The sequence below is a fragment of the Actinomadura rupiterrae genome (genome assembly GCF_024172125.1).
In the GTDB taxonomy this organism is placed as follows: Bacteria; Actinomycetota; Actinomycetes; order Streptosporangiales; family Streptosporangiaceae; genus Spirillospora; species Spirillospora rupiterrae.
Map to the genome: position 1 here is coordinate 799717 of NZ_JAMZEA010000001.1, position 115343 is coordinate 915059.

General features: G+C 72.3%; 93 protein-coding genes, 1 pseudogene and 1 riboswitch (2 of these 95 only partly in view). Of the genes and pseudogenes, 34 read left to right on the plus strand and 60 right to left on the minus strand.

Annotated elements, in window-relative coordinates:
* Positions 1 to 431: the final stretch of a GNAT family N-acetyltransferase gene (locus tag FHU30_RS03590; protein ID WP_253871395.1), read on the plus strand. It extends 787 nt beyond the left edge of the window; only the last 431 of its 1218 coding nucleotides appear in the window; its start codon lies beyond the left edge, outside the window; it ends in the stop codon at positions 429 to 431.
* Positions 432 to 449: 18 nt separating this feature from the next.
* Here FHU30_RS03590 and FHU30_RS03595 read toward each other — a convergent pair whose 3' ends face one another.
* Complete coding sequence (locus tag FHU30_RS03595; RefSeq protein WP_253871396.1) at positions 450 to 1292, minus strand: SDR family oxidoreductase; 843 nt, start codon at positions 1290 to 1292, stop codon at positions 450 to 452.
* Between the two features lie 84 nt (positions 1293 to 1376).
* Between FHU30_RS03595 and FHU30_RS03600 the strand changes: the two genes are divergently transcribed.
* Complete coding sequence (locus FHU30_RS03600) at positions 1377 to 1961, plus strand: TetR/AcrR family transcriptional regulator (protein WP_253871398.1); 585 nt, start codon at positions 1377 to 1379, stop codon at positions 1959 to 1961.
* Between the two features lie 91 nt (positions 1962 to 2052).
* Here FHU30_RS03600 and FHU30_RS03605 read toward each other — a convergent pair whose 3' ends face one another.
* The 4 genes from FHU30_RS03605 to FHU30_RS03620 form a co-directional block, all read right to left on the minus strand.
* The gene (locus FHU30_RS03605) at positions 2053 to 3552 is read right to left on the minus strand and encodes an oxygenase MpaB family protein (RefSeq protein WP_253871406.1); all 1500 of its coding nucleotides are present in this window, start codon (positions 3550 to 3552) and stop codon (positions 2053 to 2055) included.
* Positions 3549 to 4271 carry a polyprenyl diphosphate synthase gene (uppS, locus tag FHU30_RS03610; RefSeq protein ID WP_308211174.1) on the minus strand — a complete coding sequence of 241 codons (723 nt, stop codon included), beginning with the start codon at positions 4269 to 4271 and terminating at the stop codon, positions 3549 to 3551. Before uppS ends, FHU30_RS03605 begins: the two co-directional genes overlap by 4 nt.
* A 169-nt stretch (positions 4272 to 4440) precedes the next feature.
* Positions 4441 to 5457 (minus strand): adenylate/guanylate cyclase domain-containing protein, encoded by a 1017-nt coding sequence (locus FHU30_RS03615; protein WP_253871905.1) that lies wholly within the window; start codon positions 5455 to 5457, stop codon positions 4441 to 4443.
* A 45-nt stretch (positions 5458 to 5502) separates the two neighbouring features.
* Positions 5503 to 6360, minus strand: coding sequence for a biotin--[acetyl-CoA-carboxylase] ligase (locus tag FHU30_RS03620; RefSeq protein ID WP_253871410.1), 858 nt, complete (start codon positions 6358 to 6360; stop codon positions 5503 to 5505).
* 62 nt (positions 6361 to 6422) lie between these two features.
* Between FHU30_RS03620 and FHU30_RS03625 the strand changes: the two genes are divergently transcribed.
* Positions 6423 to 7211, plus strand: a complete 789-nt coding sequence (locus FHU30_RS03625) for an enoyl-CoA hydratase/isomerase family protein (RefSeq protein WP_253871412.1) — start codon at positions 6423 to 6425, stop codon at positions 7209 to 7211.
* Positions 7212 to 7293: 82 nt separating this feature from the next.
* On the opposite strand, the gene FHU30_RS03630 is transcribed toward FHU30_RS03625, so the two are convergent.
* A complete protein-coding gene (locus FHU30_RS03630) occupies positions 7294 to 8907 on the minus strand; it encodes an MFS transporter (RefSeq protein ID WP_253871414.1) in 1614 nt (537 codons plus the stop codon).
* Between the two features lie 38 nt (positions 8908 to 8945).
* Between FHU30_RS03630 and FHU30_RS03635 the strand changes: the two genes are divergently transcribed.
* Positions 8946 to 9386, plus strand: coding sequence for a winged helix-turn-helix transcriptional regulator (locus tag FHU30_RS03635; RefSeq protein ID WP_253871416.1), 441 nt, complete (start codon positions 8946 to 8948; stop codon positions 9384 to 9386).
* Between the two features lie 61 nt (positions 9387 to 9447).
* On the opposite strand, the gene FHU30_RS03640 is transcribed toward FHU30_RS03635, so the two are convergent.
* Positions 9448 to 12048 (minus strand): phosphoenolpyruvate carboxylase, encoded by a 2601-nt coding sequence (locus FHU30_RS03640; protein WP_253871913.1) that lies wholly within the window; start codon positions 12046 to 12048, stop codon positions 9448 to 9450.
* 204 nt (positions 12049 to 12252) lie between these two features.
* Between FHU30_RS03640 and FHU30_RS03645 the strand changes: the two genes are divergently transcribed.
* The 5 genes from FHU30_RS03645 to FHU30_RS03665 all read left to right on the plus strand — a co-directional run bounded on the left by FHU30_RS03645 (position 12253) and on the right by FHU30_RS03665 (position 17696).
* Positions 12253 to 13845: an acyl-CoA carboxylase subunit beta gene (locus FHU30_RS03645; RefSeq protein ID WP_253871418.1), complete on the plus strand. Its 1593-nt coding sequence runs from the start codon at positions 12253 to 12255 to the stop codon at positions 13843 to 13845.
* Between the two features lie 80 nt (positions 13846 to 13925).
* Positions 13926 to 14159, plus strand: coding sequence for an acyl-CoA carboxylase subunit epsilon (locus FHU30_RS03650; RefSeq protein WP_253871420.1), 234 nt, complete (start codon positions 13926 to 13928; stop codon positions 14157 to 14159).
* 115 nt (positions 14160 to 14274) lie between these two features.
* Positions 14275 to 15381: an NYN domain-containing protein gene (locus FHU30_RS03655; RefSeq protein WP_253871422.1), complete on the plus strand. Its 1107-nt coding sequence runs from the start codon at positions 14275 to 14277 to the stop codon at positions 15379 to 15381.
* Between the two features lie 278 nt (positions 15382 to 15659).
* Complete coding sequence (locus FHU30_RS03660) at positions 15660 to 16955, plus strand: YncE family protein (protein ID WP_253871423.1); 1296 nt, start codon at positions 15660 to 15662, stop codon at positions 16953 to 16955.
* Positions 16956 to 17000: 45 nt separating this feature from the next.
* Positions 17001 to 17696, plus strand: coding sequence for a hypothetical protein (locus FHU30_RS03665; protein WP_253871425.1), 696 nt, complete (start codon positions 17001 to 17003; stop codon positions 17694 to 17696).
* A 27-nt stretch (positions 17697 to 17723) separates the two neighbouring features.
* On the opposite strand, the gene FHU30_RS03670 is transcribed toward FHU30_RS03665, so the two are convergent.
* Complete coding sequence (locus FHU30_RS03670; RefSeq protein WP_253871427.1) at positions 17724 to 21206, minus strand: hypothetical protein; 3483 nt, start codon at positions 21204 to 21206, stop codon at positions 17724 to 17726.
* Between the two features lie 149 nt (positions 21207 to 21355).
* On the opposite strand from FHU30_RS03670, the gene FHU30_RS03675 reads away from it, so the two are divergent.
* A complete protein-coding gene (locus FHU30_RS03675) occupies positions 21356 to 21958 on the plus strand; it encodes a TetR/AcrR family transcriptional regulator (RefSeq protein WP_253871432.1) in 603 nt (200 codons plus the stop codon).
* Between the two features lie 100 nt (positions 21959 to 22058).
* Positions 22059 to 23240 (plus strand): MFS transporter, encoded by a 1182-nt coding sequence (locus FHU30_RS03680; protein WP_253871434.1) that lies wholly within the window; start codon positions 22059 to 22061, stop codon positions 23238 to 23240.
* 257 nt (positions 23241 to 23497) lie between these two features.
* Here the strand turns inward: FHU30_RS03680 and FHU30_RS03685 are convergent, their stop codons facing one another.
* A complete protein-coding gene (locus FHU30_RS03685) occupies positions 23498 to 25225 on the minus strand; it encodes an MFS transporter (protein WP_253871436.1) in 1728 nt (575 codons plus the stop codon).
* 71 nt (positions 25226 to 25296) lie between these two features.
* Between FHU30_RS03685 and FHU30_RS03690 the strand changes: the two genes are divergently transcribed.
* Both FHU30_RS03690 and FHU30_RS45805 read left to right on the plus strand, forming a co-directional pair.
* Positions 25297 to 25674: an ArsR/SmtB family transcription factor gene (locus FHU30_RS03690; RefSeq protein WP_253871438.1), complete on the plus strand. Its 378-nt coding sequence runs from the start codon at positions 25297 to 25299 to the stop codon at positions 25672 to 25674.
* Between the two features lie 468 nt (positions 25675 to 26142).
* Positions 26143 to 27387, plus strand: coding sequence for a hypothetical protein (locus FHU30_RS45805; RefSeq protein WP_301322551.1), 1245 nt, complete (start codon positions 26143 to 26145; stop codon positions 27385 to 27387).
* A gap of 845 nt (positions 27388 to 28232) precedes the next feature.
* Here FHU30_RS45805 and FHU30_RS03700 read toward each other — a convergent pair.
* From FHU30_RS03700 to FHU30_RS03710, 3 genes are all read right to left on the minus strand, one after another.
* Entirely contained in the window at positions 28233 to 28493 is a 261-nt protein-coding gene (locus tag FHU30_RS03700) for a DivIVA domain-containing protein (protein ID WP_253871440.1), read from the minus strand.
* A gap of 254 nt (positions 28494 to 28747) precedes the next feature.
* Positions 28748 to 29383, minus strand: coding sequence for a hypothetical protein (locus tag FHU30_RS03705; RefSeq protein ID WP_253871442.1), 636 nt, complete (start codon positions 29381 to 29383; stop codon positions 28748 to 28750).
* 249 nt (positions 29384 to 29632) lie between these two features.
* The gene (locus tag FHU30_RS03710; protein ID WP_253871444.1) at positions 29633 to 30067 is read right to left on the minus strand and encodes a nuclear transport factor 2 family protein; all 435 of its coding nucleotides are present in this window, start codon (positions 30065 to 30067) and stop codon (positions 29633 to 29635) included.
* Between the two features lie 183 nt (positions 30068 to 30250).
* On the opposite strand from FHU30_RS03710, the gene FHU30_RS03715 reads away from it, so the two are divergent.
* Positions 30251 to 31111, plus strand: coding sequence for a hypothetical protein (locus tag FHU30_RS03715; protein WP_253871446.1), 861 nt, complete (start codon positions 30251 to 30253; stop codon positions 31109 to 31111).
* 7 nt (positions 31112 to 31118) lie between these two features.
* Here the strand turns inward: FHU30_RS03715 and FHU30_RS03720 are convergent, their stop codons facing one another.
* The 9 genes from FHU30_RS03720 to FHU30_RS03760 form a co-directional block, all read right to left on the minus strand.
* Complete coding sequence (locus FHU30_RS03720; protein ID WP_253871448.1) at positions 31119 to 31658, minus strand: TadE/TadG family type IV pilus assembly protein; 540 nt, start codon at positions 31656 to 31658, stop codon at positions 31119 to 31121.
* On the minus strand, positions 31655 to 32074 hold the full coding sequence (locus tag FHU30_RS03725) for a TadE/TadG family type IV pilus assembly protein (RefSeq protein WP_253871450.1): 420 nt from the start codon (positions 32072 to 32074) through the stop codon (positions 31655 to 31657). Before FHU30_RS03725 ends, FHU30_RS03720 begins: the two co-directional genes overlap by 4 nt.
* A gap of 179 nt (positions 32075 to 32253) precedes the next feature.
* Positions 32254 to 32691: a TadE family protein gene (locus FHU30_RS46875; RefSeq protein WP_253871452.1), complete on the minus strand. Its 438-nt coding sequence runs from the start codon at positions 32689 to 32691 to the stop codon at positions 32254 to 32256.
* A 382-nt stretch (positions 32692 to 33073) separates the two neighbouring features.
* Positions 33074 to 33283, minus strand: a complete 210-nt coding sequence (locus FHU30_RS03735; RefSeq protein ID WP_253871454.1) for a hypothetical protein — start codon at positions 33281 to 33283, stop codon at positions 33074 to 33076.
* Between the two features lie 23 nt (positions 33284 to 33306).
* Positions 33307 to 34248, minus strand: coding sequence for a type II secretion system F family protein (locus FHU30_RS03740; RefSeq protein ID WP_253871456.1), 942 nt, complete (start codon positions 34246 to 34248; stop codon positions 33307 to 33309).
* A 475-nt stretch (positions 34249 to 34723) separates the two neighbouring features.
* Complete coding sequence (locus FHU30_RS03745) at positions 34724 to 35677, minus strand: type II secretion system F family protein (RefSeq protein ID WP_253871458.1); 954 nt, start codon at positions 35675 to 35677, stop codon at positions 34724 to 34726.
* A gap of 37 nt (positions 35678 to 35714) precedes the next feature.
* Positions 35715 to 37013: a TadA family conjugal transfer-associated ATPase gene (locus FHU30_RS03750; RefSeq protein ID WP_253871460.1), complete on the minus strand. Its 1299-nt coding sequence runs from the start codon at positions 37011 to 37013 to the stop codon at positions 35715 to 35717.
* Complete coding sequence (locus FHU30_RS03755; RefSeq protein WP_253871462.1) at positions 37014 to 37853, minus strand: hypothetical protein; 840 nt, start codon at positions 37851 to 37853, stop codon at positions 37014 to 37016.
* A 2-nt stretch (positions 37854 to 37855) separates the two neighbouring features.
* Entirely contained in the window at positions 37856 to 38779 is a 924-nt protein-coding gene (locus tag FHU30_RS03760) for a hypothetical protein (RefSeq protein WP_253871464.1), read from the minus strand.
* 602 nt (positions 38780 to 39381) lie between these two features.
* On the opposite strand from FHU30_RS03760, the gene FHU30_RS03765 reads away from it, so the two are divergent.
* On the plus strand, positions 39382 to 44187 hold the full coding sequence (locus FHU30_RS03765) for an FtsK/SpoIIIE domain-containing protein (RefSeq protein ID WP_253871466.1): 4806 nt from the start codon (positions 39382 to 39384) through the stop codon (positions 44185 to 44187).
* Between the two features lie 457 nt (positions 44188 to 44644).
* Here the strand turns inward: FHU30_RS03765 and FHU30_RS03770 are convergent, their stop codons facing one another.
* The gene (locus FHU30_RS03770) at positions 44645 to 45049 is read right to left on the minus strand and encodes a nuclear transport factor 2 family protein (RefSeq protein WP_253871468.1); all 405 of its coding nucleotides are present in this window, start codon (positions 45047 to 45049) and stop codon (positions 44645 to 44647) included.
* A gap of 103 nt (positions 45050 to 45152) precedes the next feature.
* Here FHU30_RS03770 and FHU30_RS03775 point away from each other — a divergent pair, with 103 nt between their 5' ends.
* On the plus strand, positions 45153 to 45506 hold the full coding sequence (locus FHU30_RS03775) for a YrdB family protein (RefSeq protein ID WP_253871470.1): 354 nt from the start codon (positions 45153 to 45155) through the stop codon (positions 45504 to 45506).
* A gap of 93 nt (positions 45507 to 45599) precedes the next feature.
* On the opposite strand, the gene FHU30_RS03780 is transcribed toward FHU30_RS03775, so the two are convergent.
* Complete coding sequence (locus FHU30_RS03780; RefSeq protein ID WP_253871472.1) at positions 45600 to 46532, minus strand: zinc-binding dehydrogenase; 933 nt, start codon at positions 46530 to 46532, stop codon at positions 45600 to 45602.
* Positions 46533 to 46726: 194 nt separating this feature from the next.
* On the opposite strand from FHU30_RS03780, the gene FHU30_RS03785 reads away from it, so the two are divergent.
* The gene (locus FHU30_RS03785; RefSeq protein WP_253871474.1) at positions 46727 to 47725 is read left to right on the plus strand and encodes a LysR family transcriptional regulator; all 999 of its coding nucleotides are present in this window, start codon (positions 46727 to 46729) and stop codon (positions 47723 to 47725) included.
* 399 nt (positions 47726 to 48124) lie between these two features.
* Here the strand turns inward: FHU30_RS03785 and FHU30_RS03790 are convergent, their stop codons facing one another.
* From FHU30_RS03790 to FHU30_RS03795, 3 genes and pseudogenes are all read right to left on the minus strand, one after another.
* A complete protein-coding gene (locus tag FHU30_RS03790; protein ID WP_253871476.1) occupies positions 48125 to 48679 on the minus strand; it encodes an MFS transporter in 555 nt (184 codons plus the stop codon).
* 984 nt (positions 48680 to 49663) lie between these two features.
* Positions 49664 to 50659 (minus strand): annotated as a pseudogene (locus tag FHU30_RS47590) (MFS transporter); the annotation flags it as partial.
* Positions 50656 to 51285 carry a class I SAM-dependent methyltransferase gene (locus FHU30_RS03795; protein ID WP_253871478.1) on the minus strand — a complete coding sequence of 210 codons (630 nt, stop codon included), beginning with the start codon at positions 51283 to 51285 and terminating at the stop codon, positions 50656 to 50658. The pseudogene FHU30_RS47590 and the gene FHU30_RS03795, both read right to left, overlap by 4 nt.
* Positions 51286 to 51427: 142 nt before the next feature.
* Here FHU30_RS03795 and FHU30_RS03800 point away from each other — a divergent pair, with 142 nt between their 5' ends.
* Positions 51428 to 52531 (plus strand): NADAR family protein, encoded by a 1104-nt coding sequence (locus tag FHU30_RS03800; protein ID WP_253871480.1) that lies wholly within the window; start codon positions 51428 to 51430, stop codon positions 52529 to 52531.
* On the opposite strand, the gene FHU30_RS03805 is transcribed toward FHU30_RS03800, so the two are convergent.
* The 5 genes from FHU30_RS03805 to FHU30_RS03825 all read right to left on the minus strand — a co-directional run bounded on the left by FHU30_RS03805 (position 52525) and on the right by FHU30_RS03825 (position 59097).
* Complete coding sequence (locus FHU30_RS03805) at positions 52525 to 53442, minus strand: helix-turn-helix domain-containing protein (protein WP_253871482.1); 918 nt, start codon at positions 53440 to 53442, stop codon at positions 52525 to 52527. The genes FHU30_RS03800 and FHU30_RS03805 overlap by 7 nt on opposite strands.
* Positions 53443 to 54668: 1226 nt before the next feature.
* Entirely contained in the window at positions 54669 to 56810 is a 2142-nt protein-coding gene (locus FHU30_RS03810) for a hypothetical protein (protein ID WP_253871484.1), read from the minus strand.
* Positions 56811 to 56845: 35 nt separating this feature from the next.
* Positions 56846 to 57085, minus strand: coding sequence for a hypothetical protein (locus FHU30_RS03815; protein ID WP_253871486.1), 240 nt, complete (start codon positions 57083 to 57085; stop codon positions 56846 to 56848).
* Positions 57086 to 57793: 708 nt separating this feature from the next.
* A complete protein-coding gene (locus FHU30_RS03820) occupies positions 57794 to 58066 on the minus strand; it encodes a WXG100 family type VII secretion target (protein WP_117361367.1) in 273 nt (90 codons plus the stop codon).
* A 278-nt stretch (positions 58067 to 58344) separates the two neighbouring features.
* The gene (locus FHU30_RS03825; protein ID WP_253871488.1) at positions 58345 to 59097 is read right to left on the minus strand and encodes a hypothetical protein; all 753 of its coding nucleotides are present in this window, start codon (positions 59095 to 59097) and stop codon (positions 58345 to 58347) included.
* Positions 59098 to 59278: 181 nt separating this feature from the next.
* On the opposite strand from FHU30_RS03825, the gene FHU30_RS03830 reads away from it, so the two are divergent.
* From FHU30_RS03830 to FHU30_RS03845, 4 genes are all read left to right on the plus strand, one after another.
* The gene (locus tag FHU30_RS03830) at positions 59279 to 59527 is read left to right on the plus strand and encodes a type B 50S ribosomal protein L31 (protein ID WP_253871490.1); all 249 of its coding nucleotides are present in this window, start codon (positions 59279 to 59281) and stop codon (positions 59525 to 59527) included.
* 1112 nt (positions 59528 to 60639) lie between these two features.
* The gene (locus tag FHU30_RS03835; RefSeq protein WP_253871492.1) at positions 60640 to 62412 is read left to right on the plus strand and encodes an acetyl/propionyl/methylcrotonyl-CoA carboxylase subunit alpha; all 1773 of its coding nucleotides are present in this window, start codon (positions 60640 to 60642) and stop codon (positions 62410 to 62412) included.
* A gap of 2098 nt (positions 62413 to 64510) precedes the next feature.
* On the plus strand, positions 64511 to 65770 hold the full coding sequence (locus FHU30_RS03840) for a hypothetical protein (protein ID WP_253871494.1): 1260 nt from the start codon (positions 64511 to 64513) through the stop codon (positions 65768 to 65770).
* Between the two features lie 171 nt (positions 65771 to 65941).
* Positions 65942 to 66271 carry a DUF5313 family protein gene (locus tag FHU30_RS03845; protein ID WP_253871496.1) on the plus strand — a complete coding sequence of 110 codons (330 nt, stop codon included), beginning with the start codon at positions 65942 to 65944 and terminating at the stop codon, positions 66269 to 66271.
* A 106-nt stretch (positions 66272 to 66377) separates the two neighbouring features.
* Here FHU30_RS03845 and FHU30_RS03850 read toward each other — a convergent pair whose 3' ends face one another.
* Positions 66378 to 67763: an NAD(P)H-quinone dehydrogenase gene (locus FHU30_RS03850; RefSeq protein WP_253871497.1), complete on the minus strand. Its 1386-nt coding sequence runs from the start codon at positions 67761 to 67763 to the stop codon at positions 66378 to 66380.
* A 73-nt stretch (positions 67764 to 67836) separates the two neighbouring features.
* Here FHU30_RS03850 and FHU30_RS03855 point away from each other — a divergent pair, with 73 nt between their 5' ends.
* From FHU30_RS03855 to FHU30_RS03865, 3 genes are all read left to right on the plus strand, one after another.
* Complete coding sequence (locus FHU30_RS03855; protein WP_253871915.1) at positions 67837 to 68289, plus strand: gamma-glutamylcyclotransferase family protein; 453 nt, start codon at positions 67837 to 67839, stop codon at positions 68287 to 68289.
* Positions 68290 to 68525: 236 nt separating this feature from the next.
* The gene (locus FHU30_RS03860; RefSeq protein ID WP_253871499.1) at positions 68526 to 69326 is read left to right on the plus strand and encodes a purine-nucleoside phosphorylase; all 801 of its coding nucleotides are present in this window, start codon (positions 68526 to 68528) and stop codon (positions 69324 to 69326) included.
* Positions 69323 to 71068: a phospho-sugar mutase gene (locus FHU30_RS03865; protein ID WP_253871501.1), complete on the plus strand. Its 1746-nt coding sequence runs from the start codon at positions 69323 to 69325 to the stop codon at positions 71066 to 71068. The genes FHU30_RS03860 and FHU30_RS03865 overlap by 4 nt, the downstream gene beginning before the upstream one ends.
* 94 nt (positions 71069 to 71162) lie before the next feature.
* Here the strand turns inward: FHU30_RS03865 and FHU30_RS03870 are convergent, their stop codons facing one another.
* The 3 genes from FHU30_RS03870 to FHU30_RS03880 form a co-directional block, all read right to left on the minus strand.
* The gene (locus FHU30_RS03870) at positions 71163 to 71774 is read right to left on the minus strand and encodes a PH domain-containing protein (RefSeq protein ID WP_253871503.1); all 612 of its coding nucleotides are present in this window, start codon (positions 71772 to 71774) and stop codon (positions 71163 to 71165) included.
* Between the two features lie 68 nt (positions 71775 to 71842).
* A complete protein-coding gene (locus FHU30_RS03875) occupies positions 71843 to 72931 on the minus strand; it encodes an adenosine deaminase (RefSeq protein ID WP_253871505.1) in 1089 nt (362 codons plus the stop codon).
* A 260-nt stretch (positions 72932 to 73191) separates the two neighbouring features.
* Entirely contained in the window at positions 73192 to 75075 is a 1884-nt protein-coding gene (locus FHU30_RS03880) for a Xaa-Pro dipeptidyl-peptidase (RefSeq protein WP_253871507.1), read from the minus strand.
* Between the two features lie 287 nt (positions 75076 to 75362).
* On the opposite strand from FHU30_RS03880, the gene FHU30_RS03885 reads away from it, so the two are divergent.
* Positions 75363 to 76097, plus strand: coding sequence for a hypothetical protein (locus FHU30_RS03885; protein WP_253871509.1), 735 nt, complete (start codon positions 75363 to 75365; stop codon positions 76095 to 76097).
* A gap of 187 nt (positions 76098 to 76284) precedes the next feature.
* Here the strand turns inward: FHU30_RS03885 and FHU30_RS03890 are convergent, their stop codons facing one another.
* Together FHU30_RS03890 and FHU30_RS03895 are read right to left on the minus strand one after the other, a co-directional pair.
* Entirely contained in the window at positions 76285 to 77769 is a 1485-nt protein-coding gene (locus FHU30_RS03890; protein WP_253871519.1) for an MDR family MFS transporter, read from the minus strand.
* The gene (locus FHU30_RS03895; RefSeq protein WP_308211178.1) at positions 77753 to 78346 is read right to left on the minus strand and encodes an NADPH-dependent FMN reductase; all 594 of its coding nucleotides are present in this window, start codon (positions 78344 to 78346) and stop codon (positions 77753 to 77755) included. Before FHU30_RS03895 ends, FHU30_RS03890 begins: the two co-directional genes overlap by 17 nt.
* An 88-nt stretch (positions 78347 to 78434) precedes the next feature.
* Between FHU30_RS03895 and FHU30_RS03900 the strand changes: the two genes are divergently transcribed.
* Positions 78435 to 79145, plus strand: coding sequence for a TetR/AcrR family transcriptional regulator C-terminal domain-containing protein (locus tag FHU30_RS03900; protein ID WP_253871527.1), 711 nt, complete (start codon positions 78435 to 78437; stop codon positions 79143 to 79145).
* 57 nt (positions 79146 to 79202) lie between these two features.
* On the opposite strand, the gene FHU30_RS03905 is transcribed toward FHU30_RS03900, so the two are convergent.
* From FHU30_RS03905 to FHU30_RS03945, 9 genes are all read right to left on the minus strand, one after another.
* A complete protein-coding gene (locus FHU30_RS03905; RefSeq protein WP_253871529.1) occupies positions 79203 to 80072 on the minus strand; it encodes a hypothetical protein in 870 nt (289 codons plus the stop codon).
* A 68-nt stretch (positions 80073 to 80140) separates the two neighbouring features.
* Positions 80141 to 81412 (minus strand): thymidine phosphorylase, encoded by a 1272-nt coding sequence (locus tag FHU30_RS03910; RefSeq protein WP_253871531.1) that lies wholly within the window; start codon positions 81410 to 81412, stop codon positions 80141 to 80143.
* 14 nt (positions 81413 to 81426) lie between these two features.
* Positions 81427 to 81843, minus strand: coding sequence for a cytidine deaminase (locus FHU30_RS03915; RefSeq protein ID WP_253871533.1), 417 nt, complete (start codon positions 81841 to 81843; stop codon positions 81427 to 81429).
* A gap of 66 nt (positions 81844 to 81909) precedes the next feature.
* A complete protein-coding gene (locus FHU30_RS03920) occupies positions 81910 to 83259 on the minus strand; it encodes an ABC transporter permease (RefSeq protein ID WP_253871536.1) in 1350 nt (449 codons plus the stop codon).
* Complete coding sequence (locus FHU30_RS03925) at positions 83256 to 84575, minus strand: ABC transporter permease (RefSeq protein WP_253871538.1); 1320 nt, start codon at positions 84573 to 84575, stop codon at positions 83256 to 83258. The genes FHU30_RS03920 and FHU30_RS03925 overlap by 4 nt, the downstream gene beginning before the upstream one ends.
* Entirely contained in the window at positions 84572 to 86131 is a 1560-nt protein-coding gene (locus FHU30_RS03930) for an ABC transporter ATP-binding protein (protein ID WP_253871540.1), read from the minus strand. The genes FHU30_RS03925 and FHU30_RS03930 overlap by 4 nt, the downstream gene beginning before the upstream one ends.
* Positions 86132 to 86215: 84 nt before the next feature.
* Positions 86216 to 87280 (minus strand): BMP family lipoprotein, encoded by a 1065-nt coding sequence (locus FHU30_RS03935; protein WP_253871542.1) that lies wholly within the window; start codon positions 87278 to 87280, stop codon positions 86216 to 86218.
* A 312-nt stretch (positions 87281 to 87592) separates the two neighbouring features.
* Complete coding sequence (locus tag FHU30_RS03940) at positions 87593 to 88936, minus strand: amidohydrolase (protein WP_253871544.1); 1344 nt, start codon at positions 88934 to 88936, stop codon at positions 87593 to 87595.
* A gap of 82 nt (positions 88937 to 89018) precedes the next feature.
* On the minus strand, positions 89019 to 90185 hold the full coding sequence (locus tag FHU30_RS03945) for a glutamate--cysteine ligase (RefSeq protein WP_253871546.1): 1167 nt from the start codon (positions 90183 to 90185) through the stop codon (positions 89019 to 89021).
* Positions 90186 to 90652: 467 nt separating this feature from the next.
* Here FHU30_RS03945 and FHU30_RS03950 point away from each other — a divergent pair, with 467 nt between their 5' ends.
* Positions 90653 to 92149, plus strand: coding sequence for a D-alanyl-D-alanine carboxypeptidase family protein (locus tag FHU30_RS03950; protein ID WP_253871548.1), 1497 nt, complete (start codon positions 90653 to 90655; stop codon positions 92147 to 92149).
* 120 nt (positions 92150 to 92269) lie between these two features.
* Positions 92270 to 92680, plus strand: a complete 411-nt coding sequence (locus tag FHU30_RS03955; RefSeq protein WP_253871549.1) for a nuclear transport factor 2 family protein — start codon at positions 92270 to 92272, stop codon at positions 92678 to 92680.
* On the opposite strand, the gene FHU30_RS03960 is transcribed toward FHU30_RS03955, so the two are convergent.
* From FHU30_RS03960 to trpS, 3 genes are read right to left on the minus strand one after another with little or no spacing between them, the layout of a single operon-like run.
* On the minus strand, positions 92622 to 93791 hold the full coding sequence (locus tag FHU30_RS03960) for a YihY/virulence factor BrkB family protein (protein ID WP_253871551.1): 1170 nt from the start codon (positions 93789 to 93791) through the stop codon (positions 92622 to 92624). The two genes, FHU30_RS03955 and FHU30_RS03960, sit on opposite strands and share 59 nt — an antisense overlap.
* A 28-nt stretch (positions 93792 to 93819) precedes the next feature.
* Positions 93820 to 94395: a 2'-5' RNA ligase family protein gene (locus FHU30_RS03965; protein WP_253871553.1), complete on the minus strand. Its 576-nt coding sequence runs from the start codon at positions 94393 to 94395 to the stop codon at positions 93820 to 93822.
* The gene (gene trpS, locus FHU30_RS03970; RefSeq protein ID WP_253871555.1) at positions 94385 to 95434 is read right to left on the minus strand and encodes a tryptophan--tRNA ligase; all 1050 of its coding nucleotides are present in this window, start codon (positions 95432 to 95434) and stop codon (positions 94385 to 94387) included. Before trpS ends, FHU30_RS03965 begins: the two co-directional genes overlap by 11 nt.
* 208 nt (positions 95435 to 95642) lie before the next feature.
* Between trpS and galE the strand changes: the two genes are divergently transcribed.
* Together galE and galK are read left to right on the plus strand one after the other, a co-directional pair.
* Positions 95643 to 96593, plus strand: a complete 951-nt coding sequence (gene galE / locus FHU30_RS03975) for a UDP-glucose 4-epimerase GalE (RefSeq protein WP_253871557.1) — start codon at positions 95643 to 95645, stop codon at positions 96591 to 96593.
* 40 nt (positions 96594 to 96633) lie between these two features.
* Positions 96634 to 97806 (plus strand): galactokinase, encoded by a 1173-nt coding sequence (galK, locus tag FHU30_RS03980; protein WP_253871559.1) that lies wholly within the window; start codon positions 96634 to 96636, stop codon positions 97804 to 97806.
* Positions 97807 to 97826: 20 nt separating this feature from the next.
* Here the strand turns inward: galK and FHU30_RS03985 are convergent, their stop codons facing one another.
* The 6 genes from FHU30_RS03985 to FHU30_RS04010 all read right to left on the minus strand — a co-directional run bounded on the left by FHU30_RS03985 (position 97827) and on the right by FHU30_RS04010 (position 107688).
* Positions 97827 to 98567 (minus strand): hypothetical protein, encoded by a 741-nt coding sequence (locus tag FHU30_RS03985; protein ID WP_253871561.1) that lies wholly within the window; start codon positions 98565 to 98567, stop codon positions 97827 to 97829.
* A 260-nt stretch (positions 98568 to 98827) separates the two neighbouring features.
* Positions 98828 to 101545, minus strand: a complete 2718-nt coding sequence (locus FHU30_RS03990; RefSeq protein WP_253871563.1) for a hypothetical protein — start codon at positions 101543 to 101545, stop codon at positions 98828 to 98830.
* Entirely contained in the window at positions 101542 to 103389 is a 1848-nt protein-coding gene (locus tag FHU30_RS03995) for an HSP90 family protein (RefSeq protein ID WP_253871565.1), read from the minus strand. The genes FHU30_RS03990 and FHU30_RS03995 overlap by 4 nt, the downstream gene beginning before the upstream one ends.
* Positions 103390 to 103558: 169 nt before the next feature.
* On the minus strand, positions 103559 to 104548 hold the full coding sequence (locus FHU30_RS04000; protein WP_253871567.1) for a malate dehydrogenase: 990 nt from the start codon (positions 104546 to 104548) through the stop codon (positions 103559 to 103561).
* Between the two features lie 310 nt (positions 104549 to 104858).
* A complete protein-coding gene (locus FHU30_RS04005) occupies positions 104859 to 107078 on the minus strand; it encodes an NADP-dependent isocitrate dehydrogenase (RefSeq protein WP_253871569.1) in 2220 nt (739 codons plus the stop codon).
* A 298-nt stretch (positions 107079 to 107376) separates the two neighbouring features.
* Complete coding sequence (locus tag FHU30_RS04010) at positions 107377 to 107688, minus strand: DUF3017 domain-containing protein (RefSeq protein WP_253871571.1); 312 nt, start codon at positions 107686 to 107688, stop codon at positions 107377 to 107379.
* 500 nt (positions 107689 to 108188) lie between these two features.
* On the opposite strand from FHU30_RS04010, the gene FHU30_RS04015 reads away from it, so the two are divergent.
* Positions 108189 to 108917 carry an FHA domain-containing protein gene (locus FHU30_RS04015; RefSeq protein WP_253871573.1) on the plus strand — a complete coding sequence of 243 codons (729 nt, stop codon included), beginning with the start codon at positions 108189 to 108191 and terminating at the stop codon, positions 108915 to 108917.
* A 236-nt stretch (positions 108918 to 109153) separates the two neighbouring features.
* On the opposite strand, the gene FHU30_RS04020 is transcribed toward FHU30_RS04015, so the two are convergent.
* Together FHU30_RS04020 and FHU30_RS04025 are read right to left on the minus strand one after the other, a co-directional pair.
* Positions 109154 to 110008 (minus strand): bifunctional methylenetetrahydrofolate dehydrogenase/methenyltetrahydrofolate cyclohydrolase, encoded by an 855-nt coding sequence (locus FHU30_RS04020; RefSeq protein WP_253871575.1) that lies wholly within the window; start codon positions 110006 to 110008, stop codon positions 109154 to 109156.
* A gap of 57 nt (positions 110009 to 110065) precedes the next feature.
* Positions 110066 to 110150, minus strand: a riboswitch (ZMP/ZTP riboswitch).
* 4 nt (positions 110151 to 110154) lie between these two features.
* Positions 110155 to 111345: a DNA glycosylase AlkZ-like family protein gene (locus tag FHU30_RS04025; protein ID WP_253871577.1), complete on the minus strand. Its 1191-nt coding sequence runs from the start codon at positions 111343 to 111345 to the stop codon at positions 110155 to 110157.
* Between the two features lie 85 nt (positions 111346 to 111430).
* Here FHU30_RS04025 and FHU30_RS04030 point away from each other — a divergent pair, with 85 nt between their 5' ends.
* Positions 111431 to 112024, plus strand: coding sequence for a GNAT family N-acetyltransferase (locus FHU30_RS04030; RefSeq protein WP_253871579.1), 594 nt, complete (start codon positions 111431 to 111433; stop codon positions 112022 to 112024).
* Here FHU30_RS04030 and FHU30_RS04035 read toward each other — a convergent pair.
* From FHU30_RS04035 to purN, 3 genes are all read right to left on the minus strand, one after another.
* On the minus strand, positions 112021 to 112200 hold the full coding sequence (locus FHU30_RS04035) for a hypothetical protein (RefSeq protein ID WP_253871581.1): 180 nt from the start codon (positions 112198 to 112200) through the stop codon (positions 112021 to 112023). The genes FHU30_RS04030 and FHU30_RS04035 overlap by 4 nt on opposite strands.
* A 314-nt stretch (positions 112201 to 112514) precedes the next feature.
* Positions 112515 to 114083 carry a bifunctional phosphoribosylaminoimidazolecarboxamide formyltransferase/IMP cyclohydrolase gene (gene purH, locus FHU30_RS04040; RefSeq protein WP_253871585.1) on the minus strand — a complete coding sequence of 523 codons (1569 nt, stop codon included), beginning with the start codon at positions 114081 to 114083 and terminating at the stop codon, positions 112515 to 112517.
* On the minus strand, positions 114080 to 114733 hold the full coding sequence (purN, locus tag FHU30_RS04045) for a phosphoribosylglycinamide formyltransferase (RefSeq protein WP_253871587.1): 654 nt from the start codon (positions 114731 to 114733) through the stop codon (positions 114080 to 114082). The genes purH and purN overlap by 4 nt, the downstream gene beginning before the upstream one ends.
* Positions 114734 to 114918: 185 nt before the next feature.
* Here purN and FHU30_RS04050 point away from each other — a divergent pair, with 185 nt between their 5' ends.
* Positions 114919 to 115343 carry the 5' portion of a hypothetical protein gene (locus tag FHU30_RS04050; RefSeq protein ID WP_253871589.1) on the plus strand. 64 nt of this gene lie beyond the right edge of the window, so the window shows 425 of its 489 coding nt (coding positions 1–425); its start codon is at positions 114919 to 114921; the stop codon falls past the right edge of the window.

Genomic DNA, 115343 nt, shown 5'->3' on the forward strand with positions numbered 1-115343 from the left:
ACGCGTCCGGGTTCCGGAATCCGGTCCCGGCCGACATCCCTGTGTTGGGCGATCTGATGTGGCACGCCTACCAGGGGACGCCCGACGAGGAGGACGCGGGCGAGGACGTGGGCGCCGCCGTCGAGGAGATCGGGCTGGTCTACGACGGCGAGCGCGGCGAGTTCGTGCCGTCCGCGTCGTTCGTCGCCGTGGACGACCAGGGCCGCCCGACCGCCGCCGCCCTGGTCACCCTGTGGAAGGGCGTCCCGCTCCTCGCCTACCTGTTCACCTCGCCCGAGCACACCGGACGCGGCCTGGGACGCCGCCTCGTCGCGGCGTCCATGCACGCCCTCGCCGCCCAGGGCCACCAGGTGCTCTCGCTCGCGGTGACCGAGGACAACGCCCGCGCCGGCCGCCTCTACGAGTCGCTGGGCTTCCGCTTCGCCGGCTGAGCCCGGCTGATCGGAGCGTCAGCGGAAGGCGGCGGCGTTGCGGGCGGCCCAGTCGGCGAAGGTTCCCGGGGCACGGCCGATAACGCGCTCGACGTCCGGGCTGATGCGCAGTTCGGCGTCGTTGGGCTCGCCGAGGATGGTCAGCGTCGTGTCGGCGACGGCCTCCGGCATGAACTGCGTCATGTGCTCGCGCGCCTGCTCGCGGGTGAGCTCCACGAACTGGACGGGCTCGCCGATCGCGGCCGCGATGGCCTCGGCCTGCTGCTTCGGCGAGACGAGCGCGGGCCCGGTCAGCTCGTAGATCTGGCCGGTGTGGCCGTCCTCGCGGAGGGCGGACGCGCCGACCGCCGCGATGTCGGACGGGTCGATGACCGGGATTCCGACGTCCCCGAAAGGCGCGGCGACGGTCCGCGAGGCGCGGACGGACTCGGCGTACGCGTAGCTGTTGGAGGCGAAGCCGCCGGGCCGCAGGATCGTCCAGTCCAGGCCCGAGTCGAGGACGGCGTCCTCGATGGCCTTGCCGACGACGCCGTGCGAGGCCGAGTCCGGGCGGGTCCCCACGCCCTGCGAGGACAGCAGGACGACGCGCCGGACGCCGCCCGCCTTCGCCGCGTCGAGGACGGCGCGCGCGTCGATCAGGTGCGCGGCGGTGCCGCTCTGGAAGAACAGCGCCTCCGCGCCGTCCAGGACGGTCCGCATGCCGTCGGGGTCGGCCAGGTCCGAGCGGACGTGGCGGACGCCGTCCGGGACGTCCGCCGCCGAGATGTTCCGGGACGTCGCCGTCACCTGCGCGCCGTCCGCCGCGAGGATCCGCACGAGCGCGCCGCCGACGTTGCCCGTCGCTCCGGTCACCACGATCATGTCGTTCTCCCAAGTTAGTTAGCTGACTGACTGACAACGCAGACGCTAGCACGACCGGGCCGGGGGTTGTCTATAGTCAGTTAGGTGACCAACTCAACGAGGGCGCGGGGCACGGACAAGCGGCGCCGCCTCACGGCCGCCGCCGCCGAGGTCGTCCACCACCAGGGCGCGGAGCGCACGACGATCGCCGACATCGCCAAGGCCGCGGACGTGCCGGTCGGGAACGTCTACTACTACTTCAAGACGAAGGACGACCTGGTCCAGGCCGCTCTCTCCGAGCACGCCGAGCACCTGTCCGTGCTCACCGAGACGCTCGGCAAGCTGCCCAGCCCTCGCCAGCGGCTCAAGGCCATGGTCGCCGCGTGGGTCGACCAGCGCGAGACGGCCGCCCGCTACGGCTGCCCGACCGGATCCCTCGCCACCGAGCTGAGCAAACGCGAGGACGACGAGCTGACGCAGGAAGCAGGACGCGTCATGCGCCTCCTGCTCGCCTGGTCGGAGAAGCAGTTCCGCGAACTCGGCCTGGACGCCCCGGAAGACCTGGCACTCTCCTTCGTCGGCGCCTACCAGGGCATGTCCGTCCTGGCCAATGCCCTACGCGACCCCGAAATCATGACCCGCCAGAGCGCCGCCCTCACCAGGTGGATCGACTCCCTGACCCAGCCCTAGCGAACCGCCAGAAGCGGCCCGGCTTCCCAGCGGCCCTGAGCGACCACGCCTGACCTCGCTCACCGGCCAGGCACAGCGTCGCGGAGAGCGGTCAAGGCTGGCTGAGCAGCGAGTCGTAACCCGCCGATGCCCGGCGCCCCGCCATGAAGTCCAAGAACTCGCGGATGAACCGGCTTCGCGAATAGGACGCGTCACCGTTGCGGACACCGGCGCCAGCCGGCGTCGCATCGTGGGCGGCGCCGTCGCGCGGAGCCGGCGGGGTTCGGGGGAAGGCGGTCCGGAAGAGGGCTTTGTACTCCTCGGCGCTGATCGTCTGGTCGCCGTCGGTGTCGGCCGTGTCGAAGAGGACTTCGGCGACCGCGACCAGGGCGGGGCTGGCCAGCGAGGACGCGGCGCCGGCGTACTCCTCGCGGCTGACCCGGCCGTCCCGGTCGGCGTCCAGCGCGGACGCCAGCTCCCGCCACCAGGCGGCGAACGCGTCGAAGAGGCGCTCCTCGGCGTCCGCGTCGAGGTCGAGCCGGGACGCGACCTCCCGGGCCATCGCGGCGAGGTCGGGCCAGGACACGTAGCCGTCGCCGGTCTGGTCGAGCACCTCGGCGAAGAACCGCTCGGCCGAGCGCGCCGCGCTCCCCTCGGACGCGGACCGCTCGGACGCGAGCGGCGTCAGCAGCCGGAGCAGGGCCGCGGCGCGCGCCTGCTGCCGCCGCAGGGTCGTCAGGAGCTGCCCGCCCGGGCCGTCCGCGCGGGTGGGGTCGAGGAGGCCGACCACCGTGTCGGTCCGCGTCCACGCCGGCGGCAGCAGCCGGGACGCGACGCCCGTGCCCAGGTAGACGCCGCGCGCCAGGATCTGCGAGCCGGGCGTCTCGCCCAGCCCGGCCCGGCGGCGGAGCGCGTCGGGCAGCGACGCCTTGAGGAACTCGGCGATCACCGGCCCGGCCATCACCCGGCTCGCCGCCCAGAAGGCGGGGTGGCCGCGCAGCAGCGGCGGCGCGGGCATCCGGCCGAACAGCTCGAACAGGATGATCCGCATCGCCTCGGTGTTCTCCAGCCCCCGGACGATCATGTCGTCGAAGTAGGGCCAGAACTCCGCCGACGTCGCGGGCAGGTGGTCGGCGTCGCCTTCCAGCACGCTCAGGAAGGCCCGGAACTCGGCATAGAGCCTTTCCATCGCGGGGCCGTTCATGGAAAGGCCGCTCATCCGGTTCAGCTCGACGGTCGATTCGAAGAGCGACGCCACGACCCAGGCCCGGGCGTCCGGATCCATGGCGCTGTACGAACGCCCGTGCTCGTCGGTACCGGAAATGCGGTGGTGCATCCGGTTGAGCCGGTCCGCCTCCCTGTCGCGGACCTCCGGATCGGCGTCCAGAATCCGCTGGACGCTCCCGAGCGTGTTGAACACCCGCCGCCACGGATGGGCGACGAACGTCGAGTTCTCGACCAGCGCCGCGCCGATCTGCGGATGCGCGGCCTCCAGCACCGTCGCCCGGACGACGGCCATTCCCCAGCGCACTTCGTGGCAGTATCCGTGCAGCATCGATCCCGGTCCGAGAAGCGACAGGTCAGGATCGGTGGCGGTCGCGTCAGCGGTCATCGGCTCCCTTTCACCATCGGGGTCGGCGACCGGACGTCGCCGAACCGGCGCTCGCGTTTCCGGTAGGCGCGCAGGCATTCCAGGAAATGCTCGGCGCGGAAGTCGGGCCAGAGCATCTCGGGGAACACCCATTCGGCGTAGGCGACCTGCCAGAGCATGAAGTTGGAGATGCGCTGCTCCCCGGACGTCCGGATGACCAGGTCGACGTCCGGGGTGTCGGGGCACGGCAGGTGCGCGGCGAAACTGCGCTCGTCGACCTCGTCCGCGGGGACCCGCTCCCTGATCAGCGCCCGCGCGGCCTCCACGATGTCACGCCGTCCGCCGTGGTCGAACGCGATCGTGAGCGTCATTCCGCTGTTGTCGCGCGTCAGTTCCATGAGGTCGGCCATGTCGCGCGCCAGCCCCACCGGGATTCGCGGATCGGAAACTCCGAGAAACCGGCACCGGATGCCGCGCGCGCACATCGAAAGGGCGTGTTTCCGCAGCGTCCGCCGGACGAGGCCCATGAGGAAGTCGATCTCGTCATCCGGCCGGCGCCAGTTCTCGGTGGAGAACGCGTAAAGGCTGAGCCACCGCACTCCGGCGGTCCGCGAGGCCTCGATCACGTCGATCACGGCCGACTCCGCCGCCCGGTGCCCGGCCGTTCTGGGCAGGTGCCGCTGCTCGGCCCAACGCCCGTTCCCGTCCATCACGCAAGCCACATGAAGAGGCGCACTCACCCGGGGCTCACCCCCTCGACGTCCACCCCCCAAGCATCAGCCCGGACTCGGCCCGGCACTGCGTTTAGCGACGATTTACATCCGCTCAGTGACGGCCATGTGGCCGACTCCGCACGCCGAGGACGCAAAACGCGAGCGCGCGGTCAGGGTTCGGTTCGGCGGAGGGTTGTCAGGGCTTGGTTCGGCGGAGGACGTACGGCTGGATGATGCCGAGGCCCTGGACGGGCCGCCGGACCATGCTGGTGATGTTGTAGTTCTCGTTGCCGTCCAGCGACTCCGCCAGGGACTGGTCGATGACGACGGTGCCGGGACGGGCGAGGGCGGTCAGGCGGGCGGCGAGGTTGACCGTGGTGCCGAAGACGTCGCCCATCAGCGGCAGGACGGGCCCGTGCGCGACCCCCACCCGGACGTCCGGGATCTCCGTCTCGTCCTGGATCGCGGCGGCGACCGAGAGCGCGATCTCCGCGCCGGTCTCGGGGGTGTCGCCGGCGAACAGGACCTCGTCGCCGAGGGTCTTGACCAGGCGCCCGCCGCAGGTCGCGATGATGTCGGCGGCGGTCTCCTCGAACCACTCCACGACGCGGGCCAGCTCGATCTCGTCCAGCTCGCGGCTCATCTGGGTGAAGGAGACCATGTCGGCGAAGCCAACCGTGGTGACCAGCCGGCCGGGCAGCAGCGGGCCCTCCGCGCCCTCGGCCTCGCGGGACGCGGCGGCGGCCATGGCGCGGGTGCCGGCGGCGGCGAGCTGGCGCCGCCAGGCGTGCACGACCAGCGGCTCGAACTCGTCGATGTGCTTCTCGGCGATGTCCACGATGGACGACACGACCTCGGCGGACGGCTGCTCCTGCGGGTCCGACACGAGCATCGCGCTCAGCAGGTTGACCTGCCACTCGGCGAGCCGGGTCATGGTCTGCCCGAACGCCCGGACGAGCCGGATCACGCCCTCCTGGTCGAGCACGCCGTCGTCCATCAGGCGGCGGATGCGGCACAGCGCCGCGACGTCGCCCTCGGTGTAGGCGACCGCGTCCTCCGGCATGGACGGGTAGCCGAACGCCCGCCACAGCCGCCGGGCGAACTCGGCCGGGATCCCCGACAGCCGCACGGCGTCCACCCGGGTGTACCTCAGCTCGCCGCCGAGCAGCAGCTCCTCGATCTCCTTGGGGTCCGGCAGGCCCGCGTCCGACATCTCCCCCTCCAAGGTCACGCGACACATCGTGGCGGATCGCGCCGCTCAGCGCACATGCACCACGTCGCCCGCGCTGACCGGCCGGACGCCGTCCGGACCGGCCACGACCAGCCTTCCTTCGAAGTCAACGTCGCGGGCGGTGCCGAGTAGTTCCGCGCCGCCGGGAAGTTCCACCCGGACCTCGCGGCCGAGCGTGGCGCACAGCTCGCGGTAGTCGGCGCGCAGGCCGCACACCTCGGGGTCGCCGGACGCCGCCGTCCACTCCCGGTAGCGGCCCTCGACCTCGCGGGCGACGGCGCGCAGCAGCGGCGCGCGGTCCGACAGCGGCGCGCCCTCGATGGCGAGGGACGTCGCGGTCGGCACGGGCAGCTCGTCCTCGCGCAGCGAGACGTTCAGGCCGACACCGACGACGACCGCGTCGCCGACCTTCTCGACCAGGATCCCGGCGAGCTTGCGGTCCCCGACCAGCACGTCGTTCGGCCACTTCAGCCTGGCCTCAACGTGCTCGTCGCCGTCCGCTCCGGGGAAGAACCGGTCCCCGATCTCGCCGAACCCGGTGAGCCTGCGCACCGCGGACGCGACCGCCACACCGGTCAGCAGCGTCACCCACGGCAGCCGCGCCGCCGGGACGTCCGGCTTGAGCAGCATCGAGAACGCCAGCCCGGAGCGGGCGGGCGCGGTCCACGTGCGGCCGAGGCGCCCGCGTCCAGCGGTCTGCAGCTCGGTCGCGAGCAGCAGGCCCTCGTCCTCCCCCGCGCGCGCGAGGTCGGCCAGGTCCGCGTTGGTCGAGCCGGTCTCCTCCACCACGCGGACGCTCCGCCACAGCCCACCGGGCCGGACGAGCGCGCGCGCGAGCGCCGCCTCATGGAGCGGCGGCCTCTCCAGATCGCCATATCGAGTCACGCCACCATCCAACCCCACCCCGCCGCGTCGCCCATCGGCAGCACGCGATCTAAGGTGCACTCGTGGACGGAGTGACGCTGAAGCGCGACAAGCAGAATGAACACGTGGCCGAGATCGTTCTCGACCGCCCCGAGGCCCTGAACGCCCTGTCGACCGCGATGGCGCGGCGGCTGGGAGCGGTGTGCGCGGAGGTCGCCGCGGACGGCGGGATCCGCGCCGTCGTGCTGTCGGCCTCGGGCGACAAGGCGTTCTGCGTGGGCGCCGACCTGAAGGAACGCAACGCCATGACCGACGCCGAGATCCTGGCCCAGCGGCCGGTGTTCCGCGCGGCCTTCGGCGGCGTGCTGAACCTGCCGCAGCCGGTCGTGGCGGCCGTGCACGGCTACGCGCTGGGCGGCGGCTGCGAGTTCGCGCTGTCCTGCGACATGATCGTGGCGGACGAGTCGGCCGTCTTCGGCCTGCCCGAGGTGAGCGTCGGGCTCCTGCCGGGCGGCGGCGGCACCCAGCTCGCGCTGCGCAAGCTCGGCTCCGGCCGCGCCGCCGACCTGGTCCTGACCGGCCGCCGGCTCGCCGCGGACGAGGCCGCCGAGTTCGGCCTGGTCGACCGGCTCGTCCCGCGCGGCGAGGCCCGCGCCGAGGCGCTGGCGGTCGCCTCGCTGATCGCGCGGAACTCCCCGACGGGCGTCCGCGCGGCCAAGCGCGCCATGCGCCTCGGCGGCGACCTCCCGCTCGAAGCCGCCCTGGACGTCGAGGAGAACGCCTGGCGCACGGTCGCCTTCTCCCCCGACCGCCGCGAGGGCATCGCCGCCTTCAACGAGAAGCGCAAGCCGAACTGGCCCGACCCGTCCTGACCCGCTCCGTCCGCGTCGGAGGCCGGTGGCACCGGCCTCCGACGTCGCTGAGCGGTGCCGTCCGGACGGGACGCGCGTCCGATTAGAGGGTTTTGGACATGTGGACGGCGTGCCGCCCCTGGATGGACTCGCGGCCGGTCTCGCGGTAGCCGCGCCGCTCGTAGCGGGAGATGTTGCTGGTCATCTTCTCGTTGGTGATCAGGCGAAGGGCCGGCAGGCCGAGCTCGCGGGCCCTGTCCTCGGCATAGTCGAGCAGCCTGCTGCCGAGCCCCTCGCCCTGGTGGGACGGGTCGACCGCGACGTTGTCCACCAGCAGCCGGCCGTCCTCGGGGATGAGGACGATCAGGCCCGACAGGTCGTCCAGGACGAAGACCCGCCCGGCCTCGATCAGCGCCGCGTAGTCGGACGACAGCGGCAGCGGCGGCGTCCCGATGATCTCGGTCCAGGGCGCGTAGGCCGCCTGGACCACGCGCTCGACGTCGGGACGGTCGGACGGCCGGGCGGGCCTGATCTCGGTCATGGGGTTCCTCTCGACTGAAAGTCCCATTCTGGACACTCCGAGCGCCGCCACGCTGAACACCGCGCCCAGGACGCACACCGTGGACCAGCCGAAGGCCGCGTAGAGGGCCGTCGAGGCGGCCGCCCCGGTGGCGCTGCCGACCGAGTAGAACGCCATGTACCCGCCGATCACGCGGCTGCCCGCGTCCGGACGGCGCGTGTAGATCATGCTCTGGCTCGTCACGTGGACGGCCTGCACGGCCAGGTCCAGCAGGATCGCGCCGAGCGCCAGCGCCCAGAGCGACTGCCGGACGAACGCCATCGGCACCCACGACACCGCCAGCAGGACGAGCGCGGCCGTGGTCGTCCGGACGCCGAGACCGCGGTCGTGCAGGCGTCCGGCGGGCGCCGCGGCGAGCGCGCCCGCCGCCCCGGCCAGCCCGAACGCGCCGATCGCCGTCCGCGAGAGGCCCAGCTCGGTCAGCGGCAGCGCCACGCAACTCCACAGGCTGCCGAACGCCGCGAAGATCAGCATCGCGAGCAGCCCCCGCGCCCTCAGCAGCGGCTCCCGCGCGAACAGCACGACCGTCGACCAGACCAACCCCGGATACCCGCTTCCCGGCTGAGGTTCTTGGGCGGGGAGGGCGCGGTGCAGGAGGAGGGCCAGGACGGTGGTTGCGGCGGCGGAGAGGAGGTAGACCGCGCGCCATCCGGCCAGGTCGGCGAGGATGCCCGAGACCGTCCGGGCGAGCAGGATGCCGACGACGATCCCGCTGGTCACCTGGCCTACGACGCGTCCGCGCGCGGAAGGGGGCGCGAGGGACGCGGCCGCCGCGACGAGCGTCTGCGTGACCACGGCCAGGAGCCCGACCGCCGCGGCGGACGCGAACAGGACCGGGACGCGAGTGGCCGTGCCGAGCAGGGCCAGCGCCGCCGCCAGCAGGACGAGCTGCGCCGGGACGAGCCGCCGCCGGTCCAGCGCGTCCCCCAGCGGGACGAGCAGGAGGAGCCCGAGGCCGTAGCCGGCCTGCGTGGCCGTGACGACGGCCCCCACGGCCGAGTCGCCGATGCCGAACTCGCCGCCGAGCGTCGCGAGTAGAGGCTGGGCGAAGTAGACGTTCGCGACGGCCGTCCCGGCAGCGACGGCGAACAGCGCGGTGACCGCTCGGGACGGACCTATCTGGTTGCAAGTTGCCACCGGATGACCGTAGGCGCATCTGGTAGCATCTTGCAACCATGGTGCGGAGAACGAGGCTGGACGGCAGCACGTGCCCGGTGGCGCGGTCGGTGGACGCGATCGGCGACTGGTGGTCCCTGCTGATCGTCCGGGACGCCTTCGACGGCAGCCGCCGGTTCGGCGAGTTCCAGCGCAGCCTGGGCGTGGCGAAGAACATCCTGTCCGCGCGGCTGCGCGCGCTGGTCGAGGCGGGCATCCTGGAGCTCGTCCCCGCCTCGGACGGCAGCGCCTACCAGGAGTACGCGCTGACCGCGAAGGGACGCGACCTGTTCCCCGTGATCGTGGCCCTGCGCCAGTGGGGCGAGCGGCACTCGTTCGAGCCCGGCGAAGCGCACTCCGAGCTGCTCGGCCAGGACGGCCGTCCGCTGGCGCCCATCGAGATCCGCGACGCGGGAGGTCACCCCGTCCGTCCGGAGGAGACGCACGTCGAGAAGGTGTGACGCGACCGAAACGACGAGCGCCCCCGCCGGGATCGACGGGGGCGCTCAGAAAACCCGAAGGTCAGCCGGTGTTCTGGAGGCCGGCGGCGACGCCGTTGACCGAGAGCAGCAGCAGGTCTTCCAGGTGCGCCAGCTCGGACTCGTCGGTGACCGTGCCGGAGCGCAGGGCCTCCAGGGCGCGGAGCTGGAGGTGGGACAGCGCGTCCACGTACGGGTTGCGCAGCTCGACCGCGCGCGACAGGACGCGGCGGTTCTCCAGCAGCAGCTCGTGCCCGGTGACGGCGAGGACGAGGCGGCGCGTCCGGTCGTACTCCTCAAGCACCGCCGAGGTCATCTCCGGGCGCTCGCCCAGCGCGAGGTAGCGCTCGGCGATCGCGCGGTCGGTCTTGGCGAGGCTCATCTCCGCGTTGTCCAGGAGCGTCTGGAACAGCGGCCACTCGGCGTACGCCTCGCGCAGCTCGTCCAGCGCGCGGCCGTCGTCGGAGACCGCCGCGAGGCCGCTGCCCAGGCCGTACCAGCCGGGCAGGTTCACGCGGGTCTGCGTCCAGGCGAACACCCACGGGATGGCGCGCAGGTCCTCCAGGCCGCGCGCGGCCTTCCGCCGGGACGGGCGGGACCCGATGCGCAGCTCGGCGATCTCCTCCAGCGGGCTGACCCGCCCGAACCAGGACGCGAACCCCTCGGTCTCGATCAGCGACCGGAACGACTCGCGGGCCGCGTCGCTGATCCGGTCGGCGAGCGGCCGGAACCGCGCCGCGGCCTCGCGCGCCCGGTGCTGGACGGCGTCGGTGGACGCGAGCAGGACCGCGTTGGTGACCTGCTCCAGGTGGCGCAGCGCGATCTGCGGCTGGCCGTACCGGGCGAAGATCACCTCGCCCTGCTCGGTGACCTTGAACCGGCCCGCGACCGAGCCGGGGGCCTGCGCCAGGATCGCCCGGTTCGCCGGGCCTCCGCCGCGTCCGAGGGAGCCGCCGCGGCCGTGGAAGAGAGTGAGCGTGATGTCATGCTCGGCGGCGAACGCGGCGAGCGCCTCCTGCGTGTCGTACAGCCGCAGGGTCGCCGAGGTCGGGCCGAGCTGCTTGGCCGAGTCGGAGTAGCCGAGCATGACCTCCATGCGGCGTCCGGTGTCGTCCAGGCGCTTGCGGACGGCCGGGATCTCCAGCATCCCCGCCAGCACCGACGGCGCGCGCTCCAGGTCCTCGCCGGTCTCGAACAGCGGGATCACGTCGAGGACGGGCGCGTCGTCGCCGAGCGTCGCGGCCAGCTCGTGCACGTTCGCGATGTCCTGCGCGGAGCGCGTGAACGAGACGACGTAGCGGCGGCAGGCCGCCTCGCCGAACCGCCGCTGGATCCAGCCGACCACGCGCAGCGTGTCGAGGATCTCCTCGGTCATCTCGCTGCGCGGGCCGCCCGACCGGACCTCGTCGAGCGCCTTCTCGTGCAGCTCCGAATGCTGCCGGATCTCCAGCTCGGCCAGGTGGAACCCGAACGTCTCGACCTGCCAGATCAGGTCCTGGACGCGCCCGTACGCCTGCCGCGTCGCGCCGCCCTCGGCGAGCGACTCCTGCAGGACGGCCAGGTCGGCGAGCAGCTCGTCCGGGTTGGCGTAGGCGAGGTCGGCGTTCCGCTCCAGCGTCGCGGTGATCCGGTCCGAGACGTGCAGCAGGAACTGGCGGTGCGGCTCGTCCGGGGAGCGCTTGGCGATCTCGGCGAGGTGCACCGGGTTCGCGGTGCGGGCGGCGCCGAGCGCGGCGCGCAGGCCGTCCGAGGCGCGGGTGGTGAAGTCGCTGACGGTCAGCTCGCGGCCGATCCGGGTCGCCATCGTGGCGAGCGCGCGCAGCACGTGCTCCGACTGGATCATCACGGCCTCCCGGGTGACCTGCGCGGTCACGTACGGGTTGCCGTCCCGGTCGCCGCCGATCCAGGACCCGAATCGCAGGTACGGGCGGACCCGCGGCGGGCGGGTGCCGGTGCGGCCGTCGTCCAGCGCGGCGTCCAGCGTCCGGTAGATCCGCGGGACGACCCGGAAGATCGTCTCGTCGAACGCGGCCATCGCGGTGCGGACCTCGTCCAGCGGGTCCATCTGGGTGTGCCGGCGCAGCGCGGTGCGCCAGAGCAGGTCGATCTCCTCGCGCATGCGGCGCTCGGTCTCGGCGTGCTCGGCGCCGTCCTCGGCCTGGCCGTCCAGCGCGAACAGCAGGTCGCTGATCCGCTGGATGGACGTCACGACCGCGCGCCGGCGGGCCTCGGTCGGGTGCGCGGTGAAGACCGGGCGGAACTCCAGCCCGTCCACCATCGCGGCGAGGCGCTGCTCGCCCGACTCCGACCGGACGGCCTCGACCGCCGCGGCCACCGAGCCGGACACGGCGGCGCCGCGCGCGTCCCGCTCCCGGAGCGTCCGGATGCGGTGGTGCTCCTCGGCCAGGTTGGTGAGGTGGAAGTACACGGTGAAGGCGCGGGCGACGAGCCCGGCGCGTTCCAGGGACCAGCCGGCCACGATGGCGGCGGGCTCGTCCGCGCCCGCCTCGCCGCGCCTGGCGGCGATCACGGCGTGGCGCAGTCTCTCGACGTCGGAGAGCAGGTCCGGCCCGCCGAACTCGACGAGCCCGTCTCCGAGCATGGCACCGAGCAGCCGGACGTCCCGGCGCAGGGCGTCGGGCATGTCCTGCCGCAGCGTTTCACGCGTCTTGTCAGCCACGTGGCCAGACTAGTGAGCAGGTCCAGAGGCCAGGACCACTGCGTCCCCCTAAAAGCGGGCATCCTCACCCGGCTCTTCCGGGAAGGCGAACATTTGCTGTTCTTCCCGTTTGCGCAGAGCGGGCCCCGGGCGTCGGACGCCGGTCAGGGGGCGGTTACCCTTCACGGCATGGCGATGGAAGCTCCTGAGCCCGCGGTGGACATCGACATCCACACGACGGCGGGCAAGATCGCGGACCTGGAACGGCGGCGGTACGAGGCGGTGCACGCGGCGTCCGCGGCCGCGGTCGAGAAGCAGCACGCCAAGGGGAAGATGACCGCGCGCGAGCGGATCGACGCGCTGCTCGACCCCGGCTCGTTCGTCGAGTTCGACACCTACGCCCGGCACCGCGCCACCTCGTTCGGCGTGGGCGCCAACCGCCCCTACGGGGACGGCGTGGTCACCGGGTACGGCACGGTCGACGGCCGTCCGGTCGCGGTGTTCTCGCAGGACTTCACCGTCATGGGCGGCTCGCTCGGCGAGGTCTTCGGCGAGAAGATCACCAAGGTCATGGACCACGCGCTGAAGACCGGCTGCCCGGTCATCGGCATCAACGACTCCGGCGGCGCGCGGATCCAGGAGGGCGTGGTCGCGCTCGGCCTGTACGCCGAGATCTTCAAGCGGAACGTGCACGCCTCCGGCGTCATCCCGCAGATCTCGATCGTGCTCGGGCCGTGCGCGGGCGGCGCGGTGTACTCCCCCGCGCTGACCGACTTCGTGATCATGGCCGACCAGACCTCGCACATGTTCATCACCGGCCCGGACGTGATCAAGACCGTCACGGGCGAGGAGGTGACGTTCGAGGAGCTGGGCGGCGCGCACACGCACAACACCAGGTCCGGCGTGGCGCACTACCAGGCGTCCGACGAGAACGACGCGCTGGAGTACGTCAAGGCGCTGCTCGCCTACCTGCCGTCCAACAACCTGTCCGACGCGCCCGCGTTCGAGGCCCCCGTCGACCTGGACGAGGTGGACGACGAGCTCGACACCCTCATCCCGGACTCCCCGAACCAGCCGTACGACATGCACCGCGTGATCGAGCACGTGCTGGACGAGGGCGAGTTCCTGGAGGTCCAGCAGCTGTTCGCGCCGAACATGGTCGTCGGCTTCGGCCGCGTCGAGGGCCGCTCGGTCGGCGTCGTCGCCAACCAGCCGATGCAGTTCGCCGGGACGCTCGACATCGACGCCTCGGAGAAGGCCGCCCGGTTCGTCCGGACCTGCGACGCGTTCAACATCCCGGTGCTGACCTTCGTGGACGTCCCGGGCTTCCTGCCCGGCACCGACCAGGAGTGGAACGGCATCATCCGGCGCGGCGCCAAGCTCCTCTACGCCTACGCCGAGGCGACCGTCCCGCTCGTCACGGTCATCACCCGCAAGGCGTACGGCGGCGCGTACGACGTCATGGGGTCCAAGCACCTCGGCGCCGACATCAACCTCGCCTGGCCCACCGCGCAGATCGCGGTCATGGGCGCCCAGGGCGCGGTGAACATCCTCTACCGGCGCGAGCTGGCCTCCGCGGACGACCCGGACACGCGCCGCGCCGAACTCGTCACCGAGTACGAGGACACCCTCGCCAACCCCTACATCGCGGCCGAGCGCGGCTACGTGGACGCGGTCATCAAGCCGTCCGAGACGCGCGGTCAGATCGTCCGGGCGCTGCGGTCGCTCCGCGAGAAGCGCCGCACCCTGCCCCCGAAGAAGCACGGCAACATCCCGCTCTGACCGGCGGGCGGAAATGACCGGCGGCCCACCGGTCAGCGGGCCCACTGGTCGGCGAGATCCCTGTGTGAAGGAGCGTGGCCATGGCAGAGGACAGGGCCTTCTTGCAGATCGTCCGCGGCGAGCCGTCCGCCGAGGAGGTCGCCGCGCTGGTCGCGGTGCTGACGGCGCGCGCCCAGGCGGCGGCGTCAGCGCGGACGGGCGCGTCCGACGCGGCGCCGGCGTCCCGCTGGGCCGACCGCTCGCGGCTGACCCGGACGCCGCTCCCGCCCCGTCCGGGGCCGGGCGCATGGCGCGCCAGCGCGCTTCCCACCTGACGCCACCGGCCCCTGCCCGGGCCCTCCCGAGCCGGTCAGGGGCGCCGCCGCGCCGCGACACACTCAGCGCCGTTCACCGGCAGGAGCGGGGTGTGCACGCATAAGGTGAGTGACGATGGCCACCTCGGAGTTCGTTCCCCAGCCCGCGCGATACGCGATCTTCGTCGACGCGGGGTACCTCTACGCGGCCTCCGGGGCGCTCCTGCTCGGCTGCGGTTCCCGGCGCGAGTACCGGGTCGCCGCCGAGAAGCTGATCAAGGCGCTGACCTCCCACGCCGACAGCCAGCTGCTCGGCGAGCTGCTGCGCGTCTACTGGTTCGACGCCGCGCCGAAGCGGCAGCCGACCGTCGACCAGCGGGTCATCGCCAACCTCCCGCTGGTGAAGCTGCGGCTCGGCAACCTGAACGCGCAGGGCCAGCAGAAGGGCGTGGACGCCCAGCTCCGCGCCGACCTGGAGGCGCTCGCCCGGCACCGCGCGATCACCGACGCGGTGCTGCTCGCGGGCGACGAGGACATGCTGCCCGCGGTCGAGGCGGCGCAGCGCTACGGCGTCCGCGTCCACCTGTGGGGCGTGGAGCCCACGCACGGCTCCAACCAGGCGGAATGGCTCGTCTGGGAGTCCGACACGGTCGAGGTGCTGCCCGCCGACTTCCTGCGCCCGTACTTCACCAAGGCCAAGGCGCTGCCGGTGCCCGCCGTCCCGCCGGTGGACGCGCCGCCCGTCGTCGGGGGGAAGCCGGCCGTGCCGTCCCCGTCGCAGGTCTTCGCCGGACGTGTGCCCTCGGTGCGTCCGGCTCCCGGGGCGCCCGCGCCGGCCGGGGAGCCCGCGCCGGCCGGGGAGCCCGAGCCGGCCGCGCCCGCCGCCGGGCACGCCAACCACGCCTCGCCGCCCGCGCCGACGCCGGCCACGGTCGCCGCCGCGCTGAACGCCGCCGCGGCGTCCCTGTCGGAGGGCAAGCTCGGCCCCGACCGCGCCCACATGCTGGAGATCGGCGAGCACGTCGCGCAGAAGTGGATCTTCGAGCGCGGCCGCGACAACATCCGCGACCTGCTGCCCGGCCCGATCCTGCCGCCGGTCATCGACAAGGAGCTGCTGATCGAGGCCGAGAAGGAGCTCGGCGGCTCGCTCCGCCCGTACCAGGAAGCCCGCACATGGCTGCGCGACGGCTTCTGGGAGCGCGTCTACCGCGAGTTCGGCATCGGCTACGGCACCTCCGACTAGCCGCCACATTCATCTCACCCCGGCGCCACATCGCGTCCCCGGCCGGACGGCGCCGTTGTGGCCACATCTGCCTTACTCGGCATGCGGCCACATCCTGCTTACTTCGACGGCTGCTTCACCAGTCTGGCAGGGTGTTTCGGAACGTCCGGGGGGTGGGTTTCCGGCGGCGTTTTCGGGGTGGGGCCGGGCTGCCGCGAGGCTTCCGTTGGGCGTTCCAGCCAGACTGCGTGTGGTGATTATTCGGACACCAGGAGTGTTCGCACGGTACAGTCCCCGCCGTGACCGTGCCGTCGCGCTCCGCGTCCGCCGCACCCCTTCACAGGGTCGCGGCGCTGCTCGGCGCGATGGCGGTGCTGACCGCGGGGTGCGGGTCGCCGGTCGCGTTCTACAAGCCCGGGCACGGCCCGCGGAACGCGCCGGTCGTAGGGCTCGGCGCGCCCGCGCCCTACGTCCGGCCGTCGCGGCGCCCGGTTCCGCCCGGCCCCGCGCAGGACGCGGCGGGCGTGTACGCCGGGACGACCGGGCCGTCCTCGCTGGCCCGCCCGCTGCGCCGCCTGCCCCAGCGGCTGTACGTCCCGGACTCGCGGACGGGCGGCGTCACCGTCCTCGACGCGCGCACGCTGCGGCCGGTCGGCCGGCTGCGCCCGTCGCCGCCCGGTCCCGTCCAGCTCACCGCGGCGCCTGACCTGCACGGACTCTGGCTGAACGACACGACGCACGGCGCGGTCGTGCCGCTGCCGCCCGCGACGGGACGGCTCCGGCGCGTCCCGACGCTGCCGACGCGGCGTCCGGCGCCACCGTCCTCGTCCGTCGAGGCCGGTGCGGTCCCGCAGGTCGCGGACGTCCGGCCGTTCGCGCGCCGCCTGCCCACGCCGGGAACGCTCTACTTCGCACCGGACGCGCAGACCGCGTTCGTCCTGTCCGCCCGGGCCCGCAGCGTGGAGGTCGGCACGGCCGGCTCGGACGACTGGACGAGAATCCCGCTTCCCTGCGCTGCCGGGCAGGCCGACTTCTCCGCCGACGCCTCGCTGCTCGCGGTGTCCTGCGCGAACGCGCGCCGCGTGGTCCGGCTGGACCCGCGGGAGGGCCGGGTGAACGCGAGCCGGGTGCTGCCCGCGGGCGCGCGCCCGGCCGCGATCCGGCTGCTCCCGGACGGCTCGGAGTTCGCGGTCGCCGACGCGGGCCTCGGCGGGGTCTGGCTGCTGAACGCGCTCGACTTCAAGACCGCCCGGTTCGTCCGGACGTCGCCCGGTGCGTCCGCGCTGGTGCTGAGCCGCGACGCGCGCTCCCTGTACGTGGTCGGGCCATCGGGCGTCTCCGTGCTGGACGTCGCGTCCCGGCAGGTCAGAGCCCGGTGGCCGGTGCAGGGCGACGGCGTCCTGGCGGCGGGCGGCGTCTCCATCGACGGCCGGACACTGTGGTTGACCCGTCCTGCTTCGGGGACGCTCCTGGCTCTGGACACCTCGACGGGGATTGCCTCCCGGACCGTCCACCTGCCGGGTCGGCCCGCCGCTCCGCTCCCGTTTCCGCAACCCGGGCATCGGGCGCTCGGCGGGCCGGGCATCTACCGCTGACAAACCGGGTGTTCACGGGCAGCGGCCTCGGTACCGTGACGCAGCATGAACGAGATCAGCGCGGCGTCCGTGGCCGGTTTCCTGGCGCAGATGCTGACCGAAGGGCACCGCGTCCCGGCGCGCGCGGACGGGGACACCGTGCACCTCACCGAGCACGGGCTGCAGGTCGTCATCGACACGCCCGACCCGCAGCCGAACGGCATGGTGATTCGCGTTCCGGTCGGCGTGGTGCTGCCCGAGTCCGGTGGCATCCCCGCGTGGGACCAGGCGGTCGGGGTCGGAACGGCCGACCGGCATCCGGCCGCGGACGCGATCGACGGCTGGATGCACAACACGTTCCCGGTCTTCGCCGCCTCCTACATCCCGGGCACCGACCTCATGAACCGCGTCGCCCCGTTCCTCATGAGCAACGGGACGCAGACCGTGGACGTCTACGCCGGGCCGCTCGCCATCCGCGACTTCGGCGGCATGCCCGACACCGTCCGGGACGCGGCCGTCGACAAGCCGCCGACCATGCGCGTCGTCCACACTCTGCTCGACGGCTACGCCTATCCGGACCGTCCGATCTGGGCCTACACGTACTGCGCGAACATGCCGAGCGGACCGCTTACCGAAGTGACGGTTCTCAACAGCGACGCGAGCGACTCCATGGCCCACGTCTCCGACCACCTCTCCTGGGGCGACGGCCACGGTTCCATCAAGTCCTGGGCCCTGGTCAAGCCCGCAACCGCCTCCTCCTAGCGAACCGAAACGCTGGGGGCATTCCGCTTAGCGGGTGGGGACGTGGCGCCACTGCGGGAGGAGTTCCTCTAGGAGGGCTTCCGTTTCCGGTTGGAGCGGGTCGTAGCCCGCGTAGGCGCGGAGTTCGTCCGCCACGGATTGGACGGCCTGGTCGTCGCCGCCTGCGCGGGTGGCGCGCAACAGGTCTCGCCATAGGCCCTCGTCGCGAGGCGCATAGCGGAGGCCCGCGCGGGACGCGTCCAGGGCGCCGCGTATGTCGCCCGCGTCCAGGCGCAGGACGGTCAGGCGGTGCGCGACGTCCACGATGCGGGCTTCGGCCTCGTATTCGAGGGGTTCGGCCGCGAGCCAGCCGTACCGGCCGCGCGGACGGTCCGCCAGGAGCGGCCCGCGCACGAGGTCCAGGGCGTAGGACATGTAGGCGGTCTCCGACGCCGGCTCGGCCGCCGAGCGCCAGATCAGCCAGCGGAACACCGACCAGTCGACGCGCACCTCCGAGCCGAGCCGGATGCGTCCGCGCTCGTCGTGGTACAGGTTCGGGCGTCCGCGGGCGTCGCGCCCGACCCAGTCGGACACGCGGGCGATGCAGGCGTCCCGGACGGCCTGGCTCACCCCGCGCGGCCACACCGCGCCGCCGAGGACGGTCGGGTGCACGCCGTTCGGATGCGTCGCGAGGTAGACCAGCACCTCGGTGCACAGGTCGCGGCGCGCGTCGTCCATCGGGCCCGGCGCGTCCACCTCGATCGGGCCGAGCAGCCGGATGTCGACGGACGAGCGGCCCTCGCGCGGCGGCTCGGCCGCGTCGTCGGCGGGCACCTCGGCCATCGGGACGGACCGCAGGTCGGACGCCGTCCGGAACAGCTCGAAGACGCCCCGGTACTGCTCCTCCGGGACGAGCTGCGCGTCCACCTCGAAGCCGAGAACGCCCGCGTGGAGGCGTCCGGCGGCGTCCACGTCCCACGTCCACGTCGCGCCCTGGACGTCGCCGGGGACCAGGTATCCGGCGGCCATCCGGGTGCCGGTGCGGGCGAGCGCGACCAGGCGGTCGGCCTCGTGCTCGGTCGGGGCGTCCGACATGATCAGATAGTGCGGCATCCACGCCTCGCCGAACACGCCCTTCGCGCGTCCGGTCAGCACCGAGTCCACGCCGGACGCGGCGAGCGCCTGCCGCACCTCCTCGCTGCGCGCCTCCAGCTCGGGCAGCGCCTCCGACAGCGTCGGGACGGCCCGGACACGGTCCGGCGCGACGTCCGCCAGGCCCTCGCCGAGCTCCTGCCCGAACCCGACCAGCGTGATCCGCATGTGGTCGGACCAGCGGTTGGTGGCCAGCTCCAGCGCCAGCGCGGCGAGCGCGGCCCGCCGGTTCGCGTCGTCGCCGCGGATCGCGATGAGCCCGTGCGCCGCCTCCAGGTCGACCAGGATGCGGCCCGTCTCGTTCGTGCCGAGCGACACCAGCCCGGGGTACGGCGCGAGGACGTCCGCGAGCCCCTCGTCGGAGACGTCCGCGGCGCGCAGCCGCCACACCTGGCCCCCGTCGAAGGCGCGCCACCCGGCGGGCGGCTCGGGATCGGCGGGAGCGATCCACAGGTCCATGCTCTCGGACCCGAGGTGGACGGCGTAGACGGTCGGCAGCGCGCGGCCCTCGGCGGCGAGCGCGCGCGACAGCATGCGCAGGCCGAGGTCGAGCAGCCGCGCGCCCTGGTCGTCCGCGCCGACCCGCAGCGCCTGCTCGGCGACCGCCGCCGCGCCCTCCGGCCGGACGATCATCTCCCCGAACGCGCGATGCCACATCTGCGTCCGGCGGCGGCGCCCGAGCGCGCTGAGCAGCCCGGCCGCCAGCAGCGACGCGGCCGCGACACCCTGCGGCCAGGACACGTTCCGCGCCTGCCCGTCATGGCGCGGCCCCGGCACGCTCGCACCACTCGTCCCGGCCTCGCCGCCCATGTCGGACGACGGCTTCTTGAGCCCTTCCGCCGTCCCCCCACTCGGCGACAACTTCCCCGGCGCCTCAGCGCTACCGGGCGCCGTCTGCCCCGGCGCATGCGCACCAGGCCCAGCCGAAGGCCGCCCGGACGAACCATCCCCAGGCGCACCAGCCCCGCCCTCGGGCGCACCATGCCCAGGAGCAGGAGCCGTGTGACCAGGCGCAGGTGCACTGGGGCTCGGCGCCGGATGGCCGGGCGCAGGAGCAGTGTGGCCTGGCGCGGGCGCGGTGTGACCAGGCGCGGGCGCCGTGTGGCCAGGCGCAGGCGCGGTGTGGCCTGGCGCAGGTGCGCTAGGGCTCGGCGCCGGGTGACCAGGCGCGGGCTGTCCAGGCGCGGGCGCGCTCGGGCTGGGAGCCGGCTGGCCTGGCGACGGCTGGCCTGGCGATGGTTGGCCCGGCGCGGGCGCGCTGGGACTCGGCGCCGGATGACCGGGCGCAGGTTGCCCGGGAGCGGGGGCACTCGGGCTCGGCGCGGGCTGGCCTGGTGCGGGGGCGCTCGGGCTCGGTGCCGGGTGGCCGGGGGCGGGGTGGCCCGGGGCCGGTTGGCCGGGGGTGCTCGGTGCGGGCTGGGGGACGCCGGGGCTCGGCGCATGCTGGCCGGGGGTCGGGGTGGTCTTGGACGGGGGTTTCGGGGCGTCCGGCTTGGGCTGCTCGTGCGGGACGGGGTGGCCGTACCGGAAGTAGTCGTGGAGCTGGTGGACGGGGACGACCTGCGCGCCCTTGGCGTCGGCGGGCATCTCCAGGATCCAGCCGGGGCGGATCAGGCTGGCCTTGTGCAGGCGGCTGCCGTCCGGCTGGACGTGGCCCTTGTTCAGCTCGAAGATCTCGTTGTAGCGGCGGCCCTCGCCGAGGCTCTTCTCGGCGATCTCCCAGAGGCTCTCGTGGTGCCGTCCCTCGGGCGGGTTCACGCGGTAGATCTTGGTGGTGGCGGACTTCTCGACCGGGTGCCCGGCGAGCGTCTCGGCGACCTCGCGGTCCGGCGCGGCGGCGGGCGTCGCGGAACGGTCGGGTGCGGCGGCGGACGCGGACGCCGGCAGCCGGTGGAACTCCTCGGTCTGCGTCGTCGGCGGCCGGACCGACAGCTCGCGCCCGCTGAACGCGGGCATGATCGCGCTGGTCGCGGTGAACAGCAGCAGCGCGGCGACGACGAGCCGGTGGACGAGCGACTGGGTCCCGCCGGCGAGCGGGACGCGGGCGGGCACCCCGACACCGCGGACGCCCGCGTAGACCTCGACCACGACGCAGGCGGCGAGCTGCAGCCAGGCGACCCAGACCAGCACGACGAGGATCGCGAGCAGCGCGGACGGCCCGATCCGCTGGGTCAGGTCGGACATCGCGGGCACGTGGCTCGGGATCGGCGAGCCGAACAGCGTCAGCAGCGCGTAGGGGACGCCGATGAGCAGCGCCGCGAGTGCCAGCAGCGCGCCCACGCCCGTGAGCACGTCCGCCGCGCCGCGGCGGCGCCGCGGTCGCCCCGGCCGCCGCTGCCCCTGGCCGAGGCCCGGCCCGCCAGCCTGTCTCGTCGCCATCGCGCCCCTAGAGTTCGGGAGGTCTGCGGGTCTGTGAGGTCGCCATGGCCATCGTAGACAGGCGCGTCGCGCTGGCAATCCTCGGCTGACAACGATCCCGCGACGGAGCGTATTGCACCAGTCGATGCAAAACGGCTAGGGTCGCGTCCATGGCCAGACCGCGCACCTTCGACGAGGACCGTGCCCTGGACGTCGCGATGCGCCTGTTCTGGGAGAACGGCTACGAGGCCACCTCCACCCGGGACCTGTGCACCGCGCTCGGCCTGGACCGCAGCAGCGTCTACAACGCCTTCACCAGCAAGCACGAGCTCTTCCGGCGCGCGCTGATCCGCTACACCGACCGGATGACCGCCGAGCAGCTGGAGATCCTCGAAGGCCCCGGCACTCCCGCGCTCGACCGGCTCCGCCGGCTGATGGCCCTGGTCATGGAGCAGGAGCACGCGAACTTCCGGGACGACCGCGGCATCGGCTGCCTCACGGTCAACACCACGACCGAGCTGGTCGGACGCGACCCCGAGATCGCCGCCCACCTGGCCCGCGACAACGAGCGCCGCCTCGCCGCGCTCCGCGCCACCATCGCGTCCGGGCTGCGCGACGGCTCCATCACGTCCACCCGCAACCCCGTCGACCTGGCCCACTACGTGAACGCCGTCATCGCCGGAATCCGCGTCTCCGGCCAGGCCGGAACCCCCCTCGACACCCTCACCGGCGTAGCCCAAGCCGCCCTGGACGCCCTCACCCCCCACCCCTGACCCGACCCGCGCCAGGGCCCGTGCGGCGACAACGCCGACGGCCTCGGGGTTTTCGCATGCCCACGTTTTACACCGATCGATGCAGAACGGAGCCCCGCTCATGCCACGCGCCATCCATCTCCTGGCCCTGGGCATCTTCACCATGGTGACCAGCGAGTTCGTCGTCGCGGGGCTGATGCCCCAGATGGCGGACGGCCTGCACACGACCGTCCCGAAGATCGGCTACCTGATCACCGCGTTCGCCGCCGCGATGGCGGTCGGCGGCCCGCCGCTGGCCATGGCGGTCGGACGGCTGCGCCCGCGCCCGGCCCTCCTGATCCTGTTCGCCGCCTTCCTCGCCGGGAACGTGCTGGCCGCGCTCGCGACGTCCTACCCGGTCATGGTCGGCGCGCGGATCATCACCGGCGTCGCGTCGCAGGCGTTCATCGGCACCGCCATCACGACGGCCGTCCGGATGGTCCCGGCCGACCGGCGTGGACGCGCCGTCGGCGTCGTCCTGAACGGCCTGATGATCGGGACGCTGCTGGGCATGCCGCTGTCCACCCTGCTCGGCGAGCATTTCGGCTGGCGCGCCGCGTTCTGGACGATCAGCACGCTCACCCTCATCGCGGCCATCGTCGCCCGTATCGGCATCCCGGACCTCGACCGCGCGGAAGGCTCATCGGCGAGCGACGACCGCTCGGCGTTCACCCGTCCGCGACTGTGGCTGGCCCTGTCCACCAGCACGTTCATCATCGGCGCGACGTTCGCCGCGTTCTCCTACCTCAACCCGATCCTGACCGAGGTCACGGGCTTCTCGACCGGCGCCGTCCCGCTCCTGCTCATCGCGTACGGCGCGGCGACCGTGGTCGGCAACATGATCGTCGGACGCCTCGCCGACCGGCACACGGTCGCCGTCCAGATCGCCGGACTCCTGCTGAACGTCGCGTTCCTCACCGGCTTCGCCCTGTTCGCGGACGTCCCGGTTCCGGCGGTGGTGTGCATGCTCGGCATCGGCCTGGTCGGCGTCACGATGAACCCCGCGATGGCCACCCGCGTCCAGCGCGCCGGGAACACCGGAACCCTGGTCAACACGGTCCACTCGTCCTTCATCACGCTGGGGATCATCGTCGGCTCGTCCGTGGGCGGCGCCCTGATCAGCGCGCACGGCCTCCGCGCCCCTCTCTGGACCGGCGCCGCCCTCGCCGTCGCCGGCCTAGCCACCCTGCTCCCCGACCTACGAACCCCCCACGCCCCTTCCCCCACCCCCGCACCAACCCCACAACCCGCCGACGCCCACTAACAACCACCTCCCCCACCCAAACCTGGCGTTGGGGACGCGGCGCTGGGGGACGCAGCCGTCGGGCATTCGAGCGTCCCGGATGGCCGCTCCCGCAGCACCGAGCACGCTGCGGGAGCCGGTCGGCTCAGCTCTTCCGATGCGTCCGCAGACCGGGCACACGCGCCGCGCCAGGGCGGTGCCACGCCAGGGCCCGCCAGACCGGCCAGTGACAGCGCCGGGGCATCAGAAGCAGCCCAGTCGGCGAACGCGCGGGCGGATCAGCGTCGGGACGAGGCGAGCACGACGGACGCGCCCAGAGCAGCGAGGACGGCAAGCACCGCGGCGAAGACCGTGCTCCCGGTCGTCAGCCCGAGAGGGTCGCTCAGGTATCCGGCGGCGACCGGAAGGGTTCCGGCCAGGAGGTATCCGCCGACGTTGAGCGCCGCATTGGCCTCGGCCAGGCGGCGCGGCGGGACGTTCGAGTTCAGCAGCGACAGGCCGCCGAGCTGCCCGAGCCCCTGCCCGGCCCCGGCGAGGACAGCCGCCGCGACCAGCGGCACGACGGACGCGCTGTGCACGGCCAGCACCAGTGTCCCCATACTCGCGAGCGTGCTCGCGGCTCCGGCCAGCAGCACCTTCCGCCGCGCAAGCCCCTGAACGGCGAACTGCACGCCGGTCGCGGCAATGAACATCACGAACGCCGTCGCCCCCGCGACGATCCGGTTATCCGTCCCCAGCAGCCCCGACAGCAGCGACGGCCCGAGCGAGAGCACGAACGAGGTCGCCGTGATCCCCGGCGCGAACACCGCAACCCCCATCGCGAGATGCCCCCGATTCCCCCGAGGCACCCCAGGAACCCGCAGCCACCCACCCGTCCGCCCAATCCTGCCAACCCCGGCCTCGCGACCACGCGCAACCCCGGCTTCGTGAACGCGCCCCGACTCAGCAACGTGGACACAACCCGCTTCGGCTTCGCGTCCAGCCCCCACCTCGGATTCCCGAACTGGACCCGCCTCGACTTCTCGCACACGCGCCGCCTCCGCCTCCCGAACGCACCCAGGCTCGGCATCCGCGACTCGCGCCGTCTCGGCCTCACGCACAGGCCCCGCCTCACGAACCCGCGCCACCTCGGCCTCGCGAACATCACGCTTCTCGGTGGCGTGAACACGTCCCGCCTCGGCAGCGCGAACACGCTGCGACTCGGCAATCCGAACACGCACCGCTTCAGCCTCACCCACTTGCGCCACCTCGGCCTCGCGAACAGGCCCTGACCCCGGCTCGTGAACGGGCGCTGGGGCGGGCTTGTGGACACCATGCGTCTCGGCTGCGCGAACATGCTTCGCCACAGCGGCGCGGACGGGGCCCGGCTCGGTCGTGCGGACGTCGCGTGCCTCGGATTCGGGGGTGTTGGGCGACTTGCGGGTGTTGGGGAGGGGCATGCGGAGGACGGCGGCGATCGCGGTGGTCAGGAGGACGGCTTCGAGGGCGAAGACCGTCCAGGCCGGGCCGGTTTCGGAGAGGACGCCGGCGAGGAGCGGTCCGAGTCCGGCGCCGAAGACCATGGCGGTGGAGGCGAGCAGGGCGGCCAGGCGGCGGCGTTCGGGGCCCGCCACGTCCGTCACGGCGGCCATCCCGGCGGAGACCGCCGCGCCGACCGCGATGCCGGTAAGGAGCCGCGCGGCCATGAGCGCCGCAACGGACGAGGCGGTCGCGAACAGTCCGCATGCGACGAGCGCGGCGGCCAGTGCGGGCAGCAGGACGGGCTTGCGGCCCAGCCGGTCGGACGCGACGCCCGACACCAGCAGCGAGCCGAGCAGTCCGAGGATGTAGCAGGCGAAGACGACCGTGAGGGTGCCGCGCGAGAAGCCGATGCGGTGCTGCCACAGCACGTAGAGCGGGGTCGCGGCGTTCGACAGGACGAACACGGCGGTGACGGGCCAGGCGGCGAGCCAGACCTGGGCGGACGTCGCCGGGCGGTGCGCGGGGGCGGTCCGGACCTGGAGCATGAGGGGTCCTCCTTGTACGAGATTTTTCGAACTTAGCATGCAGTACGATCAAACTCGTACAAGGAGGCGAGATGCCGAAGACCCGAGTCCAGGACGCGATCCGCGAGCTGCCGGTCCCCGCGGACGCGCCCGCGCCCTTGCCCGAGCCGGACGTCGCCGACCTGCGGCTGGAGACCGTGCTCGGCGTGCTGAGCGATCCGCTGCGGCTGGAGATCGTCCGGCGGCTGCTGCTGGAGCGCGAGGAGTTCGACCACACCTGCGGCTGGTTCGGGTTCGACCGGCCCAAGTCGTCCCTGACCCACCACTTCCGCGCGCTGCGCGACGCCGGGGTGATCCGGCAGCGCCAGTACGGCCTGGAGCGGCGCAGCCACGTCCGCACCGAGGACATCGAATCGCGCTTCCCCGGCCTGCTCGCCCTCGTCGTCGCCTGGACGCCCCCAGAAACCTGACACGCCTCCCGTCGCCAGGACGCCCCCGGCCGCCTGGCGCACTCGTCCTCGCCAGGGCACTCCGGGCCGCCTGGCGCACTCGTCCTCGCCAGGACGCCGCCGGAGACCCGGCGGGCCCGCCGTCACAAGAGACCTGACGCGCTCGTCCCCTGCAGGAGGCTCCCGAGGCTCTGGCGCGCTCGTCCTGGCGGAGGTCTGGCGCGCTCGCCCTGGCGGAGGTCCGGCGCGCTCGTCCTTGCCAGGACGCCCCAGAACCTTGGCGCCGTCGCCCTTGCCGGGACGCCCCAAAGACCTGAACGCGCTCGTTGCCGCAAGGGCGCTGCCGCGAACCTGAGCGGCTTTTCATCAATTGGCGATAAGAATCGGCTCCAGGGCTGGTCGTACGGGCGATTTCACGGTCGAATCCGTTGTGAGAACGCCGTGTGAACAAGCACACCGGCTCGGCATCCATGCCATCGAGGAGCAGCCATGGGGGCGCTTGTCCTGGCCACCGGAGCACCGGCCGCCTACGTCGCCGGATTCGCCGTGTTCAAGGTCGCGGGGCGCCGCATGCCGAGACTCGCCGGATCCCGGCCGCTCCAGACCACCTGGAACCTCGCGACGTCCCCGCTGTGGCTGTGCGGCCTCGCGCTGCTGATCTACGGGCTCGGGCTGCAGAGCTACGTCCTGACCCGGATCCCGCCGAGCCTGGTCGTCCCGATGTACGGGCCGGTCATGCTCGTCCTGCTGCTGATCTCGGTGTCCAACTTCGGCGAGCGGGTCGGGATGGGCGAGACGCGGGCGTTCCTCGTGCTCGTCCTGTCGCTGCTCTCCCTCGCCGCCGCCGGGGACATGCTGAACGGCCACCGACCGCCGTCCGGCGCCGGCCCCTGGGACGCGACGGCCCCGCTGTGGCGCGTCGCCGCCGTGATCGGGCCGTCCGTACTGATCCCGCTGTGGCTGTTCACCGTCCGGGACAAGGCCGTTTCCGGACGCCACGCGAAGCGCGTCACGGGCGTCGCCTACGGCCTCGGCGCCGGTGTCGTCGTCGGCTGCGCGGAGAGCTCCGGCGCGAGCATCGCCCGCATGCTCCGGCACGACGTGCACGACTGGGAGGCCGTCCTCCGCACCCCGCACCTGTACGTGGTCGTCGTCGCCGGACTCCTCGGCGCCGCGCTCGCCCACATCGGCCTGCAGCGCTGCCGCCTGTCCGTCGTGATCATCGTCCTGGCGGTCGGCTCCAAGGCGTCCCTGTGGCTCACCGGGATCCTCGTCTACGGCCAGCCCTTCCCGCACGGCCCGGCCCGCTTCGCCCTCACGGGTGTGGGCCTGGCGATGGCGATCCTCGCCGTCCTGCTGATCCCCCGGCATGAGCCCGAGGACCGCGACGCCCTGGTCGCCACCGACACCGTCCGCCGCGCCCCCCGCCGCCAGGACGGCGCCTACTCCACCCCCCTCCGCCCCCAGACCACCCCGCAACCGCCCGCGCCCGAGCCCGTCGTCCCTGCCGCGCCCCAGCCCGTCCCCACCTTGGCCGCCCCGGTCCCGCCCAGCGTCGCGGACGACCCCAACATCCTCTTCACCCCGCCCGGCCCGATCTCCGCCTCCCCGCCGCCCCCGGGCCCGTCCATCTGGGACGTCCCGACCGACCCTGAACCCGAACCGAAGTCCTCCCGCCTCCCCCGCCGAGCCCGAAGCGCCGCCGCCATGCGAGACCAATCCCGCCCGTCCTAACCCCCAACACGAACCCCCAACGCCGGACCTGCAACGCGAACACGCAACGCAAACCCGCAGCATGGACGCGCACCATGGGCACGCAACACACACGCGGATCGCTGACGCGCAGCACAGGCCCGCAACGCGGACAGCAGCACGGACGCCCAACACGGACACGCAGGCGGACGCGCAACACAGGCACGCAGCACGGACGCGCAACACAGGCGCGCAGCACGGACGCGCAACACGGACGCGCAACACGGGTGCGCAGCACGGGCACGCAGCACGGGCACGCAAAACTGACTCTGAGCGCGAACGCGCAATGCAGACGTGCAGCGCAGGCGTGCAAAGCGGAAGGTCAACGCGGGAGCGCGTCTCAAGCCACGGGATACGGATCACGGGACGCGATGCGTCTCACGATGCGGGGTACGCCTCGCAGCGCGTGGAACGGGCCAAGCCGAAGCCGCGCATCACGACAAGCCGTGCGCATGCATCGCACAGGACGCATCGCACGGGCTTGCAGCGCAAATCACGATGCGTCGGACATCGAGCCAGGCGAAGCATCACCGCGGTCGGCGCAGGTCCCGCCAAGCAACCCACGGCCGGGCGCGCTCATCCACGACGCCCAGGCCGACGCACCACGACTGCAACGCCGACCCGATAGTGGACACCTGAGCCGAGGTGAGACACCTGAGCCGGTGTGGGGCACAACAGCAACACCTGGACCAGAGCAGGGCACGACGGCGACGCCTGGGCCGGTTCGGGCACCTGCCAGCGCCGCCTGCTCCGGTGCGTCGCCGAACGAGCAACGCGGGCCTCACGATGCGTCTCAGGACGAGCGACGCGGGCCCTCATGGTGCGTGTCAGGACAGGCGGCGGGAGTCGCGGCGGAAGGCGCGCGCCTCGTCGCGTTCGCGGATGAGACGCGCCATCTCGTCCCGTACCTGGTCGAGGAACGCGTCCACCTCGTCCATGGAGTAGCCCGGCATGAGGCGCGTGGTGGTGAAGCGCGTCCGCTCGACGTCCGCCGGGGTCATGCGTCGCGGGGGCGGGTAGATCAGGTCCTGGCCCCCGCGCGGGGAGCCGTTCAGCAGTGCCTGCCACATGGATCGCTCGTTGCCCATGCGCACCGTCTAACACGCCTGATCGCCGCCCGGCATCGAATCGGCGGCAGATTGTTGCGCAAGTGCGGATTGGCTTTGAAACTTTGGTCACCGATGAGCAAGACCGCCGGATCGGGATTATGAGTGGCTACGCACAGTGCATTCATTCGAAAGCCGCGTCCAGAGGACTTTCCCACCTCGCCCCACCACGACCCACGCCAGCGCAGCCCAGCTCACCCGCACCCACCTCCCTCCCCTGCTCGCCGAAGCCCGCCTCACGGACTCGTGATGGTCACCGGCGGCGTCACCAGGTAGGAGCCGTCCATCGAGAAGCCGTCGCCGGCATTGATCAGCGCGGGGTCGCACGACGCGTTCACCGTCTGGACGACGAGGTCGCCGCCGCTGATCGTGAGCCGTGCCCCGCTGTTGGTGTAGGTCCAGCCGAGGGTGGCGGTCCCGCCGCCCGGGCCGCCGAGCGTCGCCTGGCAGCCGTCGCTTGAGGCGATCGTGAACCGGGCCCCGGGGATCGAGCCGCGCGCCGTCCCGAACGAGTAGGAGCCACCGACCATGTAGTAGGGCAGGCCGACGACCGTGATCTTGATCAGGAGGCCGAGCGGCCCGAGGCAGTACCCGCTCGGCGCGCCGGTGCTGCTGAACGTCCAGGCGTCGATCCTGCCGACCGCGTCCGGATGGCCGAAGATGGGCGCCCAGGTCACCTTGATGGTCGAGGAGTCGCAGCTGGTCGACGCGCCCGTGCTGCTGTCGGTGATGTGAACCGTGGTGGACGTTGCGGTCGAACTCGTCGCTCCCGTGACCGTCCACGTGGCCGCCGAAGCAGGGACGGCACCGAGCGCGATGAGCGCCGCAACGCCAGTCGACGCGGCAAAGCCCCGGCGCAGAGTTCGTGACATGACTTTTCCCTCTCCCACCATCGACCATGGATAACGGAAAGATAAGCCCATGCCTTTGTCGAAACAATGACCAGATCACGCCACTACTCAGAGATTGAGCAAGGCGAAATGTACCTGCCTGACAATCCGAGTCCGCAGCGAAGACAGAACATCCCGCCAGGCATTATTCGCAACACGCGCCCCCTCGACGATCACTCATGCGGTTAGCAGCTACATCTGTACCAGCGTGACAAAACGAGGACTCCCACTTCACGCTCCACAGGCGGCCGCAATCGCCGCCGGGTCCCAATAGAAGGGACGGCACTCCAGCATCATGCCGTCCCGCACCTTGATCAGCTGGACGATGCGGGTCTCCACCTCGCGCCCGGTGGCTTTGGCCCGGAACCGGACGCGGTTGCTCACCACGACCGTGTCACCGTCCCCCCAGTGCTCCTGGTCCAGGAACTCCATCGACTCCCAGGTCCCGCCGAAAGCGGCCATGAACCGCTCCATTCCCTCGTGGCCACGCCATTCCCCAGTGCCACTGAACGGCATCCCGGGCGCCTGGTAGAGCACGACGTCCGGATCGAGATAAGCAGCAACCGACACAAAGCTCGCCCTGCCGTACCCGCCCCCGGCCACATAAGCGGCCTCGGCCTCATAAAACCCTTCCATCACGCCCCACGCGTCCAACTCGTTCGCCATGTCTCTCCTCCCGGCCACCGAGCATGGACGCCAGGCCCTCGCAGCGCTGGCGAAAATCCGACACTTGACCCCCGGCTCTCTACTGCCGCTTGTGGCCACACTGGCTCATTGACCCTCATAGACAACAGCTGCAAACCTTCTCGCCTGGCCCCAATGCCTTGAGAACCGATGAGGTCGACACTCATGGCTCGTCTCGTCTTTCGCGGAGTTGCCTGGACGGCGGCGTGCGTGGTCGCCGCCACGAGCGCGTCGGCCCCGACGGCCTCAGCGGCCGTGCCGCACACCGTCAAGGACGGTTGCTGCGAGGCGTATCGCATGTGGATCGGAATCAATCAGGAAGTGCTCACCCTGCCGAGTCGCGCATCGTTGTGGCGGACGACGCCCGCCGGTTGGTCGGCGCTCGATCCCGACCCGCACTACTTCCTGGCCCCTGGCAAGAAGCTGAGACTCAGCGCCGTCATCGGCGTCGACGCGACCAGTCATCCCAGCAAGGCGCGATACCGGTGGGAGGTCTCGTGCCTTGAGCCGGACTTCCGGCAGTATTCAGCCTGGACGTGGACGAAGATTCCGGGTGGCCTGAACCACAGCCCGAGCAGCCCCGTCGTCCCGGCGAAACAGCTCACGGGGACGTTGACACCCAAGAAGTGCACCAAGGGTTACGTCTGGGTTCAGTACGACCAGGGCAACCCGAGTTATGGCTATGCGCTGGCCGCCTCGTTTGATACCGGGAGGCCGCATCCGCTTCCCAAGACGATGACCGTGTGGAAATGGGTACCCAAGAGCACCGCCGACACGATTCGCCGCACGCACAGATACCCGGTCGCCAAGAGCACCGTCTACGGGCAGTACTTCTTCACGAGCCGAGCGTATGCGAATGGGCTCGCTAAGCAGTTCCGGGGGTATCGGCTGGTCCAGGGGACGCTCTCGGGCGCGGACGTCGTCTACCTGTTCACAGAGAACAAGCGCACTGACACCGGCATTGTCGGGGCGTTCTTTCGGAAGAAGCTCGCACAGCCCAAGGCCACGTTCAGAATGGTCAAGTAAGGCCCCGCTACCGCGGGTTGTCGGCCGTTACGGGATGGGCGGTGGCGTTGGAGCTCATATGGAATTCGCCCATGCCGGGAATGATGCCGAGCAGCTGCGGATGGACGGTGATCTGGACGGAGACGCGGACCTCGTTCGGGGTCGGGTCGCAGTTGCGAGCGTCCACCTGCTGGCCGTAGTCGTCCAGGAGGGAGTAGGCGCTCGCGCACGCGTTCAGCGTGTCGATCTGGACCTTGCCCGTGTCGCGGAGGGTCGCGGTGTCGATCTGGTTCGCTCCTGCGCGCGCGGCCTGCTCGGCCATGTCCGCGGCGCGCTGGCGGGCGTGGATCGCGCGTCCGCCATCCAGGAGCAGGCCGGCGAGGACGAACACGGCAGGCGTGAAAAGGACGATGTAGAGCGTGATCGTCCCCCGATCGCGTTCGGCCGGGTCGCGAAGCCTGCCGAACAGCGCGTACCGGCGTTCACCACGCTGCCGTGCCGGACGTGTGTGGTCCTGGCGTCCGTGTCCCGGGCGCCGGCGTTGCCGCCTCGGGTGCCGTGAGGTCATGGGTTGCCACCGCCGCGGTAGGTGTAGGTGTCGATGGGGGCGACGGCCTTGCCGGTGAGGGTGCGGCTGCCGGGGAAGCCGGGCAGGGCCAGGTCGGAGAAGTCGACGTGGCAGGTGACGGTGACGGTCACGCGTCCGCCCGCGCCCCAGGCGCTGGTGTCGGGGCTGATCGAGGGCCCGCCGGCGCACCAGTCATGCCCCGAGAGGTCGCCCGTCGCGGCCTGCTGGGCGAGGTCGCGGGCCGTCCCTTCGGACCGCGCCGTGGACGCGGCGCGCGCGGCGTCCCGGGCGGCGCCGTCCACCTGGCTCTGCGCGTCCACGACCCGTCCGGAGATCACGAGCAGCCCGATCAGCAACAGGATGATCGGCGTCGCGAAGACCATCTCCAGCGTCATCGTCCCCTGGTCACCCCGCACCCGCCCCAATACGGAGTGGACGAAACGGTTGCGTTCTGTCCAACCGCGTGACGCAGCGCGCGTCAGGACGGGACCGTTGCGTTCTGACGTCGCTGAGACGGGATCGGCGCTATGCGATGCGGTGCGGTCGGGACGAGACCGTACCGTCGCGACGGAGGGTGGACGTGGCCGGTGCCGAGTCATGGGGTGCCGCCCTGGCAGGCGGTGCCGGTGCCCTCGTCCGGGCGGAAGCATTCGATGGGGCCGCGGGAGCGCTGCGAGACGTGGAAGTTCACGAACGGGATGACCTTGACGACCTTGCCGCTGACCTCGACCCAGCGCTGGTCACCGTCCTGGCCCGACTGGACCTGGACGTCGCCGTCCAGCATGCCCTTCCCGACCTTGGACGCGGAGTCGCGCGCGGACTGCTCCGCCTCCCCCTGCCAGCCGCCGTCCGGTGTCGTCCGGGCGACGCGGGCGCCGGACTGCGCGGCGGCGAGCGTGATCTCGCGCGCGTAGTAGTAAAACGCGAACTGGAACACCGCCAGTAGCGTGAGGATCAGGATCGGCGCGAGGATGGCGAACTCGATCGCGGACGCGCCCCGGTCACGACTTCCAGCGCTCTCGTCCTCCCGCACGAACCCCTCGCGAGACGTCGCGCCACGCCTGCGGAGGAGGGCTCGGGCCGCGGCGCGGACGCGGGCCTGAGCGGGGATGGGCGTCGGCGGAGCACAAGGCACCGCACAGGCGCGGGCCTGAGCGGGGACGGACGTCGGCGGAGCACAAGGCACCGCACAGGCGCGGGCCTGAGCGGGGACGGACGTCGGCGGAGCACTAGGCACCGCACGAACGAGGGCTTGGGCGGGGAGGGGCGTCGGCGAGGTACTAGGCGCCGCGTAGGCGCGCGTCTGAGTGGGGAGGGGGGTCGGCCGGGCACTCGGCGACGGGCGGACGCGGGGTCCGGCCTTCGGGGGGTGGGGCTTTGCGCGCGGCATGACGGGTCCTCCTGGGGGGCGGTGGTTACTTGATGTTCGCGACCTCCTTGTCGATGCGTCCCTTGACGACGGCTCCGATGGCGACGGCGACGCCGACGAGGATCGCGGTGATGATGGCCCACTCGATCGCGGACGCGCCGAGCGTCCGGTCGGCGTCGCCGGAACGGAGGCGGTGCATGCGGTCGGACAGGAGAGCGCGCAGGTAGACGACCATCGGATCGTTCAGGGGGTTCATCGGTACTCCTTCTTCGCGGCGCCTCACGAGGTCGTGAGGCGCATCAGAGCGGGGTAGGCGAGGAAGATCAGGAAGGCGGCGCAGAACAGCAGCTGCGCCACCAGCATGGACTGCGACCGCTCGTTCGCGCGACCGACCAGGTCGGACAGCTCGCGGCTGCGCATGGACGCGGCGCGCGCGGCCAGGGACTTGCGGATCTGCGCGCCGTCGTCGGCGACCAGGGAGAGCGCGCCCGCCAGGTCGCGCAGCTCCTCCACCGCCAGCTCGTCGCCGAGGTCGCCGAGCGACTGCCAGGGCGTCCGGCCGGAGATGCGCGCGTTGGACAGGGCCTCGCGGATCCGCAGCATCGCCCAGCCGTCGCCGACGCTGGACGCGGCGAGCAGCGCCTCGGGGACGCCGCGTCCGCCCGCGAGGTTCATCGCGACGAGGTCGAGGAACGCTCCGACGACGTGCCGGAAGTCCTGGCGGCGTCCGCGCGCCTCGTGCCGGAGCTGCATGTCGGGCATGAAGAAGAACAGGATCGCGAACGCGCCGCACAGCCACAGCGGCGCTTCGAGGTTCGCGCCGAGGCCGAGCAGCGCGAAGTAGCCGGTGACGACCGGTATGAACAGCAGCGCGGACGCGGCGAGCAGGAACTTCGTGCCCAGCAGCGCCTCCAGCGACCGGTCGGTGATGGCGAGGTCCGCGCGGATCGACCTGAGCTGCCACCCGCGCGCCTCGCAGTAGCGGACGGCCGCCGTGCCGACGCGGGCGCGCAGCCCCCCGACCTTCTCCAGCGTCGGGGACGTCCGGGTGGGACGGGTGACAAGCTCGCGGTCCCGCGCGGCGTCGAAGGTGGCCAGCCGCGTCGCCAGCCCCGGACGTGGCGGGAACAGCGCACGCGACAGCAGGTACAGCCCGAGCCCGACAACGGCCCCGGCAAGGATCGCGCCCGTCATGCCGTCCCCCTCTCCACGCCTGCCCATCCCCAGCCCACTCCCACCGGCCGAACCACCAGCCGCGCAAGAGCAGCCCCCCGCACCGCAGGCTCGCGATAGCCAGACTCGATGGCCGGGCCCACGCGCCCACCGGGCGCAATGGCTGGACGTACACGCGCGCCAGGCGCATTGGCTGGGCCTACGCGCGCCCCGGGGGCGGTGACTGGGCCCACACGCGCGGCGGGCGCAGTGGCCGGGCATGTGCGCGCGGCGGGCGCAACGGCTGGGCCCACGCGCACGCCGGGGGCGGTGGCTCGGCGTGTGCGCGCGCCAGGTGCAATGGCCGGGCCCACACGCGTGCCGGGGGCGAGGGGTGGGCCTACGCGCGTGCTGGGGGCGGGGGCTGGGCGTGTGTGCGCGACGGGGGGTGAGGGCTTGCTGGGGGTGGGTGGGGTGCTCTGTGCGTGGGGGGTGGTTTGGGTGCGAGTGGGTTGCGGGGGCGGGAGTTCGCGGGAGGGGGTGGTCATGGGTTGCCTCCTCCGGCGTCCATGGTGTGGCGGCCGCGCAGGGAGGAGCCGGAGCGCCAGTTCGCGACGGTGCTCGGGACCTCTCCGGGGACGCCGGGCGACGGTTTGGGCTCGACCAGGAAACGGCCCGGGAGCTCGTACTTGGAGAGCTGCCGCAGCCACACGAAACCGCCCGCGTACAGCGCGATGACCAGGATCAGGACGAGCTGGCCGAGGAAGTCGTCGTACGGCCGGACGTAGCCGTGGTTGAAGATCGCGAGGACGAGGGCGGTGCCTACGGAGACGGCTACGACTATGCGGACGCTGCGGCGGGTGGCGCGGCGGTCGGCTTCGACGCGGCGGCGCATGTCGAGCTCGGCGCGGGCGGAGGTGGAGAGGGCGCCGAGCATGTCGCGGAGGCCGGGGCCGCGGAGCTTGGCGTTGAGGATGAGGGCGGCGACGACGAGGTCGGCGGACGGGTCGTCCAGGTCGTCGGCGAAGCGGCGCAGGGCCTCGGGCATCGGGACGCGGGTGTGCAGGCGGTCCACGAGGACGCGGAGGGGCTGCTGGAGGGCGGGGGCGGCGGCGCGCAGGGACGCGGGGATGGCCTGTTCGAGGCCGACGGCGCCCGCGATGGTGTCGCGGAGGGACTCGGTCCAGGCGGCGAGGGCTTCGAGGCGGGCCATCGCGCGGCGCTCCTCGGCGGCGCCGCCCGCCAGGCCGTTCCAGGCGAGGACGAGCGCGGCGGTTCCGGCCGCGGCGACGACCCAGCGGGTGACGACGAGGACGGCAAGCGCGCTCATCACGGCGACGGCCGTCCGCGTGGTGAGGGTGCGGATGAGGTCCTCGCGGCTGCGGCGGGGCTGGCCCGGACGCGCGGGCAGTCCGCGCAGCGCGACGATGAGGAGCAGGAGGCCGCCTCCGGCGATCGCGCCGGTGATGATGGCGAGCAGGACGTCCGGTGCGAACATCACGTCCTCCCGCGCGCGTGGGCGTTCTTCGGCATGGTCACCAGGCTCCGGCGGCTGGGTCGTAGCCGTGGTCGGCCAGTTCGGCGGCGCAGGCTATGGGGGCGGCGGGGTGGGCTTGGCCGTCGGGGGCGAGGGCGAAGACCTCGGACGACAGGACGCGGCCGTCGACGCCGGTGACCTCGCGGATGGACGCGACGTAGCGGCGCAGGCGGCCGCCCACCGCGTAGTCGTTGCGCTTCTCGATGAAGACGACGAAGTCGATGGCGCCGGCGATGAGCATGTGGGTGGCCTCGACCGGGAGGCGCTCCTCGGACTGGATCGCGTAGGTCGCGATGCGGTTGAAGACCTCCATGGACGAGTTCGCATGGATGGTCGAGAGCGAGCCGTCGTTGCCCTGGGTCATCGCGTTCAGCATGGTGACGATCTCGTCGCCGAGGACCTCGCCGACGATCACGCGGGACGGGTTCATGCGCAGGGAGCGGCGGACGAGCTCGGCCATGGAGATCGCGCCCTGGCCCTCGGAGTTCGGCAGCCGCTGCTCGAACGCGACGGCGTTCGGGTGCAGCTCGGGGAAGGCGTCCAGGCCGAGTTCGAGCGCGCGCTCGACGGTGATCAGCCGCTCGTGCTGCGGGATCTCGTTGGCGATCGCGCGCAGCAGCGTCGTCTTCCCGGCGTTCGTCGCCCCGGCGATCATGATGTTCTTGCGGGCGAGGACGGCCGCGCGCAGGAAGCGCCCTACCTCCGGGGTGAAGGTTCCATTGCCGATGAGATCGGAAAGGAAGACCTTGCCGAGACGCGCGCGGCGGATCGACAGGGCGGGCCGGACGGTCACGTCCATCACGGCGGAGAGCCGCGAGCCGTCCGGGAGGCGCAGGTCGAGCTGCGGGTTCGCGGTGTCGAAGGGCCGCGACGACAGGCCCGAGTAGGCGGCGAGGATCTGGATCAGCTCGACGAGCTCCTCGTCGGTCTCGGCGACCGGCTCGCCCATCACCTCGCGGCCGTCCGCGTAGCCGATGAAGACGCGGTCGCAGCCGTTGACGTCGATGTTCTCGATCTCCGGATCCTCCAGCAGGGGCTGGAGGCGGCCGACGCCGAACAGCGCCGCGTGCACGCCCGCCGCGAGCGCCTCCTCCTCCTCGGCGTTGGGCGGACGGCGCCCGGAGGTGATCTCGCCGCGCGCGAACTCCTCCAGGACCTGCGAGATCAGCGCGCGGGCGAACTGCCGCTCGTCCTCGCCGGACATGGGCGGCAGGCCGTTCGCGCCGTCCAGCCGGCGCTGCTGCGCGAGCCGGTCGCCGACCTCCTGGCGCAGCCGCTTGACGAGCGCGTGGTCCATCTAGAACCTCCCCTCGGCCATCAGCGGCTCGGCGGCGCCGGCGGCGTTCACCCTGGCCGTCAGGGCCGTCGCGACCTCGCGGGCGGAGCGGACGAGCAGCGTGCGGTCCAGGCGTCCGCCCCACTGCCCGGACAGCAGCTCGGCGCCCTTCGGGTCGAGCGCGAGGCCGCCGAGCACCGAGACGGGCGGCGCGGGCACGCCGCCGCGCGCCTCCAGCCGCTGCCGCGTACCGGTGAGGATCCGGTCGACCTCGGCGATGGACGCGCGGAAGTCGCGCGGGTCGGCGAGGACGACGACGCCGAGCGGCGGTCCGCCGCGCAGCTCGCCGGTCAGCGCGACGACGCGTTCGCGCAGGTGGGCGACCTGTTCGAGGGTCGCGCGGGTGAGCAGGACGACCATGTCCGCCTCGCGCAGCAGGTCGTTCAGCGGGCTGCCCGCGCCGAGCCGTCCGCAGTCGGCGAGGACGTCCACCTCCTGCAGGCCGCGGAACGCGCGCGCGAGCGGCGTCCACAGCCAGGTCATGCCCTGCGCCTGCTCGGCGTTGGTGAGGCCGACCAGGACGTCCAGGCCGCCGACGAGCCGCTGGCAGTGCTCGGCGATCTGGTCGGGCCGCAATCCGCGACGCGCCGTGGCGGCGAGGCTGAGCAGTCCGCGGGACGGGTTGAGCATCGCCGACCCGTCGGACGTGCCGGGATCGGCGGGCAGCCGGTACACCAGGTCGCCGCCCGCCTGGTCGCACTCGGCGACCAGCACCGGGCGCGGCCAGACCGCGCCGAGCGCCACCGCGGCCGTCGTGACGCCCGGGGCCCCCTTGTCGGCGGCGAGCGCGATGAGAGCCACGGTCAGCCTCCGCCCGTGCCGGGCGAGTGCTTCGGCTTGTCCGAGGGGCGCCCGGCGGGCCCGTTGCCCGAAGGAGCGTTCCCGGACGGGTTCCCCGACGGGTTGCCGGACGGGTTGTTGCCGGAGGGCGTGTCGTTGGGCGCGGACGGCGAGACGCCGGGCTGCGGCGGGACGTCCGATCCCTGCGGCTGCGTGCCGTCCGGGATGAGCGCGACCGCGACCAGCCCGCTCGACGCGGCCTGCGTGACCGCCGCGACCTGGTTCGGCGGGACGGCCACGTCCACGGCGACGCCTTCGCTGCCGAGCCGTCCGCCGCCGCCGTTCGAGACGCCGATGACGATCGCGTCCGGCGCGAGGACCGTGCCCGCGCGGACGGCCGAGGAGCCGTTGCCGCCGCTGACCGCGTACAGGCTGACCCGCTTGCCGGACTCCAGGCCCTTCGCCGGGAACTGGCCGGGCTTCAGCGACAGGCCGACGATCATGCGTCCCTGCGCGGCGCCGTTCGTCCGGCTGACCATCGAGTTGGTGAGCAGCGCGCCGCGCACCAGCGGCACCGCCGCGTAGGTCTGCGCGACCTTGGCGCGCTCCGACCAGGCGATGTACTCGATGCCGGTGTCGCCGACCTGCACCTCCTGCAGCGCCGACATCGGGATCTGCTGCCCGGCCGCGACCGGCTGCGCGATCCGGATCGCCGACACCCGCTGGCCGCTCGCCATCACCAGGTACGCGCTGGCCAGCGCGCCGCCCAGGACGAGCAGCACGGCCAGCGCCGCGAGCGCCGGTTTGCGCTCGCGCGGCGCGCTCGGCAGCCGCTGCCCGCCCGCCGTGCCGAGCCCGGTGGACCCGAGCCCGCCGCCCGCCGGGCTCGCCGCGAGCCCGCCCCGTCCGCTCGTCGCCCGCTGGTCGCTCTTCATGGGGGCAGCCACGTGCTCCTTTCGCGCCCGCCGGAATCTCGGATGGGGGAGATCTCCGAATCGCCGGGCGATCCATGCTTGCGGGACGGATGAGCCCCCGTCAATGGATTCGGCCACCCGTACCCGGGACGTGACCAAAGGACCGCAGGTGACCAGCCGTTTCGCCGGCCACTTCGCGGCTTACCCCGGGTCACTCCGGCCACTGACATCCCGAATCGGACACCCGATAAAGCCGTTCTGTTGGTAAATGACGGAAAGTGCCGCGAGCCGTGTCCGGATCGTTGGCGATGACCGCCACCGCCCCGTCGGATGATTGCCCGACCACCGTCGCCGCGCTGCCGCACGACCGTCGCCGTCCTGCCGGACGACCGTCGCCGTCCTGCCGGACGACCGCCGCCGTTGCTGTCGGATGGCCGACGTCGGGTGTCGCGTGTCCGTCGTTGGGCCGTCCAGCGATGCGGTCGCGCCGTCCGCGCGGTCCTCGTCGGGGCGGCTCGTTAGAGTGAGCCGCAGCCGACGCGTCCCCCAGGGCCCCGGCCCGGGGCACGAGCGCGGTGCCGGGAGCGGACGCGTGCGGCGCGGGCCGGTCGGTAGGGCGGGGCAGAGGGGCTGGTATGCGGATCTCGTTCACGGCGCTGACCCACGAGGGGCCCCGGGACGTCGTGGCGGACGTGGACGGCAGGGCCACCGTCGGCGGCGTCGCGCGGGCGCTCGCGGTGGGCGGCGACGGGCTGTGGGCGGACGGCCGGATGCTCGACCCGCGCGCCCCGGCGGCGCGCGAGCTGCGGGACGGCGCGGTCGTCGGCGTCGACCGGCGCACCGCCGCGGCGACGGATCTGGGCGAGCCGTCCGGGCTCGTCGAGGTGCGCGTCGTCGGCGGGCCGTCCGCGGGTCCGGTGCACCGGCTCGGGTTCGGGACGGTCACGGTCGGGTCCGGCGAGCGCGCCGACCTCACGCTGGACGACCCGGACGTCCCGGAGGTGTCGCTGCGCGTCACGGTCGGGCGGGACGGCACGGAGGTCGAGCCGTCCGCGCACACGCTCGGGCATGCCGTCCTCGACGGGGTCCCGCTCGACGGGAAGCGGCCGTGGGAGATCGGCAGCGTGCTGGCCGTCGGGTCGAGCGTCCTGATGCTGGCGCCGAGCGCGAAGCCCGACACGCATCTGGAGCCGCTGCCCGAGGGCGGGCTGGCGTTCAACCGTCCACCGCGGCTGAAGCCTGCCGTGCGGAAGCGGAGCATCGACGTCCCGAAGCGTCCCGAGCGGGATCCGAAGGAGCGGCTGCGGCTGTTCGGCGCGCTGCTGTTCTCGGCGTTCGGCCTGGTCATGGCGGTCGCGCTGCGGCAGTGGTGGTGGGCGCTGTTCGCGCTCGCGTGGCCCGTGATGACGCTCGGCGAGTGGGTCGGCGACCGGATGTACGGGCGCAAGTCCTACAAGAAGGCGCTGCGCGAGTACGAGGAGGAGAGCGCCGCGTTCGGCGCGCGCCTGGCCGGGCTGCGCCGCGAGGACGAGCGCGAGCGCCGCGACGCCGACCCCGATCCCGCCGAGATCCTGCTGACGGCGACCGGTCCGCGCCGCCGCCTCTGGGAGCGGCGCATGACCGATCCGGACGCGCTGCACCTGCGCCTCGGCCTCGCCGACCTGCCCGCCCTCATCGAGATCCGCAGCGACGGGCCGCTTCCGGGACGTCCGTCGTCCAGCATGAGCGGCGGGCTCGCCACCAGCGCCGTCCCGCGCGCGAACGGCGGCCGGGCGGCCGACGCGATCAACGCCGCGGACGCCATCAACGCCGCGGGCCGCTTCGCCTCGCCTGCCCCCTTCCCCGGAGGCTCGGCGCGCGAGGATTTCCCGACCGCCGACAACACGAGCCGCAAGCCCAACACGGGACGCAAGGGCAGCGGCGGGCGCGCGGGACGCAACGGCGCCGGGCGCGCAGGACGCGACGGCGGCGGGCGCGCAGGACGCGACGGCGGCGGGCGCGCGGGACGCGGAGGTCGCAACGGCGGGGCGGATCGCGGCGACCGTGCAGGCTTCATGGACGGCGGCGCAGGTCGCGAGGGCAGCGCCGGTCGCGCACGCGTTGAGGTGGGCGGAGGTCTGGCGGACGGGCCGCCGATGGCGCGGCTGGTTCCGGTCGCGTTGCCGCTGCCGGACATCGGGGTGCTCGGCGTGACCGGACCGCGGTCGGCGTCGCGTGGCCTCGCGCGGTGGCTGGTCGCGCAGGCCGCGGCGCTGCACAGCCCCCGTGACCTCGCGATCGTCGTCCTGACAGCGGACGCGGAGGCGGGCGAGGAGTGGAACTGGGTGCGGTGGCTGCCGCACACGCGTCCGCGCGAGGGCGAGGAGTGCATGGCGCTCGTCGGGTCCGACCCGGAGTCGCTCGCGCACCGCATCACCGAGCTGGCGATCAGGGTGAGCGAGCGGCGGCGGGCCGCGCAGGCCGCGCAGAGCTTCTTCGGCCAGGGCAAGCCGCCCGAGGCCGTCCCGTACAACATCCTGATCGTGCTGGACGGCGCGCGCGCCCTGCGCCGCCAGCCGGGCATGCCGATGCTGCTCGCGCGCGGCGCCGAGTACGGCCTCTACGCGATCTGCGTGGACGACGAGGAGAAGCTGCTTCCCGAGGAGTGCGGCGTCGTCGCGGCGTTCGAGGAGGACGGTCCGACCGTCCGGCTGCGGGGGCACGGGCTGGACGCGATCGGTCCGGTGCTCGTCGATCGCGTGCCGGTCGCGTGGGCCGAGCGGGTCGGACGGTCGCTCGCACCCGTCCGGGACGTCTCGCGGCAGGACTCCGAGGACGCCGTCCCCTCGTCCGCCCGCCTGCTCGACCTGCTCGCGATGCCCGATCCGGACGCGGACGCCGTGCTGCGCTCCTGGCAGCGGACGGGCGGCCGCGCCACCAGCGTCCCGCTCGGCTTCACCGCCGACGGCCCGTTCACCGTGGACCTCCGCTACGACGGCCCGCACGGCCTCGTCGCCGGGACGACCGGCGCGGGCAAGTCCGAGCTGCTCCAGTCGCTGATCGCCTCGCTCGCGGTCGCGAACCGCCCGGACGAGATGACGTTCGTCCTGATCGACTACAAGGGCGGCGCGGCGTTCGCCGACTGCGCGCGCCTCCCGCACACCGTCGGCATGGTCACCGACCTGGACGGGCACGCGACCGAGCGCGCGCTCGAATCGCTGTCGGCCGAGCTCCGCCGCCGCGAGGAGATCCTGCTGCACGCGGGCGCGAAGGACATCGACGACTACCAGGCGGACGGGAACGGCGGGCTGCCCCGGCTCGTCCTGGTGATCGACGAGTTCGCCGCGATGGTCGCCGAGCTGCCCGAGTTCGTCGCCGGGCTGGTCGACATCGGACGGCGCGGGCGGTCCCTCGGCGTCCACCTGATCCTCGCGACGCAGCGCCCGGCCGGGGTGGTGACCGCGGACATCCGCGCGAACACCAACCTGCGGATCGCGCTGCGCGTCACCGACCCGGACGAGTCGACCGACGTCCTCGACTCGCCGGAGGCCGCGACGATCGGGAAGTCGACGCCGGGCCGCTGCTACGTGCGGTCCGGGGTGGACGAGCCGCGCCTCGTGCAGACCGCGCGCGTCGGCGGGCGGCGTCCCGCGCCGGGCGCTCCCGTCGGGCGCGCCGACGTGCACACCGTCGGATGGCAGGGCCTCGGACGTCCGCTGCCCGGGCCGCGCGCACCGCTGGACGACGCGTCCGGCGATTCGGTCACCGACCTGGCCGTCCTCGTGCGTGCGATAGAGGAGGCCGCGCACCGCGCGGGAATCGAGCGGCAGCCGTCGCCGTGGCTGACGCCGCTTCCGGAGCGGATCCGCTTGGCGCCGCGCACTGCCGCTGGGGGATCGGTCGTGGACGTCCCGTCCATCCCGTTCGGCATAACCGACCTGCCGTCCGTCCAGTCGCGGGAGCCGCTGGTCGCCGACCTGGTGAAAGGCGGCCACCTGTACCTCGCGGGCACCGCGCGCTCCGGCCGCTCGACCGCGCTGCGCACGTTCGCCGGATCGCTCGGCGCCGCCTGCTCGCCGTTCGACGTGCACCTGTACGCGATCGACTGCGGCGCGGGCGCGCTGCTGCCGCTGGTGTCGCTGCCGCACTGCGGCGCCGTCGTCACCCGCGACCAGCTCGACCGCTGCGAGCGCCTCCTCACCGCGCTCGGCGCCGAGGTCGCGCGCCGGCAGCAGCTGCTCGCCGAGGCGGGCTTCGCGTCCCTGTCCGAGCAGCGCGCCGCCGTCGCCGCCGCCGACCGGCTTCCCTGGATGGTCCTGCTGCTCGACCGCTGGGAGGGCTTCGTCGGCGCGTTCGACTCCTACGACTACGGCCGCCTCGTGGACGTCGTCCTGCGCCTGCTGCGCGAGGGCGCGGCGGTCGGCCTGCGCGCCGTCTTCACCGGCGACCGGACGGGCCTCACCGGCCAGGTCTCCACCGTGTTCGACCGGCGGCTCGTCCTGCGGATGGCCGATCCGAACGATTACGGATACGCCGGATTGCAGGAACGCCAGGTCCCCGCGTCGATGCCGCCGGGACGCGTCCTGGAGGTCGCCGCGCCGGGCGTCCCGCCGCGCGAGTCGCAGATCGGCCTGCTCGCGGACGACCCGTCCGGCACGGCCCAGGTCGCCGCCCTCCAGGACATCGCGCGCGCCGCCGTCACCCGCTACGGCCGCCTGCCCCGGCGCCAGCGTCCGCTGCACGTGGACGAGCTGCCCGTCCGCTCGACCTACGCCGAGGCGATGGCGCTCGACCCCGACTTCACGCCGCCGTCCGCGCTGTGGTCCCTGGTCGGCGTCGGCGGCGACACGCTCGCCCCTATCGGCATCGACCTGCTGAACGAGGGGCCGGCCTTTGTCGTCGCCGGTCCGGCGCGTTCCGGCCGCTCCACCACGTTGCGGACGATGGTCGAGTCGTTGTTGGACCCGTCCGTTGCTGGGGGCTTGGTCCCTGTCGTCCTGGTCACTCCGCGACGCTCGCCACTGCGGATGCTGGCCGGGCGGCGCGGCGTCCTGGGGCTTCTCACGTCGTCCGACGCGTCGTCCGACGAGTTGGAGGACGCGATCGGCGACGAGCACCGGTACGTCGTCGTCGTGGACGACGCCGAACTCCTGGACGAGACCGAGCTGGACGACGCCCTCCGCGACGTCCTCCGGACGGCCCGCGACGGCGAGCACGCCCTCGTCCTCGGCGGCACCACCGAGGACCTGGGGCGCGGCTACCGCGGCTTCCTCGCCGACGCCCGCCGCTCCCGCTCCGGCGTCCTCCTCGCCGTCGACTCCGCCGACGACGGCGACCTCTTCGGCCTCCGCCTCCCCCGCAACACCTCCCTGGCCGGCCCCACCGGCCGAGGCCTCTACGTCCGCCAGGGCACCACGACCCAGATCCAAGTCCCCCTCCCCCCACCCCTGACCTCCTCCTAGCCCGCCCACCCAGACCAAAGGCCCGCACGCCCCCTCCGCCGGAACGGAGCGGCGGGCGCCATCAGTCCGCCGGGACGGACAAGCGGGGGCCGTCGCTCGCCAGGGCGGAGCCGCGGACAACGCCAGCCCGCCGGACTGGAGAGCTGGGCGCAGTCAGTTCGCCGGGGTGGACAAGTAAGCACCGTCAGCTCGCCGAGCCGGAGAAGCAGACGCCCCCGGTTCGCCGCGGCGGAGAGACGGGCGCTGTCAGCTGTCCAGGACGGACAAGCGGACGACGCCGGCCCACCGGAATGGCAGGGCGGGCGCCGTCAGCCCGCCAGAGGCGGGCGTGGTCGGATTCGCCAGGACGGACAAGCAGGCGGCGCCGATCCTCCATGACGGAGAAGCAGGCGTCGCCGGCTCGCCGGGGCGGAGAAGCGGGCGTCGCCGGGTCGCCGGGGCGGAGTGGTGGTCGTCCTCAGTTCGCCGGGGCGGGGAAGAGGACGCGGGCGGCGTGCGCGGTGTCGCAGTACTCGCGGACGGCGGCGATCTTGCCGTCGCGGACGGTGTAGACGCCGAGGCAGCGGTTGTCGTAGCGGTCGCCGCGGACGGTGTCGCCCTGGGCCGTCCACTCGGCGACGACCTGGTCGCCGTCGGCGATGACACCGGTGAGGACGATCGTGGGCGGGGCGGCGAAGGCGTCCGCGGTGACGCCGCCGAGGAAGTCGTTGATGATCGCGTCGCGGCCCTTCCAGGTGCCGCTGATCGGGGTGTCGCCGGGGTAGGTCCAGGTCGCGTCCTCGGCGAAGCTGTCGGTGATCGTGGCGAGGTCACCTGCGGCGACGGCCTCGACGTAGCGGACGACGATCTCCTTGGGGCTCATGGCCTCTTCCTTTCTGAGAGCAGTGCTCTTGACTGTGAGCATCACTCGCGAGAGCATTGCTCTCGCAGGGACGAAAGTTACTTTCTGGACTTCGGAGGTCCGCATGCTCGCCGCCGCCAAGGGCGCCAACATGGCGCTGATGTTCTTCCTGGAGCTCGGCGTGCTGATCTCCGTCGGTTACTGGGGCTTCACGCTCGGCTCGAACTGGGGCGTCCGGATCCTCGTCGGCCTCGGCGCGCCCGTCCTGATGGGGACGCTGTGGAGCCTGTTCGCGGCGGGCGGCGGCAAGAACGCCACCTACGCGCTGACCGGCCCCGTCCGCGCCGCCTTCGAGATCGCCTGGTTCGGCACCGGCGCCCTCGCGCTCTACGCCTCCATCACCCTGACCCCGGCGCTGATCTTCGCCGCCGCCTACGCGGTCAACGCCGTCCTGCGCCTCATCTGGAAGCAGGGCTGAGATTCCAGCCGCAGCAGATCGACACTTCCGACGCGGCTCGGTCACGCGGTGGCCGGGCCGCTTGGAATTCCACCCGCCCAGCGCGCGGCCCGGTCATGTCGCAGTGGCCGCCAACGCTTCCGCGCTCACCGTGAGGACGGCATTCCCGCGGACACGACGATCGCGCAGGTCGGACAGCACGGAGGCGGTGTCCGTCCAGTCCCTGCTGCATCCGATTTCGGGATGTAGCCGACCGGACGCGACGAGCCTGACGAGCGTGGCGAGATCCGTCCCGTCCGGGATGTCGGAATCGGCGTAGTGGAAGTGCCGGATCGTCCCGGATTCGGGTCCGTCGAAGAAGCTGAAGAAGTCGAGCGTGACCGGCGTCCGGCTGGCCTGGCCGAACCAGATGAGCGTCCCGCGGCGGACCAGCTTCGCGAGCGCCGCCGGAAGGTTCGCGCCGCCGGTCGACTCCAGCACGAGGTCGAACGCCCCCTCGGCGGACGCCACGTCCGGGACGACCTGCGCGCCCAGCTCGGCCAGCCGTCCACCACGGCGCGAAACCGCCGTGACCTGCGCTCCAGCGGCGGTCGCGAGTTCCGTGAAGTAGTGCCCCACCCCGCCGGACGCCCCGGTCAGCAGCACCCGCGCCCCGGCCACCGAACCGGCCGTCCGCAGCAGGCGCAGCGCCGTCAGCCCCGCCAGCGGAAGCGCGGCGGCCGTCTGCGCCGAGACCGCGTCCGGCAGTTCGGCCAGCGCGTCCGTCCGGACGGCGACGCGTTCCGCCCATCCGGCGGCCGGCGGATGTCCCACCACACGCGCGCCTTCCCGCGGACCAGAACCGTCCGCGGCCGCCCGGACGACGCGTCCGGCCACGTCCTTGCCGGGCAGCCAGCCGGTGCCCGCCTCCAGCTTGAAGATCTCGCCCCGGTTCACCGAGAACGCCTCGACCTCCACGACCACCTCGTCCGGGCGCGGCTCCGGCTCAGCACGATCACCGAGGACGACCAGCTCGTCACCGCGTCCCGTCGGCTGCAACGCCTTCATGATCGCCTCCTTCCCGCCGGGCCCGATACCCGACTCCCCTTCAGCACTCCGGCCACCTGCCCGCCTTCGGACTCGTCCGCTCCACCGGACCGTTCGTCCGTGGCGTGATCACAGTTCACTGCGGATGGCCGTCCCGCGGCCAACAGCCATCAGGACGACTTGACAACCAACAGTTGTCGGACAAGGTAGATCCCGTGGATCTGGACCTCGCACAGGTGCGCGCCTTCGTGGCCACGGCCGAAGCACGCCATTTCGGCCACGCCGCCACCGACCTCGGCCTGACCCAGCAGGCACTGTCCAAGCGGATCGCCCGGCTGGAAGCACTGCTCGGCACCCGCCTGCTGGAACGCGGCCACGGAAGCGTCGAACCGACCCCGGCAGGAGAGCGCTTCCTGGCCCCCGCCCGCCGCGCCCTGGCCGCCGCCGACGCCGCCATCTCCGCCGTCCGCGACGAAGCCGGCCCCCTACGAGTCGACCTATGGGGCCACCTCTACGACCCGTCCCGCACACTGAGCGACGTGATCAACGCCCCCCACTCGCACGAGCTACCCCCCGGCCGCCCAGACCGCTCCCTCCCGGCCATCGAGCTCGGCCGCGCCCGTGACCTCCCGGCCGTCGCCAGTGCTCTGTTGCGCGGCGAGATCGATGCCGGCTTCGGCCGCGTCCACCGCTCAGCGCTTCCACCCGCCGGCGGTCTGACCCACCGGATCGTCCGCCTGGAACCCATGGACGCCCTGCTCAGCGACCGCCACCCCCTCGCCCGCACCGAACAACTGCGCCCCGGCGACCTCCGCGACAGCCGCCTCCTGTTCCCCGCGGCGGCCGACCGCCTCGACTTCCTGAGCCGCTTCGCCGAGGCCTTCGAAATCCGCGACCGCATCGAGGCCGTCAACCTGGGAGCCGGACGCCTCCTCGCCGACCTTCGCGACACTCCGGACGCCTTCACCCTCTTCCCGGCCGACGCCCGCCTGCCGGACGTCCCGGGCATCCGATCCGTCCCCCTGGTCGACCCGGTCCCCCTTTACGCCTGGTCGGTCATCTGGAACGAAGCCGCAGGCCACCCCCGCCTCCCCGACCTCCTCCAAGCCCTGACGGCCAAAGCCCGAACGCGCCGATGGCTCGAATACAACCCCTGCGCCGACTGGCTCCCCACCGAAGACACCACCACCTACACCGCCCCACCCCTCACCTGACCACCCCCCAGAGCGCAACATCCCATTGCAACCTCAACCGCAAAGAATCACCCGCGCCCCCAACTCCCCGACCACCCGCCCCCGCCAGCCCCACACCAGCGCCCATGGAAGGGCCCTCGGCATTGCATGCGGCTCACGGGGCCCCACGACGTCGGCCGAGCGGCATCACCTGCGCGGCATCAACACCGCGACGCAGGCTCCGCAGCGTCGGCGCCATCCTGCCAACTGCGCCCTGCTGTCCGCCGGCGCTGTCCGCCGGCGCTGTCCGCCGGCGCTGTCCGCCGGCAGCCGCAGACCACCAACCAACGTGCCGCCGCCCAGACACCCCAGCCGCGCAGTTCCAGCGCCCCTAACTGCAAGCGCCGACTACAACGACAGCACCAACCACCGCCCGTTTGCCTACAGCGGCGGTGCCGGCTGACGGCGCAAGACCAGTGCCCAGCCGATCAGGATCGTCCCGGCGGCGAAGGCTCCAGCCACCACGAACACAGGACGCGGATCATTTCCGAATGCGCGACTTGCCAAGCCCGCCAACGCCGCGCCGATCGGCGTCACAGCAATCACCAGCGAGCGGATCGTCGTCGTGACGCGTCCCATCAACTCTCGCGGAATCCACGCCTGCCGCGCGCTCCGATTCACCACGCTCGCCACGGTCACCGAAGCCCCCTGGACGGCATTCGCAAGCACCAGGCCCCACGCGTCCGAAACCATCCCCATCGCGGCCAGCGCCGTCCCGACTCCAACGACACCAACGGTCACCGCACCCATAGTTCCAAGCCACCGCGCGACGACGCCCGCCGCCATGGCCCCCGCGACGCCGCCTACTCCCTCAGCCGCAACCAGCGCCGCCACGGCATGCGTGGGCAGCCCAAGCGTGACCCGCCCCAAATAGACGATCAGAGTGTCCACAGCCAGACACAGATTCACCACAACCTGAACCGCCGTCACCGCCAACAGCGGCCGACACCCGACCAAGAACCGCAACCCCTCCAAAAAGTCCCGCCCAACTCCCCGCAGAAACAAGACAAAACCCCACTCACCCCCCACCCCCGCCCCCCACACCGCCAGCTCACCCACCCGCACCCGCACCCGCGCCCCTACCGCTACAGGCGCCCAGCCCACTCCCCGCACCCGCACCGCTACAGGTGCCCAGGCCGCTCCCCGCACCAGTCCCCGCACGCCCGCCGGCTCGCCCGCCCATGCCTGCGCCCAGACCCCTGCGGACGCCCGGACCGACCCCCGCACCCGCACCCGCCCCCGTGCGCCCGTCCACCCCCGCACCCACACGGGTGGAGGTGCCCAGGCCGCTGCCCACACCAGCACCCGCACGCCCGCCCGCTCGCGCGCCCAACCCCCCACCCGCGCACCTACCGCTGCAGGTGCCCAGGCCGCTCGCCGCACCAGCACCCGCACACCCGCCCGCCCGCGCGCCCACCCCCGAGCCCAGACCCCTGCGGACGCCCGGACCAATGCACGCACCCGCACCCGCGCGCCCGCCCATCCCCGCACCCACAACGCTGCAGGCGCCCAGCCCACTGCCCACACCAGCACCCGCACACTCGCCCGCCCGCGCGCCCGACCCCCCACCCGCGCGCCTACCGCTGCAGGTGCCCAGACCGCTCCCCGCACCAGCAACCCCACGCCCGCCCGTTCGCGCGCCCAACCCCGCACCCAGATCCATGCGGGCGCCCGGACCAATGCCCGCACCCGTACCCGCACGGCCACCCACCCCCGCGCCCGACGCGCACCCACGCCCCGGCCCGTGCCCGTGCCCCGGCTCGTGCCCGCACCCCCGCTAGTTCCCACACCCCCGCCCATCCCCACGCCCTCTGTCCGTGCCCGCGCCGACGCCCGCGCGCGAGCCCGCTCCTGTATCCCCGCCTGCTCCTGCGCCCCCACCCGCTCTCCGACGCCTGCCCGCATCCGCATCGGTGTCCACACCCACGCCTGCGCCCACGGCCACGCCCACGCCCACGCCCACGCCCACGCCTGCGCCCACGCCTGCCAAGCGAACACGGACGCACACCGTTGAGCGGTAACCGAACTTCGCCTCCTCAAGACGCTTTTCCGCGCAGATGCGACCAACCGTGTTCGGCCGCGAACGGCACTGCGCGATCGAGCAGGGAAGACCGGTCTTGTTCGCCAGCACCACCTCCGCGCTCGGTTGACCGCTTGGCTGTCCGTTCGCTCGCCCTCCCACCCAGGCCAGGTTCGTTTGAACGACTGATCACCCCGCTGCGCCTCGCCACCGAATGTTCGGTCGTCCAACCGAGCACCCTTTGCCGTAGTGGACGGCGCGTTTGTTCGCATGAGCGACCGCTCACGCCTCCTCGACCAAAGCAGCGCGAACGTTCGGATGAACAGGCGTCGGTCCGTAACGACACCAAGCGACACGCATGAAACGACGAACGTCGCCGCGTTCAAAAGCAAGGCGGCGCCCACGCCGACCACAGCGGCGAGAAAGGCAACCACTGCAGGCCCGACAACGGCGGCCAACTGCGCGGCCGTCTCCATGACCGCGTTCGCGCGCAGCAACCCCTCGTTCGCGAACAGATCCTTGAGGGACGCGCCAAGAGCGGCGTCGAAGAACACCGTCGCGATCCCGGCAACGAACGCCAACCCGAGCACAAGCGGCAGCCGGGCCATACCAACCCAGACCATCACGGGCAACGCCACAAAGACGGCAGCGCGCACGACGTCCGCCACGACCAGGACCGTCCAGGCGTTCCATCGATCGACGAGCGCGCCCGCAGGGACACCAACGAGCAGGTAGCCGACCCCGCGCGGTGCTGCCGCCAGCCCGGCGAGCAGCGGATCGCGGGTCAGCCGCAGCACCAGTAGCGGGACGGCCAGCACCGCCAGCCCGTCCCCCAGCAGTGACACCGCCTGCCCGCCGAGGAAGATCCGCCGCCGCCTCGCTGACGGACGGTTCATTCCGGACGGACGGCCACGATCCGGAAGCTCACGCCCATGCGTCCGCGCGCGACATGCTCGATCCGGAATCCCGCGCGGCGCAGCGGTCCCCGCGGATCGCGCGTCAGGTGGTCGGCCGACAGCCGAACGATCAGCGGCTCGATCAGATGCATCATTGTTCGAATGAACAGGTTGGATGACGGACCGTGTTCGGCCATGACCATTCGTCCACCTGGTCGAAGGATCCTGAACGCTTCGCGCAGCGCCGCCTCCTCATTCGGGATCGAGCAGAGCGTGAACGTCGAGACGACCGTGTCGGCACAGCCGTCCGGCAGGTCGAGACACTGCGCGTCGTCCCGCCGCAGCTCGACGCGGCCGGCGAGCTTCTGGTCCTCGACCCGCTCCCGCGCGAGCGCGGGCATCCGCTCCGACAGGTCGATCCCGATGACCGAAACGACATCGTCGCCGTAAAGCGGCAGGTTGAGGCCCGTCCCGACGGCGATCTCCACGACCCGTCCGGACGCGCGCCCGGTCACCCACGTCCGGCTGCCGGGAAACAGCAGCCGCTCGCAGGTCGCCATCTGCCGGTCATACCGGTCGGCGACGGCGTCGAAGACCCGAAGCACGCGCTCGTTACTGGTCCGCACCGTCCCACCTCCGCGCCCGGCGCTCGCGGGCTCCGTCCTCGATCGTCCTACCGGAGGTCGTTTCATGCACCATCGAACATTCGGAAGCACGAAACGCCGCAGGCCGACCGCGCTTGCCGAAACCGGCCACTAAGGTGCCGGAATGATCTGGAAAGGTCCGACCCAGCGCATCGTGGACGGCGAGGCGATCACGGGCGTCTGGTGTCATGCCTGGTCGTCCCGGCCGTCCTCAACGCGCCCCGCCGTGGTGGACCTGTTCGTCTACGCGGACGGCCACATCGAGTGCGACGGTGGCATGGACCTGGACGGCCTGCGCCGCCGCCTCGCCGACGGACGCATCCGGCTCCGCGACCCCGAGCAACCGGCCACGACCGCCCCACCCCAGCGTCCCCGCTGGTCAGCGCGATACCCGGAGCCCCTGACCGAGGACGGCTTCGCCGCCGAGATCCTGGACAAGATCGCCGAGCTGAACGGCCACCCTACGAGCTCCGACCGCTGCTGGGAGGCGATCCGCCGCTGGCAGGACGAGCCGACCGAAACGAACCGCCGCCTCGTCCGGAACGCCTACCTGGCGATCCCCGCGCACAACCGCGTCTACGTCCTCGGCGACATGGACCTCCAGGACATCCCCTTGCGGCAGCTCGCCACCGACCCCGGCGAACCGGTCGGCGGCGACGGCCCGATCGCCACCGAGGAGATGTACCTGCAGGTCAAGGAGTACTTCGACGCCGGCGACCGAGGTGAGGAACACTTCCGCGCCAAGCTCGCCCTCCGCCACGCGGACGACGAGGCGACCCCCGCGCCGACCCTCACCTCGAACGAACGGGTCAACCCGTCCCAGATGGACGACGCCGTCCTCCGCAACGAGTTCCCGTGCCCCATCGCCTACCGCGGCCACACATATCGGACGGTCCTCCACGCATATTGGGCGCAGGCCGTGGCCTCCCCCGCCGACCACGACCGCATCCGCGACACAACAGACGTCCGCGACGCACAGGAGCTGGGCGGATCATGCCCCCTCCACCCCGACTGGCCCGTCCGCCGCGTCGCGATCATGGCCGAAATCCTCCGCGCCAAGTTCGCGCAACACCCCGCGATGGCCGACATCCTCCTGGCCACTGGCACCGCCCGCATCCGCTACACCGGCTACTCCGAATCCCCGTACTGGACCGAGCGGGGACCCCGCGAAGGCCGGAACTGGATGGGCCGCCTCCTCGAACTCATCCGCTCCGAACTCGCTCAGTGAGCCCGTAGCGCCGCGACGAACCAGTCGAAAACCGGCACGAGATCCGGCTGCGCGGGCCACCCGTTGATCTTCCCCAGCAGCGCCCAGTACCGCGCCGCACGCGGGTCGTTCGCCACCTCCACCCGGCGCAGCACATCACGTCGATACGCCGGCGTATCGACGACCCCGAACGTCTCCGCATACCTCCCGACCAGCTCGTCCACCATCGCCCCGCCCTCCGCGGACTCCGGCGCGACCCCGGCCTCCCGAGCCGCACCGACCCTCTCGATGATCAGCTGCGACAGCTCCCCATGCAGCTCGGCCTCCCCTTGCTCCGCCTGATACTCGGCCATCCGCCGCACCGCCGCCCGGAACTCCTCGTCCCGAACCAGACCGGCCAGCTCGATCCATGCCTCCACCTGCTCGGGCTCCGGATCGTCCGGCAGCTCCGGCATCGCCGACCGCATCATCGCCACGAACGCCGGGTTCGCCTCCAGCCCGCCGAACGTCGCATCGATGAACTCGTGAACGATCGCGTTCCGCTCCTCCGCGGACAACCGCGCCAACTCATGCATGATCTTCAACTCCTCGGGTCCTGATCCCCTGCGCGCCACCGCCCGCAACACCGCCCGCCGCAACCGCAACGTCCGGATCTGCGCGTCCAGCGCCTCCGCATGCACCGCCGCGATCTCGGCCAACGTCACGCCCCGCTCCAGCAACCGCCGAACGGTCGCCAGATCCACATCGAGCTCCCGCAACGTCCGCACCAGCTCCAACCGAGCCAGCGCCCGCACGTCATAAACCCGCTGACCAGCATGGTTCCGCCCCACAGGCGGCACCAGCCCCTCATCCGAGTAGAACCGCACCGTCTTAACCGAAACCCCGCCAAGCCGCGCCAACTCCCCAATCAAAAACCCCACTCCGTCATCCACCCCCCAACCCTCCAACCTCCCCCCACTGGAGCCGCAACCCCACTCCGAAATCTCCCCCAACGCCCAAGCCCCGCCGCAGGACGAGGCAGAACCTCGTCTGCGACAGCGGCGAACATGCCTACACCACAGGACTCGGCGCCGCGCGCCTCACACCCAGTGACACGTCGACAGGAAGTCGCTGCCTCCAGGCAGACCACGCCCATCGGCGGTCAATATGCAGGACGAGGATCGAAGGATGCGTTCGTCCATCCAGCGTTGGCGGTTTCGGTTGCCCGCCATATCGGCACTCTTGCAACGAAGCAGGCAGAAAGTCCGCGCACTCTGGCGGATAAAGTCAGGCGGGACCGGAGTCCAATTCTCGCTCGGCAATGCCCGAGGCAGCCTCGTATACCGTGAGTCCACGGAGCTAACAGCCCTTTATCCGTTGGCCGGTACAAGAGTGGCATAGGATGCCAGCGACCGGGACACCACTTTAGGACTCTAGCCGCGTCCATAGCGAGAGAGGCCCTGCCCGACTCAACTAACCTTAAGCCGCTCTTCCTGAGGACGCTGGTCGGCGACTGTCAGCGGTACGCCAATATCGCCATTTTGGCCTCACTGGCCTCTAGCGGCATCAACGACTCACCATTACTCAATTATGCCGGTCGAGGTGCGCAGTAATGAATCTCACCGAAGCGCTTTTCCGCGATCGACATGAATGCCGTCAGATCTCGCGCCGCATCTCGCCCGCTCATCACTGGCACGAAATCGATACTCAACCAGAGCGGCCTCCCTCCGCACATAAAAACCGCTATCACATAATTCGAGCGCCCGGTGGAGCCGGCACTGCTTCCGACATAAATTCTCCCCCTTCCGAGGACGAGAGGAAGCGGGCGCACTGTCTCATCCTTAGAGTCGAGGACATGATCGCCAGGTGTTCGCTCGATGGCATTGTAAGACCAGCTTACCGCCAATGGCGGCTGCCGACTTGCTGAAAACGCCAGGCACAGCCCGTGGTCCGGCTGCCGCCGCTCACCCCATGAAGGAGCTAGAGGTTCTTTAATTCCGGTCACTAGCCGGAATGCACGCTCGGGCACGAGATCACAAATATAGGGTGATGCGTCAACTACTTTCAAGGATCCAGAAGGCTGTATCGCAATGTCGCGCCTCTCGCCGCTGCAGGCAGCCAAACAGGAGGCGACCAACAATACTTGCGCGATTCTGTTCGCCTTCATTGATGCATCCAGTCAGCTTGATGGTAAGTGCGCATCGAGATCATTGCCAAAGTGGCCTGCAACTTCACTTCTCCCTTGCTCAAGGGTGGATCGAGATATCTCTTCGAAATGATCGAACCCTGCTCGGTTACGCGCCCATTCCATGAACCGCTGAAGCTCCACATGCCCTAGAGACTCAGGCGCTCTGAGTACGGAATGGCCATCGCCAGTTCCGAATGGCTCACCCCGCGCATCTGCCAAGGGAAACTTCCGGTGCTGAACCATCGAGGAGGCGATCATTTGGGAGAAGAGGCGTTGGGTGGCTTCGGTGTTGGATTTGGGGGCGAGGATGGTCGGGTCGGGGTGTTCGGCCAGGCGTTGGGTTATCCAGGTTTCGAGGGCGCCTAGGAGTTTGGGGGTTGCCTGGTCGGCTATTGCGCCTGCGGCGGGTGCCGCTTGGGCGGCTCTGCCGTAGAGGGAGGCGACTGGGATGAGGCCTACCAGTTGGTTCACGTGCTCGCGTAGCTGGGCGTTGGACTCTTCTAGGCGGTCGGTCTCTGCTTGCACTGTGCGGGTTCGTGCTTCAAGGAGGCGGCCGAACATCCAGCCTTCGCTTGGAAGGGCGTCCTCAAGGTTGCGGGTGACGTCGCCCGGTCTGGCTATGGCTGCGTCTACGGCTAGGCGGGCGTGAACGATTTCAGCTTTGAGGAGGGTGTCGTAGGCGTTGGCGTCTCGGCAGACGTCCAGGAGGACGTAGTCGAGGTCTCCGTTTTCCAGGCCGGACGTGTCGGGGGTGGTGGTGTAGTGGAGGTAGCGGTAGATGGAGTGCAGGCGGTCAATGTGGTTGGACAAGATTTGAGCCATTGCGGGACGCAAGGCCGACAGGTCGTCTGCCGAATCTTTGTCCACGGTCATCTTTTTCTGGGCCGTGTCCGGTTTGAAGTAGGTGCGCGCGTTGTCGGCCAGGGCTTTTGCAGCCTGGAGGGCGATTGCCGTTGAGGCCGGGTCCTGGCCGGAGGCGGCGGTTTGGAGGGTGGCGGCTAGGGCCTTGGCGTGGTCGGTTTTGCCCCAGTCGGGTCGGAGGTCGTGGATTAGGTAGTAGAGGTTGGATGTCTTGTTGAGGGATTCGTCCTTGGGGGCGAAGGGGCCGTGCCAGCCTGTTAGGAGGGTTTGGGCGGCGTCTCGGCCTGAGTGGGCGGCGGCCTCCAGGAGTGGGGAGAGGAGTTCGCGTTGAGGGTAGGAGCCGTGGCGGCTTATTAGGCCTGCCTGGTCGCGGACGACCTTGGTGGCGCCTGGGTCGAGGGCGTTGCCTAGGTGGAAATGGCCACTCAGGTCCGTGACTATTTCGGAGGTGTTCTTTCGCTGGGTTTTGTCGTAGGCGATCATGTCGTTGCCGACTACGCGGAAGAATGCTGGGGAGAATTTTGAGGGTCCCGATGAGGCCAATATTGTTGCTAGGGATTGGTAGCCGTCTGTGCGTGAGGTTGGCGGGGCTTCGGGAGGGAAGTGGGAGCGGCCCGCATCGCGTAGCTGGTCCAGGAAATGGTCGCCTAGGTAGGCCTTGCTTTGCGGGTCGGTTGTGGTGGCCAGGGAGCGGGCGAGGAATGTGAGTATGGTGCGGGCTTTCTTGGCGTCCGCGTTCAGGCGGGAATCGCTGACGATGTGGAGGCTTCCGTCTGCCGGCTCCAGGTTCATTTCGCCGGATAGCGGTTTGGCCAGTGCGATAGGGATGGCGAGGAGGTTGGTGGGGCCCAAGGACGCCATGAGGGATTGGGCGAAGGAAGGGGTCACGTCTTCTGGGCGGATGCGGTTGAGCTCGTCCCAAGCGGTTCGGTCACCGGCGGCTGCTCGGCGCAGGGCGTCGGCGGCGCGGGCTCCCTCTATGTGCGCTACCTGGTCGGTGTAGCGGTCTGGGAGGGTCAGGTATGTGCCGTCCGGTGTGCACATCTTCATGGCGATGTGTTCGCGGTCCAGGTCGTGCGCCAGGAGGCTGCGGCGGCGCAGGTCGGACGCGGCGTCGGTGGCCCAGGCGGCGAGGCGGCGGATCTCCAGTGCGGGGGCGGTGGAGACGCCGGCGGCGTTCAGGGTCTGCCAGAGCTGGTCGGCCAGGTCCGCGAGGGCCGGGGCGGCGCGGGTCATCTGGCGGGTCATGTGCTCGAACTCGTTCAGCTTCACGCCGCAGGTGTCGGGGCTGAGCCAGGCGTCGCCCATTAGAGGACCGGGGCGTTCGACTTGTCGCGAACCAGTTGGACGGACTTGGCGAGCTGCGCTTGGAGGCGGCGTTCGGCGTCCTCGACGCGGGACGCGAAACCACGTGCGGACGCGCCGCCGACCCAGGCGTGGTCGGCCATGGCCATGCGCGGGCCGGACAGCAGGCGCCAGTGGTCGTCCGAAAGGCGCTGCACGCGTCCGAGGAGCATCCGGAGCTCCACCGCGTCGGGTCCGGCCATCGTCACCCTCCGTCGTCGGTTGCTTGACTTTGGCATGGCGGAGTTGGGGTGAACGGGGCCGCGACTGTCTGTTTCTGGATCGTGACCCAGGGTGGGGTGGCGGATAGGGCATGCTTCGCGGAACGGGCGGGAGTTGGGGGGTTGGCGCGCGTCCGCGGTCCGGCGAATGCATGGATTCTGGTCGGTCCGAACTGCGGTACGGCTATGCCGGGCCAGAACGCATCGCCGGGGGCCGAGGCCGCTGGGCACGGGGCCGATCACGGCGTATTCCCGGGCGGGTGCGGTGGCGGCCTCGCAGGTTAGGAATTGCGCGGAGGCAGGGCGTCCTGAAGCGCGCACGGCCAGGCTTGCGTGCGTTGCCGGGCAGGCTCAGCAGTGCGCGGGCGGGCACGGCGGTTGCGAGTCGTGGGGGTCTTCGTGTCCCGGTGGGCAGGGCGGACGCGTTCGGGCGTCGCGGGGGCTGGACGTCCAGGCCGGGCTAACGGGCGCGTTTCGGAGTCGCGTGGGGCTAGGCGTGTGGGGACGCGTCCGGCAGTTGCACGGTCGAGGCGTGCGGGCGGGGAGGGCGTCCGAAGGCCTACCGGGCGGGCATGAGCGGGGCTTCGCGGCCCGCGGCGGCGGGGGGTGTGGCCTGGTCGGCGGGGATGGCGGGCGCGGGTCCCGACCTCGGGGGGATGGGTCGGGACCCGCGGTCCTGGGGGGCCGCGGTCAGCGGGTGGCGGCCTCGATGTTCTGCTGGGAGCGCTTGATGTCCTGGCTGCCCTCTTCGAGCGCGAGCGCCATCTTGTCGAAGGCGGTCTTGGCCTCGGCCCACGCGCTGCGGAAGCGGTCGGCGCCGGGGCCCCACCAGACCTCGGTGCTGCTGACGGTGCGGCCGTTCAGGTCCTTGATGAGGGCGTCGAGGTTCCGGGAGTGCTTGCTGAACATCCGGGACAGGTCTTCGAGTGCCCCGATGCTGGCGCCGCGCTTGTCACCGCTCATGCTTCGACCCTTTCGTCGCTGGTTGCGATCGCTGGACCACGCCGGGCGGTCTCCGCCGCGCCGTGGAGCGTTCTCCGGGCCCCGAAGAATATGCCCGCCAGACTACGCCCCACCGATCACAGGAAGCCAGACGCACAACGGGGTTCCCGCTCCGATTGGCACCCATTCCCACCGGCTTGCTCTGGCCGGATCCGGCCAGGGCGCTCTTCACGATCACGTATTCGCCGCATTCTGACCTCTGTTTTGACGTCCGGACGAAGCGGACGAAATGCCATTGATCAGAAGGACGGCGGGGTGAGCGTGATCGGCGGGACGATCGGGACCGGCGGTCGCAGCGTCGTGGGCGGCGTCGACGGCGAGACCGGGCTGGACGGCGTCCCGGACGGCGTGGACGGCGACGGGCTCGGCGTCGTCGGGGACGGGCTGGGGCTCGGCGTCGTGGGAGTGGGCGTCGGTTCCGGCGTCTCACTCGTCGGGCTCGGCTTGGGCGGGGACGGCTGGTCGTCCGGATCCGGGTCGTTGACGGGGTGCGCGCCGGGATCGGTGACCCGCTCGCCCACCAGGACGAGCTGCTCGCCCTTCCGGACGAACTCGAACCGGCGGCGGACGGACTGCTCGATCCGTCCGTCCCCGTAGCTGAGGTCGGTGTGCTCGGTGACGTCCAGCGTGATGCGGTCCCCGTGCCGGACGGCGCGTTCGGCGGAGAGGCGGGTCCGCGCGGCGACGTAGGCGGGGCCGCCGGGGACGGGCGCGCGGTTGCGGTTGGCCAGCTCCCGGACGGCGCGCTGCTGGTCCTCGGCGAGGTCGGGGGCGATCTTGACGCCGAGGACCTCGGTGGGCGGGCGGCGGTCCTGGCGGCGGCGCTCGACGAGCGCCTGGGAGCGGAAGTCCAGCAGGGCGCTGGCGGCGACGGTCAGCTGGCGGGTCGTGTCGGCGTCCACGGACGGCCGGCTCGGACGCGCGGAGGAGGGGACGGCGACACAGCAGGCCAGTGCGGCCGCCAGGACCGCCCGCGACCAGTGCCGAATCATGCGACTCCCTGCGAAACTCCGCGGATCCCCGCAGAAGATACACCGGTTGATCACACCTCTGGGAGACCCGTTTCGGGCATGTGGAATGAAAACCATTGCCATCGGGTTGTACGGGGCGTCCCGATGCGGGAGGTGCGAACCGCCCGTATCGCCACCGACCACCCGTCGTCCGGAGGCGATCATGAAGCAGAGCATCCACCCCGAGTACCGTCCGGTCGTGTTCCGCGACCGCAGCGCCGACTTCGCGTTCCTGACGCGCTCCACCGTCCAACCGACCCAGACCGTGGGCTGGGAGGACGGCAACACCTACCCGGTGGTGGACGTGGACGTCTCCTCGGCGAGCCACCCCTTCTACACGGGGCGCAGCCGGCTGGTCGACGCGACCGGCGCCGTCGAGAAGTTCAACCGGCGCTACAACCGCAAGTCCTGACTCTTGCTCCGAAGCCCCCGGCGACGCACCGCCGGGAGCTTCGCCATGCCCGGACCTCGGGCCTCCCCCACGCAGGACGCCGCCAGCAGCAACCACACGTCCAGCACATCGACAACGCAAGTTCCGAGGGCGACGGACGAGGGACGCTCGCATCCCACGACACAGAGCACAACGGCTGGCCGCGCGCGAGGCCTAGCGCCGCAGACGGCCCGGGCGCGAGACGTGGCGGCACGGATGGCCAGGGCTAGAGGTGCAGCGCGCGACGGATGGCTGGGGCGCGAGGCCTAGCGCCGCGGACGGCCCGGGCGCGAGGCGCAGCAGCGCGGACGGCCCGGGCACGAGATGCGGCAGCGTGGACGGCCGGGCGCGAAGCGAAGCGGCGCGGATGGCCGGGCGCGCGCGGATGGCCGGGCGCGCGCGGATGGCCGGGCGCGCGCGGATGGCCAGGCGCGCGCGGATGGCCAGGCGCGCGCGGATGGCCAGGCGCGCGCGGATGGCCAGGCGCGCGCGGATGGCCAGGCGCGCGCGGATGGCCAGGCGCGCGCGGATGGCCAGGCGCAGAGATGCAGCGCGCGACGGATGCTTGGACGCGGAGGCGTAGCGGGGTGGAAGGTCGGACGCGCGGAGGCGTAGCGGGGCGGAAAGCCAGGCGCGGAGCGTAGTGCGGCGGAGGGCCGGGCGCGGAGCGTAGTGGAGTGGAGGGCCGGGCGCGGAGGCGTCGTGGGGTGGATGGCGTGGGGCGGTGGGGTTCGGGGGGTTCTTCTTCGAGATTGGGCGGTTGGGAGGGCTGTTTCGGAGAGGTTCGACCCCTGTCGATGGCCACACTCTTTGATCGCGTCTCCCCCTGTCCGGAGGAGGGGGCTCGGCGCGCGGCACCCCGAGGTGAGTGGACGCCCACCCCACCGTCCCAGGCCATCCACCCCGTTAGTGAATACTCACCCACCCAGAGTGAGCATTCACTCACCCCTAACCCGCGAGCCTGATCGACGGCTTCGGCGGCCCGCCGGGTCCGGAGGGCGGACCTTCCGGGCAGGCCGATAAGGCGGGGCTTACGTAGGCGGGCGAACGACCCTTATCTAGACTGCGCGTGCGAGTCGAGTGAGGAGACCCACGTGCGCAAGGTCCTGATCGCCAACCGCGGGGAGATCGCGGTCCGTATTGCCCGTGCCTGCCGCGACGCCGGGTTGACCAGTGTCGCGGTGTACGCCGAGCCGGACTTGGACGCGTTGCACGTTCGGGTGGCGGACGAGGCGTACTCGTTGGGCGGCACGACCGCCGCCGAGTCCTACCTGGACATCGAGAAGCTGCTGAAGGTCGCCGCCGAGTCGGGCGCGGACGCCGTCCATCCCGGATACGGGTTCCTGGCCGAGAACGCCGACTTCGCCGCGGCCGTGGAGAACGCCGGGCTGACCTGGATCGGCCCGCCCCCGGCGGCGATCACGGCGCTCGGCGACAAAGTGCAGGCCCGGCACATCGCGCAGAAGGTCGGCGCGCCGCTGGTCGCGGGCACCAAGGACCCGGTGTCCGGCGCGGACGAGGTCGTCGCGTTCGCCGAGGAGCACGGCCTGCCGATCGCGATCAAGGCGGCGTTCGGCGGCGGCGGACGCGGCCTGAAGGTCGCCCGCAAGCTGAGCGAGGTCGCCGAGCTGTACGAGTCGGCCGTCCGCGAGGCCATCGGGGCGTTCGGACGCGGCGAGTGCTTCGTCGAGCGGTACCTGGACAAGCCGCGGCACGTCGAGACGCAGTGCCTGGCCGACAAGCACGGCAACGTGGTCGTCGTGTCCACGCGCGACTGCTCGCTGCAGCGCCGCCACCAGAAGCTCGTCGAGGAGGCCCCGGCGCCGTTCCTGTCGGACGAGCAGGTGGAGCTGCTATACACCTCGTCCAAGGCGATCCTGCGCGAGGCGGGATACGTCGGCGCCGGCACCTGCGAGTTCCTCGTCGGGCAGGACGGGACGATCTCGTTCCTTGAGGTCAACACGCGCCTCCAGGTCGAGCACCCCGTCACCGAGGAGGTCACCGGCGTCGACCTCGTCCGCGAGATGTTCCGCATCGCCGACGGCGAGGAGCTCGGCTACGGCGACCCCGAACGGCGCGGCCACTCCATCGAGTTCCGGATCAACGCAGAGGACGCGGGCCGGGGCTTCCTGCCCGCCGTCGGGACGCTGACCGACTGGCAGCCGCCGTCCGGACCCGGCGTCCGGCTCGACTCCGGCTACGTCAAGGGGCAGACCGTCCCGCAGCAGTTCGACTCGTTGATCGCCAAGCTGATCGTGACCGGCGCGACCCGCCGCCAGGCCGCCGAGCGGGCGCGTCGCGCGCTGGACGAGTTCGTCGTGGACGGCATGCCGACCGTCCTGCCGTTCCACCGGCGCGTCCTGGACGACCCGGCGTTCGTCCCGTCCGACGACGACTCCCCGTTCACCGTCCACACGCGCTGGATCGAGACCGAGTTCGACAACGACATCGAGCCGTTCGCCGCCCCGGCCGCCGCCGAGGACGAGGACGCCGACCAGACCCGCGAGACCGTCACCGTCGAGGTCGGCGGCAAGCGGATCGAGGTCACCCTCCCGTCCACGCTCGGCGTCTCCGCCGCCCCCGCCGCGAAGGCCAGCCCGGCCCGCCGCCGCGGCGGCAAGAAGGGCGGAGCCGCCGCCCAGGCGTCCGGCGACGCCCTGGTCTCCCCCATGCAGGGCACCATCGTCAAGATCGTCGCCGAGGACGGCGCGACCGTCGCCCCCGGCGACACCGTCGTCGTCCTCGAGGCCATGAAGATGGAGCAGCCCCTCACCGCCCACAAGGCCGGCACCGTCACCGGCCTCTCCTCCGCCGTCGGCCAAACCGTCTCCAGCGGCGCCGTAATCTGCGAAATCAAGGACGCCTAACACCTAACAGCCGGGTGCGCAGCGCCCCCGCGCTGCGCACCTGTCGCTCGTTGGCAGGCCCCCAATGCGCACCCGCCGCGCATTGGGGACCCCGCCACCAGCTGGGCAGCCCACTGCACCCTCGCGTCCCCCTTAGGATGCCTAACGGTCAGCTGCACAGCGCCCACAGCACACCGCGCCCGTCGCGCACCGGCGTCCCACCACCGCTGGGCCGCCTACTGCGTCCCCGCGTCCCCCCTGGACGTCTGACGGCCAGGTGCGCGCTGCGTACCGCACTGCGCGCCCGTCGCGCACAGGTGCTCGGCGGCTCGCTGCGTCCCCGCGTCCATTCCGGACGCCTGACGGCCAGGTGCGCGGTGCCCGCCGCACTGCCCGCCTCTCGCGCATTGGGAGGCCGCTACCCGCCGGGCCTCCTGGTGCGTCTCGCGTCCCCTCTGGACGCCTGACGGTCAGGTGCGCGCCGCCCACCGCACTGCGCGCCCGTCGCGCACAGGTGCCCGCCACCGGCCCGCCGGCTCGCAGCGTCCTCGCGTCCTTCCGGACGCCTTACGGCCAAGTGCGCAGCGCCCACCGCCCTGCCCGCCTCTCGCGCATTGGGAGGCCGCCCCCGCCGGGCCTCCTGGTGCGTCTCGCGTCCCCCTCTGGACGCCTGACGGCCAGGTGCGCGCGGCGCACCGCACTGCGCGCCCGTCGCGCACAGGTGCCCGCCACCGGATCGGCGGCTCGCTGCGGCCTCGCGTCCATTCCGAACGCCGGACGGCCAGGTGCTCGGTGCCCGCCGCACTGCACGCTTGTCGCGCACAGAGGGTCGGCTACCGGCTCGGCGGCCCGCCTCTCACGAAATGGGAGGCCGCCACCAGCTCGGCCGCCTACCGCGTCTTCGCGCGCCCCTTTGGACGCCTGACGGTGACGGCCAGGTGGGGGCGCCCACTGCGCTGCGCGCCCGTCGCGCGCTGGGAGTCCGACATCGGCTTGGCGGCGTACTGCCTGCTCGCAACCCTTTGGTCACCTGACGGCTAGGTGCGCAGCGCCCACTGCGCTGCGCGCCCGGCGCGCACTGGGGCCCGCCACCCGCTCGATGGCCCACTGCGCCCTCGTATCCCCATCTGGCCGCGCGACGACGGCCAGGTGCGCAGCGCCTGTCCCACATGGGACCCGCCACCCGCTCGCTGCGTCCTCGCGTCCCCTCTGGATGCCTGATGGCCAGGTGCGCACCGGCTCACGCGCTGCGCGCCCGCCGCCGAGCAGGCCCGCCACAGGCTCGGCGGCGGGCTGTGTCCTAGCGTCCCCTCTGGACGCCTGTTGGTCAGGTGCGCGGCGGGTCACCGCACAGCGCGCCCGCCGCGCATGAGGCCAGGCCGCCACCTGCTTGGCGGCCAGCTGCCTCCTTGCGTCCCTATGACGTCTGGCGGTCAGGTGCGCGGCCTCACCGCGCAGCGCCCCGCGCCGCAGGGGGCCGCCGACTGCTGGGCCGCCTGTTGCGTCCTCGTGTCCCGCATGGACGTCTGGCGGTCAGGTGCGGGGCGCCTGCAGCGTTGTGCGCTCGTCGCGTACTGGGGCCGGGCCGCCAGCGGCTCGGCCCATTGCGTCCTTGGATGTCTTACGGCCAGGTGCGCCAGGCCCCCTGCGCGGTGCGCTCGTCGCGGGAGGGGGCTGCCAACGGCTGGGCGGGCGCTGCGTGCTCGCGTTCCGGTTTGGATGCTCGGCGGCTGCGACGCGCTTCCGCACCGCATCGGATGTGGGTGGACGCGGTGACTTTGCGCGACGGCGGGGGGTGGGAGGGGGCAGTTCTGGGGGTTGGTTGGCGGCGGGTAAGGATAGGGGGAAGTAAGCGAAGGTTAGGGACTTGCTTACCTTGTGCGGGTGGGGCGCTTACTCTGGGCGGGGTGGGGTTCGGGGAGTGGGCGGTCGGGGGGCTGTGATTAAGGTCTCGGTTGTTCGGAGTCGGTTGCGGGGCGGGGCGGAACGTCTGCGGGGCTGAGCTCGTCTTATCCAGCAAGGAGGCAGACTGAGAATCATGAGATCCGATAACAGGCCACGGCGTACGGCCAGGCGTGGTGTATTCGCGGCGGGGGTCGCCGTACTGACCGTCCTGCTGGTGAGTCTGTGGGGGGCGGGGGCCCGGGCGGACGACTCGGTGAGCCAGATCGCCAAGGGGCTGTCGGGCTCTCGCGTCTACGTGGACAGCAGCGTGGCCTCGCAGGTCTCGCCGTCCGACGTGGCGGAGATGAACGCGGCTCTCAGCAAGAACTCCAAGGCGGACATCCGCGTCGTCGTCACCGACAGCAACAACTCGCAGTCGGCGACCGTCCGGATGCTGCGCAGCGTCGCCCAGCGGGTGGACAAGGGCAAGGTCTACGTCGCCATCGGCGCGGACGGCCAGCACATGCTCCCGCTCGCCAAGAAGGGCTCGTACCTGTCCCCGAAGGACGCCAACAAGCTGGTCAGCCAGGTGTCCGGTGAGCCGCTGAAGCAGCGGGTGATCGACTTCTCCGACAAGGCCGAGAAGAAGGCCGCGGACAAGGAGAAGTCCGGCACCGTCGGCATGTTCGTGGTGCTGGGCGTGCTGGTCCTGGTCGTCGCGGGCGCGGTCGCCGCGTTCGTGGTCGTGCGCAAGCGCCGCCGGACGCGCCAGGAGAAGCAGATGGCGGAGCTCAAGCGCGGCGTCGAGGAGGACGTGACCAAGCTCGGCGAGGACATCGCGGCCCTCGACCTCAACGTCATGGACCCGGGCGTGAACGCCGAGGCGAAGTCCGAGTACGAGCAGGCGATGAACTCCTACGACGCGGCCAAGGCCGCCACGGAGAACGCCCGGCGGCCCGAGGACATGCAGCCCGTCACCACCGCGCTGGAGGACGGCCGCTTCCACATGATCGCGTGCCGCGCGCTGCTGGACGGCCGGCCCGTGCCCGAGCGGCGCGCGCCCTGCTTCTTCAACCCGCAGCACGGACCGTCCGTCCAGGACGTCATGTGGGCGCCGGTCGGCGGCGCGCCGCGCTCGGTCCCGGCCTGCGCGGCGGACGCCCAGGCCGTGCTGAGCGGCGGGCAGCCCGACGTCCGCATGGTCCCCTACGGCGACGGACGCCGTCCCTACTGGGACGCGGGACCGGCCTACGCGCCCTACGCGGGCGGCTACTACCAGTCCTACGGCGGCATGGACCTGCTGTCCGGGATGATGATCGGCACCATGCTCGGCTCGATGATGGGCGGCGGCTGGGGCGGCCACCACGACATGATGGGCGGCGGTGGCGACGGCGGAGGGTTCGGCGGCGACTCCGGTGACGCCGGCGGCGGCTGGGACTTCGGCTCCGGCGACTTCGGCGGTGGCGGCGACTGGGGCGGCGGAGGCGACTGGTAAGCCCAAGCCCAGCGCATAGCGTCACCGCAGGCCCGGCCCGCGTCCACGATCCAGGGGACGCGGGCCGGGCCCGTTCATGCCCGCCCCTCCCCGCACGCCGCGTCCGGCCCGTGGGGGTGCTGGGGGCTCGGAGGTGGGCACATAGTCTTCGTCGGAAGGAATGGGACGGGGATGGGACGTCTGCCGGGAGATCCCGGGCCGCTGAGGCAGGTGCGGTACGCGCTGGGGTTCCGGTTGCCGTCCGACAACCGGGACTGGGTGTGGCACGACCTCACGGACGCGGGATGGCGGACGCGGCTGGTGGTCCGGCATCTCGTGCTGATGATCCCGATATGTCTTGCGCTGGGGCTGCTGCCCGGGCCGCTGTGGCTGCGCGGCGCGGTGGCCCTGCTGGCGCTGCTGACCAGCACCTTCACCGTCGTCGTCAGCGCGGAGGATCTACGCCGCTCACGCCTCCACCGGCATGGCTTCGATCCGCCGCCGGGCGAGCGCCAGCACTGAGGACGGCGATGCCCCGGGCGAGTGGTGGCGCTTAGGCCGGCGGCGCCCTGCCGGAGCGGTAGTACTGAGGTCGGCGACGAGGGCGTCCCGCCGCCGGCCGTTGCTGTTAGAAGGCGTGTTCGGACATGAGGCGGCGGGACGCCTCCGTAATGGAGCCCGACAGGGACGGGTAGACGGCGAAGGTGTGGGCCACCTGGTCGACCGTGAGGTGCTGCTGGACGGCCAGGGAGACGCCCAGGATCAGTTCGGACGCGCGCGGCGCGACGATGACGCCGCCCAGGACGATCCCGGTGGACGGGCGGCAGAAGAGCTTGACGAAGCCGTCCTCGAAGCCCTGCATCTTGGCGCGCGCGTTGGTGAACAGCGGCAGCATGACCGTCCGCGCGTTGACCTCGCCGGTGTCGACCATGTGCTGGGTGACGCCGACGGACGCGACCTCGGGGTCGGTGAAGATGTTGGACGAGACCCAGCCGAGCTTGAGCGGCTGGACGGCCTCGCCGAGGGCGTGCCACATGGCGATGCGGCCCTGCATGCCGGCGACCGAGGCGAGCATGAGGACGCCGGTGCAGTCGCCCGAGGCGTAGATGTGCGGGACGGACGTCCGGGACACCTTGTCCACGACGACGAAGCCGCGGCTGTCCAGGGCGACCCCGACGTCCTCAAGCCCGATCCCGGACGTGTTGGGGATCATGCCGACGGTCATCAGGCAGTGCGAGCCCTCGACCTTCGTGCCGTCCTCCAGGGTGACGGTGACGCCGTCGCCGGTGCGCTCGGCGCCGGCGGCGCGGGAGCGGGACATGACGCGCATGCCGCGGCGGAGGAAGACCTCCTGCAGGACGGACGCGGCGTCGGCGTCCTCGGTCGGCAGGATGCGGTCGCGCGAGGAGACCAGGGTGACCTTGGAGCCGAGCGACAGGTAGGCGCCGGCCAGCTCGGCGCCGGTCACGCCGGACCCGACGACGATCAGGTGCTCGGGACGTTCCGGCAGGTCGTAGAGCTGGCGCCAGGTGAGGATGCGCTCGCCGTCCGGCTCGGCGCTGGGCAGCACGCGCGGGGTCGCGCCGGTGGCGATCAGGATGATGTCGGCGTTGATCCGCCGGTCGCCGACCGCGACGACGTGCGGCTCGACCAGCCGCGCCTCGCCCCGGACGATCTTGACCTCCTCGTAGGCGAGCCGCTCGGCGACGTCGAACGACTGCGCGCGGGCGAGGTCTTTGACGCGCTTGTTCACCGTGGCGAGGTCGACCTCCAGGCCGCCGACGATGCCGTCCGGGCCGCCGCTGAACCGCAGGCCCAGCGCGGACGACTCGCCCATCACCGCCATCCGGGTGGACGTCGCGATCAGCGTCTTGGACGGGACGCAGTCGGACAGCACGCACGCGCCGCCCGGCCCGTCGCGCTCCACCACGGTCACGTCCGCGCCGAGCTGCGCGGCGACGAGCGCGGCCTCGTAGCCGCCCGGGCCTCCTCCGATGATCACAATGCGCGTCACGTCCCCCATTCTTCTGCACTCTCCCCGGTGCTCGGACCCCGCCCGGGTATGGAGGGGCGTACGCTTGGCCGACGTGGCACTGTACGCGGCGTACGCCTCCAACATGGACCCCGAGCAGATGGCGGCCCGGGCCCCGCACTCCCCGATGCGCGGGACGGGGTGGCTGTCCGGCTGGCGACTGACCTTCGGCGGGCAGGACAAGGGCTGGGACGGCGCGCTCGCCACCGTCGTCGAGGACCGCTCCGACCAGGTGTTCGTCGTCCTGTACGACGTGCCGGACTGGGACGAGCAGGAGCTCGACGGGTGGGAGGGCGCGGCCCTCGGCGTCTACCGCAAGATCCGCATCCGGGTGCAGACCCTCGACGGCGACGCGCTGGCGTGGATCTACGTCCTGGACGACTACGAGGGCGGCCTGCCGTCCGCGCGGTACCTCGGCATCCTCGCCGACGCCGCCGAGAAGGCCGGCGCGCCCGACGACTACGTCAAGGCCCTGCGCGAACGCCCCTGCAAATCCATAGGCGACTGACCCGCAGCCGCACGAACGGCCTCAGCGGCAGCGCGGACGGTCCCCAGCGGCGACGCGGACGCCTCCGAAGGGGCGGCACGGACGGCCCCCAAGGGCGGCGCGGGCGGGCCGCCAGGGCGGTGCGGGCGGGTGCGGGCGGCGGCGCGGGCGGGTGCGGGCGGCGGCGCGGGCGGGTGCGGGCGGCGGCGCGGGTGGGGGTTGGCCTGCGGGTTGATCGCGGCCGGTAGTGTCGGAGCGTGAGCAACGACGCTTTTGAGGTGGCCGAGGCCGCCGCGCGCGAGATCCGGCGGAAGAGCGGTTTCGACGGGTTCGACGTGGCCCTGGTGATGGGGTCGGGGTGGGTTCCGGCCGCGGACGAGCTGGGCGAGCCCGCCGCGGAGATCCCGGTGACGGAGCTGTCCGGGTTCAGCGCGCCCGGGGTGGCCGGGCACGCGGGGCGGATCCGGATCGTGGAGGTCGGCGGGCGGCGCTGCCTGGTGTTCCTCGGCCGCACGCACCTGTACGAGGGACGCGGCGTCGAGCCCGTCGTGCACGGCGTCCGGACGGCGCTGGCCGCAGGGGTCAGGACGGTCGTCCTGACGAACGCGGCGGGTGGGCTGCGGCCCGAGACGCAGTCGGTCGGCGACCCGGTGCTGATCTCCGACCACCTCAACCTGACCGGCGCGAACCCGCTGACCGGCGCGACGTTCCTGGACATGACCGAGGCGTACTCCAAGCGGCTGCGGGACCTGGCGAAGGCCGCCGACCCGACGCTCGCCGAGGGCGTCTACGCGGCGTTCCGCGGCCCGACATACGAGACGCCGGCCGAGATCCGGATGCTACGGACGATGGGCGCCGACATGATCGGCATGTCGACCGTCCTGGAGACGATCGCGGCACGCGAGGGCGGTGCGGAGGTCCTCGGGATCTCCCTGGTCACCAACATCGCGGCCGGGCTCAGCGACCAGCTCCTCGACCACCAGGAGGTGCTCGCCGCCGGACGCGCCGCCGCGTCCCGGATGGGCCGCCTCCTCGCGGACGTCCTGAGCAAGGCATGACCGGCCGGCACGAAGACCCGACCGGCCCCGACGCGTCCGGCGCGGAGGGGGCCGGGCAAGGGGCCGACACGACCGGCCCGGACGCGTCCGGGCCGCATGCGCATGCGGAGAGGGCGTCCGCGGTGCACGGCGGGTTGCGCGAGCAGGCCGAGAGCTGGCTTGAGCAGGATCCAGACCCGGAGACTCGGGCCGAGCTGGAGCCCCTTCTGGACGACGAGGACGCGCTGAGCGACCGGTTCGGGGCGCGGCTGGAGTTCGGCACGGCCGGGCTGCGCGGCGAGCTGGGCGCCGGCCCGAACCGGATGAACCGGGTGACCGTGATGCGCGCCGCCGCCGGGCTGGCGGCGCGGCTGCCCGCCGGGTCCGGCGTGGTGATCGGGTTCGACGCGCGGCACAACTCGCGCCGGTTCGCCGAGGACACCGCGGCCGTCGTCACCGGCGCGGGCCTGCGCGCCTGGCTGATGCCGGAGCCGCTGCCGACACCGGTGCTGGCGTTCGCCGTCCAGCACCTGGGCGCGGCGGCCGGGGTGATGGTCACCGCCAGCCACAACCCGCCGCGCGACAACGGCTACAAGGTCTACTGGTCGGACGGCGCGCAGATCGTCCCGCCGGTGGACCAGGAGATCTCCGACGCCATCAACGCGGTCGGGCGGGTCGACGAGCTTCCCCTCGGCACGGGCTGGACGGTGCTCGGCGACGAGATCGTCCAGGCGTACCTGGACGCGCTGGGCACGCTGCCCGTCGCGGACGCGGGCGGGGTCAAGGTCGCGTACACGCCGATGCACGGGGTCGGACGGGACGTCCTGCTGCGGGCGTTCGAGCGGGCCGGGATCCCCGAGCCCGCCGTCGTCGCCGAGCAGGCCGAGCCCGACCCGGACTTCCCGACCGTCGCGTTCCCGAACCCGGAGGAACCGGGCGCGATGGACCTCGTCCTCGCCCTGGCCGCCCGCAGCGGCGCCGACCTGGTGATCGCGAACGACCCGGACGCGGACCGCTGCGCCCTGGCCGTCCCCAGCCGGGACGGCGGCTGGCGGGCGCTGACCGGCGACGAGGTCGGCGGGCTGCTCGCCGAGCACGTGCTGCGGCACACCTCCGGCGACGACCGGCTCGTGGTCACCACGATCGTGTCGTCCTCGCTGCTGGGCGCGATCGCCCGCGCGCACGGCGTCCGGTCCGCCGAGACCCTCACCGGCTTCAAGTGGATCATGAAGGCGGAGGGCCGGCTCGTCTTCGGCTACGAGGAGGCGCTCGGCTACAGCGTCGGCGGCGAGGACGGCGTGGTCGTGCACGACAAGGACGGCATCGGCGCCGCGCTGGCCGCGACCGCCCTGACCGCCGAGGCCCGCCGCGCCGGGAAGTCCCTGCTCGACCTCCTGGACGACCAGGCGCGCAGGTACGGACTGCACGCGACGTCCCAGTTGTCGATCCGGGTGGACGACCTGTCGCTGATCACCGACGCGATGGCCCGGCTGCGCGCCGAACCGCCCAAGGAGCTGGCCGGACGTCCCGTGGAGGCGTTCGACGACCTCGCCCAGGGCGCGGACGGCCTGCCCCCGACCGACGGCCTCCGGTTCCGGCTCGGCGACGCGCGCGTGGTCGTCCGGCCGTCCGGCACCGAGCCGAAGCTCAAGTGCTACCTGGAGGTCGTCCACCCCGTAGAGGACGACGTGGACGAGGCTCGTGCGCGCGCGGCAGCCGACCTCCGGGCCCTCCGGGAGTCCCTGGCAGCCCTCCTGACCTGACGCGCGCCGCCTACGGGACATACAGGCCGCCCCTACGGGACATACAGAAGCAGCCCCCGCCCAAACGGACGGGGCCTGCTCGCGTCAGCCTCGCTCAGGTGAGGCTGGCGATGACCAGAAGGATCAGGGGGACGACCAGGGACGCGATGGCCACAGGAGACCAGGTCACGGTGCCGGTGGTGGCGTCCTCGGAGGTCTTCGGGCGCTCGCGCTCGGCGATCTCGTTGAGCTGCTCGACGGCGAACGTGGCCGGGGAACGTCCCTTCAGGGCGGTCGCGGCGCCCTTGGGGAGGCGGGCGGCCTCGCGCTGGGCGCGCGCCTCCGAGCGGGCCGCGGCGCGCGGGGAGGTCTGCAGGATCCACGCCCGCATCGCGCGCGCCTTGCCGCCTGCCTGCGCGAACGTCAGGACGATCGCGTCCCGCGCCTCGATCTTGGTGACCGCCCGCCACGGCGCGCGGATGTCGCGCAGCGGGTTGCGGACGGTGACCCCCGCCTCGTCCGCGACGATCGCCGGCCGCAGGCCCAGCACGTACGCGATGCCGCAGCCGACCAGCAGCAGGCTGCCCATCACCGCGCCGGTGGTGTCCCGGGTCGGCTTCCCGGTCAGCCCGAACGCCAGGTCCAGCAGGTTCAGCACGGTGAAGGCCACCCAGGCCCAGGCCGCGATCCGCGCGATGGGCGACCGGACGGTGTAGAGCGGGGTCATGGCACAGATCATGCCACCGGGACCCCCGTGCTCACGCCGTCCGCCGCCCGCGCGCCCGGATCACGGGCTCAGGGCTTGGGGCCGCGCCACTTCAGCTGGGCGAAACCGGGCTTGATCACGCCGTTGATCAGCTCCAGCCGCTCCGGGAAGGGGATGAAGGCCGACTTCATGGCGTTGACGGTGAACCACTGGAGGTCGTCCCAGCCGTACCCGAAGGCGTCCACGAGCTTGGCGAACTCCCGGGACACCGACGTCCCGCTCATCAGCCGGTTGTCGGTGTTGACCGTGATGCGGAAGTTCAGCTGGCGCAGCAGCCCGATCGGGTGCTCGGCGATGGACTTGGCCGCGCCGGTCTGGATGTTGGACGTCGGGCACATCTCCAGCGGGATCCGCTTGTCCCGGACGTAGGCGGCGAGCCGCCCCAGCTCGGGCACCTGGTCGGCGGCGGCCTCGATGTCGTCGATGATCCGGACGCCGTGCCCGAGCCGGTCGGCGCCGCACCACTGGATCGCCTGCCAGATCGACGGGAGCCCGAAGCCCTCGCCCGCGTGGATGGTGAAGTGCGCGTTCTCGCGCTGGAGGTACTCGAAGGCGTCCAGGTGGCGGGTGGGCGGGTAGCCCGCCTCCGCCCCGGCGATGTCGAAGCCGACGACGCCGGCGTCCCGGTAGCGGACGGCCAGCTCGGCGATCTCCATGGAGCGCGCCTGGTGCCGCATGGCCGTGACCAGCGTCCCGACGCGGATGCCGTGCTCGCGCCCGCCGCGCTCGAACCCCTCCAGGACGGCCTCGACGACCTGCTCCAGGCTGAGGCCGGTCTCGGTGTGCAGTTCCGGCGCGTACCGGACCTCGGCGTACACGACGCCGTCGTTGGCCAGGTCCTCGGCGCATTCGTAGGCCACCCGGGTGAGCGCCTCGGCCGACTGCATCACCCCGACGGTGTGCGAGAAGGTCTCCAGGTACCGTTCGAGCGACCCCGAGTTGGCCGCCTCGGCGAACCAGGTCCCCAGGTTCGCGGGGTCGGTGCTGGGCAGGTCGTCGTAGCCGCCCTCGCGCGCGAGATCGACGATGGTCTCCGGCCGCAGACCCCCGTCCAGGTGGTCGTGCAGCAACACCTTCGGTGCGCGCCTGATGTCCTCGAGAGTCAGACGTTCGTTCATCTCCGCACGATACCCCCACAGCCCCGCCGGAAGCGCTGCCACCAGCGCTTGGACGCGTCCACAGGCGGCTGCCGGACGCGACACCCGCCACACCGCGCCCACCAGCAGGACGCGTCACCTGGCAGGCCGGACCCGCCCCAGGACGCGTCACCTGGCGGACCGGACGCGTCGCATGAGGCGTCCGCAGGCAGGGGAACGAGGCGTCCGTAGGCAGGGGAAAAGCCCCGGCGCGCGGTGCGCCGGGGCCTTTCGGAAGGGGGTCAGCCGGTGATGTTGCTCGTCAGCGGCAGGGTGATGTCGCTCTGGCCGAGGTTGACCTGGACCTTGGTGCCCGCCGGGTAGCGGAGCGTGTAGGCGTGGTCGGTGGCGACGATCATCACACCGATGCGGTGCCCGGCCTTGAAGACGTAGTCCTCCGGGACGAGGTTCCAGGAGAAGTCGTAGGACTTGCCCGGCGTCACCGGGGACTGGTACCAGATCGACTTGCGGTTGCGGATGTCCGTCCAGCCGCGGGTGACGATCTTGTAGGGGGTCGTCGCGAAGCTGTACTTGCGGACGGCGCGGCAGCCCTGGTCGGTCGGGATGGAGTCGCCGTAGCACCACCGGTCCTGCGTGGAGGCGAAGCCGGACGGGCGGGTGTCGGTGCCGTAGTCGACCAGGACGGCCGACAGGTACGGCGACCGGCCGTCCACCGACGCGCGGACCTTGATGTTCGCGGTGCCGGAGAACTTCACCGGCTGCTTCAGCGCCGGGGTGACGTAGAGCAGGCGGTTCGGGTCGGCCTTGGCCTCGTCGGTGACCAGGTCCTCGGCGGTGCGGGCCGGGGCGTCCACGAAGCCCGCCTTGCCCTTGCCGTGCTTGCCGAGCACGCCGGACGCGCCGTCCGCGCCGGTGGCGAAGCCCAGCGAGACCGGACGCGCGGACGGCGACGGCCACTCGCGGTAGGTCTCCCAGGTGCCCGGAGTGCGCTCGATGTCCACCTTCGGCTGGCGCATGATGTCGTTCTTCACGCCGTACAGCTCGTGCGCGAACCACAGGTTCAGGGCGTCGAGCCACGCCGTCTGGCGGACGTCCAGCGGGTCGTCGTGCGCGGCCTGGTGCAGCCAGAGCTTGCGGTTGAGGTCCGTCTTCCTCAGCGAGTTCCAGAGCAGCGACATCTCGGACGGCTTGACGTTCCAGTCCGCCAGGCCGCCGGTCATGAAGACGCTGGCCTTGAAGTCCTTGACCTTCTTGGAGAAGTTCCGGACGTCCCAGGTGGCGTTGTAGTCGCCGGTGACCCGGTCCATCTTCTTCTCGATGTCGTGGATCTCCGGCGCGCAGACCTGCGGGTTCTTCCGCGACAGGACGGCCTTGGCGTGCAGATCGAGGTCCTCGCCCTCGTACCCGTCGGGGGCGACGACGCCGCCGTTGGCGCGGTAGTAGTCGTACCAGTTCGCCACGCCGGAGACGGACACGACCGTCTTCAGGCCCGCGACGCCGGTCCCGGCGGTCGCGAGCGGCAGCGTCCCGTCGTAGGACTTGCCGGCCATCGCGACGTTGCCGGTGGACCAGCCCGCCTTGATCTCGTTACCGGACGCGTCGTACGCCTTGGCCTTGCCGGTCAGCCAGAGGATGACCTTCTTCATGCCGTTGACCTCGTTGGGGCCGATGGCCGTGGGGCAGCCGTCGGAGTTCCCGGTGCCGAGGGTGTCGGCGGCGAGCACGGCGTAGCCGCGCGAGACGAAGTAGTTGTCGTAGTACATCCGCGCGTAGCTGGTCGGCGCGGGCGGCTCGGTCGGCGGCGTCCACGGCGAGAGCCGCGGGTAGTCGGTGACGTCGGCCGGGTGGTACGGCGGGTCCTGGAGACCGGCGTAGTACGGGCTGCCCTCGATGATCGAGGCGACCTTGAGGCCGCCGTCGGTCTCCTTGGGACGGGTGACGAAGACCGCGACGCGGTCCTTCTTGCCGTCGTTGTCGCTGTCCACGTCGGTCTCGACGTAGACCTGCTGCCGGATCGCGTCCTGGAACGAGAACGTCGGCTGGGTGCGGCCGTCCTTGACGGTCACGTGCGGGCGTTCGGGCGCCGCCGCCGCGGGCAGCGCCCCGGCCACCAGGCCGGACGCCGCGGCGACCGCCGCGACGGGGACGAAACGGGTCAGGCGCAACTGAGCTCCTCATGGGGGGTGTGACGTGCGAGAAGCCTGCTGTCCGCTATCGCCCCGCGTCAACGGTGATATTCGCCAAAGGCGGGATGAGTACTGGTACTCATGCGCCCGTCCGGTCCGGCGGCGATGATCGGACCATGCCCCGGCTCCGGATCGGCCACGCCTCCGCCGCTCGCGCCTCCACCGAAACGCCACCGTCCCGCCCTCCGGGCCCCGTCGATACGCCACCGTCTCGTCCCCCGGGCCCCGTCGATACGCCACCGTCTCGTCCACCTTCCGATGGCGCGGTGCTGTTCGGTGGCGCGGAGCCGCGGAAGCACGTCGCCGCCCTGCTCGGCGGGCTGGCGGTCGCGTCCGTGCTGGACGTCGCCCTCGCCTACCCGGTCTGGAACTGGAAGCTCGCCGAGGGCGCCCGCGACTACCCGGACTCGATTCCCGCCCCGCCCGGCTTCTCCCTCCTGATCTGGTGCTTCGCCGCCCAGGGAGCCGTCGCCGTCGTGTTCGGGCTGGCGGCGCTCGTCCCCTCGCTGCCCCGCCGGATCCGGGTCGCGGGCCTCGGTGTCCTGCTCGGCTGGGCCCTGGTGACGGCGGTATCCGGAGGCTGGCTCACGGGACTCCAACCACGCCTGTACGAACCGGCACAGGACGCTGACTCCTGGGCGAACATCACCACAGCGACTCCCGCGGCCGAGCTGCGCACCCAGATCCAGGCGACGCTCGACCGCGCCATCGGGCTCGTCCCGGAACCGATGTCGTACAAGAGCGACGTCCACGACTGGGGAGGCGGCGTCTACGGCGCGTCCGCCGTCGCCCACCCGCTCAGCGGTGGCACGGACGCCCTGCAACGCACCTGGGCGCGCGCCCTGGCCCGCCTCTACAAGCGCGTCGGCTCAACCCACGAGGGCCGGACCGACGCCCGCTTCAAGGTCTCCCCCGACATCTGCGTGGACGTTGCCGACCTCGGCCCCGACGGCGTCCGCGTAACCGTAAGAACCCCCCACATCCGCGACCTCGCCCACTAACCCCACCCCCTCACAAGCGCGAACCCACCAGCCCCTCACCCCCGCGAGACCATTCCACCGAGCGCAGACCCATGCACCTTCGCAAGAAGGTCTCACTGGGCACAGACCCCATCACCAATGCGAAAGTCGCTCACTGAGTGCAGGGCGCCTCACTGCCGCGAAGGTCTCTGGTTGAGGTGTGGCGGGCTTACGTGTGTGAGGGCTCTGGTTCGGCGGATGACGGGTTACGGGTTGGGGGTGGTTCGGCGCCGCGGAGGGTTTCCTGGCGGACGAACCAGGCGACGGCGAAGGCCAGGAGCGCGATGGCGGCGGCGCCGATCACGACGCCGTGGAGGCCGGAACTGGCCGCGTCGCGCAGGGAGTCCCGCGCCTGGGCGGGCAGCGCGCGGACCTGGGCCGGGGTGAGGTTGGCGGAACGGTCCAAACGGGACGCGTAGACGGCGCCCAGCAGCGCGACGCCGAGCGAACCGCCGAGGGTGCGCGTGAGGTTGACCGTCCCGCTGGCCGCGCCCATGTCGCGCGGCTCCGCGCCGTACAGGGTGATCAGCGTCGTGGACTGGGACGTCAGCCCGATCCCGACACCGGCCAAGGCGGTCAGGGCGGACGCAAGAGGTGTGGGCGTGTGCGTCCCGAGCGGCAGCAGGACCAGCGCGCCGGCCGCCGCCAGGGCTCCACCGAGCACGGGGTACCAGCGGTATCGGCCCGTCCGCCCGACGAGGCGTCCGGTGAGCAGCTGCGCGCCGAGCATCCCGAACATGAGCGGGAGCAGCAGCATGCCGCCGCCCGCGGGCGACGCGCCGCGCACGACCTGCATGTACTGCGGCAGGAAGGTCATCAGGCCGAGCATCACCGCGCCGTTCAGGAAGCTGAGCACCTGCGCGAGCGTGAAGTTGCGGGACGCGAACAGCCGCGGCGGGACGATCGGCTCGGCCGCCCGCCGCTCCACCGGGACGAACACCGCGAGCACGCCGGCCGCGACCAAGGCCAGCCCGATGACCTGCGGCGACGTCCAGGCGTACCGCCCGCCGGCCCAGCTGCCGAGCAGCGTCAGCGCGACGATCCCGGCGGTCAGCAGCGCGGCCCCGGCGAGGTCGATCCGCGCCCTCACCCGCCGGGCCTCCAGCCGCACCCGGGACGCGACGAGCAGCAGCGCCACCCCGCCGACCGGGAGGTTCACGTAGAACGTCCAGCGCCAGTCCAGATGGTCGGTGAGCAGGCCGCCGACCAGCGGCCCGCCGACGAACGCGACCGGCATGATCACGCCGATCATCGACTGCAGCCGCGCGCCCTCGCGCGGCGGTACCAGCTCGCTGATGATCGCCATCGCGCCGACCATCAGCCCGCCCGCGCCGAGCCCCTGCACCGCGCGGAAGGCGATCAGCTCGGCCATCGAACCGGACATCCCGGCCAGCGCCGACCCGGCGAGGAAGAGCGCGACGGACGCCATGAACGCCCCCTTGCGTCCGGCGAGGTCGCCGAGCTTGCCCCACAGCGGTGTCGTCACCGCGGCGGCCAGCAGGTACGCGGTCACGACCCAGGACAGCTCGGCCACCCCGCCGAGGTCGCCCACGATCGTCGGCAGGGCGGTGCCGACGATCGTGCCGTCCAGCATGGCCAGGAACATCCCGAGCAGCAGCCCGAAGACCCCGAGCCGGTCATATCCGGCGCTCATGCCGCGTAGGGGGTGCTCGCGCGGGCCGCGCGGAGCGCCTCGGCCCACCAGGCGAGCTGGTCGAGCATCTTCTTGGCGGCGGCATCGGCGGACGGGTCGGGGGCTCGCCGTCCGGCCCGAAAGCGCCCCACACGCCATTGAAGCCGACGCCGTCCCGGATGGTGACGGCGTGCAGCTCAGCGAAGACCAGCCGCAACTGCTCGACGGCGCGCGTCCCGGCGGAGAAGCCGCCGTACGACACGAACCCGATCGGCTTGGCGTGCCACTCCTTGTTGTGCCAGTCGATCGCGTTCTTCAGGGACGCCGGGAAGCTCCGGTTGTACTCGGGCGTCACGACCACGAAGGCGTCGGCAGCCGCGAGCCGCGGCGAAACGGCCGCGAGCCGGGCCAGCGCGTCCGGGTCCGAGAGCGGCTGCCCGAGCTCGGGCAGGACGGTCGGCAGCGGCGTGGCGGCCAGGTCGACGACATCCACCTCCATGTCGTCCCGCTTCTGGAGGTGCCGTTCGATCCAGGCGCCGACCGTGCCGCCGAGCCGTCCTTCCCGCGTACTGCCGATGATGACCGCGACCTTCAACATGCGAACCCCTCGAATGTGTACGTCGTATCTCCTAAAATACAACGTACACATCAACGTGTACGCCGTCTACTCCGGATACGATGTACACATGAGCACCGACCGTCCGCCCCTCTGGGAGCGCCTGGACCGCCCCGCCGCCGCGCCCCGCCAGACGCTCACCCTCGACCGGATCGGCGAGACCGCCGTCCGCGTCGCGGACGCCGAGGGCCTGGACGCGATCACCATGCGGCGCCTCGCCACCGAGCTGGGCGTCGCCCCGATGGCCCCCTACCGGCACATCGCGAACAAGGACGAGCTGCTCGAAGTCATGGTCGACCGCGTCTTCGCCGAGCTGACCGTCCCGGACCAGGGCTCCTGGCGCGAGACCTTGCGCGAGCACGCCCTGCGCACCCGCGCCCTCATCCACACCCACCCGTGGCTCACCGAGCTGCCCCCGACGGTCTCCCCGCTCTCACCGCACCGGATGGCCGCCGCCGAACGCGCGCTCTCCGCCCTCGCCGGGCTCGGCCTCGACGCCGACACGATGATGGCCGTCTACCGCTCCGTCGACTTCTACACGCACGGCGCCACCAACAGCGAGCTCGCCTACGCCCGGTTCATGAAGCGCGGCGAATACGACTCCCCCGACGCCGTCCGCAACGCCCTCGCGCCGCGCATGAGCTACCTCATGAACACCGGCCGCTACCCCACCTACCGCCGCTACCTGCACGAAGGCGCCCGCAAGGACGACACCGACTGGCAGTTCGAAACGGGCCTCGACGCCGTCCTCGACGGCATCGAGACCCGCTTCAACCTCTAAGCCCGACAGTCCCTACTCGCCCGTGACCTGCTTCGAACCATGCCGGACAGAGAGCGCCTACTCAGCGAAGACCTCGTCAGCCGACGAGGCGGTCATGGCGCGCCGGAACCACACGCCCAGCTGCTCCGGGTCGTCACAGGACGCCACCAGCTCCCGGCGGCTGTCGTCCAGCGTGACCCCGCGCGCCTCCAGCAGCTCGATCAGAGACTGCCTGCGCCCTTCGGCCTTACCTTCAGCCTTCCAGCCCTTGAAGAGCTCGGTCTTCGGCTCGTCGTGCTTCGTCTTCACCAGCTCCTCCAGGAAGGCTCGGACGTCGTCGGGCTGTAGAGCGACGACGTTGTCAATATACGACCTGCGGGTCTGCTCATCCTCGACGTCCCGGTGGAGCGAGACCATCATGGCGTCGAAGGCCTCGGGCCCCCGCGGGCCGGAGACGTGGAAGAGCGCCGAGATGACGGTGTCCAGGGGGTCCTTGACGTTGTCCGGGTCCGTGAGGAGGGGGATCTCCTTGGGGCCGACGACGAGGACATACAGGTAGGAGTCCGGGTTGCCGAGGGGGATGCGCATGCGGCACTGTTCGGCGACCTTGTCGTCGAAGCAGATGACGACGAGGTAGCCCTCGCACTTCTTGCGGGCGCGGAAGTTGGCCACGTAGGCGGGCCAGCTCCAGTACTTGTTCTTGTCGTACTGGCGCTGGGACTCGACGATCACCCCGCATTGGGGGCGGCCCGAGGGGTCGACGTAGACGCCGACGACGCGGTCGGCGCGGTATTCGGCGGGGTCGCACTCGGAGAGGTCGGCGGATTCCAGGCGGAATCCCACCCCTTTGGGGATCTCCGGGCCGCCCGCCCAGCGGAGGAGGCGGGCGGCCAGGGGTGGATCGTCCTCGATCAGAGTGAGGGGGAACTCGTGCTCGCGGGTCGGCATGCAAGGAGCACTAGACGTGTTCGATGCCTTGCGTAGGGTGAACATAGAACATGTGTTCTACTCATGTTTCAGGAGAGGCGGTCGATGACCAGCGGGAGGAGGTCGGGCGAACCGGCGCCGATCTCGTAGCCGCCGGCCAGGGACTCCAGGGCGCGGTCGAAGCGGGCCGGGTCGTCGGCGTGGAGGGTGAGGAGGGGCTGGCCCTCGGTGACCTTGTCGCCGGGCTTGGCGTGGCAGATGACGCCGGCGCCGAAGGAGACCGGGTCCTCCTTGCGGGCGCGGCCGGCGCCGAGGCGCCAGGCGGCGACGCCGACGGCGAACGCGTCCAGCTTGGTGAGGACGCCGCTGGACGGCGCGGTGATGGTGTGGGTCTCGGGCGCCTGCGGGAGCGGGGCGTCGGGGTCGCCGCCCTGGGCGGAGATCATGCGGCGCCAGTGGTCCATGGCGGAGCCGTCGCGGAGGGCGTCCGCCGGGTCCTTGCCGGTGATGCCCGCGGCGTCCAGCATCTCGCGGGCGAGGCGGACGGTCAGCTCGACGATGTCCTCGGGCCCGCCACCCGCCAGCACCTCGACGGACTCGGCGACTTCGACGGCGTTGCCGACGGCACGCCCGAGCGGACGGTCCATAGCGGTCAGCAGGGCGACGGTCTTGACCTTGTGGTCGGTGCCGATCGCGACCATGGTCTCGGCCAGCTCGCGCGCCTGCTCGACGGTCTTCATGAACGCGCCGGAGCCGACCTTGACGTCCAGGACGAGCGCGCCCGTCCCCTCGGCGATCTTCTTGGACATGATCGAGGACGCGATCAGCGGGATCGACTCGACCGTGCCGGTGACGTCGCGGAGCGCGTAGAGCTTGCGGTCGGCGGGGGCGAGGCCGGCGCCCGCGGCGCAGATCACCGCGCCCGCGGTGTCCAGGACGCCGAGCATCTCGGCGTTGGAGAGGGACGCGCGCCAGCCGGGGATGGACTCCAGCTTGTCCAGCGTGCCGCCGGTGTGGCCGAGGCCGCGTCCGGACAGCTGCGGGACGGCGGCGCCGCACGCGGCCACCAGCGGTGCGAGCGGCAGCGTGATCTTGTCGCCGACCCCGCCGGTGGAGTGCTTGTCGGTGGTCGGGCGGGCGAGCGAGGAGAAGTCCATCCGCTCGCCGGAGGCGATCATCGCGGCGGTCCAGCGGCCGATCTCGGCGCGGGTCATGCCGTTCAGCAGGATCGCCATGGCGAGCGAGGACATCTGCTCCTCGGCGACCGCGCCCCGGGTGTAGGCGTCGATCACCCAGTCGATCTGCTCGTTCGACAGCGCGCGGCCGTCCCGCTTGGCGCGGATGACGTCGATGGCGTCCACGTCGGGGACCTCTTTCAGCTACGGGTGATCAGGTCGTCGGGGCCGAAGGCGTCCGGCAGGACGTCCGCCAGCGGCCGGATGCCGGAGACGGTCTCCAGCAGCGTTCCGGGCGTGCCGTGCTCCCAGAGGAGCTGGCGGCAGCGCCCGCAGGGCATGAGCGGGGCGCCGTGGCCGTCCACGACCGCGACGGCGATCAGCCGGGGACGGTCCCCCGACAGGTCGGCGTCCGGCCCGTACAGCGCGGTGACCAGGCTGCACTCGGCGCACAGGCCGAGCCCGTAGGACGCGTTCTCCACGTTGCAGCCGGAGACCACGCGTCCGTCGGAGACCAGCGCCGCCGCCCCCACCGGGAACTTCGAGTACGGCGCATAAGCCCGCTTCATCGCGCCCGCCGCAGCCGCCCGCAAGGCATCCCAGTCAATCTCGCTCATCGGTCAATGATCCCACTCAAAGAACCGGACCCGGCACCAGGTGGTGCCGGGTCCGGGCAAAACGGACTATCGCGCTTCGCCGCGGCGGTAGATGACGCCGTCGGCGGCGGGCATGCGGAGGCGCTGGCTGGCCAGGGCCAGGACGAGCAGGGTCGTCACGTACGGGATGGTCGAGACCAGCTCGCCCGGGACGGTCTTGCTGAGCGCGAACCAGACCAGGAGGGCCGCGGCGGTGATGATCGCCAGGGCGGAGCCCAGGTAGGCGCCGCGCACGGTCCGGCGCTCCAGGTCGGTGGTGACCAGCGGGCGGAGCCGGGAGCCGCGGACGGCCTGCCAGCCCGCCACCGCGACGAAGATGACCGCCACGAACAGCAGCAGGGCGTGCGCCGAGTCGCCGCCGCCGCGGACGTTCATCGCGTCGGTGTAGCCGAACAGCAGCGAGCCGGACGCGAGCCCGACCGGACGCCAGTTACCGAAGATCATCGCGGCGAGGCCGATGTAGCCGCGGCCGCCGGTCTGGCCGTCCTGGTAGAGGGACGACACGGTGACCATGAACGCGCCCGCCAGGCCCGCGCAGCCGCCCGAGATCAGCACGGCCGAGTACTTCATCCGGTACACGTTGACACCGAGCGACTCGGCCGCGTACGGGTCCTCGCCGCAGGAGCGGACGCGGAGGCCGAACGAGGTCCGCCACAGCACGAAGAACGTGGCCGGGACGAGCAGGATCGCGATCAGCGTCAGCACCGACATGCCCGAGGTGACGCCGCGGAGCACGCCCGCAAGGTCCGACACCAGGAACCAGTGGTGCTTCTCCAGCGAGCCGAGCCAGTCCGGGGAGTGCCAGGAGCCGATCTTCCCGCCGGACAGGAACGGGACGGTCAGCGTCGGCATCGCGTCCACCGGCGGCGACTGGCGCGGGCCGCCGCCGAGCGCCTTGGCGTGCCCGGTGTTGAACACCAGGCCCGCCAGGAACTGGGTCAGGCCCAGGCCGAGGATGTTGATCGCGACACCGGACACGATGTGGTCGACGCCGAAGGTGATCGTGGCGATCGCGTGCACGAGGCCGCCGAGCATGCCGCCGAGGATCCCGGCGAGCGCGCACGCCCACGGCCCCCACTGGTAGCCCGCCCAGGCGCCCGTCCAGGTGCCGAGGATCATCATGCCTTCGAGGCCGATGTTGATCACGCCGGAGCGCTCGGCCCACAGCCCGCCGAGCCCGGCCAGGAAGATCGGGACCGCGAGCCGCAGCGAGGCCGACACGGTGCCGGACGAGGTGACGTCGTTCGCGTCGTCCAGCACCCGGACGGCCGACAGCAGGACCAGCAGGGCCCCGGCGATCAGCAGGTAGTGCGGCCAGCGCAGGTTCAGCTTCGCGCGGGCGCCCGCGACCTTCTCCGCGACGGTAGCGGTACTCACTTCGCGGCCTCCGTTGCGACGGTGTGCCCGGCGGCGAGCTCGCTGGCCACGTTCTTCTGCTGGAGCCGGATCTCCCAGCGGCGGACCAGCTCGTAGACGATGACGACGGTCAGCACGACCACGCCCTGCATCACGCCGACGATCTCCTTGGGCACGTTGACCTCCTGGAGGATGTCCGAGGACTGGTCCAGGAAGGCGAACAGGATCGCCGCGAGCGCGATGCCGACCGGGTGGTTCCGGCCGAGCAGCGCGACGGTGATGCCGGTGAAGCCGAGCCCCGCCGGGAAGTTCAGCGAGTAGTTGTAGGACGCGCCGAGCAGCTCGGGCATCCCGATCAGGCCCGCGACCACGCCGGACAGCACCATGGTGATGACGATCATCCGGCCCGCCGAGACGCCGCTGGCCTGCGCGGCGGTCGGGGACAGCCCGGAGATCTTCAGGTCGAAGCCGAACCGGGTGCGGTTGATGACCACCCAGAACACGATGCCGATCACGATCGCCAGCGGCAGCAGCCCGTAGAGCCGGCCGGGCAGGTCGATGCCGAGGTTCGACAGGAAGCCGTTCAGCGGGCCGATCCGGCCGGACGACGGGAGGTCCGGGGTGGCGACGTTGTTGCTTCCCGGCCGGTTCGCGGCGAGCCGGTCGGTGTTCAGCAGGTAGGCGATGATGCCGGTCGCGATCGCGTTCAGCATGATCGTCGAGATGACCTCGCTGACCCCGCGGGCGACCTTGAGCAGGCCCGCGATGGACGCCCAGGCGCCGCCGATCACCATCGCCGCGACGATCACCAGCATCTGGCCGAACGGCGCGGGCAGCGTGACCGCGCCGCCGAGCGAGGCGGCCAGCAGCGCGGCGAGCCGGTACTGGCCGTCCACGCCGATGTTGAACAGGGCCATCCGGAACCCGATGGCGACCGCGATCGCCGACAGGTAGTAGCGCGTCGCGCGGTTCAGGATGTCCACGACCGAGTTGGACGTGGTGCCGTAGTCGATCATCGACTGCATCGAGCTGACCGGGTCGGCCCCGGCCAGCCGCAGCACGCCCATCGTGATCAGCAGCGAGATCAGCAGCGCCAGGACCGGCGCGCCGATCTTCAGCGCCAGGCCGCGCGGGCCGAGGCCGCGCAGGATCGCCTGCCAGCCGGGCACCTGCTCGGAGCCCGCCGGGTCGGCGTCCGGGGTCGCGGTCTCCGGGATGCCGGGCTGCTCCTCGGGCGGCAGCCCGGACGCGTCGTCCGGCGGCAGGTCCGGCGTGTCGGCCGGGGGCAGCCCCAGCTTGTCGTCGTCGGACGGCAGGTCGCCCATGGGCCCGGTCATGACGCGTCCCCGGTCTCGGCGCCGGTCATGGCGGAGCCGAGCTCCTCCGGCGTGACGTTCGCCGGGTCCACCTCGGCGACCAGCCGCCCCCGCAGGATCACGTGCAGCGTGTCGGACATACCGATGAGTTCCTCAAGATCGGCGCTGATGAGCAGGACGGCGAGGCCCGCCGCCCGCGCCCGGCGCAGGTGTTCCCAGATCGCGGCCTGCGCGCCGACGTCGATGCCGCGGGTCGGGTGCGCCGCGATCAGCACCTTCGGCTCGCCGGACATCTCCCGGCCGACGATCAGCTTCTGCTGGTTGCCGCCCGACAGCGCGCCGATCGGCACCTCGATGCCGGGCGTGCGGACGTCGTAGTCCTTGACGATCCGGGTGGTGTCGCGGCGCGCGCCGCGGCGGTCGATCCACGGGCCGCGCGAGTTCGGCCTCTCGGTCTGGTGGCCGAGGACGCGGTTCTCCCAGAGCGAGCCCTCCAGGACGAGCCCGTGCCGGTGCCGGTCCTCGGGGATGTAGGCGATCCCGGCCTCGCGGCGGCGGCGCGTCGGCCAGTGCGTCACGTCGTCGCCGCCGAAGCTGACGGTGCCGGAGTCCGCGGTCCGCAGGCCCATGATCGTCTCGATCAGCTCGCCCTGGCCGTTGCCCTCCACGCCGGCGAGGCCGACGATCTCGCCGCGCCGGATGTCCAGGGTCACGCCGTCCACGACCGGACGGCCCTCGGCGGTGAGCACCACCAGGTCCTTCACCGCGAGCTCGACCTGGTCGGTCACGGTGGACTCGCGCAGCTCGGGGGTGGGCAGCTCGGACCCGACCATCAGCTCGGCCAGCCGCCGCGAGGTGACCTCGCGCGGATCCAGCCGGGTCGCGACCGTGGTGCCGCGCCGGATCACCGAGATCGAGTCGGCGACCGAGAGCACCTCGTCCAGCTTGTGCGAGATGAACAGCACGGTCAGGCCCTCGGCGCGCAGCTCGCGCAGGTTGCCGAACAGCTCGTCGACCTCCTGCGGGACGAGCACGGCGGTCGGCTCGTCCAGGATGAGCACCTTCGCGCCGCGGTACAGCACCTTGAGGATCTCGACGCGCTGCCGGTCGCCGACGCCGAGGTTCTCGACCAGGGTGTCCGGGTCGACCCGCATGCCGTACTGCTCGGCCATCGCGCGGATCTTCTCGCGCGCGGCCGCGAAGTCGATGGGGCCGATCCGCTTGTCGCTGCCCCGCACCCGGAGCCGCTTCGGCTCCGCCCCGAGGATCACGTTCTCCAGGACGGTCAGGTTGTCGGCCAGCTTGAAGTGCTGGTGCACCATGCCGATGCCGCGCGCGATCGCGTCGGCCGGGGTGCGGAAGGACACCTTCTCGCCCTCGACCTCGATGGTCCCCTCGTCCGGCTTCTGCATGCCGTAGAGGATCTTCATCAGCGTGGACTTGCCCGCGCCGTTCTCGCCGCAGAGCGCGTGCACCTCGCCGCGCCGGATTTCCAGGTCGATGTCCCGGTTGGCCACCACGCCCGGGAACCGCTTGGTGATGGATGTCAGCCTGACGGCCGGCACCTGGTCAGGCACGAGTGCCCCCCTGTGATGAAAACTGGTGGAAACGGACCGGCGCCGCGCCCGCGGGTAGCGCGGGGCGACGCCGGAACCGGTGCGTCAGGCCCCGGGCTTGGTCGGAACCTTGATCTTGCCGCTGACGATGTCGGCCTTGTACTGGTCGAGCTTGGCCTTGATGTCGTCCACGAAGCCACCGGTGGTCGCGTACGAGACGCCGTCGTTCGACAGGTCGTACTTCTTGATCCCGGCCTGGAAGGTGCCGTCGGAGACGCCCTTGACGAAGTCGAACACCGAGGTGTCCACGCGCTTCACCATGGAGGTGAGGATGTGGTCCTTGACCGCGCTGACGGCCGGCTGGTTGTACTGGTCGGAGTCGACGCCGATGGCCCACTTGCCCGCGCCGCCGACCGTCTTGATCACGCCGATGCCCGCGCCGCCGGCCGCGTGGTAGATCACGTCCGCGCCCGCGTCCAGCTGGCCCTTGGCGGCCTCGTTGCCGAGCGCCGGGTTCTTGAACCCGTCGAAGTTCGGCGGCTGGGTCAGGTACTTGGCCGGAAGGATCTTGATGCCGGGCTTGGCGGCCTTGGCGCCCGCCGCGTAGCCGGCCTCGAACTTCTGGATCAGCGGGGTGTTCACGCCGCCGATGAAGCCGATGGTGCCGGTCTTGGACTTCAGCGCGGCGGCCGCGCCGACCAGGTAGGAGCCCTGCTCCTCGGAGAAGCAGGCGCCCTCGACGTTCGCGCCGGTCACCTGGCACTGGTCGGCGTCGACGACCAGGAACTTGGTGTTCGGGAAGTCCTTGGCGACCTTCACGACCGCGTTGGTGTAGGCGAAGCCGACGCCGACGATGGCCTTGTAGCCCTTGCCGGCCAGCAGCCGCAGCCGGGACTCCTTGTCGGCGTCCGGCTCGTCCGGCTTGGCGGAGATCTCCTCCGTGGTGACGTTCAGGTCCTTCTTGACCCGGTCCAGGCCCGCGGCGGCCGAGTCGTTGAACGACTGGTCGCCGCGCCCGCCGATGTCGAAGGCCAGGCCGACCTTGATGCTCTTCTTGCCGTCGCCGCCACCGTCGCCGGAGGACGACTTCTTGCCTCCGCACGCGGCCGTGTTCAGCGCCAGCGCAGCGCCCGTCACCGAGACGAGCGTGATCTTGAGTCCACGGCGCATTGCCGCGCTCCTTCCGTTCCCCACCCAGAACAACGCGGCCGGACGCGCGCGCGTGGGCATGCTCCGGCCGAACAAACCGATCGGACGCTACCCCGACGCCGGAGGTGAAACATCCGATGTGCACCGTTTCGCAACGCGTCCGTTACCAATGCGTAGGCTTATCGGCGCAGGTAGCGGCGCGAAACTCCGGTGTACATACCCTGTCCCCGGGGGGCGGAACGGTACGACCCTACTCCGAAACGATCAGGTCAGCGCGGCACCTCCGCGCTTCGCGCCGGACGCGCCGGTGCGGGGCCCGGCGGTCCGGAACGATCAGCTCAGCGCGGCGCCCTCCGCGGCGCCGTCCAGCCGCGCGCCCGGGCCGGCGCCGCGGGCCCCGTCCCAGAGGGCGGTGAGCGCGGTCGCGGCCAGCACCCGGACGCCCACCCCGATGCAGCGCTCGTCCACGTCGAAGTCGCCCCGGTGCAGGTCGTACTCGGCCTCCGAGCCCGGCTCGCGGACGCCGAGCCGGGCGAGGGCGCCCGGGATCGACTCCAGGTACCAGCCGAAGTCCTCGCCGCCGAGGCTCTGCGGGGTCGGGACCACGCCCTCCTCGCCGATCACCTGGGTCGCCGCGTCCCGGAACATCTGCACGCTGGCGGCCTCGTTCACCGTCGGCGGGACGCCCCGGACGTACTCCAGCGACGCCTCCACGTCGTAGGCGGACGCGACGGACTGGAGCAGCGCGTCCATCATCTCCGGCGCGCGGTGCCAGGCCTCGTCGTCCAGGCAGCGGACGGTGCCCTCGGCGATCCCGTCGTCCGGAATCGCGTTCGCGACCGAGCCCGCGGCCACCCGGCCCCAGACCAGCGACAGGCTGGACCGCGGGTCGACCCGGCGGGACAGCGCCGCGGGCAGCTCGGTGACGATCTTGGCCAGCGCGTACACCAGGTCGGCGGTCAGGTGCGGCCGGGCGGTGTGCCCGCCGGGGCCGGTGACCTTCACGTAGACCTTGTCGCAGGCCGCGGTGATCGCGCCGGTGCGCAGGCCCAGCTGGCCGACCTCGATGCGCGGGTCGCAGTGCAGCGCGAACGCCCGGTCCACGCCCGCGATGCCGCCCGCCGCCATGACGTCCAGGGCCCCGCCGGGGGTCTCCTCGGCGGGCTGGAACAGCAGCCGGACGCGGCCCGGCAGCAGCCCGGCCTCCGCCTGCTGCGCCAGGAACAGGCCCGCGCCGAGCACCATCGCGGTGTGCACGTCGTGCCCGCAGGCGTGCGCGACGCCCGGCACGGTGGACCGGTAGGGCGCGTGCTCCTTCTCGTCCTGGAGCGGGAGCGCGTCGATGTCGGCACGCAGCGCGACGGTGTGGCCGTCGTCCGGGCCGATGTCGCAGTACAGGCCCGTGCCGCGCGGCAGCACCCGCGGCTCCAGCCCGGCCTTCTTCAGCCGCGCCGCGATCCGCTCGGTGGTGCGGTACTCGTTGTAGCCGAGCTCCGGATGGGCGTGCAGGTCGCGCCGGAACGCGACCAGCTCCGCTTCGCGGTCGGCCAGGAACCCGTCGAGCTGCGGTTGCAGCGCCGCGCCCGCCTCTCCCACGGCATGCCGCGTCTCGTCCGCCGCCCCCGGGGCGGTCGCTGGTCCAGGGCCGGGCATCACCCCGGGTCCCATGTGTGTCATGTGCGCCCCCTGCGCGTGGGCGGGCCCGCTCGGCGCCGGCCCGCCTTTCTCGGAACGCGGGGCGGCCCGCCGGTCGGGATCCTCAGTTCCCGGCACGGGCGGCCTCCCCGCGGGTGACGAACCGGTTCTCGGCGAGCTCCAGGATCGCGGCGTCGACCACGTCCTCCAGGCCGCCGCCGCCCGCGCGGATCGCGCGCTGGCGCTCGTAGGGGGCCCCGTGCTCCAGGACCTCCCCGGCGACCTTCAGCTCCTCGGCGCAGCCGAGGCGCGCCGCGACCGGTTCCAGCTCGGCGACCAGCTCGTACACCTCGTCGCGCAGCGGCGCGGTGTGGCCGCCGTCGTCGGTGATGACGACGGCGTCCAGCCCGTACCTGGTGGCCCGCCACTTGTTGTCGCGGACGACCCAGGCGGCCGGCCGCGGCAGCGTGTAGCCCCGGTCGAGCTGCTGGTCGAAAAGGGTGACGAGGCTCTGGCACAGCGCCGTCGCCATGCCCACCTCGCGGAGGGTGGGAATGCCGTCGAACATCCGGATCTCGACGGTGCCGAAGTCCGGGTGCGGGCGGATGTCCCACCACACCTCCTTGATGCTGCGGATCGTTCCCGCGCGCAGCAAGGTGTCCATATAGTCCTCGAACGCCGTCCAGTCGTCCAGCAGGTGCGGCGGTCCCGCGGTCGGGAGCTGGCCGAACACCACGGCCCGGCTGGACGCCAGGCCCGTGTCGGCCCCGCTCCAGAACGGGCTGGACGCGGTGAGCGCGAGGAAGTGCGGGAGGTAGCCCGCGAGCGCGTTGACGATCGGGATCGCCTTGGCGCCGTCGGTGACGCCCACGTGGACGTGCACCCCGAAGGTCTGGATCCGGCGGGCGAGCCACTGCATCTGCTCGACCAGCTCGGCGTACCGCTGGAGCGGGGAGGTCTCGGCGTCCCGCCAGTCGGAGATCGGATGCGTGCCGGTGCAGGCGAGCGCCAGCCCGAGCGGACGGGCGGCGGCGCGCAGCGCGTCCAGGGACGCGGCGAGGTCGCGCTGGGCCTCGGCGACGGTGTGGCAGACGTCGGTGACGACCTCGACCGTGGACTCCATCAGCTCGTGCCGGATCTTGGCGAGCTGGCCGCCCTCGGCCTGCGACGGCAGCGCGGCGAGCACCTCGCGCGCGTCCTGCCGCAGGTGCCGGGTCGCGGCGTCGACGAGCTGGAGCTCCCACTCCACACCGAGCGTCGCGCCGCGCGACGGGTTGAAGACAATGGCCACGGCCAACCTCCGTCCGACATCCTTGCAGGTCGTTGCGTGGCACGTGGGGCGATTCCGCCAGCGGGTCCCTAAGCCTGGACAAACGGCGAGCCAGGTGAGCCGGGATTCCGCGCGCCGGTTCCGCCCTCCCATCATGGCGCGCGACACGCCGGTCCCGCCGGATTCCCCGTTCTTTGCCGATCATTTGATCCGGTTGGACGGCCGCGCCCTCACGGGGTGTCACCGGTTTCGGTCACCTGCGGGCGGGTCCACATGCCCCGATGTGACTAGTACTTGTCCGGAACCGGGGATCCCATTCCCCGACCGCGGGTATCGGACTCCGCGACCGGTCGCCTACGCTTCCGGGAGACAAGAGGGACATGTGTCATCGTTCGGAGATGGCCGGAGCGAGGAACGGCAGGGGCTTGCGAGCACAGCGACCTGGTTCAGCACTGCGTCCGAGGGCGGCCCTGCGTCGACCGACCCGCATGCTCGCCGCCGCCGCCGCGACGGCGTCCGCGGCGGTCCTGGCCGTCCCGGGTGCGGCCTGCGCCGACGCGGGCCCGGTCGGCGGGCCGCAGCTCGCCTCGCGCGGGACGGTCGTGAACCCGGCCGCCGGGGTGCCCGCTCCGCCGAACATCCACGCCGCGTCCTGGGTGGTCGCCGACGCCGACACCGGCGAGGTGCTCGCCGCCAAGGACCCGCACGGCCAGTACCTCCCGGCGAGCACGCTGAAGACGCTGACCGCGCTCACGCTGATCCCGAAGCTGGACGCGGCGCGCAAGGTCCGGCCGTCCCAGGGGGCCTGCGACGTCGAGGGCACCAAGGTCGGCATGACGCCGAAGATGGACTACACCGTCGACCAGCTGTTCCACGCGCTGATGATGATGTCGGCCAACGACGCCGCGGTGACGCTGTCGGAGGCCAACGGCGGGCTGAAGAAGACGATCGCCGACATGAACGCCGAGGCGAAGGACCTGCACGCGGGCGACACGCTCGCCGCGTCCCCGAACGGCCTGGACGTCGACCTCGGCCTGACGCTGAAGACGCAGCACACCTCGGCGTACGACCTCGCGCTCATCCTGCGCCAGGGCATGAAGAACCCGGCGTACCGCAAGTACGTGCAGGCCCTGAACTACTGGTTCCCCGCCCCGCCGGACAAGGACCAGAAGAAGAAGCACAAGCCGGGCGGCTACCCGATCTACACCCACAACCGGATGCTGCCGGGCCAGCCGCACGCCTACACCGGCATGCTCGGCGGCAAGAACGGCTACACGGTCACGGCCGAGCAGACCTTCGTCGCCGAGGCCCGGCGCGGCGGGCACACCATCCTGATCTCGCTGATGAAGGCGGACATCCCGCCCTCGCCGTACGCGGCGAAGCTGCTGGACTGGGGCTTCCAGGCGCGCGGCAAGGTCAAGCCGGTCGGCACGCTGGTCGAGCCGGGCGACGGCGCGAAGGCCGACGGCGCGGGCGGCGCCGGAGGCAACGGGCAGTCCGCGATCGAGAAGGCCAGCTCGTCCCGGACGTGGATGGTCGTGGGCGGCGGCGCGATCGGCGCGCTGATCGCGATCGGCGTCCTGTTCCTGGTACTCCAGCGGCGGCACCGCCGCGGCGACCTGAAGCTTCCCCGGCCGGACGGGCCGTCCGCCGCGCCCGACGCCCCGGCGGGCAACGTCCGCCTCGCGCCCCCGCCCTCCGGTGGCCCTAGCGCATCCGAGGCGCCCCTGGAGCACGCGGATCAGGGCGAATACGCGCCCGCGGACGGCCAGCTCCCGCCGGAGCCCGGCCACTTCCCGGCCGAGGACGGGCAGTTCCCGGCAGAGCACGGCGCGTTCCCGGCCGAGCACGGTGGCTTCCCGGCCGAAAACGGGCAGCTGCTGCCCGAGCACGGGGAGCACGTGCCGGAGCAGGGGGCTCCGCTGCCGGAGCACGGCGAGCAGCCGCCCGCCGGACGGGCGCGACAGGACGAGCGCTCGCAGTAATCGGCATCACACGGAGCCGTCCGTTGAGGGGACGCTCCGGCGGACATACGCTCGAAGGGGTGGTCCGGCCACCGCGCGCCGCCGCTGGACGGCGGGCCGGCACCGCCGCTGGAGGCCGCCATGCACACCCTGCCCTCCGCCGAGCATCCCAACGTCGCCCTCCTGCGGGACGGTTTCGCCGCCTTCGACAAGGGCGACATGGACCTGATCCGCGACCTGCTCGCCGACGGCGTCGTCCACCACGTGCGGGGACGGGGCCCGCTGAGCGGCGCCTACCGCACGCCGGAGGAGATCCTCGGCTTCTACGTCCGGCTGTTCGACCTGTCGGACGGCACGTTCCGCGCCGAGCCCTACTCCCTGACCGCGGACGACGCGCACGGCGTCGCGCTCGTCCACACCTATGCCGAACGGCCGCGCGGGAGGGTGCTCTCCGGCCGGGCGGTGCACATCTTCCGGTTCGCGGCCGGGCGGATCATCGAGATCCGGTCGCTGGCCGAGGACCAGTACGCCGACGACGAGTTCTGGTCCTGACCCACGGCACCCGCCCGCGCAGCAGCGCCGCCTTGTCCGCGGTCTCGTGCGCGGTCTTGCCCTCGGACTCGTCCCCGGTCTTGTCCGCGGGCTTCCCCTCGGACTCGTCCGCGCGCTCGTCCGCGACCTCGTCGGCCTGCCGGACGAGCTTCTCGGCGTCCCTGATGTCGTGCTCGGTGTCGGGCGCGTCGTCGGGCTGGTCGTCCGCGCGGAGCACGACCCGGCGGGTCGCGGTCCAGGCGGCGGCGAACAGCACGAACCGGCACACGATATTGATCCACACCATCAGCCCGACGATCACGGCGAACGAGGCGTAGACCGGGTTGCGGGTGGTGTGCGCGATCAGCAGCGTGCCGATCTGCTTGAGCACCTCCATGCCGAGCGCGCCGAACAGCGCGCCGCGCAGGATCCGCCGCCACGGCGCGGCCGTCCCGGACAGCCGGCTGAACAGCACCAGGAAGATCAGCGTGTTGAAGCTGACCGCGACCGCGAGCGACAGCACGCGCAGCACGGTCGTCGCGCCGGTCACGTGCGCGAGGCCGGCCAGGTCCAGCACGCCGTGCGTGGCCGACGACGCCACCGACGACACCGCCACGCTGATCATCAGGGTCGCGCCGAGGAAGACCAGCACCAGCGCGTCCCACAGCTTCAGGACCAGGAAGTTGCCCTCGGGCTTCGGCTCGTAGCCCCAGACCGAGCGCAGCGACTCGCGCAGCACGCGCACCCAGCCGAGGCCGGTGAACACCAGCGCGACCAGGCCGAACACCCCGACGGTCGTCTTGGACTCGGCGATCCGCTGCACCTCCAGCGGGCCGGACAGGCCGGGCAGCAGGTCCTGGATGGCCGTGATGAGGTAGTCGCGCGCCTTGCGGCTGATCCCGACCAGGTAGCCGAGCAGCGCGTAGGCGAGCGCGAGCATCGGGAAGAACGACAGGAAGCCGTAGCTGGTCAGCGCGGCGGCGAGCCGGTCGCCGCTGCGGTCCTGGTACCGCTCGTAGGCGCGGCCGAGATGGTCGAACCAGCGCCACCGGGCGCGCAGCGACGTGAGCAGGTCCTTCCCCGCCCCGACCAGCGCCTCGCTCCTGCGCCGTACCTCTGCGATCACCGGCATGCACGCAACGTACCCGGCAGATGCGTGATCAGTCCGACGTAGAGGGCCATGTCGCCGGGAAGGCGAAGTGGCGGCGCGGCCGCCAGATGCCGTCCGCGCCGTGCAGGTAGAGCGAGAAGCCGGTCGCCTCGAAGTCGGCGCGGAACTCGGCCAGCGACTTGAACGCCCGGTCGAGGACGTCCTCGGGCAGGTGGTGGGCGACGGTGACGTGCGGGTGGTACGGGAAGGACAGCTCGCGCGCGAGCGGCCCGGACACCACCCGCGCCTGGACGGCCTCGCAGCCGCCGATGCCGTCGGCGAGCGCGACGAACACGACCGGCGACACCGGGCGGAACGTCCCGGTGCCGCGCAGCCTGATCCAGAACCGCTCGCCCTCCGCGGCGGCCGCGGCCAGGTGCGTCTCGATCGCGGGCAGCGCGGCGGCGTCCACCTCGGTCGGCGGCAGCAGCGTGATGTGCGCGGGGATCGCCCCGGCGAGCGGGTCGCCGAACGACTCGCGCATCCGCTGCAGGTAGGCGCCGTAGGGGTCCGGGACGGGGACGGACACGCCGATCATGCGGGCGTGCTCGGGGTCGGACGCGAGCGAGCGGTGCTCAGCGCCCACGCCCGACGAATCCCACCCGGTCGCGCACGATGTCCATGGTCCGCGCCGCGACCTCGCCGGCCCGCGCCGCGCCGTGCGCGAGGATCTTGTCGAGCGCGTCCTCGTCGTCCAGCAGCTTCAGGGTGCGCTCGCGGATCGGCGCGAACGTGCCGGTGACCAGCTCGGCGAGGTCCTTCTTGAACTGGCCGTAGCCGGACCCCTCGTAGCGCGCCTCCAGCTCGGGGATGGTCGCGCCGGACAGCGCGGCGTGGATGCGCAGCAGGTTGCTGACGCCCGCCTTCTCCGCCTCGTCGAAGCGGACCTCGGTGCCGGTGTCGGTGACCGCGCGCATGATCTTCTTGCGCATCGGGCCGGACTCCTCCAGCACGTCCACGATGCCCTGCGGCGAGGACGCCGACTTGCTCATCTTGATGCCCGGCTCCTGCAGGTCGGTGATCTTCGCGGCGCCCTGCGGGATGTAGGCGTCGGGCTCGACGAAGGTCGTCCCGAACCGGTGGTTGAAGCGGCCCGCGAGGTCGCGGGTGAGCTCGACGTGCTGCCGCTGGTCCTCGCCCACCGGGACGCGGAACAGCCGCTCGGACGGACCGGGCTCGGGCGTGTAGAGCAGGATGTCGGCGGCCTGCAGGATCGGGTAGGTGAACAGCCCGACGCTGGCGGCGGACGAGCCCTGCTTGGCGGCCTTGTCCTTGAACTGGGTCATCCGGCTCGCCTCGCCGAAGCCGGTGAGGCAGCTCAGCACCCAGGCCAGCTCGGCGTGCTCGGGCACCTGGCTCTGCACGAACAGGGTGGACCGCTCGGGGTCGACGCCCATCGCGAGCAGCTGCGCGGCCGAGACGCGGGTGCGGCGGCGCAGCGCGGCCGGGTCGTGCTCCACGGTGATCGCGTGCAGGTCCACCACGCAGTAGAACGCGTCGTGCGTGTCCTGGAGCGCGACCCACTGGCGCAGCGCGCCGAGGTAGTTGCCGAGGTGGAAGGAGTCGGCGGTCGGCTGGATCCCGGACAGCACGCGAGGGGCGTCGGACGTGGTGGCTTGCGACATGCGCTCATCCTATTCACCCGGGCCCTCGCGCCGGGCTCGCACCGCCTTCCGCGCCGCGTCCGGGCGGACGTCCCGGGCCGCGTGCCCGTGCCGCGCCGGGTCCGGGCGGACCTGCCGGGACGGGCCGGGTGATGTGGCCCGGCCGATACCCTGGCCCCACCGGGGGCGCTCGCCTCCGCCGCACTCGACGTCTACGAAAGGTCGGACCTTGAAGCTGCTCGTGACGGGAGGCGCCGGGTACATCGGCAGCGTCGTCTCCGCGCAGTTGGCAGAGGCGGGACACGAGGTCGTCGTGCTGGACGACCTGTCCACCGGGCACGGCGACGCGGTCCCGGCGGGCGCGCGGCTGGTCCGCGGGACGCTGCGCGAGTCGGCGTTCGAGGTGCTGGACGGCGCGGGCTTCGACGCCGTGCTGCACTTCGCGGCCAAGTCGCTGGTCGGCGAGTCGGTGGCGAACCCGGCCAAGTACTGGGACGGCAACGTCGGCGAGTCGCTGGCGCTGTTCGACGCGATGCGGCGGGCCGGGGTCGGGCGGATCGTCTTCTCGTCCACGGCGGCGACCTACGGCGAGCCGGAGTCGACGCCGATCCTGGAGACGGACCCGACGCGTCCGACCAACCCGTACGGGGCGTCCAAGCTCGCGATCGACACGATCCTGACCGAGTACGCGCGGCTGTACGGCTTCGGCGCGGTGTCGCTGCGCTACTTCAACGTCGCCGGGGCGCACGGCGCGCAGGGCGAGCGGCACACCGTCGAGACGCACCTGATCCCGAACGTGCTGAAGGTCGCGCTCGGCGAGAAGGACTCGGTGAGCATCTTCGGCACCGACTACGCCACGCCGGACGGCACGTGCGTCCGCGACTACGTGCACGTCGTCGACCTCGGCCGCGCGCACCTGCTCGCGCTGGACGACACCGAGCCCGGCGCGCACAAGATCTACAACCTGGGCAGCGGCAGCGGCTACTCGGTGAACGAGGTGGTCGAGGTCTGCCGCAAGGTCACCGGGCACCCGATCCCGGCCGAGTACGGCGAGCGCCGCGCCGGAGACCCGGCCGTGCTGGTCGCCTCGTCCGAGAAGATCAACGCGGCGCTCGGCTGGAAGCCCGAGCTGGACCTGGACCGGATGGTCACCGACGCCTGGGCCTTTGCCCGCCGCTAACCCCCGCATGCGGGAAAGAACATTTCAGTAGGAGCACCCCTTGCCCACCCCCTCGCCCGTCCACGCAGGGCTTGCCGCCGCCTTCGCCGACGCCTTCGGGCATGCCCCGGAGGGCGTCTGGCGCGCGCCGGGCCGGGTCAACCTGATCGGCGAGCACACCGACTACAACGAAGGGCTGGTGCTGCCGTTCGCGCTGCCGCTCGGCGTGTCGGCCGCCGCGTCCCGGCGGGACGACGGCCTGGTCGAGGTGCGGTCGCTCCAGGCGGACACCGCGGTCACGGCGTCGGTGTCCGGTACGCCGGGCGACGTGGAGGGGTGGGCGGCCTACCCGGTCGGCATGGCGCGCGTCCTGCACGAGCACGGGCCGGACGGGCACGGGCGCAAGGTCGGCGGGGCGACCTTGCTGTTCGACTCGGACCTGCCGCAGGGCGCGGGGCTGTCGTCGTCCGCGGCGCTGGAGTGCGCGACGGCGATCGCGCTGTGCGACCTGCACGGCGTCGAGATCGCGCCCGCCGAGCTGGCCCGGCTCGCGCAGCGCGCGGAGAACGAGCACGTCGGCGTGCCCAGCGGGATCATGGACCAGTCGGCCTCGATGCTCTCCTCGGCGGGCAGCGCGCTGCTGCTCGACTGCCGGACGGGCCTGACCTCGGACGTCCCGTTCGCGCCGCAGGACGCCGGGCTCACGCTCATGGTGATCGACACGCGCGCGACGCACGAGCTGACCGGCGGCGAGTACGGGCAGCGCCGCGCCGAGTGCGAGCGGGCCGCCGAGATCCTCGGCGTGCCCGCGCTGCGCGACATCAAGGACCTGCCCGCCGCGCTGGCGCAGCTCGACGAACCGGTGCTGCGCCGCCGCGTCCAGCACGTCGTGACCGAGAACCACCGGGTCGAGGCGACCGTGGGCCTGCTGCGCGCGGGTGCGGTCGCCGAGATCGGCGGGCTGCTGCTCGCGTCCCACATGTCCCTGCGCGACCAGTTCGAGATCTCCTGGCCCGAGGCGAACGTGGCGGTGGACGAGGCCGTCCGCGCGGGCGCACGAGGCGGACGCATGGTCGGCGGCGGTTTCGGCGGTTCGGTCATCGTGCTCACCCACACCGAGCGCGCCGACCGCGTCCGCGACGCCATCAACGCCGCCTACGAGTCCCGCTCGTGGACTCCCCCGGTCTTCCTCACCGACACCGCGCCGTCCCAGGGCGCCCGGCGCCTGTCCTAGGCGAGGCGACGGGCCTGGTCCTAGAGGCGGCGTCCGGTTCGGGCCGGGGTCGCGCGGATTTGGGTCACGGCCACGTTGTTGCCCGGCCGGTAGTCGCCCAGGTCGAGCTCGGTGGACGCGGCCAGGCTGCGCGACCGGTGTCCGGGCAGGATGCGGACGTACGCGTCGATCGTCCGGGCATGTCCGCTGGCGATGCGTCCGAGCAGGCAGCGGACGTACCCGCCGGTCTTGTCGTGCCGCAGGTCTTTGCACTTCGCGCCGCGCACCCGCGTGAGGACGACGCCGTGCGCGCCGAGGTTCACGGCGACCCGGCGGGCCGTGCGCGGTCCCCGGTCGGCGACGGTCGCCCTGATCAGGACGACACCTCCCGTCCGGGCCGAGCGCGGCGCGGTGAGCCGGACGGCGAGGTCGGTGCTCGGCGCGACCCGCGTATCGGCCTCGGCGGCGTCGTCGCGGGCGACCGGGTCGGACGGGCCGGCCAGGCGGGCCGTGGCGCGCAGCACGCCCGCCGCGTCCGGCCGGACGATCCCCATGATGTGGACGGAGCGCGAGCGGCCCGGCGCGGTCGCCGCGAAGGTGCAGCGGACGACCCGTCCGGCCTCCGCACAGCCGCGTTCGAGGACGCCGACGACGTCCACCGCGTCCGGAAGGGCCAGGTCGGCGGCGCGCGCGCCCTTGCCGGGACCGGCGTTCCACACGGTCATGGTGTAGCCGAGCAGGTCGCCGCCGCGCACCTGGCGCGGTGACGCGGACAGCGTCACGCCGAGATCGGCCCGCCTCCCGGGCGCGGCCGACGCCGCCCCGGCCGCCGCTACCACCCTGGAAGTCGATGCCGCCCTGGAAGCCGATGCCGCCGTGGACGCCGATGCCACTCCAGCCGCAAGGACAACAGCGGCCGCACCGGCACCGGCCAGCGACCGCGTCCACACCCCGAAAGCCACGGTCCGAATTCTATTAACGACGCTCCGCAACACCGCCGAGACACGCACGGCGACCGGAACGCCCTGGGACTTCCGGACGGTCAGGAATCGTCGGAGTCGCCGTCCATCGCCGCGGTGATCTCCTGCCGCAGCCCCAACACGGTGTCGCGGGCGTCGGTCTCGTCCAGGGCGGTGAAGCCTCCGATCGCGGCGTCGGCGCGCTCCAGCGCCTCGCCGAGCCGGCCCATGCGGGCGAAGATGCGGGCCTCGTCGTAGTCGACCAGCGCGGTGTGCCAGGTGATCGCGGCGGGGTTCTCGGCGGGCAGGCCGGCCAGCGCGGCGCGGGTCTCGGCCATCGCCTCCAGGCTCTGGTCGACCTGCCGGGCCCAGAAGTGGCACAGCGCGCCACAGCGGCGGCAGTCGACCGCGCGGTACGGGTCTCCGGCCTGCACGAACGCCTCGGCGGCTGCGAGGAAGCGCTCGGCGGCCTGGGCGTCCATGTCGAGGTCGGTGAGGACGCTCGCGGACTCCGCCAGGAAGTGCCCGACCGCGCCCGGCTCGGACTCGGCGGCGGCGATCTCGGCGAAGGTGTCGGCCGCGGCGGCCTCCCGCAGCTCGCGCTGCGCGTTCGCGAGGACGACCCGGGCGCGCGGGAGGTCCTCCGCGTCCTGCGGGAGGGTGGCCAGCGCCTCCTCGATCGTCTCGGCGGCCTCCAGCGCGCGTCCGACGCCCAGGTAGGCGGCGGCGAGGTCGACGCGGGCCTGGTCGGCCTGCGCGGTCTGGCCGAGCGCGGTGAACGCCGCGACGGCCTCGACCAGGTCGGGCACCGCGTCGGCCTGGCGCTGGTTCGCGAGCAGGAACCGGCCGCGCTCCCAGTGCGCGAACGGGCGCAGCATCGGAGCGCCGGTGGCGGCGGGCGCGTGCGCGACGGCCTCGTCCAGGGTGGCGAGCAGCTCAGTGCCGTCCTGGTCGGGGACGTGCGAGATGACCTGCGCGTACATCATGGACGCCTGCGCGAGCTGGTCGCTTTGCCCCGACTCGCGGAACCGCTCGCGGGCGGAGCCGAGCGCGTCCCGGGTCGCGTCGTGGTCGCCGAGCATGCCGTGGGCTTGCCCGCGCAGGAAGTCGACGTCGCCGTCTCCGGGTTCGACGCCGTCCAGCGCGGCGAGGGCGGCGTCCGGGGCGTCGCCCATCATGTGGAACTGGGCGAGTCGCAGCCGGCCGCGGCGGATGCGGTCCGGGTCGGCGTCCAGCGCGGTCAGGCCCTCGACGGCCTCGGTGAGCAGCACCTCCGCCTCGTCGCGGCGGCCGAGCGTGGCGAGGACCGCGCCGAGGCGGCTGGCCACCGACAGCGCGCGGACCGGTTCGTCCGCCTTCTCGAACCACTCCCGGGCCTGCCGCCACACGTCGTAGGCGTCGGTCAGCGCGCCGGTCTCGGTGAAGGTGACGCCGTGGCCGTCCAGGCGGCGGGCCGCCCGCATCCAGTCGGCGGGCGTCGCGCCCTCGGCCGGGCCCGCCGTCGGCTCGGTGCCGGTGACCTGGTCGAAGCGGGCGTAAGCGGCGAGCGCGGCCGGGGTGTCCTGCTCCTCCCAGAGCCGCTCGGCGAGGTCGAGCAGCTCGTCGGGGTCGTCCACGGACGAGGCGTCGGGCGCGTCGGACACCGGCGCGGCGGGCGCCGGAGACGGCGGCGCCGGAGGCGGGGTGGCGGCGGCGCGGGCGTGCTCGGTCAGCGGCAGCCGCTCGACCAGCGGCTCGGCCGCCAGCAGCGCGCGGATCTGGTCGCCCTGGTGGGACGTCCCGTTGCGCGCGTCGAACCGGCCCGCCAGGTCGAGCGCGAGCCGCTCCAGCTCCTCGCGCAGGACGGGCAGCGCGACATCACCGGCCGGACGGTCGCCGAAAGCCGGGCGGCGCACGGTCAGGCCGTCCGCGCCGATCTCGCCGAGGCGGCGCAGCACCAGCGCACCGGCCGCCGCGAACCGCATCGCCGCGAACGGGCTCGGCGCGCGGTCGAGCCAGCCGAGGTGCCGCTGCAGGATCTCCAGCCCGCGCGGCTCGTTCCCGGTCACCGCGCAGAACCACAGGTGGTCGGCGACGTTGCCCATGTCGGCGAGGTGCGGCCGGTGCAGCCGGTACGCGCGGCGGTGCGCGTCGCGCGCCTCGTCGAACCGGCCGGTGCGCAGGTAGACCGGGAGCAGCGTGGTCAGCATGTCCTGCGGCTGCTCGGAGCAGTCGAGCTCGGCGTTCAGCACGGGCGCGGCGACGGCGAGCGCGTCCTCGTCCCGGCCGCGCTCGGCGAGGTGGTCGGCCATGCTGGACGGGTCGCAGCCCTGGCAGTCCGACAGCGCGTCGCGCTCGGCCGCCCGCCACTTCGCGAACAGCTCGTCGGCGACCCCGGTGTCGCCGATGTGCTGCGCGACGACGTGCCGGTAGTGGTACACGGCCTGGAGGCTGTGCCCGCCGAGCCGGTAGCGCCGCTCCATGTCGTCCAGGACGGCGCGGGTGCGGTCGAGCGGGATCTCCGGGAACTTGGTGAGCGAGCTGATGATCCACTTCATCTGCCACAGCAGCCGGTGCTCGGACTCGGCGTGCGCCGGGTCGCGGTCGAACTCGGCCAGGCAGCGGCTGAACGTGGTGAACGCCTTCGCGGGCTCGCCGCCGTACTGGTAGGCGGTGGTCAGGCCCATCCGGACGCGGAACACCAGGTCGGCGTCGGCGGCCGCCTCGGCGCGGCGCAGCGCGTCCTCGACCAGGACGGTGCGGGCCTCGCCGTAGGGCAGCTCCTCGGCGCGGGACATCAGCTCGTAGACGTCGGCGGTCACTGGCCGTCCTCCAGGGCGGTGGTGTGCACGGCCCAGTCGAGCAGGCCGAGGAACGAGCGGTTCAGCACCGCGCTGTCGGCGGGGCGCAGCGGGTGGTGGCCGAGCAGCAGCGCCTGCCCGTACAGGGCCTGCACCGCCGTCTCGGCCAGCTCGGGGTCGCGCAGCGCGGCGATGCGCCGGGTCAGCGGGTTGCGGTGGTTCAGGACCAGCTGCGGACGGTCGGCCGGGGTGGTCGAGCCGAGCGCGCCCAGCACGTCCGACCAGAGGTCGCCCGCCAGCTCGCGCGCCTCCTCCAGCTCGGCGCGGTGCTGCGCGGCGCGGCTGGTCAGGTACAGCGCGGGCAGCGACGCCGGGTCGAAGTCGCGCACCACGACCTCGCAGCCGAGCCGCTCGACGGCGCGCTGCGCGGCGGCGAGGAACGGCCGCAGCCGCAGCTCGGTGTCCGGGTCGAGCACGCCGAACGCGGTGGTCAGCTCGGCCGGTTCGAGGCGGCGCAGCCGCGCGTCCGGGTCGATGTCCGGCAGCCGCTCGATGATCTCGGTGTCGTGCACGTAGCCGCCGTTGACCAGGCCGACGCCCTGCGCGCCGGACACCGCGGCGAGCCGGCGGAACTCGTCCACGCCGGTCACGTACCGGGCGTCGGTGTGCCGGCGGCGGAACTCGCTCAGCGTCATCGGCCCGGCGGACGTCTCGAACTCCAGCCAGCGGTCGACGATGCGGAGCATGTCGTCGTCGTGCAGCGCCATCGCCTTCACGCCGAGCTGGTGCAGCCGCAGGAACGCGCGCATGCGGGACGGGTCGGTCTCGGCGAGCCGCACCAGCCACTGCCGGACGCCCTCACCGAGCGCCTGCCGGGTCGCGTCGAGCAGCTCGTCCTCGAACAGGGCCTCGCGGCTGGCGGTCGGGCGCAGCTCCCCCGCGTCCACGACGCAGCGGACGAAGAACGCCCAGTCGGGCAGCAGGCCCTCGACGTTCTCGGCGAGCAGCATGCGGCGCAGGTAGACGCGGTGCGCGCCGCGCGAGGTCGGCGGGACGGCCTGCGGCAGCACGAACGCGACGCCGGACAGGCCCGCCTCCGGGACGTCCAGGTCGATCACGTCGAACGGGTCGAACCCGAACGTCTCGCGGCAGTAGGCGTCGAGCGCGCGGCGGCGGCGCGCCGGGTCGGGGTGCGCGGCGCGCCAGGACGGGCCGTCGCCGGTGATCTCCGTGCCGTCCACGGTCAGGTCGATGGGCAGCAGGCCGCCGTAGGTGCGGGCCAGGTCGGCGACCGTCGCGGGGGACATCAGGTCGGACGCGCCGGGCCGCGGACGCAGCGTGACCGTCGTGCCGGGCTCGTCGCGTTCGGCGCGTTCCACGCGGTAGTGGCCGGAGGCGAGGCCGGTCCACCGGACGGCCGGGCTCGGCGCGCCGTCGTCGCCCGGGCGGGCGGAGCGGGTCACGACCTCGATCTCGTCGGCGACCAGGAACGCCGAGAGCAGGCCGATGCCGAACTGGCCGAGGAAGTCCGAGCGGGCGAAGCCGAGCTCGTCCCGCTTCGACGAGCGGCCGATCGTGGCCAGCAGCCGGTGCACCTCGTCCTCGGTGAGGCCGATGCCGTCGTCGTGCACGCGCAGCGACCCGCCGCCGGTCTCGATGCGCACCCGGGCGGGCCCGGACCCGGCCGCCGGGCCGTCCAGGGCGGCGCGCGCGGTGCTCGCGTCTACCGCGTTCTGCAACAACTCCCGCAGGTAGACCCGGGGACTCGAATACAGGTGCCTGCTGAGCAGGTCGACCACTCCCCGCAGATCAACCTGGAACGCCTGCTCCACCCGAAAAGCCTCCCATTTCGCCTGTTTGGGCACGTCCCCCGCACCCTAGCGCCAAGCATGCCGCCCTCGGCCGACAATTTCGGGGGCCGGTTTTCCGCCGGAACGAGAAAACCCCGGGCCGCGGCCCGGGGTTTTCTTGCATGCGCTCAGGCGCAGGTCACATCGGAGCGGACGCTCAGATGAGGCCCGGCTTGCGGGACGCTCAGATGAGGCCCAGCTTGCGGACGGCGTCGCGCTCCTCGGCCAGCTCGTTCACCGAGGCGTCGATGCGGCCGCGCGAGAAGTCGTCGATCTCCAGGCCCTGGACGATCTCCCACTTGCCGTCCTTGGTGGTGACCGGGAAGGAGGAGATGAGGCCCTCGGGGACGCCGTAGGAGCCGTCCGACACGACGGCCATGGACGTCCAGTCGCCGTCGGCGGTGCCGTTCACCCAGGTGTTCACGTGGTCGAGCGCGGCGGACGCGGCGGACGCGGCCGAGGACGCGCCGCGCGCCTCGATGATCGCCGCGCCCCGCTTGGCGACGGTCGGGATGAAGTCGTTCTCCAGCCAGTTCTGGTCGCCGACGACCTCGGCCGCGCTCTTGCCGCCGATCTCGGCGTGGAACAGGTCCGGGTACTGGGTGGCGGAGTGGTTGCCCCAGATGGTCATCTTCTTGATGTCGGTGACCGCGACGCCCGCCTTCTTGGACAGCTGGGCGAGCGCGCGGTTGTGGTCGAGGCGGGTCATCGCGGTGAACCGCTCGGCCGGGACGTCCGGGGCGTTCTGCTGCGCGATGAGCGCGTTGGTGTTGGCCGGGTTGCCGACGACCAGGACCTTGACGTCGTCCGCGGCGCCGGCGTTGATCGCGCGGCCCTGCGGGCCGAAGATGCCGCCGTTGGCCTCCAGCAGGTCGCCGCGCTCCATGCCCTTGGTGCGGGGGCGGGCGCCGACGAGCAGGGCGACGTTGGCGCCCTCGAACGCCTTCTCGGCGTCGTCGAAGATGTCGATGCCGGACAGCAGCGGGAACGCGCAGTCGTCCAGCTCCATCGCGGTGCCCTCGGCGGCCTTCACGGCCTGCGGGATCTCCAGCAGCCGCAGCTTGACGGGTACGTCCGCGCCGAGCAGGTGCCCGGACGCGATGCGGAACAGCAGCGCGTAGCCGATCTGGCCGGCGGCTCCGGTGACGGTGACGGAAACTGGCGTGCGCGACATAGCCTTCTTCATCTCCTGCTGACGGGGCTCAGGCGGCCTTTCGACTGGATCTCTCGCCGTCGAGATATCCGCCTGTCAGGCTATACCGCGCCGTCCCCCGGGCCGTCCGGCAGGGCCGTGCCTGGCATGACTGACCGCTCACACATGCCCCGGAAAAGGGCGAACAGATGGCCCGGAAAAGGGCGAAGGCCGCCGCTGAGGTGTCAGCGGCGGCCCTCTCACGGCCGGACGAGATCGTTCCTACACCGAACCATCTCGCTCCGGGCCGCGCGTCATGCGGCGCCCGGGCCGCGCGTCATACGGCGCCCGGTCAGGCGAGCGTCGCCAGAGCGCGGTTGAACGTGGCGGACGGGCGCATCACCGCCGCGGCCTTGGCCGGGTCCGGACGGTAGTAGCCGCCGAGGTCGACCGGGGAGCCCTGGACGGCGAGCAGCTCGTCCACGATGGTCTGCTCCTGCTCGCCGAGCGCCTTGGCCAGCGGGCCGAACGCGGTCGCCAGCTCCGCGTCCCCGGTCTGGTTCGCCAGCTCCCGGGCCCAGTACAGCGCCAGGTAGAAGTGGCTGCCGCGGTTGTCGATGCCGCCGAGGCGCCGCGTCGGGGACTTGTTCTCGTTCAGGAACTCGGCGGTGGCGCGGTCCAGCGTGTCGGCGAGGATCTGCGCCCGCGCGTTGCCGGTGGACAGCGCCAGGTGCTCGAAGCTCGCGGCCAGCGCGAAGAACTCGCCGAGGCTGTCCCAGCGCAGGTAGTTCTCCTTGACCAGCTGCTGGACGTGCTTGGGGGCCGAGCCGCCCGCGCCCGTCTCGAACAGGCCGCCGCCCGCCATCAGCGGGACGATCGACAGCATCTTGGCGCTGGTGCCCAGCTCCATGATCGGGAACAGGTCGGTGAGGTAGTCGCGCAGCACGTTGCCGGTGACCGAGATGGTGTCCTCGCCGCGCCGGATGCGCTCCAGCGAGTACTTCGCGGCCTCGACCGGGGACATGATCTCGATCGTCAGGCCCTCGGTGTCGTGCTCGGTGAGGTACTTCTCGACCTTCTCGATCAGGACGGCGTCGTGCGCGCGGTCGGCGTCCAGCCAGAACACGGCCGGGTCGCCGGACAGCCGGGCGCGGGTGACGGCCAGCTTCACCCAGTCGCGGATCGGCAGGTCCTTGGTCTGGCACATCCGGAAGACGTCGCCCGCCTCGACCGGCTGCTCCAGCACCACGCGGCCCTGCTCGTCCACCACGCGGACGGTGCCGGCGGCGGCGATCTCGAAGGTCTTGTCGTGGCTGCCGTACTCCTCGGCCTTCTGCGCCATCAGGCCGACGTTCGGCACCGAGCCCATGGTGGCCGGGTCGTAGGCGCCGTGCGCCTTGCAGTCGTCGATGACGGCCTGGTAGACGCCGGAGTAGCTGGAGTCGGGGATGACGGCGAGGGTGTCGTGCTCCTGGCCGTCCGGGCCCCACATGTGGCCGGAGGTGCGGATCATCGCGGGCATGGACGCGTCCACGATGACGTCGCTCGGGACGTGCAGGTTGGTGATGCCGCGGTCGGAGTCGACCATCGCCAGCTCGGGGCCCTCGGCGATCTCGGCCTCGAACGACGCCTTGATGTCGGCGCCCTCGGGCAGCGCGTCCAGGCCGGAGAGGATGGCGCCGAGGCCGTCGTTGGCGGACAGGCCGGCCTTCGCCAGGGTCTCGCCGTACTTCTCGAACGTCCGGGGGAAGAACGCCTTGACGACGTGGCCGAAGATGATCGGGTCGGAGACCTTCATCATCGTGGCCTTCAGGTGGACCGAGAACAGCACGTCCTCGGCCTTCGCGCGCGCGATCTGCGCGGTCAGGAACTCGCGCAGCGCGGATACTCGCATCACCGACGCGTCCACTACCTCGCCCGCCAGCACCGGGACGGCCTCGCGCAGCACGGTGGTGGCGCCGTCCTTGGCGGCCAGCTCGATGCGCAGGTTCCCGTCGGCCGGGACGACCGCGGACGTCTCGGTGGAGCGGAAGTCGTCGGCGCCCATGGTCGCGACGTCGGTCTTGGAGTCGCCGCTCCACGCGCCCATGCGGTGCGGGTGGGTGCGCGCGTACTGCTTCACGGCGGCGGGGGCGCGCCGGTCGGAGTTGCCCTGCCGCAGCACCGGGTTCACGGCGCTGCCCTTGACCTTGTCGTAGCGGGCGCGGACGTCGCGCTCCTCGTCGGTCTTCGGGTCGTCCGGGTACTCCGGCAGCGCGTAGCCCTGCGCGCGCAGCTCGGCGATCGCGGCCTTCAGCTGCGGGATGGAGGCCGAGATGTTCGGCAGCTTGATGATGTTGGCCCCGGGGGTCTCGGCGAGGTCGCCGAGCTCGGCGAGCGCGTCGCCGATCCGCTGGCCCTCGTCCAGGTACTCGGGGAAGGAGGCGATGATCCTGCCGGCCAGGGAGATGTCGCGGGTCTCGACCCCGACCCCGGCGGTCGAGGCGTAGGCCTCGATCACGGGCAGGAACGAATAGGTCGCCAGGAGCGGGGCCTCGTCGGTGTGCGTATAGATGATCGTCGAGTCTGTCACCCGGACACTCCTCATTTCATGGCGGCGTCTTTGCTCGATATCAAGATATCCGGTGTTGTACCCGCCTCCGGACGGCGGATGGTGTAGACCAGCGGGCACCCCTGGAGACGTCCCCGCACATAGCACTTGACCTGCGGAAACGCCGGAAAATCCGGCGGTGGCGGTGAGTGCCGTTCAGGTCACCCGGGGTCAGCGCTGGCCCGGTGCGAGGGCGCCGGGGCCGGGACGGTCAGCGCGGGACGGCCAAGACGACCTGCGCGGGACGACCAAGACGACCTGCGCGGGACGACCAGGGCGGTCAGCGCGGGACGACCAGGGCGGTGACCGCGATGGCGACCGCGAAGCCGGCCATGATCGTCACGTCCAGCCAGCGCTTGCGGGTCTCCAGCATGCCGACCTGGCTCGGCGGCAGCACCAGCCGGGCGAGCGCGCCCAGCAGGACGGCGGCGGCGAGCAGGCCGGACCCCTTGCGGAAGTAGTGCAGCGCGCACAGCACCAGGCCGCCCGCCACCCCGGACAGGACGATCAGGTACGGGAGCCGCCCGAGCCAGTTCGAGCCCACGTCGCCGCCGCGCGGCGTGCGTCGTCGCCGGTGCAGTTGCGTGCTCATCCCGAAGGCCCCTCATACGACGGTGTACCGGGTGGTCTGTGTTCTCTGCGGACATGTGCCGGGCACGGTGCGACGGCGCGCTCGTCCGCCGAACGCGCGCGGGCGCGGCCGGGCGGCGCGCCGCGGTGCAGCACGGTGCGGCACGCCGAGGTGAACCGTTGTCCCACCTTCCACCGTAGCGCCGAACGGGCGGGGTGACGACGTTCCGCGTAGCGCGAACGGGCGGGGTGAGGACGTCCGGACGGTCGCGCCACTGGACGGCCCGGACGTTCCGGGCGGCGCCACCGGAGGGGGCGGACCAGGGACACCGGCGCAATCGAACGCGCGCCGGGAACGGTCCGCGGATGCCGGATAACGCCCGCCAGCTCCGATTTCCGACGAAAACCGGAGAACACGGAAACCCTTGAACCATCGGCCTTACTCACCGGTAGGAGGGTGTGACGATCACCGGCACGGGTAACCCGGCAGACAGGGGTCGCTAACTAGCTGGGAGGACTGCCGTGGAGGGGCCGTTCATGCGGATCGAGGACAGCGGACTGGTGATGCCGCTGCGCCCCGACGTAACGACGGTCGGCCGAGGGCGAGGAGTCGACATCCGCCTCGACGACCCGAGTGTGTCCCGATTGCACGCAGAGATCATTCGGCGCGGCCCGTACGTGTACGTCGTCGACATGGGGCTGTCCCGCAACGGGACCCGTGTCAACGGCCGCCCGATCGCGCGCCGTGTCCTGGAGGACGGCGACGTCGTGAGCTTCGGCACGGCGCGCTGCCGGATGGGGGGCATCCCCCGCGAGGAGGTCGATCCCGACGTCGAGCTGCGGCGCGCCGTGGCTCCGGAGCTCACCCGCCGCGAGGTCGACGTACTGACCTCGCTGTGCCGCCCCGCCCTGTCGGACGAGGCGTTCGTCGCTCCGGCCACCGCCCGCGAGATCGCCGCCGACCTGGTGGTCACCGAGGCCGCCGTCAAGCAGCACCTGCTGCGCCTCTACCAGAAGTTCCGCATCCCGGAGGGCGCCAACCGGCGCACCCGGCTCGCCAACGAGGTCATCGCGATGGGACTGGTCCGGCCGCTGCCGCCGGTGCACGTCCCGCAGCAGGGCCGCACACCGGTGGACGGCCGCGCCACCGGCGAGATCCGCCGTCCCGTCCCGCCCCAGGGCGCGACGCACGGCCACCCTCTCAACGGCGGCCCAGGCCGCCACACCACGGCCGCGAGGAGAGCTAGCTAGGCGGTTCGATCACGCGGTCGCCCCCCGCCCAGGCAGCGCAAAGGGGCGACCGTGCTTCCCCCCGCCGGGAGCCTCCGGGCTCCCGGCGGGATCGCGCATGTCGGACTCAGACGCGCGCCGGTCCCGAACCGCACGCCCGTCCTGCACACTCACGCCGTTCAGCCGCAGGCGGCGGTCTTGAGACTTGCGCCGTTCAGACTCGGGCAGCGGTGTTGAAGCGCGCGCGCCTTGCGGGGTCAGACGCGGGCGTTGGTTTCGGCTAGTTCTACGACGTTGGCGAGGAGCATGGCGCGGGTCATGGGGCCCACGCCGCCCGGGTTGGGGGCCACCCAGCCCGCGACGTCGGCGACGTCGGCGGCGACGTCGCCGGCGAGCTTGCCGTCCACGCGGGAGACGCCGACGTCCAGGACGGCCGCGCCGGGCTTGACCATGTCGGGGGTGATCAGGCCGGGGACGCCGGCCGCGGCGACGATGATGTCGGCGTTGCGGGTGTGCGCGGCCAGGTCGCGGGTGCCGGTGTGGCAGAGCGTCACGGTCGCGTTCTCGGTGCGGCGGGTGAGCAGCAGGCCGAGGGACCGCCCGACGGTGATGCCGCGGCCGACGACCACGACCTCGGCGCCCGCGATCGGGACGTCGAAGCGGCGCAGCAGCTCGACGATGCCCTTGGGCGTGCAGGGCAGCGAGCCCGGCTGCATCAGGGTGAGCCGGCCGAGGCTGATCGGCGCGAGGCCGTCGGCGTCCTTGGCCGGGTCGATCATCTCCAGCACGCGGAACTCGTCCAGGCCCTTGGGCAGCGGGAGCTGGACGATGTAGCCGGTGCAGGCCGGGTCCTCGTTCAGCTCGCGGACGGCCTGCTCGACCTCCTGCTGGGTGGCGGTGGCGGGCAGCTCCCGCCGGATCGACTCGATGCCGACCTCGGCGCAGTCGCGGTGCTTCATGTTGACGTAGGCGTGGCTGCCCGGGTCGTCGCCGACCAGGACGGTGCCGAGCCCGACGTCCACGCCGCGCTGCTTCAGGGCCGCCACGCGGACGGCCAGGTCGGCGCGGATCTCCGCCGCCGTGGCCTTGCCGTCGAGGATGTTCGCGGTCATCGGTGTACCTCCGCGGGTCCGGCGGGGGCGCGCACAGCGCGGCCCCGGTCTGCGAGCCTCCGGCACCCAGGCGCGCGGTGTCCGGACCGTCTCCGCTCCCCGGTGGTCGAATCCACCTTGTCTGCGCCAGTCGCGTCCGGCTCATGCTACCGGGCGGGCCCCCTGCCGAGCGCCGCGATGGCCTCCAACCTGGGACGGCGCTTGGCCGGGTTGTCCAGGCTGCTGCCGCGCGCGTCGCCCAGCTCGTCGCGGACGAACGCCTCGGTGCGCGCGACGGCCTCGCGGAGCGCGTCGTCCGGCGGGACGAAGGACGCCCAGACGATCTCGCCCGCGTCGGCGTCGAAGTCCCAGAGCCCGACCAGCCGCCCGCGGTCCACGATGCCCTGCGCGGGCATGTCGGACAGGCCGCCGAGCGTCCCGCGGCCGAGCAGGGGCGGCAGGTCGCGCGCGGCGTCGGCCGGGTCGATCATGCTCGCCAGGTCGCGGCGGAGCAGGAAGATCCCGTCGATCCAGCCGACGAGCGCGTACTCCGGTTCGCTGGGCGGGACGTAGCGGGCGTACTCGGCGGCGTCGTCCTCGGTGGCCAGGACGTCGCCCTCCAGCGGGACGAGGCCGAGCGGCTCGACCGCGGCCTTGGCATCCCGGACGCCGAGCCGGGAGAACCAGCGGAACTGGGCGAGCGTCGCGCCGCCCGTCCAGGACCAGTAGCGGCGGGCGAGTTCGGTGCGGGCCTCGTCCTCGCTGTACGGGATGTCGAGCGACCAGGGCGTGTAGGCGTAGCGCTGGTTGTCGAGGCGCCCGTCGAGCGGGACGCGGCGGATCCGACCGGTCGCCTGGAGCAGGCCGAGCGCGACGGGCAGCGTCGTGGAGACGCCCTTCTTCCGGCCCGCGTCCCCCAGGTTCCGGACGGTGTCGCCGAGCACTTCGCGCAGGGCCTTGGGGGCGAGCGGGCCGTCCGCCTCGTCCAGGGCGGTGAGGACGGCGCGTCCGAGCGCGTCGATCTCGGCGCGCGGCACGCCCAGCTTCCCGACGACCGCGACCTCGCCGAGCGGAGCGTCCTCGCCCGCCTTGAGGCCGAGCGCGTAGTCGGCGGCGGGCAGCACGTAGGCGCAGCCGCGCGCGGACGGCAGCTCGTGGATCGCGAGGCCCGCCACGGCCCGGTCGACGTCCTCGCGGGACGTCCCGGACCTGGCGTGCAGTTGCAGGTACGGGTTCACGCCGCCGACCGACCGCGCCCAGCCGGTGCGGGCGAGGGTCCCGGCGGGGGCGGCGCCGCGGAGCGTGCCGTCCAGGCCCTGCCGGTGCGCCCACCAGGCACGCAACTTGATCGCGTCCATGGGGTCAGTGTGCCCGGAGTGGTTTCCCGGAATCGCGGCGAAGTGGCCGTTCCGGGTGTCCGGTTTGAGGCTTAACGTCGCTTCCATGAACGACGCATGGTTCGACCGTCCCGTGCTGGCCGGGCGGTACGTCCGGCTGGAGCCGCTGACCCTGGAGCACGCCGAGGGCCTGCTCGACGCGGGCAAGGACCCGCAGGTGTGGCGCTGGCTGAGCCGCCGTCAGCCCGCCGACCTCGCCGAGATGCGGGACTTCGTCGCGGACGCGCTGGCCGCCTGCGACCGGCGCGAGCGCCTGCCCTGGGCCCAGATCGACGCGGCGACCGGCGAGGTCGCGGGGACGACGTCCTTCTACGAGATCGACCCGGCGCACCGGAACCTCTACATCGGGCACACCTGGATCGGGGCGCGCTGGCAGCGCAGCGGCATCAACACCGAGTCCAAGCTGCTGCTCCTGGAACACGCCTTCGACGGCCTCGGCGCGCTCCGCGTCGGCTGGCACACCGACCGGCTGAACGAGCGGTCCCGCGCGGCGATCGAGCGGCTCGGCGCGTCCTTCGAGGGCTTCCACCGGCGGCACCGCATCCGCCCGGACGGGACGCTCCGCGACACCGCCGTCTACGCGATGATCGACACCGAGTGGCCGGAGGCCGCGGCGGCGCTCCGCGCCCGCCTGCGCTAGTCCTGGTCGGCGCGCCCGCGCCAGGCGATGATCCGGTCGGTGCCGTGCCAGCCCAGCTGCGCCGCGAGCATCGCCGCCGCGGCGGCGGCGAGCACCCCGATGAGCTGCCGGGACTCCATGAGCAGGGCAGGGGCCTGGAGGACGGAGCCAAGCAGCCAGCCGATCACGTGTTCCATGCGCGGTTCTCCCAAGAGACGGCCGCGCGAAGGTCAGGAACAAGCAATGCGACGCGGCCTCCCCCGAGGCTAAGCGAGGAAAAAAGTAAAGAACGCCAAGATCAAGCCGGTTCCGGCGGCCTAACGGCCGCCAGGACCGGCGTGCTGCGGCGCGCCCCCGCAGGACTTGCAGCGGCTAACGGCCGCCGGGACCGGCGCGCTGTGCGCTCCTGCAGGAGTTGCAGCGGCCTGACGGCCGCCAGGACCGGCGCGCTGTGCGCTCCCGCAGGAGTTGCAGCGGCCTAGCGGCCGCCGGGGCTGCTGGTTGTTGCTGCTTAGTGGAAGAAGTGGCGGGTGCCGGTGAAGTACATGGTGATTCCGGCCTTCTCCGCCGCTTCGATGGCGAGTTCGTCGCGGATGGAGCCGCCGGGCTGGACGACGGCGGTGACGCCGGCGTCGAGGAGGATCTGGAGGCCGTCCGGGAAGGGGAAGAACGCGTCGGACGCGGCGACCGAGCCGCGGGCGCGCTCCTCGCCGGCGCGGGAGACCGCGAGGCGCGCGGAGTCGACGCGGTTGACCTGGCCCATGCCGACGCCGACGGTCGCGCCGTCCTTGGCGAGCAGGATCGCGTTGGACTTGACCGGGCGGCACGCCTTCCAGGCGAACGCGAGGTCGCGCAGGGTGGCCTCGTCGGCGGGGGCGCCGGTCTTGAGGTCCCAGTTCGCGGGGTCGTCGCCCTCGGCGTCCACCCGGTCGACGGTCTGGATCAGCAGGCCGCCGTCGATCCGGCGCGACTCGGTCGGGTTGGCCGGGCCGCCGGGGCAGACCAGGAGGCGGACGTTCTTGAACCGGTCGGTGAGGATCGTCACGGCCTCGTCCTCGAAGGACGGGGCGATGATCACCTCGGCGAAGCTCCCGGTGACCTGCTGCGCCATCGCCGCGGTGACCGGGCGGTTCGCGGCGATCACGCCGCCGTAGGCGGACGCCGGGTCGCACTCCAGGGCCTTGCGGTGCGCCTCGGCGATGTCCGCGCCGACGGCGAGGCCGCACGGGTTGGCGTGCTTGATGATCGCGACGCACGGGTCGGCGAAGTCGTAGGCGGAGCGGTGCGCGGCGTCGGTGTCGACGTAGTTGTTGTACGACATCTCCTTGCCGTACAGCTGCTCGGCGTTGGCGAGGCCGCCCTTGCCGCCGGGGTCGGTGTAGAGCGCGGCGCGCTGGTGCGGGTTCTCGCCGTACCGCAGCGGGTTCTTGCGCTCCCAGGTCGCGCCGGTGAAGTCGGGCCAGCCGGTCTCGGCGGCCTGCTCGTCCGGCGCGTAGGACGAGGCGAACCACGACGCCACCGCCACGTCGTAGGCGGCGGTGTGCGCGAACGCCTGCGCGGCGAGGCGGCGGCGCTGCTCCAGCGTGAACCCGCCCGCCTTCACGGCCTCCAGGACGTCGCCGTAGCCGTCCGGGGAGACGACGACCGCGACGCTGGCGTGGTTCTTGGCGGCGGCGCGGACCATCGTCGGGCCGCCGATGTCGATCTGCTCGACGCACTCGTCCGGCTTCGCCCCGGACGCGACCGTGTCGGAGAACGGGTAGAGGTTCACCACCGCCAGGTCGAACGGCTCGACGTGCAGGTCGTCGAGCTGCTGGAGGTGGTCCGCCTTGCGCCGGTCGGCGAGCAGGCCCGCGTGCACCTTCGGGTGCAGCGTCTTGACCCGCCCGTCCAGGCACTCGGGGAACCCGGTGAGCTTCTCCACCTTCATGACCGGGACGCCCGCGGCGGCGATCCGGCCGGCCGTGGAGCCGGTCGAGACGATCTCGACCCCCGCCTCGTGGAGCCCCTTGGCGAGCTCCTCCAGCCCCGTCTTGTCGTACACGCTGATCAGCGCGCGCCTGATACCCACCCGACTCACCGGCCGAGCTCCCCTCCATCGTCAGCGGACGTGTTGGTACTGCCGTTCATCGAGACCCGCCGGCCCTCGGTGGTCCAGCCGTCGCGGGCGAGCCGGCCGACGACGTCCACCAGGAGGCGGCGCTCGACCTGCTTGATGCGCTCGTGCAGGGAGTCCTCGTCGTCGTCCCGGCGCACCGGGAGGGACTCCTGGGCGATCACGGGTCCGGTGTCCACGCCTTCGTCGACGAAGTGCACGGTACAGCCCGTCACCTTGACACCGTAGGCCAGGGCGTCCCGGACGGCGTGCGCGCCGGGGAACGCCGGCAGCAGCGCCGGGTGGGTGTTGACCGTCCGGCCGCCGAACCGGGCCAGGAACGCGGGGCCGAGGATCTTCATGAACCCGGCGGAGACCACCAGGTCGGGCTCGTGGGCGGCGACGGCGTCCGCGAGCGCGGCGTCCCAGCCGGCGCGGTCCGGGAAGTCCGGGATCTTCAGCGTGAAGGTCGGGAGGTCCGCCTCGTGCGCGCGCGTGAGGCCGGCGATTCCGTCGCGGTCGGCGCCCACGGCCACTACGGACGCCCCGTAGGCTGGATCTGCGCACGCGTCGAGGAGCGCCTGTAGGTTGGTCCCCGCGCCGGAGACGAGGACGACGAGCCGGGCGGACACCATGACTCCTCAGCGGTGACGTCGGGGCGGTACGAGCGAGGCAAAGCCTATCGGCCCTGCTCCGCGCCCCCGAACCGGCGCCGCGGTGAGGCCACCGGACCTCGCCCCGGCGCGCGCGTGGCAGCCGAACAGCTCCATATCCGCTCCGTATCCGCCCGATTCCCATTCGCCAGCAGGGGGACCGCCAAGTGAACGACCAGCCGGGGCCGTCCGGCCAGCCGACCTCGCAGGACCCGTGGCGGCCGCCCGAGCCGCAGGGTCCGCCTCCCGGCGGCGCGCTGCCGCCGGGCGCCGCCGAGCAGACGGCCCGGCGCGCGCTGTGGCTCGGCGTCGGCTCGCTGGTGATCACCCTGTTCTTCTGGCCGGGCGGGCTCGCGCTCGGCGTCGCCGCGCTGGTCGTCGCGACCAAGGCGCGGCGGCTGGCGGCGGGACGCACCGCGCCGCCGCCCGGCGTCACCGGCGGCCTGGTCACCGGGACGATCTCGGTCGTGCTGGGAGTGCTGATGCTCGGCCTCGCGGTCTACCTGTGGCCCGAGGTCAGCGCCCTGGAGAACTGCAAGTCCGACGCCAACACGCAGACCGACCGGGCCGCGTGCGAGGCCAAGTGGCTGCC

What these genes read in the sequence shown, in the direction of transcription:
- FHU30_RS03595 (WP_253871396.1), bottom strand. Translation starts at nt 1,292, where the DNA reads ATGATCGTGGTGACCGGAGCGACGGGCAACGTCGGCGGCGCGCTCGTG.
- FHU30_RS03605 (WP_253871406.1), bottom strand. Translation starts at nt 3,552, where the DNA reads ATGACCGCTGACGCGACCGCCACCGATCCTGACCTGTCGCTTCTCGGA.
- FHU30_RS03615 (WP_253871905.1), bottom strand. Translation starts at nt 5,457, where the DNA reads ATGTCGGACGCGGGCCTGCCGGACCCCAAGGAGATCGAGGAGCTGCTG.
- FHU30_RS03635 (WP_253871416.1), top strand. Translation starts at nt 8,946, where the DNA reads ATGGTGCGGAGAACGAGGCTGGACGGCAGCACGTGCCCGGTGGCGCGG.
- FHU30_RS03640 (WP_253871913.1), bottom strand. Translation starts at nt 12,048, where the DNA reads ATGCCCGACGCCCTGCGCCGGGACGTCCGGCTGCTCGGTGCCATGCTC.
- FHU30_RS03645 (WP_253871418.1), top strand. Translation starts at nt 12,253, where the DNA reads ATGGCGATGGAAGCTCCTGAGCCCGCGGTGGACATCGACATCCACACG.
- FHU30_RS03650 (WP_253871420.1), top strand. Translation starts at nt 13,926, where the DNA reads ATGGCAGAGGACAGGGCCTTCTTGCAGATCGTCCGCGGCGAGCCGTCC.
- FHU30_RS03655 (WP_253871422.1), top strand. Translation starts at nt 14,275, where the DNA reads ATGGCCACCTCGGAGTTCGTTCCCCAGCCCGCGCGATACGCGATCTTC.
- FHU30_RS03665 (WP_253871425.1), top strand. Translation starts at nt 17,001, where the DNA reads ATGAACGAGATCAGCGCGGCGTCCGTGGCCGGTTTCCTGGCGCAGATG.
- FHU30_RS03670 (WP_253871427.1), bottom strand. Translation starts at nt 21,206, where the DNA reads ATGGCGACGAGACAGGCTGGCGGGCCGGGCCTCGGCCAGGGGCAGCGG.
- FHU30_RS03675 (WP_253871432.1), top strand. Translation starts at nt 21,356, where the DNA reads ATGGCCAGACCGCGCACCTTCGACGAGGACCGTGCCCTGGACGTCGCG.
- FHU30_RS03680 (WP_253871434.1), top strand. Translation starts at nt 22,059, where the DNA reads ATGCCACGCGCCATCCATCTCCTGGCCCTGGGCATCTTCACCATGGTG.
- FHU30_RS03685 (WP_253871436.1), bottom strand. Translation starts at nt 25,225, where the DNA reads ATGCTCCAGGTCCGGACCGCCCCCGCGCACCGCCCGGCGACGTCCGCC.
- FHU30_RS03690 (WP_253871438.1), top strand. Translation starts at nt 25,297, where the DNA reads ATGCCGAAGACCCGAGTCCAGGACGCGATCCGCGAGCTGCCGGTCCCC.
- FHU30_RS45805 (WP_301322551.1), top strand. Translation starts at nt 26,143, where the DNA reads ATGGGGGCGCTTGTCCTGGCCACCGGAGCACCGGCCGCCTACGTCGCC.
- FHU30_RS03700 (WP_253871440.1), bottom strand. Translation starts at nt 28,493, where the DNA reads ATGGGCAACGAGCGATCCATGTGGCAGGCACTGCTGAACGGCTCCCCG.
- FHU30_RS03705 (WP_253871442.1), bottom strand. Translation starts at nt 29,383, where the DNA reads ATGTCACGAACTCTGCGCCGGGGCTTTGCCGCGTCGACTGGCGTTGCG.
- FHU30_RS03710 (WP_253871444.1), bottom strand. Translation starts at nt 30,067, where the DNA reads ATGGCGAACGAGTTGGACGCGTGGGGCGTGATGGAAGGGTTTTATGAG.
- FHU30_RS03715 (WP_253871446.1), top strand. Translation starts at nt 30,251, where the DNA reads ATGGCTCGTCTCGTCTTTCGCGGAGTTGCCTGGACGGCGGCGTGCGTG.
- FHU30_RS03720 (WP_253871448.1), bottom strand. Translation starts at nt 31,658, where the DNA reads ATGACCTCACGGCACCCGAGGCGGCAACGCCGGCGCCCGGGACACGGA.
- FHU30_RS03735 (WP_253871454.1), bottom strand. Translation starts at nt 33,283, where the DNA reads ATGAACCCCCTGAACGATCCGATGGTCGTCTACCTGCGCGCTCTCCTG.
- FHU30_RS03740 (WP_253871456.1), bottom strand. Translation starts at nt 34,248, where the DNA reads ATGGGCAGGCGTGGAGAGGGGGACGGCATGACGGGCGCGATCCTTGCC.
- FHU30_RS03745 (WP_253871458.1), bottom strand. Translation starts at nt 35,677, where the DNA reads ATGTTCGCACCGGACGTCCTGCTCGCCATCATCACCGGCGCGATCGCC.
- FHU30_RS03750 (WP_253871460.1), bottom strand. Translation starts at nt 37,013, where the DNA reads ATGGACCACGCGCTCGTCAAGCGGCTGCGCCAGGAGGTCGGCGACCGG.
- FHU30_RS03765 (WP_253871466.1), top strand. Translation starts at nt 39,382, where the DNA reads ATGCGGATCTCGTTCACGGCGCTGACCCACGAGGGGCCCCGGGACGTC.
- FHU30_RS03770 (WP_253871468.1), bottom strand. Translation starts at nt 45,049, where the DNA reads ATGAGCCCCAAGGAGATCGTCGTCCGCTACGTCGAGGCCGTCGCCGCA.
- FHU30_RS03775 (WP_253871470.1), top strand. Translation starts at nt 45,153, where the DNA reads ATGCTCGCCGCCGCCAAGGGCGCCAACATGGCGCTGATGTTCTTCCTG.
- FHU30_RS03780 (WP_253871472.1), bottom strand. Translation starts at nt 46,532, where the DNA reads ATGAAGGCGTTGCAGCCGACGGGACGCGGTGACGAGCTGGTCGTCCTC.
- FHU30_RS03800 (WP_253871480.1), top strand. Translation starts at nt 51,428, where the DNA reads ATGATCTGGAAAGGTCCGACCCAGCGCATCGTGGACGGCGAGGCGATC.
- FHU30_RS03815 (WP_253871486.1), bottom strand. Translation starts at nt 57,085, where the DNA reads ATGGCCGGACCCGACGCGGTGGAGCTCCGGATGCTCCTCGGACGCGTG.
- FHU30_RS03820 (WP_117361367.1), bottom strand. Translation starts at nt 58,066, where the DNA reads ATGAGCGGTGACAAGCGCGGCGCCAGCATCGGGGCACTCGAAGACCTG.
- FHU30_RS03825 (WP_253871488.1), bottom strand. Translation starts at nt 59,097, where the DNA reads ATGATTCGGCACTGGTCGCGGGCGGTCCTGGCGGCCGCACTGGCCTGC.
- FHU30_RS03830 (WP_253871490.1), top strand. Translation starts at nt 59,279, where the DNA reads ATGAAGCAGAGCATCCACCCCGAGTACCGTCCGGTCGTGTTCCGCGAC.
- FHU30_RS03845 (WP_253871496.1), top strand. Translation starts at nt 65,942, where the DNA reads ATGGGACGTCTGCCGGGAGATCCCGGGCCGCTGAGGCAGGTGCGGTAC.
- FHU30_RS03865 (WP_253871501.1), top strand. Translation starts at nt 69,323, where the DNA reads ATGACCGGCCGGCACGAAGACCCGACCGGCCCCGACGCGTCCGGCGCG.
- FHU30_RS03870 (WP_253871503.1), bottom strand. Translation starts at nt 71,774, where the DNA reads ATGACCCCGCTCTACACCGTCCGGTCGCCCATCGCGCGGATCGCGGCC.
- FHU30_RS03875 (WP_253871505.1), bottom strand. Translation starts at nt 72,931, where the DNA reads ATGAACGAACGTCTGACTCTCGAGGACATCAGGCGCGCACCGAAGGTG.
- FHU30_RS03890 (WP_253871519.1), bottom strand. Translation starts at nt 77,769, where the DNA reads ATGAGCGCCGGATATGACCGGCTCGGGGTCTTCGGGCTGCTGCTCGGG.
- FHU30_RS03895 (WP_308211178.1), bottom strand. Translation starts at nt 78,346, where the DNA reads ATGTTGAAGGTCGCGGTCATCATCGGCAGTACGCGGGAAGGACGGCTC.
- FHU30_RS03900 (WP_253871527.1), top strand. Translation starts at nt 78,435, where the DNA reads ATGAGCACCGACCGTCCGCCCCTCTGGGAGCGCCTGGACCGCCCCGCC.
- FHU30_RS03905 (WP_253871529.1), bottom strand. Translation starts at nt 80,072, where the DNA reads ATGCCGACCCGCGAGCACGAGTTCCCCCTCACTCTGATCGAGGACGAT.
- FHU30_RS03915 (WP_253871533.1), bottom strand. Translation starts at nt 81,843, where the DNA reads ATGAGCGAGATTGACTGGGATGCCTTGCGGGCGGCTGCGGCGGGCGCG.
- FHU30_RS03925 (WP_253871538.1), bottom strand. Translation starts at nt 84,575, where the DNA reads ATGACCGGGCCCATGGGCGACCTGCCGTCCGACGACGACAAGCTGGGG.
- FHU30_RS03935 (WP_253871542.1), bottom strand. Translation starts at nt 87,280, where the DNA reads ATGCGCCGTGGACTCAAGATCACGCTCGTCTCGGTGACGGGCGCTGCG.
- FHU30_RS03940 (WP_253871544.1), bottom strand. Translation starts at nt 88,936, where the DNA reads ATGACACACATGGGACCCGGGGTGATGCCCGGCCCTGGACCAGCGACC.
- FHU30_RS03950 (WP_253871548.1), top strand. Translation starts at nt 90,653, where the DNA reads ATGCTCGCCGCCGCCGCCGCGACGGCGTCCGCGGCGGTCCTGGCCGTC.
- FHU30_RS03955 (WP_253871549.1), top strand. Translation starts at nt 92,270, where the DNA reads ATGCACACCCTGCCCTCCGCCGAGCATCCCAACGTCGCCCTCCTGCGG.
- FHU30_RS03960 (WP_253871551.1), bottom strand. Translation starts at nt 93,791, where the DNA reads ATGCCGGTGATCGCAGAGGTACGGCGCAGGAGCGAGGCGCTGGTCGGG.
- trpS (WP_253871555.1), bottom strand. Translation starts at nt 95,434, where the DNA reads ATGTCGCAAGCCACCACGTCCGACGCCCCTCGCGTGCTGTCCGGGATC.
- FHU30_RS04000 (WP_253871567.1), bottom strand. Translation starts at nt 104,548, where the DNA reads ATGTCGCGCACGCCAGTTTCCGTCACCGTCACCGGAGCCGCCGGCCAG.
- FHU30_RS04010 (WP_253871571.1), bottom strand. Translation starts at nt 107,688, where the DNA reads ATGAGCACGCAACTGCACCGGCGACGACGCACGCCGCGCGGCGGCGAC.
- FHU30_RS04020 (WP_253871575.1), bottom strand. Translation starts at nt 110,008, where the DNA reads ATGACCGCGAACATCCTCGACGGCAAGGCCACGGCGGCGGAGATCCGC.
- FHU30_RS04025 (WP_253871577.1), bottom strand. Translation starts at nt 111,345, where the DNA reads ATGGACGCGATCAAGTTGCGTGCCTGGTGGGCGCACCGGCAGGGCCTG.
- FHU30_RS04030 (WP_253871579.1), top strand. Translation starts at nt 111,431, where the DNA reads ATGAACGACGCATGGTTCGACCGTCCCGTGCTGGCCGGGCGGTACGTC.
- FHU30_RS04035 (WP_253871581.1), bottom strand. Translation starts at nt 112,200, where the DNA reads ATGGAACACGTGATCGGCTGGCTGCTTGGCTCCGTCCTCCAGGCCCCT.
- purN (WP_253871587.1), bottom strand. Translation starts at nt 114,733, where the DNA reads ATGGTGTCCGCCCGGCTCGTCGTCCTCGTCTCCGGCGCGGGGACCAAC.